The sequence below is a fragment of the Streptomyces sp. NPDC089424 genome, assembly GCF_044749345.1.
GTDB lineage: Bacteria > Actinomycetota > Actinomycetes > Streptomycetales > Streptomycetaceae > Streptomyces.
Map to the genome: position 1 here is coordinate 144,838 of NZ_JBIVHU010000006.1, position 112,616 is coordinate 257,453.

At 72.1% G+C, this 112,616-nt stretch carries 102 protein-coding genes and 1 tRNA gene (1 of these 103 running past the window's edge); 64 read left to right on the forward strand and 39 right to left on the reverse strand.

Annotation, left to right across the window (positions count from 1 at the left end; genetic code table 11):
- Positions 1-133: 133 nt before the first annotated feature.
- Positions 134-2,188: a DHA2 family efflux MFS transporter permease subunit gene (locus ACIP2X_RS25530; RefSeq protein ID WP_401676701.1), complete on the reverse strand. Its 2,055-nt coding sequence runs from the start codon at positions 2,186-2,188 to the stop codon at positions 134-136.
- Between the two features lie 191 nt (positions 2,189-2,379).
- On the opposite strand from ACIP2X_RS25530, the gene ACIP2X_RS25535 reads away from it, so the two are divergent.
- Positions 2,380-3,354: a peptidoglycan-binding protein gene (locus ACIP2X_RS25535; RefSeq protein ID WP_401676703.1), complete on the forward strand. Its 975-nt coding sequence runs from the start codon at positions 2,380-2,382 to the stop codon at positions 3,352-3,354.
- A 284-nt stretch (positions 3,355-3,638) separates the two neighbouring features.
- Here the strand turns inward: ACIP2X_RS25535 and ACIP2X_RS25540 are convergent, their stop codons facing one another.
- Together ACIP2X_RS25540 and ACIP2X_RS25545 are read right to left on the reverse strand one after the other, a co-directional pair.
- Positions 3,639-4,304: an HAD-IA family hydrolase gene (locus ACIP2X_RS25540; RefSeq protein ID WP_401676705.1), complete on the reverse strand. Its 666-nt coding sequence runs from the start codon at positions 4,302-4,304 to the stop codon at positions 3,639-3,641.
- Between the two features lie 238 nt (positions 4,305-4,542).
- Entirely contained in the window at positions 4,543-5,124 is a 582-nt protein-coding gene (locus tag ACIP2X_RS25545) for a TMEM165/GDT1 family protein (protein WP_401676706.1), read from the reverse strand.
- A gap of 403 nt (positions 5,125-5,527) precedes the next feature.
- Here ACIP2X_RS25545 and ACIP2X_RS25550 point away from each other — a divergent pair, with 403 nt between their 5' ends.
- The 5 genes from ACIP2X_RS25550 to ACIP2X_RS25570 all read left to right on the forward strand — a co-directional run bounded on the left by ACIP2X_RS25550 (position 5,528) and on the right by ACIP2X_RS25570 (position 11,567).
- Complete coding sequence (locus tag ACIP2X_RS25550) at positions 5,528-6,172, forward strand: HNH endonuclease family protein (RefSeq protein WP_401676708.1); 645 nt, start codon at positions 5,528-5,530, stop codon at positions 6,170-6,172.
- 161 nt (positions 6,173-6,333) lie between these two features.
- Entirely contained in the window at positions 6,334-7,974 is a 1,641-nt protein-coding gene (locus ACIP2X_RS25555) for an alkaline phosphatase D family protein (protein WP_401677238.1), read from the forward strand.
- Positions 7,975-8,241: 267 nt separating this feature from the next.
- On the forward strand, positions 8,242-10,131 hold the full coding sequence (locus ACIP2X_RS25560) for an FAD/NAD(P)-binding protein (protein ID WP_401676710.1): 1,890 nt from the start codon (positions 8,242-8,244) through the stop codon (positions 10,129-10,131).
- A gap of 93 nt (positions 10,132-10,224) precedes the next feature.
- Positions 10,225-10,830, forward strand: coding sequence for a DedA family protein (locus ACIP2X_RS25565; RefSeq protein WP_401676712.1), 606 nt, complete (start codon positions 10,225-10,227; stop codon positions 10,828-10,830).
- A gap of 119 nt (positions 10,831-10,949) precedes the next feature.
- A complete protein-coding gene (locus ACIP2X_RS25570; RefSeq protein ID WP_401676714.1) occupies positions 10,950-11,567 on the forward strand; it encodes an FxLYD domain-containing protein in 618 nt (205 codons plus the stop codon).
- 421 nt (positions 11,568-11,988) lie between these two features.
- On the opposite strand, the gene ACIP2X_RS25575 is transcribed toward ACIP2X_RS25570, so the two are convergent.
- A complete protein-coding gene (locus ACIP2X_RS25575) occupies positions 11,989-12,219 on the reverse strand; it encodes a DUF2277 domain-containing protein (RefSeq protein WP_401676716.1) in 231 nt (76 codons plus the stop codon).
- A gap of 156 nt (positions 12,220-12,375) precedes the next feature.
- Between ACIP2X_RS25575 and ACIP2X_RS25580 the strand changes: the two genes are divergently transcribed.
- On the forward strand, positions 12,376-13,278 hold the full coding sequence (locus tag ACIP2X_RS25580; RefSeq protein WP_401676718.1) for a ketopantoate reductase family protein: 903 nt from the start codon (positions 12,376-12,378) through the stop codon (positions 13,276-13,278).
- Positions 13,279-13,332: 54 nt separating this feature from the next.
- Here ACIP2X_RS25580 and ACIP2X_RS25585 read toward each other — a convergent pair whose 3' ends face one another.
- Positions 13,333-13,698, reverse strand: a complete 366-nt coding sequence (locus ACIP2X_RS25585; RefSeq protein WP_401676719.1) for an iron chaperone — start codon at positions 13,696-13,698, stop codon at positions 13,333-13,335.
- A 293-nt stretch (positions 13,699-13,991) separates the two neighbouring features.
- Between ACIP2X_RS25585 and ACIP2X_RS25590 the strand changes: the two genes are divergently transcribed.
- Positions 13,992-14,327, forward strand: coding sequence for a hypothetical protein (locus tag ACIP2X_RS25590; RefSeq protein WP_401676721.1), 336 nt, complete (start codon positions 13,992-13,994; stop codon positions 14,325-14,327).
- 28 nt (positions 14,328-14,355) lie between these two features.
- Here ACIP2X_RS25590 and ACIP2X_RS25595 read toward each other — a convergent pair whose 3' ends face one another.
- Entirely contained in the window at positions 14,356-14,514 is a 159-nt protein-coding gene (locus ACIP2X_RS25595; protein ID WP_401676723.1) for a hypothetical protein, read from the reverse strand.
- 158 nt (positions 14,515-14,672) lie between these two features.
- Between ACIP2X_RS25595 and ACIP2X_RS25600 the strand changes: the two genes are divergently transcribed.
- Positions 14,673-15,113, forward strand: a complete 441-nt coding sequence (locus ACIP2X_RS25600) for a VOC family protein (protein ID WP_401676725.1) — start codon at positions 14,673-14,675, stop codon at positions 15,111-15,113.
- A gap of 9 nt (positions 15,114-15,122) precedes the next feature.
- Here the strand turns inward: ACIP2X_RS25600 and ACIP2X_RS25605 are convergent, their stop codons facing one another.
- From ACIP2X_RS25605 to ACIP2X_RS25615, 3 genes are all read right to left on the reverse strand, one after another.
- Positions 15,123-15,863: a class I SAM-dependent methyltransferase gene (locus ACIP2X_RS25605; protein ID WP_401676727.1), complete on the reverse strand. Its 741-nt coding sequence runs from the start codon at positions 15,861-15,863 to the stop codon at positions 15,123-15,125.
- A gap of 76 nt (positions 15,864-15,939) precedes the next feature.
- Positions 15,940-16,782, reverse strand: a complete 843-nt coding sequence (locus tag ACIP2X_RS25610; protein ID WP_401676729.1) for a class II glutamine amidotransferase — start codon at positions 16,780-16,782, stop codon at positions 15,940-15,942.
- 36 nt (positions 16,783-16,818) lie between these two features.
- A complete protein-coding gene (locus tag ACIP2X_RS25615) occupies positions 16,819-17,175 on the reverse strand; it encodes a carboxymuconolactone decarboxylase family protein (protein ID WP_401676731.1) in 357 nt (118 codons plus the stop codon).
- Positions 17,176-17,446: 271 nt separating this feature from the next.
- Here ACIP2X_RS25615 and ACIP2X_RS25620 point away from each other — a divergent pair, with 271 nt between their 5' ends.
- A complete protein-coding gene (locus ACIP2X_RS25620) occupies positions 17,447-18,079 on the forward strand; it encodes an SMI1/KNR4 family protein (protein ID WP_401676733.1) in 633 nt (210 codons plus the stop codon).
- A gap of 210 nt (positions 18,080-18,289) precedes the next feature.
- On the opposite strand, the gene ACIP2X_RS25625 is transcribed toward ACIP2X_RS25620, so the two are convergent.
- Positions 18,290-19,027: a hypothetical protein gene (locus ACIP2X_RS25625; RefSeq protein WP_401676735.1), complete on the reverse strand. Its 738-nt coding sequence runs from the start codon at positions 19,025-19,027 to the stop codon at positions 18,290-18,292.
- A 567-nt stretch (positions 19,028-19,594) separates the two neighbouring features.
- On the opposite strand from ACIP2X_RS25625, the gene ACIP2X_RS25630 reads away from it, so the two are divergent.
- The 5 genes from ACIP2X_RS25630 to ACIP2X_RS25650 all read left to right on the forward strand — a co-directional run bounded on the left by ACIP2X_RS25630 (position 19,595) and on the right by ACIP2X_RS25650 (position 25,040).
- Entirely contained in the window at positions 19,595-21,682 is a 2,088-nt protein-coding gene (locus ACIP2X_RS25630) for a SpoIIE family protein phosphatase (protein WP_401676737.1), read from the forward strand.
- A 290-nt stretch (positions 21,683-21,972) separates the two neighbouring features.
- A complete protein-coding gene (locus ACIP2X_RS25635) occupies positions 21,973-22,290 on the forward strand; it encodes a tautomerase family protein (RefSeq protein ID WP_401676739.1) in 318 nt (105 codons plus the stop codon).
- A gap of 38 nt (positions 22,291-22,328) precedes the next feature.
- Entirely contained in the window at positions 22,329-23,939 is a 1,611-nt protein-coding gene (mdlC, locus tag ACIP2X_RS25640; RefSeq protein ID WP_401676741.1) for a benzoylformate decarboxylase, read from the forward strand.
- 30 nt (positions 23,940-23,969) lie between these two features.
- A complete protein-coding gene (locus ACIP2X_RS25645; RefSeq protein WP_401676743.1) occupies positions 23,970-24,707 on the forward strand; it encodes an SDR family oxidoreductase in 738 nt (245 codons plus the stop codon).
- Positions 24,708-24,782: 75 nt separating this feature from the next.
- Entirely contained in the window at positions 24,783-25,040 is a 258-nt protein-coding gene (locus ACIP2X_RS25650; RefSeq protein ID WP_401676745.1) for a hypothetical protein, read from the forward strand.
- Positions 25,041-25,061: 21 nt separating this feature from the next.
- Here the strand turns inward: ACIP2X_RS25650 and ACIP2X_RS25655 are convergent.
- Positions 25,062-25,136, reverse strand: a tRNA-Val gene (locus ACIP2X_RS25655).
- 212 nt (positions 25,137-25,348) lie between these two features.
- Here ACIP2X_RS25655 and ACIP2X_RS25660 point away from each other — a divergent pair.
- The 5 genes from ACIP2X_RS25660 to ACIP2X_RS25680 all read left to right on the forward strand — a co-directional run bounded on the left by ACIP2X_RS25660 (position 25,349) and on the right by ACIP2X_RS25680 (position 29,465).
- Positions 25,349-26,239: a DUF4097 family beta strand repeat-containing protein gene (locus ACIP2X_RS25660; RefSeq protein WP_401676747.1), complete on the forward strand. Its 891-nt coding sequence runs from the start codon at positions 25,349-25,351 to the stop codon at positions 26,237-26,239.
- A 77-nt stretch (positions 26,240-26,316) separates the two neighbouring features.
- Complete coding sequence (locus ACIP2X_RS25665) at positions 26,317-27,705, forward strand: hypothetical protein (RefSeq protein WP_401676749.1); 1,389 nt, start codon at positions 26,317-26,319, stop codon at positions 27,703-27,705.
- Positions 27,706-27,863: 158 nt separating this feature from the next.
- A complete protein-coding gene (locus ACIP2X_RS25670) occupies positions 27,864-28,448 on the forward strand; it encodes a DUF4383 domain-containing protein (RefSeq protein WP_401676751.1) in 585 nt (194 codons plus the stop codon).
- A gap of 9 nt (positions 28,449-28,457) precedes the next feature.
- Positions 28,458-28,682 (forward strand): zinc ribbon domain-containing protein, encoded by a 225-nt coding sequence (locus ACIP2X_RS25675; RefSeq protein ID WP_401676753.1) that lies wholly within the window; start codon positions 28,458-28,460, stop codon positions 28,680-28,682.
- Between the two features lie 75 nt (positions 28,683-28,757).
- The gene (locus ACIP2X_RS25680) at positions 28,758-29,465 is read left to right on the forward strand and encodes a DedA family protein (protein WP_401676755.1); all 708 of its coding nucleotides are present in this window, start codon (positions 28,758-28,760) and stop codon (positions 29,463-29,465) included.
- Positions 29,466-29,510: 45 nt separating this feature from the next.
- Here ACIP2X_RS25680 and ACIP2X_RS25685 read toward each other — a convergent pair whose 3' ends face one another.
- The 3 genes from ACIP2X_RS25685 to ACIP2X_RS25695 form a co-directional block, all read right to left on the reverse strand.
- A complete protein-coding gene (locus ACIP2X_RS25685; RefSeq protein WP_401676757.1) occupies positions 29,511-30,323 on the reverse strand; it encodes an HAD family hydrolase in 813 nt (270 codons plus the stop codon).
- Positions 30,323-32,845: a phosphoribosyltransferase gene (locus tag ACIP2X_RS25690; protein WP_401676759.1), complete on the reverse strand. Its 2,523-nt coding sequence runs from the start codon at positions 32,843-32,845 to the stop codon at positions 30,323-30,325. The genes ACIP2X_RS25685 and ACIP2X_RS25690 overlap by 1 nt, the downstream gene beginning before the upstream one ends.
- A gap of 120 nt (positions 32,846-32,965) precedes the next feature.
- On the reverse strand, positions 32,966-34,135 hold the full coding sequence (locus ACIP2X_RS25695) for an HpcH/HpaI aldolase/citrate lyase family protein (RefSeq protein WP_401676761.1): 1,170 nt from the start codon (positions 34,133-34,135) through the stop codon (positions 32,966-32,968).
- A 208-nt stretch (positions 34,136-34,343) separates the two neighbouring features.
- Between ACIP2X_RS25695 and ACIP2X_RS25700 the strand changes: the two genes are divergently transcribed.
- Positions 34,344-35,222, forward strand: coding sequence for a TerD family protein (locus ACIP2X_RS25700; RefSeq protein WP_401676763.1), 879 nt, complete (start codon positions 34,344-34,346; stop codon positions 35,220-35,222).
- A 39-nt stretch (positions 35,223-35,261) separates the two neighbouring features.
- Here ACIP2X_RS25700 and ACIP2X_RS25705 read toward each other — a convergent pair whose 3' ends face one another.
- The 6 genes from ACIP2X_RS25705 to ACIP2X_RS25730 all read right to left on the reverse strand — a co-directional run bounded on the left by ACIP2X_RS25705 (position 35,262) and on the right by ACIP2X_RS25730 (position 39,701).
- Positions 35,262-35,999 carry a Tellurium resistance gene (locus ACIP2X_RS25705; RefSeq protein ID WP_401676765.1) on the reverse strand — a complete coding sequence of 246 codons (738 nt, stop codon included), beginning with the start codon at positions 35,997-35,999 and terminating at the stop codon, positions 35,262-35,264.
- 137 nt (positions 36,000-36,136) lie between these two features.
- Entirely contained in the window at positions 36,137-37,270 is a 1,134-nt protein-coding gene (locus ACIP2X_RS25710; protein ID WP_401676767.1) for a DUF475 domain-containing protein, read from the reverse strand.
- Between the two features lie 58 nt (positions 37,271-37,328).
- Positions 37,329-37,904, reverse strand: a complete 576-nt coding sequence (locus tag ACIP2X_RS25715) for a TerD family protein (RefSeq protein ID WP_401676769.1) — start codon at positions 37,902-37,904, stop codon at positions 37,329-37,331.
- Between the two features lie 103 nt (positions 37,905-38,007).
- A complete protein-coding gene (locus ACIP2X_RS25720) occupies positions 38,008-38,583 on the reverse strand; it encodes a calcium homeostasis/redox stress adaptation protein (RefSeq protein WP_401676771.1) in 576 nt (191 codons plus the stop codon).
- Positions 38,584-38,695: 112 nt separating this feature from the next.
- Positions 38,696-39,154, reverse strand: a complete 459-nt coding sequence (locus tag ACIP2X_RS25725; RefSeq protein ID WP_401676773.1) for a peroxiredoxin — start codon at positions 39,152-39,154, stop codon at positions 38,696-38,698.
- A 109-nt stretch (positions 39,155-39,263) separates the two neighbouring features.
- Positions 39,264-39,701 (reverse strand): DUF3052 domain-containing protein, encoded by a 438-nt coding sequence (locus tag ACIP2X_RS25730; protein WP_401676775.1) that lies wholly within the window; start codon positions 39,699-39,701, stop codon positions 39,264-39,266.
- Positions 39,702-40,119: 418 nt separating this feature from the next.
- On the opposite strand from ACIP2X_RS25730, the gene aceE reads away from it, so the two are divergent.
- Together aceE and ACIP2X_RS25740 are read left to right on the forward strand one after the other, a co-directional pair.
- Positions 40,120-42,867, forward strand: a complete 2,748-nt coding sequence (gene aceE / locus ACIP2X_RS25735; RefSeq protein WP_401676777.1) for a pyruvate dehydrogenase (acetyl-transferring), homodimeric type — start codon at positions 40,120-40,122, stop codon at positions 42,865-42,867.
- Positions 42,868-42,931: 64 nt separating this feature from the next.
- Entirely contained in the window at positions 42,932-43,702 is a 771-nt protein-coding gene (locus ACIP2X_RS25740) for a potassium channel family protein (RefSeq protein ID WP_401676778.1), read from the forward strand.
- A gap of 49 nt (positions 43,703-43,751) precedes the next feature.
- On the opposite strand, the gene ACIP2X_RS25745 is transcribed toward ACIP2X_RS25740, so the two are convergent.
- Both ACIP2X_RS25745 and ACIP2X_RS25750 read right to left on the reverse strand, forming a co-directional pair.
- Positions 43,752-44,060 (reverse strand): small hydrophobic protein, encoded by a 309-nt coding sequence (locus ACIP2X_RS25745; protein ID WP_401677240.1) that lies wholly within the window; start codon positions 44,058-44,060, stop codon positions 43,752-43,754.
- A 268-nt stretch (positions 44,061-44,328) separates the two neighbouring features.
- A complete protein-coding gene (locus ACIP2X_RS25750) occupies positions 44,329-45,954 on the reverse strand; it encodes an MFS transporter (RefSeq protein ID WP_401676780.1) in 1,626 nt (541 codons plus the stop codon).
- 114 nt (positions 45,955-46,068) lie between these two features.
- Here ACIP2X_RS25750 and ACIP2X_RS25755 point away from each other — a divergent pair, with 114 nt between their 5' ends.
- The 3 genes from ACIP2X_RS25755 to ACIP2X_RS25765 all read left to right on the forward strand — a co-directional run bounded on the left by ACIP2X_RS25755 (position 46,069) and on the right by ACIP2X_RS25765 (position 49,034).
- Positions 46,069-46,728 carry a TetR family transcriptional regulator gene (locus ACIP2X_RS25755; protein WP_401676782.1) on the forward strand — a complete coding sequence of 220 codons (660 nt, stop codon included), beginning with the start codon at positions 46,069-46,071 and terminating at the stop codon, positions 46,726-46,728.
- A gap of 170 nt (positions 46,729-46,898) precedes the next feature.
- The gene (locus tag ACIP2X_RS25760; RefSeq protein WP_401676784.1) at positions 46,899-48,116 is read left to right on the forward strand and encodes an alpha/beta hydrolase; all 1,218 of its coding nucleotides are present in this window, start codon (positions 46,899-46,901) and stop codon (positions 48,114-48,116) included.
- 66 nt (positions 48,117-48,182) lie between these two features.
- On the forward strand, positions 48,183-49,034 hold the full coding sequence (locus ACIP2X_RS25765) for a DUF4429 domain-containing protein (RefSeq protein ID WP_401676786.1): 852 nt from the start codon (positions 48,183-48,185) through the stop codon (positions 49,032-49,034).
- 16 nt (positions 49,035-49,050) lie between these two features.
- Here the strand turns inward: ACIP2X_RS25765 and ACIP2X_RS25770 are convergent, their stop codons facing one another.
- Entirely contained in the window at positions 49,051-50,067 is a 1,017-nt protein-coding gene (locus ACIP2X_RS25770; protein ID WP_401676787.1) for an aldo/keto reductase, read from the reverse strand.
- On the reverse strand, positions 50,064-50,603 hold the full coding sequence (locus ACIP2X_RS25775) for a MerR family transcriptional regulator (protein ID WP_401676789.1): 540 nt from the start codon (positions 50,601-50,603) through the stop codon (positions 50,064-50,066). Before ACIP2X_RS25775 ends, ACIP2X_RS25770 begins: the two co-directional genes overlap by 4 nt.
- A gap of 107 nt (positions 50,604-50,710) precedes the next feature.
- Here ACIP2X_RS25775 and ACIP2X_RS25780 point away from each other — a divergent pair, with 107 nt between their 5' ends.
- Positions 50,711-51,184 carry a GNAT family N-acetyltransferase gene (locus ACIP2X_RS25780; RefSeq protein ID WP_401676791.1) on the forward strand — a complete coding sequence of 158 codons (474 nt, stop codon included), beginning with the start codon at positions 50,711-50,713 and terminating at the stop codon, positions 51,182-51,184.
- 19 nt (positions 51,185-51,203) lie between these two features.
- Positions 51,204-52,028, forward strand: coding sequence for a serine hydrolase domain-containing protein (locus tag ACIP2X_RS25785; protein ID WP_401676793.1), 825 nt, complete (start codon positions 51,204-51,206; stop codon positions 52,026-52,028).
- Positions 52,029-52,034: 6 nt separating this feature from the next.
- Here the strand turns inward: ACIP2X_RS25785 and ACIP2X_RS25790 are convergent, their stop codons facing one another.
- Positions 52,035-52,685 (reverse strand): pirin family protein, encoded by a 651-nt coding sequence (locus ACIP2X_RS25790; protein ID WP_401677242.1) that lies wholly within the window; start codon positions 52,683-52,685, stop codon positions 52,035-52,037.
- Positions 52,686-52,845: 160 nt separating this feature from the next.
- Here ACIP2X_RS25790 and ACIP2X_RS25795 point away from each other — a divergent pair, with 160 nt between their 5' ends.
- From ACIP2X_RS25795 to fabF, 5 genes are all read left to right on the forward strand, one after another.
- The gene (locus tag ACIP2X_RS25795) at positions 52,846-54,051 is read left to right on the forward strand and encodes a PucR family transcriptional regulator (RefSeq protein ID WP_401676795.1); all 1,206 of its coding nucleotides are present in this window, start codon (positions 52,846-52,848) and stop codon (positions 54,049-54,051) included.
- Positions 54,052-54,140: 89 nt separating this feature from the next.
- Positions 54,141-55,052, forward strand: coding sequence for an ACP S-malonyltransferase (locus ACIP2X_RS25800; protein ID WP_401676797.1), 912 nt, complete (start codon positions 54,141-54,143; stop codon positions 55,050-55,052).
- A gap of 34 nt (positions 55,053-55,086) precedes the next feature.
- Positions 55,087-56,088 (forward strand): ketoacyl-ACP synthase III, encoded by a 1,002-nt coding sequence (locus ACIP2X_RS25805; RefSeq protein ID WP_401676799.1) that lies wholly within the window; start codon positions 55,087-55,089, stop codon positions 56,086-56,088.
- Positions 56,089-56,169: 81 nt separating this feature from the next.
- The gene (locus ACIP2X_RS25810; protein ID WP_141312265.1) at positions 56,170-56,418 is read left to right on the forward strand and encodes an acyl carrier protein; all 249 of its coding nucleotides are present in this window, start codon (positions 56,170-56,172) and stop codon (positions 56,416-56,418) included.
- 83 nt (positions 56,419-56,501) lie between these two features.
- A complete protein-coding gene (gene fabF, locus ACIP2X_RS25815) occupies positions 56,502-57,773 on the forward strand; it encodes a beta-ketoacyl-ACP synthase II (RefSeq protein ID WP_401676802.1) in 1,272 nt (423 codons plus the stop codon).
- 73 nt (positions 57,774-57,846) lie between these two features.
- On the opposite strand, the gene ACIP2X_RS25820 is transcribed toward fabF, so the two are convergent.
- The gene (locus ACIP2X_RS25820; RefSeq protein WP_401676804.1) at positions 57,847-58,341 is read right to left on the reverse strand and encodes a DUF3145 domain-containing protein; all 495 of its coding nucleotides are present in this window, start codon (positions 58,339-58,341) and stop codon (positions 57,847-57,849) included.
- A 247-nt stretch (positions 58,342-58,588) separates the two neighbouring features.
- On the opposite strand from ACIP2X_RS25820, the gene ACIP2X_RS25825 reads away from it, so the two are divergent.
- Both ACIP2X_RS25825 and ACIP2X_RS25830 read left to right on the forward strand, forming a co-directional pair.
- A complete protein-coding gene (locus ACIP2X_RS25825) occupies positions 58,589-59,479 on the forward strand; it encodes an SGNH/GDSL hydrolase family protein (protein ID WP_401676806.1) in 891 nt (296 codons plus the stop codon).
- A 10-nt stretch (positions 59,480-59,489) separates the two neighbouring features.
- The gene (locus tag ACIP2X_RS25830) at positions 59,490-60,458 is read left to right on the forward strand and encodes an aldose epimerase family protein (protein WP_401676808.1); all 969 of its coding nucleotides are present in this window, start codon (positions 59,490-59,492) and stop codon (positions 60,456-60,458) included.
- Between the two features lie 77 nt (positions 60,459-60,535).
- On the opposite strand, the gene ACIP2X_RS25835 is transcribed toward ACIP2X_RS25830, so the two are convergent.
- Positions 60,536-62,989: a glycoside hydrolase family 3 protein gene (locus ACIP2X_RS25835; RefSeq protein WP_401676809.1), complete on the reverse strand. Its 2,454-nt coding sequence runs from the start codon at positions 62,987-62,989 to the stop codon at positions 60,536-60,538.
- A 120-nt stretch (positions 62,990-63,109) separates the two neighbouring features.
- On the opposite strand from ACIP2X_RS25835, the gene ACIP2X_RS25840 reads away from it, so the two are divergent.
- Both ACIP2X_RS25840 and ACIP2X_RS25845 read left to right on the forward strand, forming a co-directional pair.
- Positions 63,110-63,685 carry a TetR/AcrR family transcriptional regulator gene (locus ACIP2X_RS25840; RefSeq protein ID WP_401676811.1) on the forward strand — a complete coding sequence of 192 codons (576 nt, stop codon included), beginning with the start codon at positions 63,110-63,112 and terminating at the stop codon, positions 63,683-63,685.
- Positions 63,686-63,781: 96 nt separating this feature from the next.
- Positions 63,782-65,035 carry a pyroglutamyl peptidase gene (locus tag ACIP2X_RS25845; RefSeq protein ID WP_401676813.1) on the forward strand — a complete coding sequence of 418 codons (1,254 nt, stop codon included), beginning with the start codon at positions 63,782-63,784 and terminating at the stop codon, positions 65,033-65,035.
- Here ACIP2X_RS25845 and ACIP2X_RS25850 read toward each other — a convergent pair.
- Together ACIP2X_RS25850 and ACIP2X_RS25855 are read right to left on the reverse strand one after the other, a co-directional pair.
- On the reverse strand, positions 65,007-65,621 hold the full coding sequence (locus ACIP2X_RS25850) for a LysE family transporter (protein ID WP_401676815.1): 615 nt from the start codon (positions 65,619-65,621) through the stop codon (positions 65,007-65,009). The genes ACIP2X_RS25845 and ACIP2X_RS25850 overlap by 29 nt on opposite strands.
- Positions 65,618-66,412, reverse strand: a complete 795-nt coding sequence (locus tag ACIP2X_RS25855) for an EI24 domain-containing protein (protein ID WP_401676817.1) — start codon at positions 66,410-66,412, stop codon at positions 65,618-65,620. The genes ACIP2X_RS25850 and ACIP2X_RS25855 overlap by 4 nt, the downstream gene beginning before the upstream one ends.
- 196 nt (positions 66,413-66,608) lie before the next feature.
- On the opposite strand from ACIP2X_RS25855, the gene ACIP2X_RS25860 reads away from it, so the two are divergent.
- Entirely contained in the window at positions 66,609-69,161 is a 2,553-nt protein-coding gene (locus ACIP2X_RS25860) for a M14 family zinc carboxypeptidase (RefSeq protein WP_401676819.1), read from the forward strand.
- Between the two features lie 50 nt (positions 69,162-69,211).
- Positions 69,212-70,360 (forward strand): serine hydrolase domain-containing protein, encoded by a 1,149-nt coding sequence (locus tag ACIP2X_RS25865; protein ID WP_401676821.1) that lies wholly within the window; start codon positions 69,212-69,214, stop codon positions 70,358-70,360.
- Positions 70,361-70,430: 70 nt separating this feature from the next.
- On the opposite strand, the gene ACIP2X_RS25870 is transcribed toward ACIP2X_RS25865, so the two are convergent.
- Entirely contained in the window at positions 70,431-70,850 is a 420-nt protein-coding gene (locus tag ACIP2X_RS25870; RefSeq protein ID WP_401676823.1) for an organic hydroperoxide resistance protein, read from the reverse strand.
- 114 nt (positions 70,851-70,964) lie between these two features.
- A complete protein-coding gene (locus tag ACIP2X_RS25875; protein WP_401676825.1) occupies positions 70,965-71,987 on the reverse strand; it encodes an NADP-dependent oxidoreductase in 1,023 nt (340 codons plus the stop codon).
- A gap of 122 nt (positions 71,988-72,109) precedes the next feature.
- Here ACIP2X_RS25875 and ACIP2X_RS25880 point away from each other — a divergent pair, with 122 nt between their 5' ends.
- Both ACIP2X_RS25880 and ACIP2X_RS25885 read left to right on the forward strand, forming a co-directional pair.
- The gene (locus ACIP2X_RS25880) at positions 72,110-72,550 is read left to right on the forward strand and encodes a MarR family winged helix-turn-helix transcriptional regulator (protein WP_401676826.1); all 441 of its coding nucleotides are present in this window, start codon (positions 72,110-72,112) and stop codon (positions 72,548-72,550) included.
- 120 nt (positions 72,551-72,670) lie between these two features.
- The gene (locus ACIP2X_RS25885; protein WP_401676828.1) at positions 72,671-73,390 is read left to right on the forward strand and encodes a class I SAM-dependent methyltransferase; all 720 of its coding nucleotides are present in this window, start codon (positions 72,671-72,673) and stop codon (positions 73,388-73,390) included.
- A gap of 5 nt (positions 73,391-73,395) precedes the next feature.
- Here the strand turns inward: ACIP2X_RS25885 and ACIP2X_RS25890 are convergent, their stop codons facing one another.
- From ACIP2X_RS25890 to wecB, 4 genes are read right to left on the reverse strand one after another with little or no spacing between them, the layout of a single operon-like run.
- On the reverse strand, positions 73,396-75,579 hold the full coding sequence (locus tag ACIP2X_RS25890; protein WP_401676830.1) for a glycosyltransferase: 2,184 nt from the start codon (positions 75,577-75,579) through the stop codon (positions 73,396-73,398).
- Positions 75,576-77,489: a hypothetical protein gene (locus ACIP2X_RS25895; protein WP_401676832.1), complete on the reverse strand. Its 1,914-nt coding sequence runs from the start codon at positions 77,487-77,489 to the stop codon at positions 75,576-75,578. Before ACIP2X_RS25895 ends, ACIP2X_RS25890 begins: the two co-directional genes overlap by 4 nt.
- On the reverse strand, positions 77,489-78,118 hold the full coding sequence (locus ACIP2X_RS25900; RefSeq protein WP_401676834.1) for a class I SAM-dependent methyltransferase: 630 nt from the start codon (positions 78,116-78,118) through the stop codon (positions 77,489-77,491). The genes ACIP2X_RS25895 and ACIP2X_RS25900 overlap by 1 nt, the downstream gene beginning before the upstream one ends.
- On the reverse strand, positions 78,111-79,199 hold the full coding sequence (gene wecB, locus ACIP2X_RS25905) for a non-hydrolyzing UDP-N-acetylglucosamine 2-epimerase (RefSeq protein WP_401676836.1): 1,089 nt from the start codon (positions 79,197-79,199) through the stop codon (positions 78,111-78,113). Before wecB ends, ACIP2X_RS25900 begins: the two co-directional genes overlap by 8 nt.
- Positions 79,200-79,237: 38 nt before the next feature.
- Here wecB and ACIP2X_RS25910 point away from each other — a divergent pair, with 38 nt between their 5' ends.
- The 3 genes from ACIP2X_RS25910 (at position 79,238) to ACIP2X_RS25920 (ending at position 83,327) form a co-directional block, all read left to right on the forward strand.
- Positions 79,238-80,689 (forward strand): glycosyltransferase family 4 protein, encoded by a 1,452-nt coding sequence (locus tag ACIP2X_RS25910; RefSeq protein WP_401676838.1) that lies wholly within the window; start codon positions 79,238-79,240, stop codon positions 80,687-80,689.
- A 164-nt stretch (positions 80,690-80,853) separates the two neighbouring features.
- Positions 80,854-82,122, forward strand: a complete 1,269-nt coding sequence (locus ACIP2X_RS25915; RefSeq protein WP_401677244.1) for a nucleotide sugar dehydrogenase — start codon at positions 80,854-80,856, stop codon at positions 82,120-82,122.
- Between the two features lie 32 nt (positions 82,123-82,154).
- Positions 82,155-83,327 carry a glycosyltransferase gene (locus tag ACIP2X_RS25920; RefSeq protein WP_401676840.1) on the forward strand — a complete coding sequence of 391 codons (1,173 nt, stop codon included), beginning with the start codon at positions 82,155-82,157 and terminating at the stop codon, positions 83,325-83,327.
- Between the two features lie 785 nt (positions 83,328-84,112).
- Here ACIP2X_RS25920 and ACIP2X_RS25925 read toward each other — a convergent pair.
- The gene (locus tag ACIP2X_RS25925; RefSeq protein WP_401676842.1) at positions 84,113-84,820 is read right to left on the reverse strand and encodes a hypothetical protein; all 708 of its coding nucleotides are present in this window, start codon (positions 84,818-84,820) and stop codon (positions 84,113-84,115) included.
- Between the two features lie 362 nt (positions 84,821-85,182).
- Here ACIP2X_RS25925 and ACIP2X_RS25930 point away from each other — a divergent pair, with 362 nt between their 5' ends.
- The 8 genes from ACIP2X_RS25930 to ACIP2X_RS25965 all read left to right on the forward strand — a co-directional run bounded on the left by ACIP2X_RS25930 (position 85,183) and on the right by ACIP2X_RS25965 (position 95,527).
- A complete protein-coding gene (locus tag ACIP2X_RS25930; RefSeq protein ID WP_401676844.1) occupies positions 85,183-86,346 on the forward strand; it encodes a mandelate racemase/muconate lactonizing enzyme family protein in 1,164 nt (387 codons plus the stop codon).
- Positions 86,343-87,347 carry a zinc-binding dehydrogenase gene (locus ACIP2X_RS25935; protein ID WP_401676846.1) on the forward strand — a complete coding sequence of 335 codons (1,005 nt, stop codon included), beginning with the start codon at positions 86,343-86,345 and terminating at the stop codon, positions 87,345-87,347. The genes ACIP2X_RS25930 and ACIP2X_RS25935 overlap by 4 nt, the downstream gene beginning before the upstream one ends.
- A gap of 109 nt (positions 87,348-87,456) precedes the next feature.
- A complete protein-coding gene (locus ACIP2X_RS25940) occupies positions 87,457-88,425 on the forward strand; it encodes a hypothetical protein (RefSeq protein WP_401676848.1) in 969 nt (322 codons plus the stop codon).
- 96 nt (positions 88,426-88,521) lie between these two features.
- A complete protein-coding gene (chvE, locus tag ACIP2X_RS25945) occupies positions 88,522-89,631 on the forward strand; it encodes a multiple monosaccharide ABC transporter substrate-binding protein (RefSeq protein ID WP_401676850.1) in 1,110 nt (369 codons plus the stop codon).
- A 35-nt stretch (positions 89,632-89,666) separates the two neighbouring features.
- Entirely contained in the window at positions 89,667-91,217 is a 1,551-nt protein-coding gene (gene mmsA / locus ACIP2X_RS25950) for a multiple monosaccharide ABC transporter ATP-binding protein (protein WP_401676852.1), read from the forward strand.
- Positions 91,214-92,458 (forward strand): multiple monosaccharide ABC transporter permease, encoded by a 1,245-nt coding sequence (gene mmsB, locus ACIP2X_RS25955; RefSeq protein WP_401676854.1) that lies wholly within the window; start codon positions 91,214-91,216, stop codon positions 92,456-92,458. The genes mmsA and mmsB overlap by 4 nt, the downstream gene beginning before the upstream one ends.
- Before the next feature lie 52 nt (positions 92,459-92,510).
- Entirely contained in the window at positions 92,511-93,659 is a 1,149-nt protein-coding gene (locus ACIP2X_RS25960; RefSeq protein ID WP_401676856.1) for an aldose epimerase family protein, read from the forward strand.
- A 155-nt stretch (positions 93,660-93,814) separates the two neighbouring features.
- Positions 93,815-95,527: a pyridoxal phosphate-dependent aminotransferase gene (locus ACIP2X_RS25965; RefSeq protein WP_401676858.1), complete on the forward strand. Its 1,713-nt coding sequence runs from the start codon at positions 93,815-93,817 to the stop codon at positions 95,525-95,527.
- A gap of 23 nt (positions 95,528-95,550) precedes the next feature.
- Here the strand turns inward: ACIP2X_RS25965 and ACIP2X_RS25970 are convergent, their stop codons facing one another.
- Entirely contained in the window at positions 95,551-96,021 is a 471-nt protein-coding gene (locus tag ACIP2X_RS25970; protein WP_401676860.1) for an ATP-binding protein, read from the reverse strand.
- A 127-nt stretch (positions 96,022-96,148) separates the two neighbouring features.
- Here ACIP2X_RS25970 and ACIP2X_RS25975 point away from each other — a divergent pair, with 127 nt between their 5' ends.
- From ACIP2X_RS25975 to ACIP2X_RS26000, 6 genes are all read left to right on the forward strand, one after another.
- On the forward strand, positions 96,149-96,991 hold the full coding sequence (locus tag ACIP2X_RS25975; protein WP_401676862.1) for a Scr1 family TA system antitoxin-like transcriptional regulator: 843 nt from the start codon (positions 96,149-96,151) through the stop codon (positions 96,989-96,991).
- A complete protein-coding gene (locus tag ACIP2X_RS25980; RefSeq protein ID WP_401676864.1) occupies positions 96,988-97,185 on the forward strand; it encodes a DUF397 domain-containing protein in 198 nt (65 codons plus the stop codon). Before ACIP2X_RS25975 ends, ACIP2X_RS25980 begins: the two co-directional genes overlap by 4 nt.
- A gap of 166 nt (positions 97,186-97,351) precedes the next feature.
- Positions 97,352-97,921 carry a sigma-70 family RNA polymerase sigma factor gene (locus ACIP2X_RS25985; RefSeq protein ID WP_401676866.1) on the forward strand — a complete coding sequence of 190 codons (570 nt, stop codon included), beginning with the start codon at positions 97,352-97,354 and terminating at the stop codon, positions 97,919-97,921.
- 111 nt (positions 97,922-98,032) lie between these two features.
- On the forward strand, positions 98,033-99,256 hold the full coding sequence (locus tag ACIP2X_RS25990) for a lycopene cyclase family protein (protein WP_401676868.1): 1,224 nt from the start codon (positions 98,033-98,035) through the stop codon (positions 99,254-99,256).
- A gap of 35 nt (positions 99,257-99,291) precedes the next feature.
- Complete coding sequence (locus ACIP2X_RS25995; RefSeq protein WP_401676870.1) at positions 99,292-100,020, forward strand: class I SAM-dependent methyltransferase; 729 nt, start codon at positions 99,292-99,294, stop codon at positions 100,018-100,020.
- Positions 100,017-101,591: an FAD-dependent oxidoreductase gene (locus ACIP2X_RS26000; protein ID WP_401676872.1), complete on the forward strand. Its 1,575-nt coding sequence runs from the start codon at positions 100,017-100,019 to the stop codon at positions 101,589-101,591. Before ACIP2X_RS25995 ends, ACIP2X_RS26000 begins: the two co-directional genes overlap by 4 nt.
- Positions 101,592-101,843: 252 nt before the next feature.
- Here the strand turns inward: ACIP2X_RS26000 and ACIP2X_RS26005 are convergent, their stop codons facing one another.
- Entirely contained in the window at positions 101,844-103,931 is a 2,088-nt protein-coding gene (locus tag ACIP2X_RS26005; RefSeq protein WP_401676874.1) for an MMPL family transporter, read from the reverse strand.
- 140 nt (positions 103,932-104,071) lie between these two features.
- Positions 104,072-104,584, reverse strand: coding sequence for a MarR family winged helix-turn-helix transcriptional regulator (locus tag ACIP2X_RS26010; RefSeq protein WP_401676876.1), 513 nt, complete (start codon positions 104,582-104,584; stop codon positions 104,072-104,074).
- Between the two features lie 87 nt (positions 104,585-104,671).
- Between ACIP2X_RS26010 and ACIP2X_RS26015 the strand changes: the two genes are divergently transcribed.
- From ACIP2X_RS26015 to ACIP2X_RS26040, 6 genes are all read left to right on the forward strand, one after another.
- Complete coding sequence (locus ACIP2X_RS26015) at positions 104,672-106,216, forward strand: SDR family oxidoreductase (protein ID WP_401676878.1); 1,545 nt, start codon at positions 104,672-104,674, stop codon at positions 106,214-106,216.
- A 562-nt stretch (positions 106,217-106,778) separates the two neighbouring features.
- Positions 106,779-108,152, forward strand: coding sequence for a cryptochrome/photolyase family protein (locus ACIP2X_RS26020; RefSeq protein WP_401676881.1), 1,374 nt, complete (start codon positions 106,779-106,781; stop codon positions 108,150-108,152).
- A 115-nt stretch (positions 108,153-108,267) separates the two neighbouring features.
- Positions 108,268-109,527: a polyprenyl synthetase family protein gene (locus ACIP2X_RS26025; RefSeq protein WP_401676883.1), complete on the forward strand. Its 1,260-nt coding sequence runs from the start codon at positions 108,268-108,270 to the stop codon at positions 109,525-109,527.
- Positions 109,524-111,068: a phytoene desaturase gene (locus ACIP2X_RS26030; RefSeq protein ID WP_401676885.1), complete on the forward strand. Its 1,545-nt coding sequence runs from the start codon at positions 109,524-109,526 to the stop codon at positions 111,066-111,068. The genes ACIP2X_RS26025 and ACIP2X_RS26030 overlap by 4 nt, the downstream gene beginning before the upstream one ends.
- A complete protein-coding gene (locus tag ACIP2X_RS26035; protein WP_401676887.1) occupies positions 111,065-112,066 on the forward strand; it encodes a phytoene/squalene synthase family protein in 1,002 nt (333 codons plus the stop codon). The genes ACIP2X_RS26030 and ACIP2X_RS26035 overlap by 4 nt, the downstream gene beginning before the upstream one ends.
- Positions 112,063-112,616, forward strand: the 5' portion of a protein-coding gene (locus ACIP2X_RS26040; protein ID WP_401676888.1) for a DUF5914 domain-containing protein. It continues 457 nt past the right edge of the window; the window shows 554 of its 1,011 coding nt (coding positions 1-554); its start codon is at positions 112,063-112,065; its stop codon lies beyond the right edge, outside the window. The genes ACIP2X_RS26035 and ACIP2X_RS26040 overlap by 4 nt, the downstream gene beginning before the upstream one ends.

The following is a 112,616-nucleotide window of genomic DNA, read 5'->3' on the forward strand; positions in this document are numbered from 1 at the left end:
GCCGCGGGCCTGTGCCGGGCCCGCCCCCCCCCCCCCCCCGGCCCCCCCCCGCCCCCCCCCCCCCCCCCCCCCCCCCCCCCCCCCCCCCGCCCCCGACGAGACGACCACCCCCCGCGCGACAGCAACCCAACCGTCACCGGAACCGAGCCACCGGCCGCACGTCGTGCGGCTCCTCACGATCCGACCCGCACAACTCCTCGTTCAACTCGCGCACCAACTGCACCAGATCCGTCGACCGCTCCGGCCCCCACCAGTCACCGAGCAACTCCGCAAGCGACTCCTCACGAGCCCGGGCCAACCGCTCCGCGACCACCCGCCCCTCCTCCGTGAGCACCAGATCGAGCCCCTCCCGCACGGCCAGCCGCCGCTCCTCCACCTGCCGGGCCCCGTCGAGGATCACCCCCAGCGGCACCGTGCTCCGCTCCGCCAGCACCCCCGGCTCCACCCTCCCGTACCGCTTGATCCGCAGCACCAGCCAACTGGCCGCCGGCAGCAGGTCGTACCCCGCGCGAGCGGAGATCTTCCGGTACACGTCCTGCCGCCCCTCCCTCGTCCCCAGCACCGAGAGCGCCCGGCACACCTCGTCGTACGACGACCGCTGCACCGGATTGCTGGCCAGCGTCTGCGAGACGTCGGGCGCCGTGACCGACACCCGCAGCCGGTCCTCCTTCAGGAACCACGCCAGCACGAAGGCGAGAAACGCGACAGGCGCGGCGTACAGGAACACATCCGTGATCGCGGACGCGTACGCGCCCCGCGCGAGCCCGCGCAACTCCGGCGGCAGCAGGGCGATCCCCCGCAGATCCGACCCCAGACCCTCCACGGAGACGCCGCTCGGCAGCGGCACCCCACGGAAGGCGTCGGCCAGTTGCTCACCGAGCCGCCCCGCGAAGACCGACCCGAAGACGGCGACCCCGAACGCCGCCCCGATCGACCGGAAGAACGTCGCACCGGACGTGGCGACGCCCAGATCCTCGTACGACACGGCGTTCTGCACGATGAGCACCAGCACCTGCATGACCAGCCCGAGGCCGAAACCGAAGACGAAGAAGGTCACACCGATCACGACGTCGGAGCTGCTCACGTCGAGGTTGTGGAGCAGCAGCAGCCCGACGGTGGTCACGAACGTCCCCGCGAGGGGAAAGACCTTCCAGCGCCCGGTGCGGCTGACGATCTGTCCGGAGCCGGTCGAGGCGACCAGCAGCCCCAGCACCATCGGCAGCATGTGCACACCCGAAAGCGTCGGCGAGATCCCCTGCACGACCTGGAGGAACGTCGGCAGATACGTCATGGCCCCGAACATCGCGAACCCGATGATCAGGCTGATCGCCGCGGTGAGGGTGAAGGTGCGCAGCCGGAACAGCCGCAGCGGCAGCACCGGCTCGGCCGCCCGCCGCTCCACCCTCACGAACGCCACCGCGAGCACGGCCGCGAGCACGAGCAGCCCGACGATCTGCGGCGAGCCCCAGCCCCAGGTGGTGCCGCCGAGGGAGGCGACCAGGACCAGGCAGGTGGCGACGGCCGCGATGAGGAAGGTGCCGAGGTAGTCGATGACATGCCGGGTGCCGGTGCGCGGCAGCCGCACCGCCGAGGCGATCACGACGAGCGCGACGGCCCCCACCGGCAGGTTGATGTAGAAGACCCAGCGCCAGCTCAGATGCTCGGTGAACACCCCGCCCAGCAACGGCCCGAGCACGCTCGACGCCCCGAAGACCGCGCCGAACAGCCCTTGGTAGCGCCCCCGGTCACGCGGTGGGACCAGGTCTCCGACCATCGCCATCGACAGCACGATCAGCCCGCCGCCACCGAGCCCCTGGACGGCGCGGAAGGCGATGAGTTGCGTCAGGTCCTGCGCGACCCCGCACAGCACCGAGCCGACGAGGAAGATCAGGATGGCGACCTGGTAGAGCCGTTTACGCCCGTACTGGTCACCGAGCTTGCCCCACAGCGGGGTCGCGGCGGTCGAGGCCAGCAGATACGCCGTGACCACCCAGGACAGGTGCGACAGGCCACCGAGCTCGCTGACGATCGTCGGCAGCGCGGTCGCCACGATCGTCTGGTCGAGAGAGGCGAGCAGCAGGCCGAGCAGCAGCGCGCCGATCGACACGAGTACGTTCCCGGACACCTGCTCGCGATCCACGGCACCCGGTATCTGAGCGGCCCTGCCGCCATGCGATTCGCCGGCCATGCACACCTCCCGAGGCTGCCTCGTCCGGCCTGCAGTACCTCATCCATCGTGGGCGGTGTGCACGGTTATGGCCTGTTGAGTCCGAGCGGGAGCGGCAAGGGCGGGCACGTTTACGGGGGGCCGCCGACAGGACGTACACACAATCTGCATAATCTCTGGGACCACGGATCCGCGAGGGGAGGGACGGAAGCGTGGCGAAGCAGAACGAACACCAGTGCCCGGAGTGCGGTACGCCCAGGGGGGCGGACAACACCCCGTCCTGCGCCTGCGGCGAGCGCGCCGCCGAGGCGCTGCGCGACGCGCGCACGGCGGAACAGGCGGCGGCGGAGGACTTCGACCCCCTGCGCATACGCCCTTATGTGGCGCTGGACCCCGCGCCCCCGGCCGACCAGGCCCCCGCGGCGGATGCGACCCTGCCGCTCCCCCTGCTGACCCAGCCGCCCGGCGGAGCCGGTCTGCCCGAAGGAAGCACACTCCCCGAAGCCTTCGTAGCCCCCGAAGCCCGCACAGCCCCCGAAACCCTCGAAGCCCTCCACGCTTCCGAGCCGCCCGCCCAGGACCCGCACCCCGACCGCCCGCGCGGCCGCCGCCGCACGACGCTGCTCGCGGCCACCGCGATCCTCGGGGTCGCCGCCACGGCGGCCTTCGCCGGCGGCCTGTTCTCCTACGACCCCCCTGCGCGGGACGGCGCGGCCCCGGAGTCGGTACGCGAGGCGGTCCCGCAGGCCCGCACGTCCGCGCCGACCCCGTCGCCCTCGGTCACGGCCCCGTCGGCGACCCCCAGCACGGCGTCGGCGTCACCGTCGCCGACGCCGACCGCGTCACCGTCGCCGAGCACGTCGGCGGCGACCCCGACGCCGTCACCGACGCCGACCGGCTCGTCCCCGACCCCCACTGCCCCCGGCACGCCGACGCCGACCCCCGCGGACCGCGACGAGCCGCCGCCGACGCTGCGCCGGGGCGACTCCGGCGACGAGGTCACGGAGCTCCAGCTCCGACTGCACCAGCTGTACCTGTACAACGGGCACCCGCACGGCGACTACTCACGACAGGTCGAGGACGCCGTACGCATGTACCAGTGGACCCGCGGCATCCGCGATGACGAACCGGGCGTCTACGGCGAGGAGACCCGCCAGAAACTGGAATCGGAAACGTCGGAACCCTAGGGAACGACCCACCGGACGCCCCGGACCGCTCGCACCAACACTTCCTCGAAGCCGAACCCCCGACCCCGGGTCTCACCCCCGACCCCACCGGAGCCCAGCCCCGGGCCTACCCCCGGCCCCCGACCCCACCAGAACCCAGCCCCGGGCCTACCCCCGGTCCCCCCACCGGAGCCCAGCCCCGGGCCTACCCCCGGTCCCCCCACCGGAGCCCTGCCCCGGGCCTATCTCCGGCCCCCGGCCCCGCAAACCATGGCCCGGCCCCCCGGCCGGCCCCCGAGCCGCCCTCACCCCACGCTGAGCCGAAGCTCCCCGCTCCCGCCCTCGACCGCCTCCACCCGCACCGCGGTCAGGTCCCGCACCAGTACGTCCGGCCGGTGCACCGCGGCCCGGGGCCCCACCCCGATCACCCGCATCCCCGCCGCACGCCCCGCCGCGATCCCGGCACCCGAGTCCTCGAAGACCACGCAGTCCTCCGGAGCCACGCCGAGCTCGGCGGCCCCCTTCAGGAACCCCTCGGGGTCGGGCTTGCTCGCGCCCACGGACTCGGCGGTCACCCGCACCCGCGGCAGGGCCAGCCCCGCCGCGGCCATCCGCGCCGTGGACAGCGCCACGTCCGCGGAGGTCACCAGGGCATGAGGCAGCCCTCGCAGGGACGCCAGGAAGTCCTTCGCGCCGGCGATCTCGACGACACCGTCCATGTCGGCGGTCTCCGCAGCGAGCATCCGCGCGTTGTCCGCCAGGTTCCGCTCCATCGGCCGGTCCGGCAGCAGCACGGCCATCGACGCGTACCCCTGCCGCCCGTGGACGACCTTCATGACCTCGTCCCCGTCCAGCCCGTGCTGCTCGGCCCACCGGCGCCAGATGCGCTCCACGACGGCATCGGAGTTGACGAGGGTGCCGTCCATGTCGAGCAGGAGGGCGCGGGCGGTGAGCACGGTCGTGGCCGTCATCGGCAGCTCCAGTACGCGGAAGAGGGGCGGCGTGAGCCCAGGGGGACAAGGCGGCCCCGCCCGCCGGTCAGGGAAAACGGGCGGGAGCCACTTTGTTTCTCCACGGTACAAAACAAGTCGCCCCACCGCCAGCGCCGAGCCAAGCCTTCACCTGCCGTTCAGCTCGGCAGGACGAAGCCCGTCCCCGGCCCAGCCGGCAAACCCGCCCACCCGGCAAACCCGCTGAACCCGGCCCGCCTCACCCGGCGACGGCCTCGAAGATGCTCCACACCCCGAGGCCCAGCATCAGCAGCGCAGCGATCTTCGTGATCAGCCCCAGCGGCACCCGCCGCATCAGCGCCTTGCCCCCGACGATGCCCAGTCCCGCCACCGCCCACAGCGCCAGCACCGCACCGAGGCCGACGGACAGCGGGTCGTCGTACCGGGCGGCGAGGTTCGCGGTCATGATCTGCGTGAGGTCACCGAACTCGGCGACCAGGATGAGCATGAATCCGGCCCCGGAGACCTTCCAGAAGGACTGGTCCCGCGGCTTGCGGATCTCCTCCTCGTCGTCGCCCTTGCGCAGCAGCAGCACCGCCGCGCCCCCCAGGAAGAGCGCACCGGTGATCGCGTGCACCAGCTGCTGCGGCAGCAGCGTCAGCACGCTGCCCGCGGCGACGGCGAGCACGACGTGCAGCGTGAAGGCCGCGGCCACCCCGGCGAAGACGTACGAGGCGCGGTAGCGGGTGCCGAGGACGAGCCCGGCGAGCGCGGTCTTGTCGGGCAGCTCGGCGAGGAAGACGACGCCGAAGACGAGCGCCGTGACGGTCAGGCTGATCAAGGTTCCTCAATCGGTCGGGGCCACCGGCCGAGAGTCGCGGCGAAACGTCAGACCTCGGCACGGCAGCACACATGACACCCGTGCCGTGGGGCACGGGCGTGCACTGCTTGCCGAAGGTCTCGCTGGCCGGCCTCGTCACCGAGGCCCGCCTCCGGGCGCCGGCTCAGATCCCTCGCGGGCTGAGCAGTATGTCGACGGTCCGGCGAAGAGCTACTCCCCTTCTGCGCCTCCCATGGTACGCGACGGCCCCACCGGCCCCTCGGGCGGAAAAGTTCCGTCTTGAATCTTGTCGTGTCATGCACGTGTCACTAGCTTCTCACCGAACGCACACCCGTTCGCAATACGGCATCGACAGCATTCCCTCGCTCGCACGCCAATACCCCCACACTCCAAGGGAGTTCGCATGCCCAGGTTCTACGCGCGTCGACAGCTCGGCGCCGTCGCGGCGATCACCGCCTTCGCCGCCTCCGTCGCCCTGTTCAGTGCCCCCACCGCGTCCGCCGCGCTGCCCACCCCGGTCAGCGGCGCCACCGCGCGTTCCTACCTCGCCCAGCTCACCGTGACCTCCGAGGACCGCACCGGCTACAACCGCGACCTCTTCCCGCACTGGATCACCCAGTCCGGCGCCTGCAACACCCGCGAGACCGTCCTCAAGCGCGACGGCTCGGGCGTCGTCACCGACTCCTCCTGCGCCGCCACCAGCGGCAGTTGGTACTCCCCCTACGACGGCGCCACCTGGTCCGCCGCCGCCGACGTCGACATCGACCACCTCGTCCCGCTCGCCGAGGCCTGGGACTCCGGCGCCGACAGCTGGACGACCTCCCGCCGCCAGTCCTTCGCCAACGACCTGACCCGTCCGCAGCTCATCGCGGTCACCGACAACGTCAACCAGGCCAAGGGCGACCAGGACCCGGCCACCTGGATGCCGTCCCGCACCGCCTACCGCTGCACCTACGTGCGGGCCTGGGTCCAGGTGAAGTACTACTACGGCCTCTCGGTCGACTCCGCCGAGAAGAACGCGCTCACCAACTACCTGGCCTCCTGCTGACCCACCCCGGCCCCGGCTGATCCGCCGCGCGACATTTCTCGCGTGGAACCTCCCCGCCGGCCTCCGTCGTTCCGTACCGTACGGGGCGACGGAGGAGGCCGGCCGCGCGGGCACAGAGCGCCCCTCAGGCGGGCGTGACCAGAGAGAAGGCGGACCATCACGTGGCGGCACTACGCCTGGGACCACTGCTGAGATACGTCGACGGCTCGACGGCGACCGTCTGGGTCGAGGCGAGCCGCCCCTGCACGGCCGAGGTGCGCTGCGCCGACGGCGCACACGGCACCGCCCGCACCTTCCAGGTCGCGGGCCATCACTACGCCCTCGTGCCGGTGACCGGCCTGACCGACGGGACGACCACGGCGTACGAGGTGCTGCTCGACGGCGCGCGCGTGTGGCCGCTGCCCGACTCCCCGTTCCCGCCCTCGGTGATCCGCGCCGGCTTCGTCGAGGACACCGTCCGGGTCGCCTTCGGCTCCTGCCGCTGGGCCGCGCCCCCGGGCGACGGGAAGGACCCGGTCGGCCCCGACGCCCTGGACACCCTGGCCGCCCGCATCGCGGGCGCCCCCGAGGAGGCGCGCCCGGACGTCCTGCTCCTGCTCGGCGACCAGGTCTACGCCGACGAGACCTCGCGGGCCACCCAGCAGCGGCTGGCCACCCGCCGCGATCTGGAGGAGCCGCCGGGCACGGGAGTGGCGGACTACGAGGAGTACACCCAGCTGTACTACGAGTCCTGGCTCGACTCCGAGGTGCGCTGGCTGCTGTCCACCGTGCCCAGCTGCATGATCTTCGACGACCACGACGTCATAGACGACTGGAACACCTCCGCCGCCTGGCTCGCCGACATGCGCGCCACCCACTGGTGGCAGGAGCGGGTGGTCAGCGGCCTGATGTCGTACTGGGTCCACCAGCACCTCGGCAACCTCTCGCCGGCCGAGCTGGCCACCGACCCCCTCTACGCCGCCGTACGCGACACCCCGGACGCCACCGACCTGCTGCGCGCCTTCGCCGCCGAGGCCGACGCCGACCCGACGAGCGTGCGGTGGAGCTACCGGCGGGACTTCGGGCGGGTGCGGCTGCTGATGGTGGACAGCCGCGCGGCCCGCGTTTTGGACGAGGGCAAGCGCTCGATGCTCGACGCCGGCGAGCAGGAGTGGCTGCGCACCGAGGCGCTGGCGGACCGGGAGTCGTACGACCACCTCCTGATCGGCACCTCCCTGCCCTGGCTGCTGCCGCACCTGGTGCACGACGCCGAGGGCTGGAACGCGGCGCTGTGCCGGGGCGAGAAGGGCGAGCGCTGGGCGCGCTGGGGCGAGAAGATGCGGCGCGCGGCGGACCTGGAGCACTGGTCGGCCTTCCCGGAGTCCTTCGACGCGCTGGCCGCGCTGATCGGCGAGGTGGGCTCGGGGGACACGGCACCGGCGAGCGTGTGCGTGCTGTCGGGAGATGTGCATCACGCCTACGTCGCCGAGCCGACCTGGCCCTCCGGCGGGCCGGACGCGCGCGTGCTCCAGCTCACCTGTTCGCCGGTGCACAACCGGATCCCGCTGCCGATACGGATGGGATTCCGCTTCGGCTGGAGCGGCGTCGCGCGCTTCCTGGGCCGCCGGATCGCGGGCCACGGCAAGGTGCCGCAGCCGCCGATCGACTGGCGGTGCACGGGCGGGCCCTGGTTCGGCAACCAGCTCATGACGCTGACGATGAACGGGCGTTCGGCACGACTGCTGCTGGAGCACACCGAGCAGGACGGACAGGGCGGAGCGCGGCTGACGACCGTGGAGGAGTCGGTTCTGACCACCCCATGAGGTACATCCGGGACCTGTGGGACCCGCGTTGGCTTCTGGTGTTCCCGACGGCATGATGAGGCGGGCCGTCCGCTTTCCCGGACGGTCCGCCCCACCGCGCCCCACACGCCGGGAGTCACCGCTTTGTCTGCACCGACCGAGCAATCCATGTCGGAGTCCTCCATATCGGGGGCTGCACGCGGGACTTCTCCCCAGGGGTCACCACCCCGCACCCGCCTCGCGGGAGAGCCGCCCTACGCGACCGGGCCGGCCCCCGCCCCGGTCTCCGTGGCCCTCGTCGGTGCCGGCCCCCGCGGCACCAGCGTGCTGGAGCGCCTGTGCGCCTCGGCCGCCGAACTCCTCCCGCCCGGCACACCGCTGACGGTGCACGTGGTCGACCCGGCGCCGCCCGGCCCCGGCCGCGTCTGGCGCACCGCCCAGTCCGCCGAGCTGCTGATGAACACGGTCGCCTCGCAGGTGACGCTGTTCACGGACGAGAGCGTCGACTGCTCGGGTCCGATCCGTCCGGGCCCGAGCCTGTACGAGTGGGCCGGCGGCGCCCTCGGCCCCGACGACTACCCGACCCGGGCCCAGTACGGCGGGTACCTGGAGTGGGTGTTCGCCCGGACGGTGCGTCAGGCGCCGCCCTGGGTGCGCGTCCGGATCCACGCGGCCCGCGCGGTCCGGCTCGACGACGGTCCCGACGGCAGCCAGGTCCTCGCCCTGGACGACGGCGGGCTGCTGGACGGGCTCGCGGCCGTCGTCCTCGCGCAGGGCCATCTGCCGACGGCACCGGACACGGAACAGCGGCAGCAGACGTCGTACGCCGCCCGCAACGGCCTGCGCTACATCCCGCCCGCCAATCCGGCGGACGTCGACCTGACCCCGCTCTCCCCCGGCGAGCCCGTGCTGCTGCGCGGCCTGGGTCTGAACTTCTTCGACCACATGGCCCTGCTGACCACCGGCCGCGGCGGCCGCTTCGAGCGCACCGGGGAGGGACTGCGCTACCTGCCCTCCGGCCGTGAACCCCGCCTGTACGCCGGTTCCCGGCGCGGCGTCCCGTACCAGGCGCGCGGCGACAACGCCAAGGGCCCCTACGGGCGCCACGAGCCCCTCGTGCTCACGCCCGAGGTGATCGCGGGGTTCCGCAAGCGCGCCGACTCGGGGGACGCGCCGGACTTCCTCACGGAGGTCTGGCCGCTGGTGGCGAAGGAGGTCGAGACCGTCCACCACGCCACCCTGCTGGGCGGCTCGCGCACCTTCACCGAGCGCTATCTCGCCGTTCCGCACGGCGATCCCCAGGAGGCCCTGCTGCTGGACGAGTTCGGGATCCCGGCCGGCGAACGCTGGTCGTGGGAACGGATGTCCCGGCCGTACGGGGACCGGACGTTCGACGGGCCCGGCGCCTGGCGGGACTGGCTCCTGACGTATCTGCGCGAGGACGCCGCGCAGGCGGCCCTGGGCAATGTGCGCGGTCCACTCAAGGCCGCCCTCGACGTGCTGCGCGACCTGCGCAACGAGATACGGCTGATCGTCGACCACGGCGGTCTGAGCGGCGCGTCCCGCCGGGACCACCTCGACCGCTGGTACACCCCGCTCAACGCCTTCCTCTCCATCGGCCCGCCCCGGCGCCGCATCGAGGAACTGGCCGCGCTGACGGCGGCCGGGGTGGTGGAGGTGCTCGGGCCGCGGCTGGAGGTGCGGTGCGCGGACGGGGCCTGGGTGGCGCACTCCCCCGAGGTGCCGGGGTCGGCGGTGCGTGTGACGAGTCTCGTGGAGGCGCGGCTCCCGGAACCCGACCTGCGCCGCACCGCCGACGAGTTGCTGACCCGGCTCCTGACGAGCGGGCAGTGCAGGCCGCACACGGTCGACGGGTACGAGACGGGCGGGCTGGACGTGACCCGGCGGCCGTATCGTCTGATGGACCGTCAAGGAGTGCCCCACGAGCGGCGGTTCGCGATCGGGGTGCCCACGGAGGGCGTGCACTGGGTGACGGCGGCGGGCGCGCGGCCCGGCGTGGACTCGGTGACGCTGTCGGACACGGACGCGGTGGCGCGGGCGGTGCTGCGGGTGGCGGCGGAGCCGGGGGCGACGGCGGGCGTGGCGGCGGGCGCGGAACCGGGCAGCGGGGTGAGCGCGGCCGACCTGGCGGGGCGCCGTTCTTCGGTTTGTACGTGAACATCCGGTACCGAACACACGAGCCCCCCGTGAACCTCTTGTCACACCCCGGGCGTACTCTGTGATGCTCACGGGGGATGACGGGGAGTCGCGGTGCTGGAGAGTGTGGGGTCACTGACGGGCAGTCCATGGATCTACGCCATGGTGGCGGCGTCGGTCCTGCTCGACGTGTTCGTCCCGGTGCTGCCGAGCGGGGTCCTGGTCATCATGGCGGCGACGGCCGCGGCCGCGGGCTCCGGTGCGGCGACCGGCCATGTCCCGGCCGACGTCCCCGACATCCTGCTCCTCACCCTCTGCGCCACCACCGCGTCCGTGCTCGGTGACCTGGTCGCTTACCGCCTCGCCTGGCGCGGCGGCGCCCGCCTGGACCGCGCGCTGGCCCGCTCCCCTCGCCTCAGCACCGCGCAGGAACGTCTCGGCACGGCACTGGCCCGAGGCGGCGGGGCCCTGGTCGTGCTGGCCCGCTTCGCGCCCGCCGGCCGTTCGGTGGTCTCCCTCGGCGCCGGCGCCGCGCGCCGCCGCCCCCGGGAGTTCGTCCCCTGGTCGGCCCTCGCGGGCCTGTCCTGGGCCATGTACAGCGTCGCCCTGGGCTACCTGGGCGGCCACTGGCTGGGCGCGACCTGGCTGGCCACGGGGGTGTCCCTGCTCGCGCTGTTCGCGGCGGGGGCCGCGGCGACGTATCTCGTGCGGCGCGCCTGAGAGTTCACGGCCGCGGCGGCCCCCGGTCGGCCCACGCCTGCCGGGCCCCGGCATGCCGAGCCGCTACGTGACGTGCACGATGGGACACGTACAGTCGTGCACGGCGTGGAAGGGACCACATGGCGACCACATCACGGCAGCGGGCCCACGCGCGGAACGCGCTGGCCTGCCTGCTGCTCGCGGCCGGCGGCGCGGTGACCCTGGTCTCCTGCGGTGGCGGGGGCGACGCCGGGGACGGCACCGCCTCGCTCCGGCCGACGCCCACGGGTCCGTACGTCGCGTCCTTCTCCGGCACCCCGGCGTCCGCGCTGGCCTCGCTGAAGGGCTCCGCCCAGGCGCGGGCCTCGGCCGCCGCCTCCTCCGCCTCCGCGCGGGCCTCCGAGTTCGAGGCGTCGGTGTCGGCGGAGATCGAGCGCGCCAACGCGGCGGCCCAGCGGGAGCTCAAGGACCTCAAGGGCCAAGGCAACGCCATGGCGGACGTGTCCCTCACCGGAAAGCCGCGGGCCGACACGGGAGAGCTCGTCGCGGTGACCGTGAACATCACCAACAGGACGGACGCGGCCGCGTCGTACGCGGTGCAGGTCGAGTTCCGTGACTCCGACGGCAAGGTCGTCGAGACCCGCTACGTCGGCGCGGAGGACCTCGCTCCCGGCGCCAGGCAACAGACCGTCGCCATCAGCCGCACCCCGTCGGGCCAACAACTCACAGCCGAAATCACCAAGGCCCAACGCTACTGACCTCACCCCCGAGGCGCTCCGCCCCGCCCGGGGCACCTCGCCGCCGACCACCACCGTGCACTCCTCCTGGCCGAACCGGCCCTCGGCACGCCCCTGGGCCAGCACGGTCCGCCCGCCAGGTGAACGCGGCACCGACCGCACCCCGCCCGTCCCACGAACCGCCCTGGCACCCTCCTGGCCGAGGGCAGCACGGGCGACCACCCCGCGCGGCACACGAACCACCCGTGTGCCGCCGCCCCACGCGGCACACGCCACCCTCGAGCGAGCACGGGCCGGCCGCCACCCCGCCTGTCCCACGAACCGCCCTGGCACCCTCACCCCGCGCACGGCCCTCCTGCCGAGGACAGCACGGGCGACCACCCCGCGCGGCGCGACGGCGTGACGGCGACGACCGGACGCCTCCGGGCCCAGACAGGACGTGCTAGCCCGCCTGGCGGGTCGGGTGGCCTCGGACCTCCAGGTCGGCGAGGAGTTCGGCCGTGGCCTCGGCGATCGCGTCGACGGCGCGGTCGAAGACCTCGCGGTTGTGGGCGGCGGGCGCCCGGAAGCCGGACACCTTGCGCACGTACTGCAACGCGGCGGCCCGGATGTCCTCCTCCGTCGCCTCCTCGGGCAGCACGGGCGGACGGAGCGTTTTGATACTGCGGCACATGGACCCAGTCTCGCCCCGCCCGCACCCGTATGTCTCGCGCTCCGCCCACCCCGAGCCCGGCACCCGGACGCCGCTACCGGCGTACCGCTCCACCTGTCATGATCGCCCCTGAGGCGGCCACCGGTCCCGGGGCCGACCCACGAGAGGAGCCACTCCATGGCGCACGACAAGCTCACCGTCGCGGTACTGGGCCCCGGCGGCGTCGGCGGCCTGCTCGCCGCGCTGCTCGCCCGCGCCGGGCACCGCGTGATCTGCCTGGCCGGCGACACCACAGTCGACACCCTGCGCACCACCGGCCTGCACGTCCGCAGCTCCCGCCACGGCGAGTTCACCACCCCCGTGGAAGCCGACACGGAACTGCGCGAACCCGTCGACGCCTGCCTGATCACCGTCAAGGCGACCGCGCTCGACGCCGCACTCCCCCGCGTCCCCGCCGCCGCGCTCGGCGACGCGCTGCTCGTGCCGTTCCTCAACGGCGTCGAACACCCGGCCCGCCTCCGCTCCCGCTACCGCCCCGAGCAGGTCGCCCCGGCCGTCATCCGCGTCGAGTCCACCCGCGTCGCGCCCGGCGAGATCGAACACACGAGCCCCTTCGCCGAGGTCGACCTCACCGGCGACCCCGTCCCCCGGCACCGCCTCGACACGCTGGCCGCCACCTTCGACGACGCCGGTCTCACCACCCGCGTCCTGGACGACGAGGCGGCCGCGCTCTGGGCGAAGATGGCCTTCCTCGCCCCCTTCGCCCTGCTCACCACCCGTTACGCCGTCCCTATCGGCGACATCCGCACCCACCACCGCGACGAACTCGCCGCCCTGGTCGCCGAGACGTCCGCCGTCAGCGGCGCCTGCGGCGGCCCCGCCGACCCGGCCGAGGCGCTCGCCCGCTTCGACGCCTTCCCGCCGGGCGCCAAATCCTCCATGCAACGCGACGCCGAGGCGGGCCGCCCCCTGGAACTGGACGCCATCGGCACCGCGCTCCTGCGCGCGGCCGAGCGCCACGACGTGGCGACACCGGTGGCGGCGAAGCTGGTGGCGGACCTGCGGAACGCCGGCCACTGACGCCGTTCCCCACCCCGCCCCGACGCCCGCGCCGGGCCCCGCCCACGGCAGTGCTCAGCAGGCCTGCCCGGGCCCGGCGGCCGTCGCCTTCAGCAGATCACGCACCAGGTCGAAGTCGATCAGCTCGGGCTTGCGGAAGCGCAGACACCCCTTGCCCATGTCGTGCCCGGCCAGTCGATCCTCGAAGGCCTCACGGACGTCGCCGCGCATCAGATAGAAGGAGATGTACTGCTTCTGACCGGCGAAGGCGATCTCGGCCGCGCCGTCCCGCTCGTAGGCGGGCATCCCGTACGCCATCACCTCACGGAACCCGGTCAACTCCGCCCGGCACAGCTCCCGCAGCCGGCTCAGCGCCTCCCGGCGCTCCTGCGGGAACTCGGCGAGATACGTGTCGACGTCGGCGGCGTTGCTCTGCACCATGGCCCCGAGCCTACCGGCGGCCCAGGCCCTCCACATGGGCCCGGAAGTCACGCGGCGCCGGCCGGTGAGCCGCAGGACGGTGCCCGTGGTGCGGTCCTCCGCCCCCTCGGCGATCGCCGCGTTCACGGCGAGGGTCCTGGGCGAACCGGCCCCGACCGCCCACCCCGCCCCTGACCCACGTTGACCACGAACCGGCAGGTCAGAGCCCCAGCACAGCCCACGCGTACACCCGTTCGCATGAACCACCCCAATGCGCTCGCCACTCGAAATCGAACAGGCGTACCATTGCGGCCGTGGCGACGACCTACGACTTCCCCAGCGACCTCCGCGCCGGTCAGGAGGAGCTGCATCAGGTCCGGGCCGAGCTGTCGGCCCTGCTGAAGCGGCTCCCCTGGTCGGTCGTGCCCCTGGACGGCTTCAGCGACGCCGGCGGCTGGCGCAAGATCGAACGCCCGGCCTCCCCCGGCTGGTCGGACGACGAGCAGGCCGAGGTCGAGAAGCTCCGCCGCCGCGAACGCGAACTCGCGATCTTCATCACCACCCACCGCTACTGGTCGGAAGTGACGGGCCCTGACCGCGTGGACGCCCGAGCCGGCCTCAAGCATCCGCAGCCACCACCCCCGAACTGACCGCACGGATGCCCGGCGGCGCCGCTCCCTACCCCTCGCCCCCGGCACGGCCGCCGTCGTCGTCGTCGAGGACGAAGACGGGCTTGGCGTCACGGGCGGGTGCTTCGGCGAGCGCGAGGGCCTCGGTGAAGTCTTCGAGCGGGAACGGACGGCCCTGGGGATGCTCAGCACGTCGTCGGCGGTCCACCGGCTTCACGCTACGCCCGCCCCCGCAGGATTCCCGCCGACGGGCGACACCCCCCGAGGGGCGACGCGGGCGCGATGATGTCGAGAACGCGCCACCGGCTCCGTCCCAGGGACGTCGGCGGCCACCACCGGCCGCACCAGGAAGAAGGAGAAGTCGGCATGGCGATTCAGCGGATGGACAACGTGGGCGTCGTCGTCGAGGACATGGACGCCGCCATCGCGTTCTTCGTGGAACTCGGTATGGAGCTGGAGGGCAGGGCGGAGGTCGAGGGCCCCGTGGCCGACCGGTGCACCGGCCTCGAAGGGGTCCACTGCGACATCGCGATGGTCCGGACCCCCGACGGTCACAGCCGGCTCGAACTGGCGAAGTACCGCACCCCCGCGGCGACGAGCCCCGAGCCCCGCAACCAGCCCCACAACGTCCTGGGCACGCACCGCGTCATGTTCGCCGTCGACGACCTCGAGGACACCCTGGCCCGCCTGCGCCCGCACGGCGCCGAACTCCTCGGCGAGATCGCCCGCTTCGAGGACATCTACCTGCTCTGCTACATCCGCGGCCCGGAGGGCATCATCATCGGCCTCGCCGAACAACTGCGCTAGGGCGCGCCGTCAGGGTTTGTGGGTCACCCACAGCAGTTCCGCGGGCCAGCGGTGTGCCCAGTCGGGCGGGTCGGTCTCGTTGTAGCCGTTGGGTGTTCCGGGTGCGGGCCGCGGCTCGATGAGGTCGTCGATGACGAGACCCGCGCCGCGCAGGACCTTGACCCAGTCGCCGTAGGTGAGCTGATAGCTGGTCGCGCCGTCGTCCTCGGCGATGGTGTTCAGCCCGAAGTAGTCCTGCTGCAGCGTCGTGGTCACACGGCTCGCGGCTTCGTCGTAGCACGCTTCGAACCAGGGGCTGGCGACGTTGAACACCAGGCGCCCGCCCCGGCCCAGGACGCGTGCGGCCTGCGGGACGGCCAGGTGCGGGGGCGCCCAGCTGAGCCCGCCGAAGTCGCAGAAGACCAGGTCGAAACTGCCGTCGGCGAAGGGGAGTTGTTCGGCGGCGCCCTGCACCAGCGGATAGCGGGCCTCTCCCATCGCGTCTGCCGCTGCGGCGAGTTGGGCCTCGGACAGGTCGAGCCCCACCACGGTGGCGCCCTCGGCGGCGAGCGCCCTGGACCACTGCCCGGCGCCGCAGCCGAGTTCGAGTACCCGCTTGCCGGTGACGTCGCCCAGGGCGTGCAGGTGCGCGTCGGGGATGGAGTACATGCCCCACAGCCGGGGTGTGGCGCCGATCTGAGGGTCGTGCTCGTGCTGGTAGGCGCTGCTGATCCGGTTCCAGAACCGCCGGTTGGCGGGGATGCTGTCCACGCGCCGACTCCAGCACCGCCGGCCGGGCGCGGTCAACACGATCAGGGCACTGGCCGGCCCCCGCCTCGGCCCTGCCTCACCGCCCTGCGCGGAGGTCGGGCCGGAAGGAGTGGAACGAGTCATGGCCCGGCTCGATGAGGCCGTAGCTGCTCTCCGGCACCTCGTTCCACGCGCCAGGGAGCGCGCCCAGCGGTTCGGAAACGACGAGGCGGGTCTCGTCGGAGATGTCCCGCAGGAACTCGGCGTCCGGGTGCAGCGCGCGCAGGGTGTCCAACCTGGTGCTGAAGTACAGCGACCGTGAGTGGCCCTCGCTGGAGTAGCGGAAGGCCCAGACCCGTTCGCCGTCGGCCACCGCGAGGGTCATCTGCAACGGGTGGTGGATGTCGTGCGCGTGCCCCGCATCCTCCACCAGGCCGGCCATGCGCGCCACGGCCCCAGGAGGGTCGTCCGTCAGGCCGAACGTGCGGGCCAGGAAGAACATGAGCTCGGAGTCGGTGGAACCCTCGATGTCGGGATACAGGGCGGGATCGACGGCGAGGGCGAGGTCCCGCCGGAGCCGGTGGAACCCGCTGATGACACCGTTGTGCATCCACATCCAGCGACCGCTCCGGAAGGGGTGGCAGTTTGTCTGCTGCACGGCGGTCCCGGTCGAGGCCCTGATGTGCGCGAAGAACAGGCCCGAGCGGACGTGGTGGGCGACCTCCGACAGATTGCGGTCGCTCCAGGCGGGACCGACATCCCGCAGCACCGCCGGCGTGTCCGTTTCCTGCGTGTACCAGCCGACACCGAAACCGTCGCCGTTGGTCGTCTCCACCCCCAAGCGGGAGTGCAGGCTCTGGTCGATCAAGGAGTGCTGCGGCTTGAACAGGACCTGGCTGAGAAGGATGGGCGTACCCGAGTAGGCGATCCAGCGGCACAACTTCGGTCCCCCATTTCTTGCTCCGGTACAGCTCGCTCAGGTCTGCTTCCGGCTCCGGGCATCCGCCTCGGCCATCGCCTCCGCCTCGGCCTCGGCCAACGCGATGGTGATACCGAGCGCCTCGGTCATGTGCGTCGCGGCCGACATGACACGTGCCGTCCCGACAACCGGCGCGATGGCGACGAGAACGTCCTGCAGTTCCTCGGCACCCAGGTCGGCCTTGACAGCGGGGTCGACATGCGCGAGGTACGAGATCGCCGGCGCGTCCATGGCCGCGAGCGCGGCAAGGCGGGTGAGGATGAGCGTTCTCTCGTCCAGTCCGCAGTGCTCGATCGAGTCGACAGTCATGGCGGCGAGCGTGTCGAGAACGGGGGTGTCCGACCGTATGGCCATCTTTGGACCGCCTTCCGATACGGTGCGAAGCCGACACGGGCCATCCCACGCCGGCCGTCTACTCACCCACGGTAGAAGCCACGAGAACCCCGCGCATGTTGGGCCGAGCAGGTGATCGCCTCCTCCTTCCGAGGCGATCACGGCCGCGGCAGGACACCGCCGACAAGGTGTCACCGACTAGCCGCTGACCTGGTCCTGAGTCGCCTCCAGCCGAAGGAGGGACACGGCCCCCTTCCCGGGGTGTCCGCACCGGGTGGCAGGATGCCGTGCCATGACCGCACCGATCGGCGAGTCGTGGACGCGCATCGAGAACTGGCTGGCCGAGCACGCGCGGACGACCTACACCGCGCTGGCGCCGCCCGCGGACCCGGCGGACATCGCCGCGATCGAACGCGTCATCGGCCGGCCACTGCTGAAGCCCTTGCTGATGTCGCTTTCGCGGCACGACGGTCTCCTCGACCAGCGCGGCTCGCTCCTGCCAGGGTTCTACAGGCCGATGAGCGCACGCGAGATAGCGGCTGCGTGGCAACTGCTCACCGGCTTCTACGACAAGCAGTCGGCGGATGAGCAAGGAGATGAGACGGACTACGACTTCATGGAGATCGGGTCCAGCAGCGTCCTGTACGGACACCCGCAGTTGATCCCCATCGCGCGGGACCTCGGCGGAGGTCACCTCGTGCTGGACCACCGCCCCGAAATCGACCGGGGGCGGGTCCATGAAGCCGAGGCCGTGGAAGGCGTCATGCGCGTATCGCACAAGATGTGGACGTCCCTGCCGGTACTCATGGAGGCGATCGCCACGTCGCTTGAAAACTCCCAGCCCCTCAACGGCTACACACCGGTGGTGGACGAGAAACGCAGACTGCACTGGGACTTCGTACCGCCGCGCAGTGACCGGACTTAGCCGCGCAGGCAAGCAATCTTGACGACTACGCCGCCGCAGTCAGTCCGACAGCGGACAAGGACACCGGCCCCAATCAGGTAATCAGCCTGGCTACTGCGGCCGCGGGCATCGTGACCGTTGTGCTGATGCCGAAGTATCCGCCTGTGCAACCGCGTGCGCTCGCCGGCTCGACGGTCCCGTGTTCGACCTGGAGCGCATCAAGGCAGAGCATCACGTCCGCGGATCCGCCGCCCCGTCCTTCAGGTCGGCCATGAATACCCGCATATCGTTGATCATCGCGGCCTCGTACTTGGATACTTCCGGCGTTTCCGGGGCCTCCCCCACCGCATCACCCTCGGAGTAGACCATGGCCGAGAGCCCGAGCGAGAACACGGCACCGCCATCCCGCACGCGCAGTTCCGTACTACTGAGTTCCGAGGTGATCAGGTACGCCCCGTCCCCGATGCCGGGGACGGCCTTCACCTCCTCCTCAGCGACGACCCCAAGGCCTGTGACCCGCCGCTCCGCGTCGAACTCGACGCCGGGGTCTGACTTTTTGTGCAGCGCGACGTCGACGTTGACGGCGTAATCGACGAACCAACCCTTCCCAGAGCCCTCCGCGCCCTCGTCAGGGCCCAGATGTATGGAGCAGTGGACGTGATCGAGGGCGGGATCCTGCGAGAGCGCGGAGGCTGTGACGCTGGTGCTGTCCATCGGCGCGATCGCATCGCCCATCATGGGCAGTTGAACCGTGCGACAGGTTTGCTCGGTGAGTTGGTAGCCACGCTGATCCGGCTCCGGCACACCGACCCCCAGGCGGAACACCGCCAAGGACCACACTGCGGATGTCACCAGCACGCCACCGAGGGCCCACAGCCACGGCCTTCGTGATCCTCCGCGCTCCCCCGGCTCGCCACCGAGGTCTCCAACCACCCGCTGCGCCCCGAAAGCAGGGCTGCCTTCTGCCATTTCCGGATCAGTAATCACGGCGTCTCTCACGTGCTCCTGCAAGTGTCCTGGACAGGAACTGTCCTACTCACGCTGAGCGGAGCGGCCATCAGTTCGGGCAGAGCCTAGCCCACTCGATCGAGTGAAGGATGACGTGTCTGTGACCGGCTAGGCCACCCACCCCATTGCGGGCTCTCCGGGCGCACATCGACCACTGGGCCGACCATGATTCCTTGCGGCGTCCGCGTGCGATATGCCGCCGCCAACGAACAGACGGCAGCCTCAATGAGTTCACGGCATCGCCGGCGTGTGTTCGCCGTATATCCAGCTCGTGATGAACTCTGTGGAGTCGCGTCGGCCGACTTGGTTGACCAACTCGATGTAGTCCTGCGTTGTCGCGTTCCTGTGCCGGCGCCTTTCGAAGAAGTCCCGCTCGATCTTTTGGAAAATAATCCACATACCGACCTTGATCCACGAGCTGGTCGCCACTACTTCGGCGATGCCGTCCCGCCGAAAACCTGGTGCCCGATTGGCCCATCGGCCCGACCACAGGTTTACTGGCGATGTCGAGGAAAGATGAGGTCGGTCATGCCTCGTGGACACCGGCACGCCGAACCCGATGGTCCGAGGCTGCCCCTGGAAGAAGGAGCCTTCGAGAAGGAACTGTTCGGGATGGCTCAAGCAGGTCTCGAGGTCTACGGTCCGGATCTGCGCATTCTGCGCTCCAACGCCGCCATCCTGGCGTGGCGAGGCATGTCTGAAGCGCAGGTGGTGGGAGCCAACCTGGCTGATCTGGACGCCCGGATCGCGCTGTCGCCGATCATGCGCGAGGTTTTGGCCACCCATGGGGTGGTGCGGGAACGTACCGTCACCGCCGTGCCGGCAGACGACCCGGGCAACGAGCATCTGTTTTCGGTCGTGGGTTACCCACTGCGATTCGACGGTCACACTCCGGGCGCTGTCGCGGCGATGGTCCACGATGTCACCGAGCAGGTCCGCAAGCAGAGAGTTACTGACCTCATGGCCGTGGCACGGTCCCGGATCGGCACCACGCTCGACGTCCCTCGTACCGCCCAGGAGTTGGCCGACATGGCGGTACCGACCTTCGCCGACGCCGTGGCCGTAGATCTGGCGGAGTCCGTGTTCGAAGGCGACGCGCCCATAGGGCCTGTCACAGCACAGCTCCCGATGCGGCGTGTCGCCTTCGCGTCCCATGAAGGGCAGTACGGGGCCTATCCGGTAGGCGGCGCCAGCCAGTTCACGTCCCACACGCCTTACACCAGAGCCCTGGCAGACCTGCGTCCGCGGCTGGTCGATCTGGTAAGGACGTCGGGGGCCTGGCTGGTGCATGACCGCATGCGGGCCGAGTTCATCGCCCGGTCCGGGGCACACTCGATGATCGTGACACCGCTCACGGTGCACGGCCTGATTCTGGGTTTGGCCAGCTTCTACCGAACTCGCTCAACCGTCGAGGACTTCGACGAGGACGATCTGTCGCTTGCCGCGCAACTCGCCTCCTGCACGGCGGTCTGTATCGACAACGCACGCCGGTTCACCCGCGAGCACATGGTCGCGACGGCTCTGCAACGCACGCTGCTACCCCGCCAGACGCCGCAGCTCTCCGCTGTGGAAGCCTCCCACTGCTACCGGGTCGGCCGTTACGGCGCTCACTGGTTCGATGTGCTGCCGCTGTCGAGCTGCCGCGTTGGTCTGATCATCGGATACATCCCGGGAGAGGACCTTCAGGCTTCCGTGGCCATGGCTCGGTTGCGGACTGCTGCCTCCACTCTGTCCGCCATGGACCTGCCGCCGGACGAGTTGCTGGCTCATCTGGACGATGTCGCCCAGTCACTCGCGAGCGAGCAGGAGGCAGACCCGGCCACGCTGCACCGTGCGCGGCCACCCTTCACCGCGTCCTGCCTGTACTTGACGTACGACCCGGTCACCCTTCGTTGTACGGCCGCGTCCGCCGGTCACGACAGTCCGCTCGTCACCAGTCCCGAGGGCGTCGTAGGCACCCTTGACGTGCCCCGCGGCGCGGCTCTCGGCAAAGGTGAGCCGCACAAGGTCGTCAGCGTCGAGTTGCCGCCAGGCAGTCTGCTGTCGCTCTACTCCGATGGCAGCGCCGATCGCCATCCGTCGGAGGCGAGGGACCGCGTCGACCGGCTCCGCGACACGGTCGCCGCACCCCTCGCGGCCCCCGACGACATCTGCGACCAGGTGTCGTACCAGGTCCTCCGTGGCGGCACCCCCCAGGACGGTGCCGCGCTGCTCGTGGCAAGAACCCGATCCATAGGCGCCGACAGCGTCGCTTCCTGGACCCTGCCGGCCGAGGCGATCTCCGTGCGCGAGGCGCGGCGGGTCGCTCGGGACCGGCTGGCGCGGTGGGGACTGGAGGAGTACTCGCCTCTCACAGAGCTGATCGTCAGCGAACTCGCCACCAACGTGATCGAACACGCCGAAGGACCCGTCAGGCTGCGCCTCATACGGGACCGTGTACTGACCGTGGAGGTTGCGGACGATGCCGACACGACTCCGCGCCTGCGTCATGCCCGCCCGCAGGACGAGGACGGCCGCGGCGTGTTCCTCGTCGCTTCCCTCGCCGACCACTGGGGCACCCGCTGGGAGGACGTAGGCAAGACGATCTGGGCAGAGCAGTCACTGACGGCGGCGTGACGGCACATCGGCACGACGAGCGACGGCGTACTTCGGTGGCACTGCGAGCACGGGACCGCTGTGGCATGCCGCCGAATTCGAGTTGCTCCGGGGACCGTGCCGGACGTGCGTGAGCGCAGGGTCCATGAGCCGCTCTCACGCAAAGCACGATGACGGGCGGGTCCCATAGGTTCCTGATAGCGTAATTTGTGAAGCGGGGTGTCGAGAGGTGGCCGAGTTGGTGAGGGGCGCACCTCCATATCCGACTGTTCAGCTCTTCAGCTCGAATCTCATGACGCTGAGGGGGCCGAATGCCTCTCTACAGCTGTACTACTGCCCAAGGCACATTGACGGCGGAAGCCAGGGCGGCGCTTGCTGCTGAGATCACGAGAATTCACTCAGCAATCAACCGAGTGCCGTCGAGCTACGTCAACGTCGTATTTCTTGAACTGCCGAAGGACAGCGTATTCGTCGGCTCAGCCCCTGGTGCCGCTCGCATCGCGGATGTCGATCCTTCCCATGTCCTCGTCGTCATCCAGGACAGCCCCGCTCGCTCGGCCGTCGAAGACGGCCGACTCCTGCCAGAGCCTGGCGAAGAACAGGAATGGCTACAGCAGCGACATGACTGAATGTCGGAGTTCCCTCTGTTGCAATCGGAGTCAAAGACATGGGCACAGCATCAACTGTTCATGACGTCACCTACGACCTGCTCAGGTCGCTGAAGATGACCACGGTGTTCGGAAATCCCGGTTCCACGGAGCAGACCTTCCTGCAGAACTTTCCCGACGACTTCACCTACGTGCTGGCCCTGCAGGAGGCCTCGGTGGTGGCGATCGCCGACGCGTTCGCCCAGACGACGGGTCGTCCGGCTCTGGTGAATCTGCACTCCTCCGCGGGCGTGGGCAACGGCATGGGCAGTCTGATCGCCGCCTACCACGGGCGCACCCCGCTCGTCGTCACCTCCGGGCAGCAGCACCGGGAAATGGTCATCGGCGAGCCCTACCTCGGGAATCGGGAGGCGACCACGCTGCCCAAGCCCTGGGTCAAATGGTCCTACGAACCGGCCCGAGCCGAGGACGTTCCCGAGGCGTTCATGCGTGCCTACGCGGTAGCCGTCCAGCCGCCCGCGGGCCCGGTGTACCTGTCGATCCCGCTGGACGACTGGAACCGCACGGTGAACGGACCCGCCGTGGTCCGCGAAGTCAGCACACGTGTCGCCCCCGACATCGAGCGGCTGTCGCGCTTCGCCGAACGCATCTCGCGCAGCCGCCGCCCGGCTCTGGTCTTCGGATCGGAAGTGGACCGGGCAGGCGGCTGGGACGCCGCTGTCGCCCTGGCCGAGAAGGTGAGGGCCGCGGTCTACAGCGCGCCCCTGTCCGACCGTGCCTCCTTCCCGGAGGACCACCCGCTCTACCAGGGGCCGCTGGGCCTCTCCTTCAAGGAGGTCAGCGACCGGCTCACCGGACATGACCTGGTCGTGGTCGTCGGCGCCGAGGTGTTCCGCTACTACCCGTACGTGGCCGGCGACATCCTGCCGGAGGGAACGGAACTCCTCCACGTCACCGACGATCCCGCCGTGGCCGGTGCCGCCCGTGTCGGCGACAGCGTCATCGGGGACGCCAGACTGTCGATCGAGTTCCTCACCGAGAAGGTCGGCGACGGCGCCGGGCGTACGCAGCCCTCACCGCTGCGCCGCCCTGAGCACCCGCCGCAGAGTTCAGGCGCTCCCCTGCGGCCGGACGAGGTGTACGCGACCCTCGCCAAGGCCCGTCCCCAGCATGCCGTCTTCGTCAACGAGTCGACGTCCACGATGGGTCAGCACGCCGCATGGCTGCCGAACGTAGAGCCGGGTTCCTTCTACGGCACCGCCAGCGGCGGCATCGGCTGGGCGCTGCCCGCCTCCGTGGGCGTTGCGCTGGGCGACAGGGACCGCCGGGTGGCCCGGCCCGTCATCGCCCTGATCGGCGACGGGTCCTTCCAGTACTCGGTCCAGGGTCTGTGGACGGCTGCCCAGCACGACCTGCCGATCACATTCGTCGCGATGCGCAACCACGAGTACTCCATCCTCAAGTCCTTCGCGGAGTTGGAGGAGACCCCCGGGGTTCCGGGACTTGACCTGCCGGGGCTGGACATCGCCTCCCTGGCCCGGGGATTCGGGTGTGCGGCCGTGGAGGTGGAAACCACCGCGGACCTGGAACGCGAGTTCACGGCAGCCGTCGAGTCGGGTCGTCCGACGGTCGTCGTGGTGACCACCCGGCCCGAGAAGACCCAGCTGTGAACCGGTGCAGGCCGATGAAGAAGCCTCGTCATGGATCTCGGTCTTCGTGACCGCGTCTACTTGGTGACCGGCGGCAGCCGCGGACTCGGGCTGGCTGTCGCCGAGTTGCTGACTGCCGAAGGGGCCCGTGTCGTCATCACCGGACGCAGCGACACCGTTGCCGACACCGCCGCCTCTCTCGGGGACGGCACCACTGCCGTGGGTCTCGTGGCCGACAACGCGGACGCGGACGCGGCCGACCGGGTCGTGGGAACGGCCCTGCGGCACTTCGGCCGCTTGGACGGCGCCCTGATCAGTGTCGGTGGGCCACCCGTCGGCACCGCGATGGATGTTCAAGACGAGGTATGGCGCGACTCCTTCGAATCCACCTTCCTCGGCGCTCTGCGCATCGCCAAGGCCACCGCCAGGGCGCTGAAGAACGGGGGCTCGATCGCCTTCGTCCTGTCGTCATCGGTTCGCGCCCCGATCCCCGGACTCGCCGTCTCCAACGGGCTCCGTCCTGGCCTTGCCATGCTCGCCAAGACACTCACCGACGAGCTCGGGAGGTCCGGCATCACGGTGAACGGCCTGCTGCCGGCCTACATCAACACCGGTCGCCAAAAGGAACTGGCCACTCTGACCGGTGGGAAGGCGCCCGAGAACGCTCTGCAGCGCCCGGGCGAGCCAACTGAATTCGCGCGGGCCGCAGTCTTCCTGCTGTCACCGGCCGCGGCATATCTGACCGGTGTGATGCTGCCTGTCGACGGTGGGGCACTGCGCGTGATTTGAGGTACAGGGAAATCAGCCAATCGGCTGTCGCTCCGCCCCCCGGCCATCTGTGTGGCGCCTCTGAGGTACCAGCGCATGCGGCAGACCGCGATGCGTGAGCGTGCCGGTGATCGCCGGGAGGAGAGCGGCCACGTGTTCACCACGCAGACGGGGCGGCCGATCGAGCCGCGCAACGTCCATCGCTCGTTCACCCGGGTCGCCAAGAACGCGGACCTGAGGGTCATCCGGCTGCACGACGTTCGGGCACAGCCAGATCGCCGTCACGATGAACGTCTTCGTTCACGTGGTGCAGGACCGCCGTCAGACCCGGATGTCAAAGACCCCCAGCCATGATCGGCTGGGGGTCTCTTTGCCTGGTGGGCGCGGACGGTTTCGAACCGCCGACATCCGCCTTGTAAGGGCGGCGCTCTACCGCTGAGCTACGCGCCCAGGACGAGTCGACAGCCTACATTGCCGGAGGCCGTGCCCCGCAAACCCGTTTCGCCGTAGCGGGCGCGGGCGGGGGATAACCCCACCCCGGATTCGGGAGAGGACCGGATCCCCTGGTGAGGGGTGGGTCCGTACGGTCGAGTGGTCGCCTTCCCCGGCCGTTACGGCCCCGCGGGAGGCGTTCCGCAGACCGCCTCAGGGGGAGATCCGTCATGGCCCGTACCGTCACCGCTTCCGTGTCCGCCCGCACCGCCGCCCTCGCCGGCGCCGTCGTGGTCGTCGTCGCGGGTCTCGCCGGCTGCGGCGCGGCCGCCGGCGACGACCAGGAGCCCGAGCGGCGGTCCTTCCCGTTGCGGGGCTCGACCCTGACCGTCGACTCCGACGACTCCGCCCTCGAACTCGTCACCACGGACGCGGCCCCGAAGGGCCGTGTCCAGGTCACCCGCTGGTTCGAGGGGTCGGTCGTCATGGGCGAGGACCCCAGGGTGACGTGGGAGATGGACGGCGACCGGCTGGTCCTGCGGATGAGGTGCTCCGGCTTCGTGGCCGACTGCTCGGCCAAGCACCGCATCGAGGTGCCGCGCGGTGTCGCCGTCGTGGTCAGGGACGGGGACGGCAGCGTGCGCGCCAGCGGCTTCCAGGAGGCGCTGGACATCCGTACCGGCGACGGCTCCGTGCGCGTCCAGGACGTCACCGGCGCCGTGCGCGTGCACAGCGGTGACGGTTCCGTCCGCGTCGACGACGCCACCGGCGCCGTGCAGGTCTCCACCGACGACGGGTCGGTGCGCGTGGGCTCCGCGAGCGGACCGCTGGACCTGCGCACCCAGGACGGCGCCATCCGTGCCGACGTCACCTCCCGCCAGGTCCGCACCCACACCTCCGACGGCTCCACCCACCTCGAACTGGGTGCCGTACCCGACCTGGTGGACTCCAGCAGCGGCGACGGATCCGTCACGGTCTCGGTGCCCCGCGCCACCTACCGCGTCACCACCGAGACCGGCGACGGCGGGGTCGAGGTCTCCGTGCCCCGCGACGACTCCAGCCGCCACCTCGTCTCGGCCCGCACCGGCGACGGCAAAGTCACAGTCCGGACAGCGAACTGACCGACCCGTGTGTTCGTCCTTCACGGGTGGGAGAATGACACCACCGGGCAGGGCGGATGACAGCACGGGAGAGGGATGTGACGGCGACACCACCTCAGCCGGACTCGCCGTCGAAAGCGCCTGTGCGCCACCGCGCCAGAGCGGGTCTGCGTGATGCCCTCACCTTGATGAGCCTGCCGCTGGTCGCTGCGCTGGTGCTGCCCGCCGCGTTCGCCGGCGGCGGCACCCGGCGCTGGTTCGGCGGGCGGGCCGAGAGCCAGCGCGCCGAGGCGCAGGCCGCGAAGGACGCCGCCGCGGCCGCGTTCTACGAGCTCGACACCGCCCAGCGCGATCTGCGCATCTCCATCGAGACGATCGCGGCCGTCGATGACTCCCCCGCCGCCCGCCGCGCCGCCGCCGACTTCGAGGCGCTCGGCCGCCGCATCGACGAGGCCAGCCACCACTACATCGAGGCCGTCGACGCCCACGACCTGGACCGCGACGACCTGGAGGCCTCGGCCGCCGCCCGCGCCCGCACCCAGCTCACCGAGGCCAAGGAGGAACTCGGCCGGGTCAAGCAGGACCTGGACCGGTTCGCCGAGGGGCTCGGCCCGCTGCTCGGCAAGGCCGAGACCCAGCTCGCCCGCCTGGCGCCCGCCGTCGAACGCGCCCGCCAGTCCCTGCTCGCCGCCTCGAACGCCCTCGACACCGTACGAGGATCGGGGCTGAAGGCGGACGACCTCGCCGCGAGGCTGGCCGCCCTCGCCCCCGAGCTGACCAAGCTGAACCAGGGCGCCGGCCAGCACGGCGTCCCCCAGACCCTGGAGCGTGCCGAGCGGGCGGCCCGGGAGGCCGAGGCCATCCGCGCCGAGGCCGAGCGGCTGCCCGAGCGCGCCGCCGAGATCGACCGCCGGCTGGTCTCCCTGCGCACCCGCGCCGAGGCGCTGACCACGCGCGCCGGCCAGGTCGAACCCGTGCTCAGCGAGCTGCGGCGACGGTTCACCGTCGCGTGCTGGCAGGATCTGCAGCCGGTCCCGGCGCAGGCCGCGGAGAACGTCCGCCAGGCCGAGCAGAAGCTCACCGAGGCCCAGCAGGCACGTCAGGCCCAGCGGTGGCCCGACGCGACGGCCCTGCTGTCCACGGCCCGGGCCCTGCTGAACACCACGGACGAGGCCGTCTCGGCGGCCGGCGACCGCCTCCGGCGGCTGAACGCCGTGCAGAAGGACCCCCAGCAGGAGATCGAGCGGACCCGCTTCGCCATCCGGGACGCCCAGCGGCTCGCCATGGCCGGGCGCAACACCCCCGATCCCCGCCACGCCCGCCCCCTGGACGACGCCGTCGGGCGGCTGGAGCGCGCGATCGGCACCCTGGAGGGCCGCCACCCCGACTGGTGGCACTTCCTGACCGAGACGGAGGCGGTCCGCCAGGCCGTGGCCGGCGTCGTCTCACGGATCCGGGACGAACGCGGGGGCGGCACGGTCCACTGACCCGCCCGCCGAGCCGCCGAGCCGCCTACCCGTCGCTGAGCTGGGGCCGAGCCCTGCCTGCGCACCGATGTCGGCCTTCCGTGTTGCCCACCGGGGCGGAGCGGGCGGATATTGGGAAACGGACGCACGGCCTCCGCTATCGCCCCGAGGGAGGCGACATGGCCACACACGCAACGCACGGAGAAGCCAGGCAGCGGATCCAGTTCGACAAGCACCTCCCCGTCGACCACCGCCTGAACCAGGTCTACCGCTTCGGCGCCGGACTCATGGGTCTGGTCCTGATCGCGTTCGGCATCCTCGGCCTGATCGACAAGATCGGCTTCTTCGACACCCGCGGTGACCAGGTCATGGGCCTCAACACGAACGGCACACTGAGCATCCTGTCGATCTGCGTGGGGCTGCTGCTCTTCGTGGGCATGGTGATCGGCGGAAACTTCGCCTCCACGCTCAACATGGTGGTGGGCATCGCGTTCATCCTCAGTGGCTTCCTGAATCTGGGGCTCCTGGACACGGACTACAACTTCCTGGCGTTCCGCATCCAGAACGTGCTGTTCAGCTTCATCGTCGGAGTGGTCCTGATGTTCTTCGGGATGTACGGGAGGGTCGGCTCCGCCCTGCCCCACGACAACCCGTACTGGCGGGCCCGTCACCCCGACCTGGTCGAGCGGGAGCCCCAGGAACTGGGGCAGGACGCCGCCGCGGCGCGCGACCGTTCCCTGCCTCCACCGGGAGAGGCCCGTTAACCTGAGGGCATGCCTCGCTACGAATACCGCTGCCGGACCTGCGGCGACACCTTCGAGCTCAGCCGCCCCATGGCCGAGTCCTCCGCCCCCGCCACCTGCCCGACGGGCCACGACGACACGGTGAAGCTGCTGTCGACCGTGGCGGTGGGCGGTACGGCGTCGGCCTCGGCCCCGGCACCGCAGACCGGCGGCGGTGGCGGGGGCGGCTGCTGCGGCGGGGGCTGCTGCGGCTGACGCGGCAGACGACCGAGGGCGGGCGCCGGGACTTCCTCAGGCTCTCTTCAGCTTCGGTTTCCTAGCGTGGCCGGCATGACAGCCATCGCAGCGCAGCCGGCACCACAGTGGATCAACGACCTGATGGCGACCCTGGGCGCCCCGGGCGCCGGGCTCGCCGTCGCACTGGAGAACCTGTTCCCGCCGCTGCCCAGCGAGGTCATCCTGCCGCTGGCCGGGTTCGCCGCGAGCAACGGACAGATGAACCTGTACGCCGCGCTGGTCTGGACGACGGCCGGCTCGGTGGTGGGCGCCCTCGCGCTGTACGGCGTGGGGGCGCTGCTCGGCCGGGAGCGCACGCTGGCGATCGCGGCGCGGCTGCCGCTGGTGAAGGTCGCGGACATCGAGAAGACCGAGGCCTGGTTCGAGCGGCACGGCACGAAGGCCGTGTTCTTCGGGCGGATGATCCCCGTCTTCCGCAGCTTGATCTCCGTGCCCGCGGGCGTGGAGCGCATGCGCCTGCCGGTGTTCCTCGGCCTGACGACACTGGGCAGCGCTATCTGGAACACCGTGTTCGTCCTCGCCGGCTATCTGCTGGGCGAGAGGTGGACCGAGGTGACGGCCGTGGTGTCCGCCTACTCCAAGGTCGTCCTCGTCGCGGCCGCCGTGGCCGTCGTGGCCTTCGTCGTCCTACGGCTGCTGCGCCCGGGCGGCGGCGCGAGGAGGCGGGGACGGCGTGCCGGTACGCCGCGGGCGGCGTCGGACGAGGAGTCGGCGAGGGTGCGGTCGGGCCGCCAGGCGTAGCGACCCGACCCCGCGACCGCGCAGGCCGCTGCCCCCTGCCCCGCGCTACCCCCGCTCCCCCGCCGCGCGCAGGAACTCGCGCAGGATGCGCTCCCCGGCCAGCACCCCGCGCTCGGGGAGGGACGTGATGTCCGGGGCCGTCCAGCCGCTGTCGGCCAGTTCGCCGTGGTTCGGGCGCCAGCCCTTGTCCGCGGCGAGCAGGAGGTCGGCGTCGAGGAGGGAGTCGCCGGCGGCGAGGGTGAGGTCGGCGCCGGTGCGCCGGGCCACCTCGCGTACGGCCGCGCTCTTGGTCAGCGGCTTCGGCACGGCGTAGATCTTGCGGCCCTGGAGGGAGACCGTCCAGCCGCGGTTCTCCGCCCACACCGCCAGTTCCTTCACCCAGTCCTCGGGCAGCAGCTCCCGCTCGACGACGAGGTAGGCGAACAGGTCGTCGGCGACGCGGTGCTTGCGCACCCAGACGGGGTCGGCGGTTCTCAGCAGGTGTTCCTGGACCTCGGCCAGCGAGGCGCACTCGTCGGCCAGCCGTGACTGGACGCTCGCGTGCCAGACCGGGTCGGAGACACCGTCGACCAGCAGATGCCCGCCGTTGGCGCAGATCGCGTACTTCGGCGTGGGGCCGGGGAGGTTGATGCGCAGGTACTGCTTGCGGGTCCGGGTCGTGGTCGGCACGAAGACCGCGGCGTCGGCGAGCTCGGTGAGCAGCCCCGCCGCCGTCTCGGTCATGTACGACAGCGGCTTGCTCTCGTGCACCTCGACGCACAGCAGCCGGGGCGCTCGCGCGTCCGGCATGGTCAGCGCCAGTGCGGCCGAGGAGTAGATGAGCGTACGGTCCAGGTCGCTCGCCACGAGCACCGGCATCACAGAGCCACCGCCTTTCCGTCGGCGCCCGTGGCGCCCCGTGTGTACTTGGGATGGATCAGCCCCACGCAGGTGTAGGGGAGTTCGGCGACCTCCTCGACCACAACGCCGCGCTGCTCGGCCAGCAGCCGGACGTGGTCGAGGTCGGGGCCGGCCCCGGCCCGGGCGAGGATCTTCCAGGGCACTCGGCGCAGCAGGACGCGCGTCGTCTCCCCGACTCCGGGCTTGACGAGGTTCACGTCGTGGATGCCGTACTCCTCGCTGATGCGCTCGACGGCTGCCCAGCCCTCCCAGGTCGGGGTGCGGTCGGTGGACAGCAGCTCCTTGGTGGTGGCGTCCACCGCCTCCACCACCTCGTCGAAGCGGTCCCGGACGGCGTCGAGGAAGACGTTGGAGACGTCGGCGCCCGCGAGTTCGCGGTAGAACTTCGCGCCGTGGTAGTCGTGCGGACCGACCAGGTCGGCGCGCAGGACCGTGCGGGATATCAGCCCGGACACCGTGGAGTTGAGGCAGGCGGACGGGATCAGGAAGTCCTCGCGGGTGCCGTAGGTGCGCACGCACGATCCGGGGTCGGCGAGCACGGCGATCTCGGGGTCGAAGCCGGTGACGCCCTCCGCCTCCTCGAACTCCCGCAGTGCGGCGGCGAGTTCGCGGGTGATGGCGCCCTTGCCGGTCCAGCCGTCGACGAAGACGACGTCGCGCGGGTCGTGGCGGTCGGCCAGAAAGCGCAGGGCGTTGGCGTCGATGCCCCGGCCGCGGACGATGGAGACGGCGTAGTGGGCGAGGTCGAGACCGTGCCGGTGCCGGGCCCAGCGGCGCATCAGGACACCGACGGGGGTGCCGGCGCGGGCGAGGGAGACGAGGACGGGGCGCGGGGAGCGTTCCGCGAGGACGGTCTCGGTCACGACGCCCGCGGCGTGGGCGATGCGGGCGGCGGAGGTCTCCAGGGCCGCGTGGAAGAGGGCCTGGTACTGCTCGCTGGGCTGGTACTCGACCGGCAGTGACTCGGCGTAGTGCGCGCCGCCGCTCTGGATCGCCTCCTCGCGCTCCTCGGTCGGCGCCTCCAGGGTGACGTCCGACAGGTCCTGGAGCAGCCAGCCGACGTCCTCGGGCGCGTAGCTGGAGAAGGCGGGGCCGCGAAGGGGCTCGGGCAGCATGGCGGGCCTTTCGGGGGCGGGCGGGGTCCCGGGGACGTACGACGGGACGACCGCGAGCAGGACGTGCGGGGTGTGCCGCGCGAGCTGGGCGAGGAGGCCGTCGGGGGCGTGCAGGGCGGGGGTGTCGCCGGCCGAGTCGACGACGGCGATCACGGCGTCGAAGGCGGCGCCGGCCACGTTGTAGGCGTAGCGCTCGCCGGGGCCGTCGGCGGGGTCGTCGTGGGCGGGGAAGACGAGGCGGGTGCGGATGGCGTAGCCCGGGTCGTCGACCGCGAGGACGGGAGAACGGGTGGTCGTGGAGAAGCGGACGGCCGCGGGGGCGACGAGGTGCTCCAGTTCGCGGGCGAGGCGCAGCGGCGCGTACATGAGTTCCTCGCAGCCGAGGACCAGGACTCGGCGGGCGCCGGGCGGGAGTGCCTCGGCGAGGCGCGCGCCCATGGCGGGCAGGGCGTTCTCCAGCCGGGTGCGGTGGGCGGCGGTGAAGCCGTGCCGGCCGCCGTCGGGCACCCCGGAGGGCCAGCGCAGATCGACACGGCCGACCCGCCCGACTCGCGCATCACGGGCATTCCGGGCATCCCGTCCGGCCCCGGCCGCGTCCGTCGCCGCCGCCGCGGTCCGCTCGTGCTCCGCGACCAGGGCCTGCCCCTTCTCCAGCACGCCGTCCGGAAGCCGCACCGTCCCGCGCGCCGCCGTCACCAGGTCCACGCGGGCGCCGATCTCGGTGGCGAAGTCCGTCAGACGGTCCTGGTCGGCGGTGGAGCGCATGTCGACCAGGGCGACCACCACGTAGTGGTCGCGGGGGTAGCGCTCGTGGAGGGCGCGCACGGTGTTGAGGACGGTGTTGCCGGTGGAGAACTCGTCGTCGACGAGGACCAGCGGACCGTCGCCGGCCAGGAGGCGCGGGTCCTCGGGGAGCAGCAGGTGGGAGGTGGCGTGGGAGTGGGACTCCTCGAAGCCCCCGGCCCGCGCGACACCGGCCACGGGGCGGCGGGTGGAGTGGAGGTACGGGGCGTCGCCGAGGCCGTCGGCGACGGCGTGACCGAGGCCGGTGGCCGTCTCGGCGTATCCCACGACGACCGCGGAGCGCGCCCCGGCCAAGCCCAGCAGCTCACGCACCCTGCGTCCGAGGGCGTGCCCGGAGCCGTACACGACGGACGGGGACTGCGGGACGTGTTTGCCGAGCACGTTCGACACGAGGAGGTGGGCCCGCTTGGGGTTGCGCCGCAGGGCGAGCCCGAGCATGCCGGTGAGCGTGTCGTCGCCCACGAGCTCGACCCCGAGCCGTTCGGCGACCCAGCTCCCGGACCAGATGCCGTCGCCGTGGTCGGCGCGGTTCACGGTCCCGTCGTTCACTGCCTTGTCCATGCGTTCCTTGCGTTCGGCCGTTGCTCAGCGGGTTTCAGGGTTCTCGGGGTGTTCAAGGTTTTCAGCGGTTCTCGGAGTCTTCAGCGGCCCGGGGAGACGTCCGTCGCCCCGGAGCGGCCCTCACCCGGCGTTCCCCGCTGCCAGGAGCTCCACGAAGCCGATGTCCTCGTTGGCCACGCCGAAGGCCTCGGCGCGCAGGAGGGTCCGCTCGGCCCAGGCGCGGTGCGGCTTCACCTCGTTCATCTTGTTCGTGTACGCCGACCGCAGCACCCCGCCGCCCAGCAGTTCCGGCCGCAGGATGTCCTGGGCGTCGCTGAACTCCTCGTGACTGACCACGGACAGTGCGTGCACGGGCAGGACGTGCGAGGGGTGGATGCAGGTCTTGCCGAGCAGTCCGTTGGCCTGGTCCAGCGTGATCTCCCGGAGCAGCCCGTCCATGGAGTGCTCGATCAGGGCCTCGCGCAGTTCCTCGGCCTGGCCCTCCAGGAAGGGGCTGCGCCGCAGCTGAGGCTTGAACATACGTTCCTGCACCCGAAAGTACTCCCACACCGGCCCGGTCACGGTGAAGCCGGTGCCGTCGGCCCGCCCCAGCATGTTCACCACGTCGGCGATGACGGAGGCGACGACCTGGACGTCGTAGGCCGTCATGTCGGGGGCCCTGCGCAGGCCGTAGGAGGAGCAGAAGTCGGTCACGCCGAGGCGCAGCGCGAGGACCCGCTCGCGGTGCTTGTCGACGGCCCGGAAGATGCCCTCCAGGGTCTCCACCCGGGACTCGCGGTAGAGCAGCTCGGGGGATTCCAGGACCGGCATGGCGAAGAGCCGTCGCCCGGCGGCCGCCTCGGCGACCGCGAGGGCCTCCAGGAAGGGCATGCCGCGTTCCTGGGTGAACTTCGGCAGCACGAATCCGGACAGCAGCCGGACGGCGGGGCCGATGCGGCGGACCAGGTCGGGGATCTGGTCCGGCCTGCGGACGCGGATGAACAGCAGAGGGAGGTCGGCATCGGAGATGCGCTCGGCGAGTTCGGCGAACTGGCGTACGAGGTTCTCCTCGCCGGCCAGGACGTCGGCGTCGCCGATCGAGTCCTCCAGGCAGAGGACCATCGAGACCACGCCCCGGCCGGTCTGCTTGACGATGTCCTCGGCGAGCCGGGGCCGGGTGGCAGGGCTGTAGAGCGTGGCGCCCAGGGCCGCGGCCAGCAGCCGGGCCGGGGAGTCGGCGGTGAAGTCGCACGGCTCGCGGTGGAAGAGGCGCTGCCGCACCTCAGGTGCAACGTGCCCGAAATGACGCATATAGCTTCCCCGTGGTGCTCGATCGGCCTGAGGTCCGGCTGAAGGTGGCCGGTAATAGTACGTAGGAGTCCATGTCATGGGTTCCCGCCGGGCATGAATTTCACGTAACGCGGGGGCGGGCAACGCTCTGTCGGCGGCGCCACGGGCACTCCGGCGACAGCTCGACCCCGCATTGTCGTGAGCAGGACCGAGAGGGCAGGATGACCGCATGACGCACGCGATGTTGAAGGGGTCCAACGTCCCGCTCGAAGTCACGACGGTGCGCGCCGTGCTGCGCTGGACGCCCGGGCAGGGGGTCCCTGACGTCGATGCCTCGGCGCTGCTCCTCGGCCCCGACGGTCGTGTGCGCTCCGACGAGGACTTCGTGTTCTACAACCAGCCCCGGCACCCCGCCGGGAAGGTGTGGCGACTCGGCAAGAAGCGCGTCGCCGAGGGCCTGACCGACACGATCCAGACAGATCTGACCGGTGTCGAGTCCGACGTCAGCCAGATTCTCCTGGTCGCATCGGCGGATGGCATGACTTTCGATCACGTACGGTCACTGCGCATTCTGCTGTACGACGGCTCGGCGCCCGAGGGTGAGGCGCTGGCCTACTTCGACGTCAAGCCGGAGACCGGCGAGGAGACCGCGCTGATCTGCGGCGAGCTGTACCGGCGCGGGGACGGGTGGAAGTTCCGGGCGCTCGGCGAGGGGTATTCGAACGGGCTCAAGGGGCTCGCGACGGACTTCGGGATCTCGGTGGACGAGTCCGAGGCGGCGGCGGAGGGGACAGCGGCCGCCGCCGCGGCCCAGGCGGGGCCCGAGATGTCGCGGCCGCTGCCGCCGGAGCAGCCGACGGCCGTGGTGCCCCAGCCGGCCACGCAGCCGGCGTACGGCTACCCGCAGCAGCAGCCACAGCCGGCCGCGACGCAGCCCGCCTACGGCTACCCGCATCCGGCCGCCGCCCAGACCGGCTACGGCTATCCGCAGGCGGCACCGCCGACCGCGCATTCCGGCTACGGCTACCCGCCGCCGATCCCGGTCCCGGCGGCCCCGGACCCCGACTTCCGCCTCCCCCCGCAGGGACCCCAGTTCATCGGCCGCTGAACCCCGGGCGCCGGGCACCCGGCGCCCGGCACCGGCGGCTCACCGCTCGGACTTGGCCTTGTGGCCCCTCCCCCACTGCAGCCCCCACCCGTACAACCGGTCCAGCTCCGCCTGGAAGCCGTAGACGAACTTGACCTCGCGTCGCACCCAGATCTCGTTCTTCACGTTCTCGATCATCACGACGGCGCAGGAGCGGGCCTGGGGGTGGCGTTCGTCGAGTCCGATCTCGATGCGGGGACCGTTGCTGGGGTAGAGCGTGACGATCGCGTGGGTGCGGTCGAACGCCGGGGTCTGGTCGTAGATGTAGACGAAGACCAGCAGCCGCTTGATGGCCTCGCGGTGGTCGAGGTTGACGTAGATGGTCTCGCCGGACGCCGAGCCGAACCGGTCGTCGCCGCTGAGCTTGACGTACGGCGGTGCGTTGACGTCGCCGAGGTAGCCGCCGAGGGGCTGTACGACGCCCTTGGTGCCGTCCTGGAGTTCGTACAGGCATCCCAGGTCGAGGTCGACGTTGACCATGCTCTGGCTGTGCCCCATGACCTCCGGCGGCTTGAGTGCCTTGAAGGGGTGCCGCAGCAGGCTCTCCCGCTGCGGTCCGCCGATGTCGGAGCTGCGCATCCGCCAGGTCAGGTTGACGCGCAGATGCCCGGTCTCCGCCCCCTGTCTGCTCAGCGACACCTGGCTGTGCCGCTTGGTCAGCTCGATCGCGTTGCTGGCCGCGCTGCCCGAGTCGAACTCGGCCGTACGCCCACGCCAGAGCCCGTCAAACAAGCCCATTCCCGCCCCCAGACTCCCCACTCACCGTGCCCTGCCATGCCCTGCCGTGCCGGACAGACCGACGGGGCGGCCGTCGAGGACATGTAGTCGTCCCTCGACGGCCGCCCCGCTCAGAGCGTTCCTCGCCCGGACGGGCGTCACACCCCGGACGAGACCTCGGTCTTGTCCGAGCCCGCGTTGCCCTCGGCGGCCGCCAGCGCGCGATTGCGGCGCACGGAGGACCAGAACGAGGCGGCGATCAGGACGACGCCGATCAGGCCGGTGATGATCTCGGAGATCTCGTACTGGATGGTGACCAGCAGGATCACGGCGAGCGCGCCGATGGCGTAGTGCGCGCCGTGCTCCAGGTAGACGTAGTCGTCCAGGGTGCCCTGACGGACCAGGTACACGGTCAGGGACCGGACGTACATGGCGCCGACACCGAGGCCGAGGGCCATCAGCACGATGTCGTTGGTGATGGCGAAGGCGCCGATGACGCCGTCGAAGGAGAACGAGGCGTCCAGGACCTCCAGGTAGAGGAACATGAAGAACGCGGCCTTGCCTGCCAGGAGCATGACGGGCTTGCCGGAGCGTTTCGCCGCCTCCTCCTGCTCGTGCTCGCGCTCCTCCTCTTCCTCCAGCTTGTCCTCGAAGTAGCCGGAGAGACCACCGACGATCATGTAGGTGATGAGGCCCGCCACTCCGGAGAGCAGTACCGTCTCCGCCTTGTTCGCGGGTCCGGCGTGCAGGTGGGCGTGGGTGGCGAAGGTCATCGAGGTGACGAGCAGGACGATCAGGGCGATGCAGACCGACAGCATGTCGACCTTGCCCAGCTTGGCCAGCGGGCGCTCCAGCCAGCCCAGCCACTTGATCTCCCGGTCCTCGAAGATGAAGTCCAGGAAGATCATCAGCAGGAACATGCCACCGAACGCCGCGATCGCCGGGTGGGCGTCGGTGACGAGTTCCTGGTAGCGCTCCTTGTCGGTCAGCGCGAGGTCGACGGCCTCGATGGGCCCGAGCTGTGCGCTGATGGCGACGATGACGACGGGAAAGACGAGCCGCATGCCGAAGACGGCGATGAGGATGCCGATGGTGAGGAAGATGCGCTGCCAGAAGGCATTCATCTTCTTGAGGATTCCGGCGTTGACCACTGCATTGTCGAAGGACAGCGAGATCTCGAGGACACAGAGGATCGCCACGATGCCGAAGGCGGTCCACCCCCCGTAGAAGACCGCCGCGACCAGGCCGAGCGCGGTGACCGCGAACGACCAGCCGAAGGTTTTCAGAACCACTGGCTACCCAATCCCTTGTGTACGGGGTGTACGGGTCTCCCCCGCGCCGTACCCGGCTTTACGAAACGTTGACCCCAAAGTCTAGAGCGATGCCGCGCAGCCCCGACGCGTACCCCTGTCCTACGGCCCGGAACTTCCATTCTTGCTGGTAGCGGTAGACCTCGCCAAAGATCATGGCGGTCTCCGTGGAGGCGTCCTCGCTGAGGTCGTACCGGGCGAGTTCCTGGCCGTCGGCCTGGTTGACCACGCGGATGAAGGCGTTGCTGACCTGGCCGAAGGTCTGGCCGCGCTCGTCGGCCATGTGGATCGAGACCGGGAAGACGATCTTGTCGCAGTGGGCGGGCACCTTGGAGAGGTCGATCAGGATCGACTCGTCGTCGCCGTCGCCCTCACCGGTGAGGTTGTCACCGGTGTGCTCCACCGAGCCGTCCGGGCTCTTGAGCTGGTTGTAGAAGATGAACCACTCGTCGCCCATCACCCGTCCGCTGCTGCACACCAGGGCGCTGGCGTCGAGGTCGAACGGGGCTCCGGTGGTGGAACGTGCGTCCCAGCCGAGCCCGACCATCACCTGAGTGAGGTTCGGAGCGGCCTTGGACAGGGAGACGTTGCCCCCCTTGGCGAGCGTGACGCCCATGATGCTTGTCCTCCCCTGGGTGCTGCCTGATGTGGTTGTCCTGCGCGTCCGGCGCCGCACGCAAACGTGCGGCGCCGGACGGGCGGGACGAAAGGGACCTGACTCAGACGTTGACGCCGAAGTCCTGCGCGATGCCGCGCAGCCCCGAGGCGTAGCCCTGGCCGATGGCGCGGAACTTCCACTCCGCACCGTGCCGGTACAGCTCGCCGAAGACCATCGCGGTCTCGGTCGAGGCGTCCTCGGAGAGGTCGTACCGGGCGATCTCGGCGCCGCCGGCCTGGTTGACGACGCGGATGAACGCGTTGCGGACCTGGCCGAAGGACTGCTGGCGGTTCTCGGCGTCGTAGATGGACACCGGGAAGACGATCTTCTCGATCTCGGCCGGGACGCCGGCCAGGTTGACCTTGATCTGCTCGTCGTCGCCCTCGCCCTCACCGGTGAGGTTGTCACCGGTGTGCTCCACCGAGCCGTCCGGGCTCTTGAGGTTGTTGAAGAAGATGAACTGCTGGTCGCTGCCGACCTTGCCCGAGTTGTTCAGCAGCAGCGCGCTCGCGTCGAGGTCGAAGTCCGTGCCGGTAGTGGTGCGCACGTCCCACCCCAGACCGACGATGACCGCGGTCAGGCCCGGGGCCTCCTTGGTCAGCGAAACGTTGCCGCCCTTGCTGAGGCTGACTCCCACGAGTCCTCCATTGGTGTCCAGGGGCGGGTGCCCCGTCGTGCGTTGGTATCGGATCAAACGAGTCGATCCTAGTGACGGGTTCCCGGCCGCCGTAGGCCTTGGGACCCAACAATCACAGGGCGTCGAGCGCCGTGAGGTACTCGTCCGGGTCGCGGGCGTCCGGAAGGCCGTTGAGGACGGTCCAGCGGACCACGCCCTCCTTGTCGATGACGAAGGTGCCGCGCACCGCGCAGCCCTTGGCCTCGTCGAGGACTCCGTACACGCGCGAGACCTCGCCGTGCGGCCAGAAGTCGCTCAGCAGCGGGTACTCCAGGCCCTCCTGCTCGGCGAAGACGCGCAGGGTGTGGATGGAGTCGTTGGAGACGGCGAGCACCTCGGTGTCGCGGTCGGAGAACCTCGGCAGGTTGTCCCGGACCTCGGACAGCTCGCCGGTGCACACACCGGTGAAGGCGAAGGGGTAGAAGATCAGCACGACGTTGCGCTCACCGCGGAAGTCCGAAAGGCGCACGGTCCGGCCGTGGTTGTCCTTCAGCTCGAAGTCGGGGGCCTTGTCGCCGACCTGGATGGCCATCGTCGTCCCTTCGGTGGGGCTGTCCGGGTGGCTTCCACCCTACGCAGCGATCACCGGCGGCCGACGGACGGGCCGACCTCGGCCGGCCCGTCCCACGTTCAACGAACGGTCACCGCTTGGACTTGGCGGCCTTCGGCGTCGCCAGCCGGCTGCCGCTCCAGTCCTTGCCGACGCTGACGCTCTTGGACGCGGTCAGCCCGGCCGTGGTCGCGGCCTCCGAGATGTCGCTCGGCTCCACGTAACCGGACCGGCCGGTCTTCGGCGTGAGGAGCAGGATCGCGCCGCCTTCCTCGATGTACGTGGTGGCATCCACCAGCGCATCCGTAAGGTCGCCGTCGTCGTCACGGAACCACAGCACAACGGCGTCGGCCACGTCGTCAAAGTCCTCGTCCATGAGGTCGCCTTCGATGGCTTCCTCGATGGCCTCGCGGAGGTCCTGGGCGACGTCGTCGTCGTAGCCGATCTCCTGGACCACCTGCCCGGGCTGGAACCCCAGCCTGCCGGCAGGGTTCGTCCGCTCCTCCGCGTGGTCCGCGGTCGCGCTCACGGGTTGCCTCCTGATCATGTTTCGGATGGGGGGACCCCCTGCTCGCGGGGAGCTGGGGGGAGTCTCAGCCACGCGCGTGCGCGAAGCATTGGCCGTAGTCCACACGGGCGGGGCGGATCGCGCAAGTACCCGGCGGTTCGGACCGCCGAAACGGTGACGATCCCGGCCGTGTCGCCGCAACTCCAGGCATGCCGTCCGAGGGCAATGGTGACCTACACCACACCTATCTGCCCCGTATGTACGTTTGGGAATCATCCATGAGTACGAGATTCGCACGGGTCTGCGCCATCGGCTGACCAAGGAGTATTCGTTACCTCACGGTAGAGGTGACGATTGCGGTCCCGAGGTACACGATGGTGAACGGTGCAGGCATACCGAAAAACCTCGATAATCGGCCCTCCGACAGGTAAGGAACAGCGTGGCTTCCGGATCCGATCGCAATCCGATCATCATTGGCGGCCTTCCGAGTCAGGTTCCTGACTTCGATCCCGAAGAGACCCAGGAGTGGCTCGACTCGCTCGACGCCGCCATCGACGAGCGTGGCCGTGAGCGGGCCCGCTACCTGATGCTGCGCCTGATCGAGCGGGCCCGCGAGAAGCGCGTGGCCGTGCCGGAGATGCGCAGCACGGACTACGTCAACACCATCCCCACCAAGAGCGAGCCGTTCTTCCCGGGCAACGAGGAGATCGAGCGCAAGATCCTCAACGCCACCCGCTGGAACGCGGCCGTGATGGTCTCCCGGGCCCAGCGCCCCGGCATCGGCGTCGGCGGCCACATCGCCACGTTCGCCTCCTCGGCCTCCCTCTACGACGTCGGCTTCAACCACTTCTTCCGCGGCAAGGACGAGGGCGACGGCGGCGACCAGGTCTTCTTCCAGGGGCACGCCTCGCCGGGCATCTACGCGCGCGCGTTCCTGCTCGACCGCCTCTCCGAGCAGCACCTCGACGGCTTCCGGCAGGAGAAGTCCAAGGCGCCCCACGGCCTGTCCAGCTACCCGCACCCCCGGCTGATGCCGGGCTTCTGGGAGTTCCCGACCGTGTCGATGGGCCTCGGCCCGATCGGGGCGATCTACCAGGCGCGGATGAACCGCTACATGCACGCGCGCGGGATCGCGGACACCTCGAAGTCGCACGTGTGGGCGTTCCTCGGCGACGGCGAGATGGACGAGCCGGAGTCGCTCGGCCAGCTGACCATCGCCGCGCGCGAGGGCCTGGACAACCTGACCTTCGTCGTGAACTGCAACCTCCAGCGGCTCGACGGCCCGGTGCGCGGCAACGGCAAGGTGATCCAGGAGCTGGAGTCGGTGTTCCGTGGCGCCGGCTGGAACGTGATCAAGCTGATCTGGGACCGCACCTGGGACCCGCTGCTCGCCCAGGACCGCGACGGCGTGCTGGTCAACAGGATGAACACCACGCCGGACGGCCAGTTCCAGACCTACGCGACCGAGACCGGCTCCTACATCCGCGACCACTTCTTCGGCGACGACCACCGGCTGCGCGCGATGGTCGAGAACATGACCGACCACCAGATCCTGATGCTGGGCCGCGGCGGTCACGACCACCGGAAGATCTTCGCGGCGTACAAGGCGGCCGTGGAGCACAAGGGCCAGCCGACGGTGATCCTGGCCAAGACGATCAAGGGCTGGACGCTCGGGCCGAACTTCGAGGGCCGCAACGCCACGCACCAGATGAAGAAGCTGACGGTCGACGACCTCAAGGGCTTCCGGGACCGCCTGCACCTGCCGATCTCCGACCGGGACCTGGAGTCCGGCGCGCCGCCGTACTACCACCCGGGCCGGGACTCGGAGGAGCTCCAGTACATGCACGACCGCCGTAAGTCGCTCGGCGGTTACGTCCCCACCCGCGTCGTCCGCTCCGAGCCGCTCGCGCTGCCCGGGGACGCGACGTACGCGACCGTGAAGAAGGGCTCGGGCCACCAGTCCATCGCGACGACCATGGCCTTTGTCCGGCTGCTCAAGGACCTCATGCGGGACAAGGAGATCGGCAAGCGGTTCGTGCTGATCGCGCCGGACGAGTACCGCACGTTCGGCATGGACTCCTTCTTCCCGAGTGCGAAGATCTACAACCCGCTCGGCCAGCAGTACGAGTCGGTGGACCGGGAGCTGCTGCTCGCCTACAAGGAGTCGCCGACCGGGCAGATGCTGCACGACGGCATCTCCGAGGCCGGCTGCACCGCGTCGCTGATCGCGGCCGGCTCGGCGTACGCCACGCACGGCGAGCCGCTGATCCCGGTGTACGTCTTCTACTCGATGTTCGGTTTCCAGCGCACCGGCGACCAGTTCTGGCAGATGGCCGACCAGCTGGCGCGTGGATTCGTCCTCGGCGCGACCGCGGGGCGTACGACGCTGACCGGCGAGGGACTGCAGCACGCGGACGGACACTCGCAGCTGCTCGCCTCGACGAACCCGGGCTGCGTCGCCTACGACCCGGCGTTCGGTTTCGAGATCGCGCACATCGTGCGGGACGGGCTGCGCCGGATGTACGGCGCCTCGCCGGAGCACCCGCACGGCGAGGACGTCTTCTACTACCTCACCGTCTACAACGAGCCGATCCAGCACCCGGCCGAGCCCGCGGACGTGGACGTCGAGGGCATCCTCAAGGGCATCCACCGCTTCGGCGCGGGCACCTCGGGGTCGGTCCCGGCGCAGATCATGGCCTCGGGTGTGGCGGTGCCGTGGGCCGTGGAGGCGCAGCGGCTGCTCGCCGAGGAGTGGGACGTGCGCGCCGACGTCTGGTCGGCGACCTCGTGGAACGAGCTGCGGCGGGAGGCCGTGGCGTGCGAGGAGCACAACCTGCTGCACCCCGAGGAGGAGCAGCGGGTCCCGTACGTGACGCGGAAGCTGAGCGGCGCGGAAGGACCGTTCGTGGCCGTCTCCGACTGGATGCGCTCGGTTCCGGACCAGATTGCCCGGTGGGTGCCGGGGACGTACCAGTCGCTGGGCGCGGACGGGTTCGGCTTCGCGGACACCCGGGGCGCGGCCCGCCGCTTCTTCCACATCGACGCGCAGTCGATCGTGCTGGCGGTGCTGGCCGAGCTGGCGCGGGAGGGGAAGGTGGACCGGTCCGTGCTGAAGCAGGCGATCGACCGGTACCAGCTCCTCGACGTCGCGGCGGCCGACCCGGGCGCCGCGGGCGGCGACGCGTAGTCGGGCTTCGGGGGCGGTGAGGCTCACGTCTCACCGCCCTTTCGCGTTCCTTACGATGCGGGGCATGAAGGAGCAATCGGCACAGGTGCGGTGGGAGCGGCGTACTCAACGGCCGCTGCTGGCGCTGGCCGTCCTGTTCGCCGCCGCCTACGCGGTGCCGATCGTGGACGGTTCGGCGGGGCGGACGCTGACGACGGCCTGCCTGGCCGTGGAGTGGGTGGTGTGGGCGGCGTTCGCCGTCGACTACGTCGTGCGGCTGTGGCTGGCGTCCGACCGGCGGGACTTCGTACGGCGCAACTGGATGGATCTGTGCGCCGTGGTGCTGCCGCTGCTGCAGCCGCTGCGCCTGCTGCGGCTGGTGTCGACCCTGCTGCTGGTGGGGCGGCGGGCCCGGATGGCCTCGCAGATCCGGCTGACGACGTACGTGGCCGGGGCGGTGGTGGGCCTGCTGATGTTCGGGTCGCTGGCCGTGCTGTCCGTGGAGCGGGACGCGCCGGGCGGGAACATCCGGACGCTGGGTGACGCGGTGTGGTGGTCGTTCACGACGATGACGACCGTGGGGTACGGGGACCACGCCCCGACCACCGGGGTGGGGCGGTTGCTGGCGGTGGGGCTGATGCTGTCGGGGATCGCGCTGCTCGGTGTGGTGACCGCGAACATCGCCGCCTGGTTCATCGCGCGGTTCGAGCGGGACGACGTGGAGGAGCGGCGGCAGACGGAGGCCATCACCGCGCTGACCGAGGAGGTGCGCGCGCTGCGGGCGCAGGTCGCCGCGCTGTCGGAGGAACGCCGTCGCGAGCCCCCGCATCTGGAAGCCGAGAGCACCGTCACCTGAGTGTGGGCCTCCGGCGTGACGCCGGAGGCCCATTCTCACTCCCCCCGGCTCAGAACATTCCGTAGCCCGGGGACATGGCCCCCGTCAGCCAGATGAGGGCCAGGAGGGTGTCTATCGCACCAAGGACAAGGGCGATGAGGGCCGGCACCGAGCGGGTGCCCGCCCAGCTGCGGCCCATGGCCAGCCAGCCGCATGCGATGGCCACCGGGCCCAGGACGATGCCCAGTACGAAGAAGCCGGCCACCGCGCAGATGGCGCCGATGATCCCGAGTTGCGCGCGATCCGGCCCGGTCCGTGACCACGTCCGGCCACGTGAGCGGGGGTACTTGCGCGTTCCTTGCCCAAAGCTCGCCATCATCAATGCATCAACTCCCTGAACCTCGCGGTTCTTTCGGGTCGATGAGGCGAGTACCCCCGCTGCGCGATCCATGCCTGGCGGTCTGCCGGCGCGCCGCCCCCCTCCGGCAGCGCGCCGCAGCCCGGGTCGCCCTCGTCCGCGTACGCACGTGCCATCGGAGCATGTCGTACGGAGGGCTTGACCCAATGTGACCTGCGGCGCGTGCCCGGTGGGAGGGATCTTCGGGACTGTCACCCTGATAGGTGAGTCCGCCGGCAGGTGCGTCCCGTCAGATGTGGGCCGCTCCCGCGCCCGCTTCCGCGTTCTCGCCGCGCTTGGTGAGGAACGCGACCAGCACCGCCACCGCCGCGACGCCGGCCGCGACCAGCGAGGCGAGGCTCATGCCGGAGATGAAGGTCTCGTGGGCGACGTCGGTGATCTTCGCGGCGATGGCGTCCGGCGTGCCCGGCGGCACCGGGGCGACACCCTGCTGGACCGCCTCCGCGGCCTGCCCCTCCTGCGCCGCGGTGAGCGGCGGAAGGCCCGCGTCCGTCCAGTTGCCCGCGAGGTCGCTGTCGACCTTGGAGGCCATCACGGCGCCCAGCACCGCCGTGCCGAGGCTGCCGCCGATCTGCATGGCCGCCTGCTGGAGTCCGCCGGCCACACCGGAGAGCTCCATGGGCGCGTTGCCGACGATGACCTCGGTGGCGCCGACCATGACCGGGGCGAGGCCGAGACCGAGCAGCGCGAACCAGAGCGACATCACGGCGCTGCCGGTGCCCTTGTCCAGGGTGGACATGCCGTACATGGCGAGCGCGGTGCAGGCCATGCCGAGGGCCAGCGGCAGCCGCGGGCCCGTCTTGGTGATCATCGCGCCCGCGAGCGGCGAGCCGACGATCATCATGCCGGTGAGCGGCAGCAGGTGCAGGCCGGCGTCCACGGGGCTGAGGCCGTGCACGTTCTGGAGGTAGAACGTCACGAAGAACAGGCCGCCCATGAACGCGATCGCCATGAGGACCATGAGGACGACACCCGCGGACAGCGGGATCGAGCGGAACAGGCCCAGCGGGATCAGCGGCTCGCGGACCCGCTTCTCCCAGAGCGCGAACAGCACGAAGCCCACCAGCGAGACGGCGACGAAGGTCCACGTCCGGCCCGCGCCCCAGCCCCACTCGGGCGCCTTGATCAGGGCCCAGACCAGGCAGAACATCGCACCCGACAGCAGAACGATGCCCAGCAGGTCGAAGGAGCGCGGGGCGTTCTTCGCGCGGTGGTCGGTGAGGATCACGATGCCGAGGACGAGGGCGAGGATGCCGACCGGCACGTTGATGAAGAACACCGACTGCCAGTTGACGTGCTCGACCAGGACGCCGCCGAGGATCGGGCCGCCGGCGGTGGAGGCGCCGATGACCATGCCCCAGATGCCGATCGCCATGTTGAGCTTCTCGGCCGGGAAGGTCGCCCGCAGCAGACCGAGCGCCGCCGGCATCAGCAGGGCGCCGAACAGGCCCTGGAAGACACGGAAGACGATGACCGCGGCGATGCTGTCGGACAGGCCGATGGCCCCCGAGGCCGCGGCGAAGCCGACCACGCCGATGAGGAAGGTCTGCCGGTGCCCGAAGCGGTCACCGAGCTTGCCCGCGGTGATCAGGGAGACCGCGAGGGCGAGGAAGTAGGCGTTGGTGATCCACTGGACCTCGGCCCAGCTGGCCTTGAGGTCGGTGGCGATGGCCGGGTTGGCGATGGCGACGATGGTGCCGTCGAGGGCCACCATCATGACGCCGACGGCGACGGTGATGAGGGTGAGCCAGGGATGGCCGCGCAGGCCCTTGACCGGCGCCGGATCCGGAGCGGCTGGAGCCCTGTCCCCCGGTCCCCCCGGCCCCGTCTTGTCGATGGTGGTCTGACTAGTCATACCTTCGAGGCTAATGACAGCCACTGACAGTTGACAAACCAATTCACAAGTCGGTAACTGTCACGACACTCACATATTGCCTGATCAGGCAGGACAGTTCGCAGGAGAGGCGCCATGGACACGGTCGGCAACACACGGTCGGGGCCGCCGCCGGGCCTGCGCGAACGCAAGAAGCAGCGCACCCGGGACGCGCTGCTGCGCGCTGCGGTGGAGCTGTTCACCACCCGCGGCTACGACCACACCACCGTCGACGAGATCGCCGCGGCCGTGGACGTCTCCCAGCGCACCTTCTTCCGCTACTTCTCCGGCAAGGAGGAGGCCGCGCTCGCCCTGGAGACGATGACGGTGGCGCACTTCGTGGAGGCGGTGCGCGCCCGCCCGCCGCACGAGCCGCCGATGGAGGCGCTGCGCCGCGCGGTGCTGGACGGCTGGGACCGGATCAGCGAGGTCATCGAGGCGGTCGTCCCGGTCGAGCAGTACCTGCGGATGTACCGGGTGATCGAGTCGACGCCCGTCCTGCTCGCCGCTCATCTGCGCCGGTCGGCGGAGACGGAGGAGCAGATGGCGCGGCTGATCGCCGAGCGGGAGGGCCTGGACGTGGACGCCGATCCGCGGCCCCGGGTGGCGGTGGCCGTATTCGGCGGGGTCATCCGGGTGACCGAACGGCTCTGGAGCACGGGCCCGGACGTCAGCCTGGAGGCCATGCGGACGCTGGCGGCCCGGTACCTCGATCAGGTGGAACCGGTACTGGCGGGCGACTGGCGCAAGCACTGAACGGCCGTCCCGGCCACGGGCGCCGGCGACCCGTGCGGAGGGGCGGCACGGACCCGCACACGGCAAAGCGGTGGGGTCATCACGCCGTGCGATCAGGTGACTTTCGTCAAACGTGATCCGCGACACACGGTCCACGCGAGACCCTCCCGTTCTCCTAGTGTGTCCTCCCAGTGACTTCCTTCGACACCTCTCCCTCGCTCAGCGTCTGGCGCGCCCTGCTCGCGCTGGCCGTGGTGTTCGTGATGCTGGCGACCACCGGCTGGACCGCCCTGCGCCACCAGCGGTCGGACACCCCGCTCCAGCGCTCCCTCTCCGCCTGGGACCGCGGCCGGATCGACGGACACCGGCTGCCGGACCCGGACAGCGCGCCCGGCCGGCTCGCCGCCTTCTTCGCCACGCTCACCGACGGGCAACGGGCCCACCTGGCCCGCCGCTACCCGCTCGCGGTCGGCAACATGAACGGCGCCCCCGTCGAGCTGCGCTACCGGGCCAACCGCATCGCGCTCGACCAGGCCCGCACGACCGAGCTGGCGCGCATGCGGGACAGCCGGCTCAGTCCCACGGGGCAGCACGAGGCGGGCCGCCGGATGCACCGCTTCGAGTCCCTGATGGACGCGGACCGGCACATCCTCGCCTTCGACCCCGACGGCTCGGGCCGGGTGGCCGAGGTCTTCGGCGACCTCGACCGCGCCGAGCGGGTCTCCGTCGTCGTCCCCGGCGTCGACACCGACCTGCTCACCTTCCAGCGCACCCAGCGCCGCTACACCGCCCCGGTCGGCATGGCGAAGTCCCTCTACGTCGCCGAGCGCGCCGCCAGCGCCGCCACGCGCACGGCCGTGATCGCCTGGGCCGACTACACCGCCCCCGGCGGGCTCGGCATGGAGTCGGCCACCGCGATGCGCGCCGAGGACGGGGCGATCCGGCTGAACGCGCTGGTGCGCGCGCTGCCCGGGAAGGCGCCGGTCTCGCTGTTCTGCCACAGCTACGGCTCCGTGGTCTGCGGAGTCGCCGCGCACAGCCTGCCGGCCCGGGTGTCCGACATAGCGGTGGCCGGGAGTCCCGGGATGCGGGTCACCAACGCCGCCCAACTGCGCACCTCCGCGCGGGTGTGGGCGATGCGGGACGCCGACGACTGGATCCAGGACGTGCCGTACATGGAGTTCGGCGGGTTCGGGCACGGGGCCGATCCGATGTCCGCCGCGTTCGGGGCGCGCCTGCTGTCGGCGCGCGGCGCCCAGGGGCACGCCGGGTATTTCGAACCGGGCACTGGCAGTCTCGCCAACTTCGCCGAGATCGGGGTTGGCGCGTACCGCTCGGTGGACTGCGCCGACGACCGAGGCACATGCCGGGCGGGTTTGTCCGCCACGTCGACGGCCGGACGCGCGTAGAAGCGCAGAAACTGCGGTCTGCGCAGGGAGGGGACGAAAGAGCTCGTGCCGCATACGATGAGCCGCATGGGTGACGTACTGGCCGGATTTCATGCCGCCTGGGAGTTCGAGTCCGACTCCGTGCTCATCCGCTACGAACGGGGGATTCGCACACCTAAGCTCTTCCAGGCGCTGGGCGAGCGGCGGGTGCCGCTGTCGGCGCTGCAAGGGGTGACGCTCTCCCCCGGGCGGCGCGGCACCGTCGTGCTGCGCGCGGAGCCCCGGCCGGGTGCCGATCCGCTGATCGAGGCGGCGGCGGGGCAGCTGAAGGAGAGCAGCGATCCCTACCGGCTGGTGCTGCCCGCCGAACGCGAGACGCTGGCCGAGTACTACGCGGACGAGCTGCGGACGCTGCTGACCGAGGCGGGGCCGGCGGACCGGCACCTCGTGGCCGCGCCCGAGGTGCCGTTGCAGTTCAAGGCGTACGACGGCAAGGCCTCCTTCGACGGGACGTCGGTGGCCTTCCGGTGGTTCTGGACGGGGGCGTCGTCGGCGAAGTGGAAGGCCGGCGACCAGAAGTTCGCCGTCGAGGACCTGAGCGGCGTGGAGTGGCGTTCGCCCGAGGCGTTCGAGGGGTATCTGCGGCTGCTGCCGCGGGACGCCGGGGAACAGCCGGCGCAGGCCGACCAGGATCCGGCGGCGGTGGTGTTCGGGCTGGGGTACGGGCCCGTGCACGAGTCGTTGCCGTTCGCGGCGGCGGTGCTGCACGCGATCCGCTCGCGCACGGCCACGGCGGCGGTCGCCGTGGCCGCCGCCGCCCGCCGGGATCCCGCGGACATCGCCGAGCGGATCCGGCATCTCGGGGAGTTGCACCAGGCCGGGCTGGTGACGGACGAGGAGTTCTCCTCCAAGAAGGCCGAGTTGCTGGCCGAGCTGTGATCGCGGGCCGCGGGATCTACTCCCGGCCCGCCGACGTGAACGTCATGTCCGCGTAGCGGCCGCCCGCCACCTTGCCGGCCACGGCGTCCAGGACGGCGAGTTCCCCGTCGGAGAGCGTGATCCGGGTCGCGGCCGTGTTCTCCTCGACGCGAGCCGGCCTTCGCGTCCCCGGGATCGGGACGACCGGGAGGCCGTGCACGGACGTCTGCTGCTGGACCCAGGCGAGGGCGATCTGGCCGGTCGTCGCCCCGTGGGCGGCGGCGACCTCGCGGATCGGCTCCAGGAGCGCCGCGTTCGCCGTCGCGTTGTCCCCGGTGAAGCGGGGCTGCTGGCGGCGGAAGTCGTCTGCGGTGAGGTCCTGGTCGGCGTTCACGAACGAGCCGGTGAGGAAGCCGCGTCCGAGCGGGGAGTAGGGGACGAGGGTGACGCCCAGCTCCCGGGCGGCCGGCACGACCTTCGCCTCGATGTCCCGGCTGAACAACGACCACTCCGACTGCACGGCGGCGACGGGGTGCACCGCGTGCGCGGTGCGCAGTTCGTCCGCGGTGACCTCGCTGAGTCCCAGATGCTTGACCTTGCCCTCGCGGACCAGGTCGGACATCACGCCGACGGTCTCCTCGATCGGCACCTTCACGTCCCGGCGGTGCATGTAGTAGAGATCGATCACCTCGACGTCGAGGCGCTGCAGGCTCGCCTCGACGGCCTGGCGTATGTAAGGGGGGTCGTTGCGCACGACCCGCCGGGTGGGGTCCTCCGGCGGGATCGAGAGGCCGAACTTGGTCGCGATCACGACCTCGTCCCGGTGCGCCCGGAAGAACGGCGCCAGGAACCGCTCGTTCTCCCCGGTGCCGTAGGCGTCCGCCGTGTCGTAGAGCGTGACCCCGAGTTCCAGTGCCCGCTCCAGGGTGGCCCGGGACTCGTCCGCGTCGCTGGGGCCGTAGGCGAAGCTCATGCCCATGCAGCCGAGGCCCTGCACGCCGACCTCGGGTCCGTCCTCGCCGAGTCGTGCCGTGCGGATCGTGATGTCGGTCATCGGGTGCTCTCCCCTTCGTGCGGCGCGCGCGACACGGGGGTGCGGCCCGCGTCGGCGTAGAAGCTGATCTTGCGGTCCAGCACGGCGAGCGTGTCCCGGAGTTCGGCGATCCGCTCCAGGACGTCCCGCCGCGTCGTCTCCAGCAGCTCGCGGCGCTCCTCGTAGGTGGCGTCGCCCTCGCGCACCAGCTCCGCGTACCGCACCATGGCGGCCACCGGCATGCCGGTCAGGCGCAGCTTGCCGACGAGGTCCAGCCAGTCGAGGTCGCGGTTGCTGTAGCGGCGCTGGCCGGTGTGCGAGCGGTCGATGTGGGACATCAGGCCGATCCGCTCGTACCAGCGCAGGGTGTGCGCGGACAGGCCCGTGAAGGCGACGACCTCGCTGATCGTGTAGCGGTCCTGGCCGTCGGGGCGCGGGTGCCGGCGGGGCGGGGCGGAGCAGATGTCGGTGCGGGTGGCGCCCTCCTCCGGGGGCGCTTCCGGAGCCCGCTGCCGGGCCCGCTCGGTGGCTGCTGCCGTGGTCTGCATCACCGTCATGAATCCCACGCTATGACCTTGGAGTGCACTCCAGGCAAGCGTGCACGGAAAGAGGCCGTAAGAAAACGGCAGGACCCACGGGAGGCGCTGTCGTTACCGTGCGGCCCATGAGCCTCGTACGCCGTGCCCTGCCCGACGACGCCGGTGAAGTGCTGCGCCTGCGCCAAGTGATGATCGACTCGGTGCGCCCGGGGAGCGCGCACGCCACCGGGTGGCACGCCGAGTCCCTGCCGGGGCTGCGCGCGCGGCTGGCCGAGCCGGACGGGGACTTCGCGGCGTTCGTCGTGGACCGTCCCGAGCGGCCGGGGGAGCTGGCGGCGCTGGTCGCCGGGACGCTGGAGTACCGGATCGGCAAGGCCGGCAATCCGGGCGGCCGGGTCGGGTACGTCTTCAGCGTGGCCACGGACCCGGAAGCCCGCAGGCGCGGGTACGCGCGCGCGTGCATGGTCGAGCTGCTTGAGTGGTTCCGTGAGCGGGGGGCCGGTCAGGTCGACCTGACCGCGTCCGCGGACGCGGAGCCGCTCTACGCGTCGCTCGGTTTCGCGCGGACCGGGGACCCCTTCCTGCGGCTGGTGCTCTGAGCGGGACTAAGGTCGGGGCATGTCCTTGGAGAGCTTGGGATTGATCGACGACTGGCCGGTGCCCATCGCGGCGGCGGGGGTCGTACGGGCCGACGGTGCGGTGCTGGGGGTGCGGGGGCCGGCCGACCGGCGGTTCCCGCTGGCCTCGGTGACCAAGCCGCTGGCCGCGTACGCCGTGCTGGTGGCCTACGAGGAGGGCGCGGTCGAGTTCGACGAGCCGGCCGGGCCACCCGGGTCGACGGTCCGTCATCTGCTGGCGCACACCTCGGGACTGGCCTTCGACGAGCACCGGGTGACCGCGCCGCCAGGACAGCGGCGGCTGTACTCCAACGCCGGGTTCGAGCAGCTCGGCGACCATGTGGCCAAGGCGACCGACATCCCGTTCGCCGAGTATCTGCGCCAGGCGGTGCTGGAGCCGCTGGGCATGGCGTCGACGTCCCTGGAGGGCTCCCCGGCGAAGGACGGCGTCTCCACCGTCGAGGACCTGCTGCGGTTCGCCGCCGAGATCCAGGCGCCGCGCCTGCTCGACCCGCGCACGGTGGCCGAGGCGATGAGCGTGCAGTACGCCGGGACGAAGGGCGTGCTTCCCGGATACGGCCTGCAGAACCCCAACGACTGGGGGCTCGGCTTCGAGATCCGCGGCTCCAAGTCGCCGCACTGGACGGGGGCGCACTCGTCACCCCGGACGTTCGGGCATTTCGGGCAGTCCGGTACGTTCCTGTGGAGCGACCCGGAGGCGGGGCTCGCCTGCGTCGCCCTGTCGGACCGGGCCTTCGGACCCTGGGCGGTCGAGGCGTGGCCGCCGTTCACGGACGCGGTGCTGGCGGAGACCCGGGCGGCCTGACGGCCGTCAGGTCATCTCCCACATCAGCAGCTCCGCCCGCGTCACCCCCACCGCCTCGCCGTCCTTCGCGTCCGTGATGCGGGCCGCGTCGCCGGGGCCGAGGCGTTCGTCGTCCAGCGCGACCTCGCCGTGGACGACGTGGACGTAGACGTGCGGGGCGTCCGGGACCGCCGTGCGCTCGCCGGGCGCCAGCCGGCGCACATGCAGCATCGCGCCGGCCTCCGGGACCGCGTACGGCGTCGCGTCCGCGATGCCGTGGACGATCTCGTAGGCCGGGTCGCCGCCCGGTACGAGCGGGGCCAGCCACATCTGCACGAAGGTCAACGGGCCCTCGCCGTCGTTGCGTTCGACGTGCCGTACGCCGGACGCCGCGCTCAGCCGCTGTACGTCACCGGCGCGCACGACCGTCTCGTGCCCCGTCGAGTCGCGGTGCGTCAGCTCGCCCTCGGCGACCCACGTGACGATCTCGGTGTGACTGTGCGGATGCTCCGCGAACCCGGCGCCCGCGGCCAGGCGCTCCTCGTTGCAGGCGATCAGGGCGCCGAAGCGCAGGTTGCCGGGGTCGTAGTGGGGGCCGAAGGAGAAGGCGTGCCGGGACTCGATCCCGGCCTCGGCGTCGCCCCCGGGGTAGCGCTCACCGGAGCGCCGTACGTCCATCACGGACCCCACCGTAGCCCCGCGCGGACCGGTCGCGGACCGGTCCACACACGGCGGGAACCCCTTGTGGGAAGGCGCCGCGGGCGCCGGGGCCCGGGGTCGTGCGTCCGGTCCCGACCCGGCGACACGTGTCCGCGTCCGGATAAGGCAGTCTTGTCCCGTGCCCGAACCCGAAACCAGCAACGCCCGGACCGCCTCCCACGGCGTGCATCCGCACTCCGCGACCCTGAAGCGGCTGGAGAAGTCCTCCGGCAGTCTCGCCGCCCAGGCCATCGCGCGGATGGACGAGACGCTGCCCTGGTACCGGGCCATGCCCCCGGAGAACCGTTCCTGGATCGGGCTGGTCGCGCAGGCCGGTATCGCCGCGTTCACGGAGTGGTTCCGGCACCCGGACGCCCCGCAGGCGATCTCCACCGATGTCTTCGGCACCGCTCCGCGCGAGCTGACCCGGGCGATCACGCTGCGGCAGACCGTGGAGATGGTGCGCACCACGATCGAGGTCATGGAGAGCGCGATCGACGAGGTCGCCGCTCCCGGCGACGAGCGGATCCTGCGGGAGGCGCTGCTGGTCTACGCCCGGGAGATCGCCTTCGCCACCGCCCAGGTCTACGCGCAGGCCGCCGAGGCACGCGGCGCCTGGGACGCGCGCCTCGAGTCACTGGTCGTGAACGCCGTGCTGAGCGGCGAGGCGGACGAGGGCGCGCTCTCCCGGGCGGCGGCGCTGGGCTGGAACGCGCCCGAGCATGTGTGCGTGGTGCTGGGCACGGCACCCGACGGTGACTCCGAGCTGACCGTCGAGGCGATCCGGCGGGCGGCACGGCATGCCAAGCTCCAGGTGCTGACCGGGGTGCTGGGCGACCGGCTCGTGGTCATCGCGGGCGGCAGCGACAACCCCCTCGCCGTCGCCAGGTCGCTGATCGGGCCCTTCGCCGCCGGTCCGGTGGTCGCCGGGCCGATCGTGCCCGACCTGCTGGCCGCGACCCGGTCCGCGCAGGCCGCCGCGGCCGGCCTGAAGGCGTGTTCCGCCTGGCAGGACGCGCCCCGGCCGGTGCTGGCGGACGATCTGCTGCCGGAGCGCGCGATCGCCTCGGACCCGAGCGCACGCGAGCAGTTGGTGGAGGAGATCTACAGACCGCTGGAGGAGGCCGGGTCCGCGCTCCTGGAGACGCTCAGCGTCTATCTCGAACAGGCGAGCAGTCTCGAAGGCGCCGCCCGGATGCTCTTCGTCCATCCCAACACCGTGCGCTACCGGCTTCGACGTGTGACTGACGTCACCGGTTGGTCGCCATCCGATGTACGTTCCGCGTTCACGTTGCGCATCGCGCTGATCCTGGGGCGTCTGGCCGATGGGGATCTCCAGCCATAGGCTTTTGTCGGGGGCCCACAAAACCCCCTGCCGTTCTTCGTCCTTGTCCCCACGGGCGGCCGTGCCCGTAACCAAGAGAGAGTGTGAGAGTGCTCGTACTCGTCGCTCCCGGCCAAGGCGCTCAGACGCCCGGCTTCCTGACCCCCTGGCTCGAACTGCCCGGTGCCGCCGACCTGGTCGCCTCCTGGTCGGACGCCATCGGACTGGACCTCGCCCACTTCGGCACGCAGGCCGACGCGGACGAGATCCGCGACACGGCCGTGGCGCAGCCGCTGCTGGTCGCCGCGGGAATCCTCTCGGCCGCGGCACTCGGTGACATCTCGCCGGGCGCGGTCGCGGGCCACAGCGTCGGTGAGATCACCGCCGCCGCCTTCGCCGGCGTCCTCGACGACACCGCCGCGCTGACCCTGGTGCGCAAGCGGGGCCTGGCCATGGCCGAGGCCGCCGCGGTCACCAAGACCGGGATGTCGGCGCTGCTCGGCGGCGACCCCGAGGTCACCGTGCCGCACCTGGAGAAGCTGGGCCTGACCCCGGCGAACGTCAACGGCGCCGGGCAGATCGTGGCCGCGGGCACGCTGGAGCAGCTCGCCGCGCTGAACGAGGACAAGCCCGAGGGCGTGCGCAAGGTCGTCCCGCTGAAGGTGGCCGGCGCGTTCCACACGCAGCACATGGCACCGGCCGTCGACAAGCTGGCCGCCGCCGCCCGGGAGCTGACGCCCTCGGACCCGAAGCTCACCTACGTGTCGAACAGCGACGGCCGCACGGTGTCGACCGGCGCCGGGATCCTGGAGCGCCTGGTCGGCCAGGTCGCCAACCCGGTGCGCTGGGACCTGTGCATGCAGACCTTCCAGGAGCTGGGCGTCACCGCGCTGCTGGAGGTGTGCCCCGGCGGCACCCTGACCGGCCTCGCCAAGCGTGCCCTGCCCGGCGTGAAGACGCTGGCCCTGAAGACCCCCGACGACATCGACGCGGCCCGCGAGCTCATCGCCGAGCACGTCTGACGCCCTGCTGACGCCTTAAGGAGCCGACTGCAACATGTCGAAGATCAAGCCCAGCAAGGGTGCCCCGTACGCGCGGATCCTCGGCGTGGGCGGCTACCGGCCCACCCGGGTCGTGCCGAACGAGGTGATCCTCGAGACGATCGACTCGTCCGACGAGTGGATCCGTTCGCGCTCCGGCATCGAGACCCGGCACTGGGCGAACGACGAGGAGACGGTCGCCGCGATGTCGATCGAGGCGTCCGGCAAGGCGATCGCGGACGCCGGGATCTCCGCCGAGCAGGTCGGCGCGGTGATCGTCTCGACCGTCACGCACTTCAAGCAGACCCCGGCCGTCGCCACCGAGATCGCCGACAAGCTGGGCACGGCCAAGGCCGCGGCCTTCGACATCTCGGCCGGCTGCGCGGGCTTCGGCTACGGCCTGACCCTCGCCAAGGGCATGGTCGTCGAGGGCAGCGCCGAGTACGTGCTGGTCATCGGCGTCGAGCGGCTGAGCGACCTGACCGACCTGGAGGACCGCGCGACGGCCTTCCTGTTCGGTGACGGCGCCGGCGCGGTCGTCGTCGGCCCGTCGACGGAGCCCGCCATCGGCCCCACGGTGTGGGGTTCCGAGGGCGACAAGTCCGAGACCATCAAGCAGACCCTGCCGTGGACGGACTACCGGGCCGGCGAGGTCGAGCGGTTCCCCGCGATCACGCAGGAGGGCCAGGCGGTGTTCCGCTGGGCCGTCTTCGAGATGGCGAAGGTCGCGCAGCAGGCGCTGGACGTGGCCGGGATCAGCCCGACCGAACTGGACGTCTTCATTCCGCACCAGGCCAACGAGCGGATCATCGACTCGATGGTGAAGACTCTCAAGCTGCCGGAGTCGGTCACGGTCGCCCGTGACATCCGCACCACCGGCAACACCTCGGCCGCCTCGATCCCGCTCGCGATGGAGCGGCTCCTGGCGACCGGCGAGGCGAAGAGCGGCGACACCGCGCTCGTCATCGGATTCGGGGCGGGTCTCGTCTACGCAGCGACGGTCGTTACTCTCCCCTAGGCACTCCGTGCCGGATCATGCCGGTCCGGCACGGAAGCAGCACCGCCACACCCTCTGGAACACAACGAAGGAGCGCCTGACATGGCCGCCACTCAGGAAGAGATCGTCGCCGGTCTCGCGGAGATCGTGAACGAGATCGCCGGGATCCCCACCGAGGACGTCCAGCTGGACAAGTCCTTCACCGACGACCTGGACGTCGACTCGCTGTCCATGGTCGAGGTCGTCGTCGCCGCCGAAGAGCGCTTCGACGTGAAGATCCCGGACGACGACGTCAAGAACCTCAAGACCGTGGGCGACGCGACCGAGTACATCCTCAAGCACCAGTCCTGAGGCCCCTTGGGCCGGATGTCTCCGGCCCCGCCACCCGGCGGTGGCGCCGCTGAATCCTCGTATCCGTTGGAGAAAGAATTCCCGTGAGCCCGACCAATCGCACCGTGGTCGTCACCGGTATCGGCGCAACCACACCGCTGGGTGGCGACGCAGCCTCGACCTGGGAGGGCCTGGTCGCCGGACGTTCCGGCGTCAAGCCCCTGGAGCAGGAGTGGGCCGCCGACCAGGCGGTCCGCATCGCCGCGCCGGTCGCGGTGGAGCCCACCGAGACCATCCCGCGGCCGCAGGCCCGTCGCCTCGACCGCTCGGCGCAGTTCGCGCTGATCGCGGCGCAGGAGGCCTGGGCCGACGCCGGCTTCACCGCCAAGGCCGGCGAGGACCCCGAGATCGACCCGGACCGGCTCGGCGCGGTCATCGCCTCCGGTATCGGCGGCGTGACGACGCTGCTGGACCAGTACGACGTGCTCAAGGAGAAGGGCGTTCGCCGCGTCTCCCCGCACACCGTCCCCATGCTGATGCCGAACGGCCCCTCCGCGAACGTGGGTCTGGCCGTGGGCGCCCGGGCGGGCGTGCACACCCCGGTCTCCGCGTGCGCGTCCGGCGCCGAGGCCATCGGCTACGCCATCGAGATGATCCGCTCCGGCCGCGCCGACGTCGTCGTCGCAGGTGGCACGGAGGCGGCGATCCACCCGCTGCCGATCGCCGCGTTCGGCAACATGATGGCGATGTCCAAGAACAACGACGACCCGCAGGGCGCCTCGCGTCCCTACGACGTCGGTCGCGACGGCTTCGTCCTCGGTGAGGGCGCCGGTGTCGTCGTCCTGGAGTCCGCCGAGCACGCCGCGAAGCGCGGCGCGCGGGTGTACGCCGAGGCGGTCGGCCAGGGCATCTCCGCCGACGGCCACGACATCGTGCAGCCGGAGCCCGAGGGCCGCGGCATCGCGCACGCCCTGCAGAACCTGCTCGACCGGACCGACCTGGACCCGGCCGAGATCATGCACGTCAACGCGCACGCGACGTCGACGCCGGCCGGTGACATCGCCGAGCTGAAGGCGCTGCGCAAGGTGTTCGGTGACGACGCCGACCACATGGCGGTGTCCGCGACGAAGTCGATGACCGGGCATCTGCTGGGTGGCGCGGGCGGTGTCGAGACGGTCGCGACCGTGCTCGCGCTGTACCACCGGGTGGCTCCGCCGACCATCAACGTCGAGAACCTCGATCCCGAGGCCGAGGCGAACGCCGACGTGGTGCGGGGCGAGGCGCGCAAGCTGGCCGCCGACGGGCGGATCGCGGCGCTGAACGACTCGTTCGGATTCGGTGGGCACAACGTGGTGCTGGCGTTCCGTACGGTCTGATTCCTTCCCGCCTCACGGCGATGGCCCGGACCCCCTGACGGGGGGCCGGGCCATCGCCGTTCTCAGGGCCGTTTCAGACAACCTGGTGGAGCCAGCGGACCGGGGCGCCCTCGCCCGCGTAGCGGAAGGGCTCCAGTTCGTCGTCCCAGGGCTTGCCGAGGAGCTTGGCGATCTCGGCCTCCAGGTCCGTCTCGCCCTGCTGGGCGCGGACCAGGGCCGCGCGCAGGCGGTCCTCGGGGATCAGGATGTCGCCGTGGATGCCGGTGACGGCGTGGAAGATGCCCAGGTCGGGGGTGCAGCTGTAGCGCTCGCCCTCGGCGGTCGGGCAGGGCTCGGCGGTCACCTCGAAGCGGAGCAGATGCCAGCCCCGCAGCGCCGAGGCGAGTTGGGAGGCCGTGCCCGGCTCGCCCTGCCAGGAGAACTCGGAGCGCCAGGTGCCGGGCGCGGCCGGCTGCCGGATCCAGTCGAGGTTGACGCGCGTGCCGAGCACCCCGGCGACGGCCCACTCGACGTGCGGGCACAGCGCGCGCGGCGCGGAGTGCACGTACAGGACTCCACGTGTCGTCACCGGGACCTCCGGGCTGAGCGGGCGTGTTGCGGCTGGCAGGGCGGTCGTGGCCGGTCGGCCTCGTTGATGGCGAGGCTACCGTGCGGCGGCGCAAGGAGTGTGACGTACCGTCGGTCCCAGGGCCCGGAAAGTGCCGCCATTCACCCATGGGGACGCTTGTACGGGCGTAACCCGTTGCCCAGCGAGCGGGCGGGGACCCTCCCGGTTGTCATGGAGGGGTGAAGGCGAGCGAGGGGGAAGGCGGACGATGCGGAAGACCGGACAGCGGGCGCGGACGACGGTGGCCGTGCTCACGGCGGCCCTGGTGGGACTGACCGGGTGCGACGTCGTGGGCGGCGACCCGCCGGACGAAGCGGGCCTCGGCCGGCAGCGCAAGGCGCCTCCGGCGGTGGTGTGGGACGCGAGTCCCGCCTCGATCGCCGCCGTCGGCGACTCCATCACGCGGGGTTTCAACACCTGCCTGGTGCTGTCGGACTGTCCGGAGGTGTCCTGGTCGACCGGCAGCAGCCCGGAGGTGAGGAGCCTCGCCACGCGGCTGCTGGGCCGCGCGCGGGTGGCCTCGCACAGCTGGAACTACGCCGAGAGCGGGACCATGATGAAGGACCTGCCGGAGCAGATGACGCGGGCGGCGGGGCGTGCACCGCAGTTGGTGACGGTGATGACGGGGGCGAACGACGCCTGCCGGTCCTCGACCTCGGCGATGACGCCGGTCGCCGACTTCCGGGCGGACTTCCGGGACGCGATGCGCACCCTGCGCAAGGCTCTGCCCAAGACTCAGGTGTATGTGGCGAGCATCCCGAATCTGATGCGGCTGTGGTCGGAGGGCCGTACCAATCCGCTCGGCAAGCAGGTGTGGAAGCTCGGCATCTGCCCGTCGATGCTGGGCGACGCGGACGACCTGGACGCGGCGGCCAACGAGCGGCGGGCGACGGTGCAGCGGCGGGTCGAGGACTACAACGCGGTGCTGGCGGAGGTCTGCGGGGCCGACGAGCGCTGCCGCTACGACGGCGGCGCCGTGTACGAGTACCGGTTCGGGACCGCGCAGTTGAGCCACTGGGACTGGTTCCACCCGAGCACCGACGGACAGGCGCGGCTGGCGGAGATCGCCTACCGGAAGGTCACCGGCAACAAGCCTTAAAGTTCCGCTCATGAGCGAACACTTCGGGACACTTTCCGACGGGACGGCCGTACATCGCTGGACCCTGGAGCGCGCGGGCGTACGGGTGCGGGTGCTGTCGTACGGCGGGATCGTGCAGTCGGTCGAGGTGCCGGACCGGGACGGGCGGACGGCGGACGTGGTGCTCGGGTTCGCCGGCCTCGACGGCTATCTGGAGCACCCCGGACCGTACTTGGGCGCCCTGGTCGGGCGGTACGCCAACCGGATCGCGGGCGGCCGCTTCCCGCTCGACGGCCTGACGTACGCCCTCGCGCAGAACGACGGGCCGAACTCGCTGCACGGCGGGGAGCGCGGCTTCGACAAGCGCGTGTGGGACGTGACGCCGGTCGAGCACGGCGTGCGCCTGCGCAGGGTCAGCCCGCACGGCGAGGAGGGCTTCCCGGGGCGGCTGGAGGTCTCGGCGGTCTACCGCCTCGACGACACCGGCGCGCTGCGGATCGCGTACGAGGCCGTGACCGACGCGCCGACCGTGGTGAACCTGACGAACCACTCGTACTGGAACCTGAACGGTTCCGGCAACGCGGGCGGCCACGAGCTGCGGATCGCCGCCGGGCGCTACACACCGGTGGACGGCCACGCGATCCCGACGGGGATCGCCCCGGTCGAGGGGACCCGGTTCGACTTCCGCAAGGCACGCAAGACCGGTTCCGGGTACGACCACAACTTCGTCCTCGACAAGGGCGTGACCGGCACACCGGTCGAGGTCGCGGAGCTGTCCGACCCGGCGTCGGGGCGGGTGCTGACGGTGGCGACCACCGAGCCGGGACTTCAGCTCTACACCGCCGAGCACCTGAGCGGGCCGTTCGCGCCCGGGGACGGAGTCGCGCTGGAGACGCAGCACTTCCCCGACTCGCCGAACCGTCCGGAGTTCCCGGCCACCGTGCTGCGGCCGGGCGAGGTGTTCCGCTCGGAGACGGTGTACGGCTTCTCGGTGCGCTGAGCCCGCCGGTCCCCCGAGCCCCGGCCCGGTTGTCAGGTCCCGGGCCGGGGCTGCTCTGCGGGACGAATCGCCCTGGATCAGACAGTAGTCGTCAGCGTGATCCTGCGGTCCGCGATCGAGCGGCCCGCCTGGATCTCGTACGAACCCTTCACATACGACCACGCGGCGGCGGCCTCGTCCCAGATCTCGAACGCCCGGCGCGGGAGTTCGACGACGGCCTCGGCGCTCTCCCCCGGCCCCGCCTCGACGCCCGCGAAGCCGGCCAGCCAGCGCGCCGGGCGCTCGGCACCCGATCCGGCGGCGGGCTCGACCGGGGCGACGTAGAGCTGCACGACCTCGCGGCCGGGGCGCTCGCCGGTGTTGCGCACGCGCACCCTCACCGTCGTCCCGTCGATCTCCAGCGACTCGTACGCCCACCGGGTGTAGCCGAGGCCGTGGCCGAAGGGGTATGTGGGGGTCCTGCCCGCCCTCTCCCAGGCGCGGTAGCCGATGAAGGGCCCCTCGGCGTAGGAGAGTTCGCCGTCGGTGGGGACGACCTCGGTGACCGGGGCGTCCGCCAGCGGGCCCCAGGTGGTGGGCAGCCGGCCGCCCGGCTCGTGCGCCCCCGTGAGCACGTCCGCCAGCGCGGCGCCGCCCTCCTGCCCGGGGAACCAGGTCAGCAGCACGGCCGCCACCTGCTCGCGCCAGGGCAGCTCCACCGGGGAGCCGGCGTTGACGACCACGACCGTGCGCGGGTTGGCGGCCGCGACGGCGCGCACCAGATCGTCCTGGCGGCCGGGCAGGCGCAGGTCGGTGCGGTCGAAGCCCTCGGACTCGACGCGTTCGGTGGTGGCGACCACGACGACGGCCGTGTCGGCGGCGCCCGCGGCGCGCGCTGCCTCGGCGATCAGCTCGTCCGGGTCGCGCAGCGGCTCCTGGTGGGCGAGGGCGAAGGTGACGGCCTTCAGGGGGATGCCGTCGGGGAGGTCGAGGACATGGGTGAGGGAGACCTCGACCGGCTCGCCCGCGGTGAGTTCGGCCCGGGCGCGCGGGACGGGAGCGCCGAAGAAGGCGCCGAAGGGGTCGCCCTCCTTGGCGGGGCGCTGGACGTCGTCGTAGTGCGTGGTGCCGTCGACGGTGAGGGTGAAGGCGCCGACGCCCTTCAGGCCGAACGTGTGCGTGCCGGTGTCGCGGGGGGTGAAGGTGCCGGTCAGTTCGACGGAGCGCAGCCGCTCGGGGGTGACCCCCTCGGGCAGGTCGGTGCCCATCCAGTGGATCTGCCCGTCCGGGGCGAAGGCGGTGCCGACGACCTGGCCGTCCGCGTCGCGGCAGATCGCGCGCAGTGTGAAGCCCTTGGCGGCGACGGCCAGTTCGGTGTTGGGGTCGGCGCCCACGGCGTACCGCACCGTGCCCTCGGGGAACGCGGCGGTGAGGCCGTCGAGCGGGGAGACCACATGGTCGGGGAAGACGGTGGCGGAGCCGCCGCCGAGCACCCGGGCGTCGCGGGCGGCGGCGCCGATCAGGGCCACCGTGCCGGGCCGCAGGGGCAGGGCGCCCTCGTTGCGGACCAGGACGAAGGAGCGGCGGGCGATCTCCCGGGCCAGGGCCGTGCCGTCGACGGGGGCCGGGAGGTCTGCGACGGCCGGGTCGGCGCCGTCCAGGACGCCGACCCTGGCGGCGAGGCGCAGCACGTTGCGCACGGCGTCGTCGACCTTCGCCTCGTCGGCCCTGCCCTCGCGCACGGCCCGCGCGAGGGCCTCACCGTAGACGGTGCGCGGGCCGGGCATGGCGATGTCGAGTCCGCCCTCGACGGCGCCGGTGGTGGAGCGGGCGGCGGTCCAGTCGGAGACGTTGACACCGTCGAAGCCCCACTCGCCGCGCAGGACCTCGTTCACGAGGTGGTGGTGCTCGGTCATGGTGGTGCCGTTGACCGCGTTGTAGGCGGTCATGACGCCCCAGGGGCGGGCGTTCTCGACGATGGCCTCGAAGGGCGCGAGGTAGAGCTCGCGCAGCGCGCGTGCGCCGACGACGTTGTCCACCGTGAAGCGGTCGGTCTCGGCGTCGTTGGCGACGAAGTGCTTGACGGTGGTGGCCACACCGCCCGACTGCACCCCCTGGACGTAGCCGCTGCCGATCCGCCCGGTGAGGTACGGGTCCTCGCTGTAGGCCTCGAAGTGGCGGCCGCCGAGCGGGGAGCGGTGCAGGTTGACCGTGGGGGCGAGCAGGACGTGGACGCCCTTGCGGCGGGCCTCCTGGGCGAGCAGGACGCCGGCCCGGCGGGCCAGGGCGGGGTCCCAGGTGGCGGCGAGCGCGGTGGGCGAGGGCAGGGCGACGGACGGGTCCTCGGCGCTCCAGTGGACGCCGCGCACCCCGATCGGGCCGTCGGACATGACGAGGGAGCCGAGGCCGATCGCGGGGAGGGCGGGCAGGGTCCAGGAGTCCTGGCCGGCCAGGAGGCGCGCCTTGGCATCGAGGTCCAGCTTGCCGAGGGCGGCCTCGACGGCTGCCTCACGGGCCTGGTCGGCCGGGGTGGTGCGCGGGGGTCCCGCCATGGGGTGTCTCCTCGTCGAGGTCCGTGCGGTGGCTGATGTCCGTGCGGTGCCTCCATCGTGCATCGGCCACCTGGCGGCCGGTAGGTTTTGTTATTTCTCCGTTATTTTCGGTGGGGGTCCATGTCGTACCGTGACGCCATGAGCGCGCGGGTCAGGAGCGAGGAGCGGCGGGCCGAGATCGTGCGGGCCGCCCTGGAGGTGATCGCCGAGCGCGGCTACCGGGGCGCGAGCCTGGCCGCCGTGGCGGAGCGGGTGGGGCTGACCCAGCAGGGGCTGCTGCACCACTTCCCGACCAAGGACGCGCTGCTCGTCGCCGTGCTGGAGGAGCGCGACCAGTGGGACGCGGTGCCCGACGGGCGGTGGCGCCTGGAGCTGCTGACCTCGCTGGTCGAGTACAACGCGATGCGGCCCGGCATCGTGCAGACCTTCTCCGCGCTGCTCGGCGAGAGCGTCACGGAGGGGCATCCGGCGCGGGCCTATTTCACGGAGCGGTACGCGCGGGTGCGGGAGAACATGGCGGCCGTGCTGCGCGCCGAGTACGGCGACCGGCTGCCGAACGGACTCACGCCGGAGCGCACCGCGCCCCTGCTGGTGGCGGTGATGGACGGGCTCCAGTACCAGTGGCTGCTGGACCCGGAGTCGGTGGACATGCCCGGGGCGTTCCAGGACTTCCTGACGCTGCTGGGCGAGGACTGACACCCGTCGCGCCCCACACCATGGCGTGGACCACTTCCGTCACGGGATACTGCGGCCGTTCCCGCACCCCACTGCGACGGAAGGACCCGAACCCCCTTGAACTCCATACGTGTTGGCATCGGTGCACTCGGAATCGCCCTGCTGGCCTCACTCCCGGCCCCCGCCACCGCCTCGGCAGGCCCCGCGGTCACCGTCACCGTCGAGGAACAGCGGCTGGAGCGCGCCGCGCCGCAGGAGATCCTGCGGCGGTCCGGATTCGACGCGGTGGCCCCCGGGTTCGCCGAGGCGCTCAACCGGGCCCGCTCCTACGGGCAGGCCCACCGGATCGTCGTACGGGAAGGGTCGGCGCTGTGGCGGCGGGCGGTCGAACGGGCGCAGGGACGCGGGCCGGACGTGGGTGATCTCAGCCGTGACGACGACCGGCCGCTGTACTGGGCGCGACTCGGGATGACGCGGGAAGTACGCGGCTGGGAGCCGGCGTTCGGGCTCGACGAGCGGCAGCGCGGGGCGCTGCTGGACGTGCTGGAGCGGACCTCGCGCGGACAGAGCGACATCGACCACCCGTCACGCGGCAAGGGCGTGAAGCGGGTCCTGGTCACCGGGTTCGACCCGTTCACCCTGGACCGGGACGTGCGGATCTCCAATCCGTCCGGCGCCACCGCCCTCGCGCTCGACGGCACGGTGATCCGGACCGCGGACGGGCCGGCGCGGGTGGAGACCGCCGTGTTCCCGGTGCGCTGGCAGGACTTCGCGGACGGCTCGGTGGAGCGGACGCTGCGGCCGTATCTGCCGAAGGTCGATCTCTTCACGACGGTGAGTCAGGGCCGCGTCGGGCGGTTCGACGTCGAGCGGACCAACGGGGCCTGGCGGGGCGGGTTCGCGGACAACGAGAACATCGGGAGGACGGAGACCGTCCCCGTCACCGACCCGGCCTCGCAGCCGCAGTGGACGTCGACGACGCTGCCGTACGCGGCGATCGTGGCCGCCGGCACCGGGCGCTTCCCCGTGTACGACAACACCTCGGTGACCGAGATCCCGGCGGGCGGCACCCAGGCCGTCGTGCGGCCGGACGGGCCGACCCCCGGGTCTACGGCGCGCGCCGGGGGCGGCGGCGACTACCTCTCCAACGAGATCGCCTACCGCGCGACGCTGCTGCGGGACCGGCTGGGGCTGCACGACCGGCTGCCGGGCGGTCATGTGCACACGCCGGTGCTCCAGTTCGCCGCGGGCAACACCACGGAGGTCACCGACCCCGAGTTCGTCCGCAACCGGCTCGACATCATCGCGCAGGTACGGGCGATCGTGACCGTCGCGCTCGAGGCTAGTGCGACGGGGCGAACGCGAGGCTGACGCCCAGGCCGGCCAGGGCGGCACCGATCACCTTGTTGAGGACCTTCTGGCCGCGCAGCATCAGGGTGCGCATCCGGTCCTGAGAGAAGAAGACGGCGACGACGCCGAACCACAGCAGGTGGGCAAGCGACATGAACAGGCCGTAGCCCACCTGCTGGGGCACCGGCGTGCCGGGGCCCACGACCTGGGCGAAGGTCGAGACGACGAACAGGGTCGTCTTCGGGTTCAGGACGTTGGTGAGGAAGCCGGCGCGCAGGGCCGCGAACGGGGTGAGGCCACCGCCGCGCTCCAGGTCGACCTGGAGCTCGCCGCGGGTGCGGAAGGTGCGGACGCCGATGTACACGAGGTAGGCCGCGCCGACCAGTTTGATGACCGTGAAGAGGAAGGTCGACGAGGCGATCAGCAGACCGACGCCGAGCATGGTGTAGGTGACGTGCACCAGGACCCCGGCGGCGACGCCGACCGCGCCGAGCAGGCCGGTGCGGCGGCCGTGCAGATAGCTGTTGCGGACGACCATCGCGAAGTCGGCGCCGGGGGCGATCACCGCGAGAACGGTGATGACGGCGACGGCGAGCACCTCGGTCACCGGGTGACCTCCCGGGCGCCGTCCTTGCCGACGGCCCCCTCGGCGATCTCCTCGCCCCGCAGGTCGCGGGCGAGCAGGGTGGCGCCCGCGACCGCGCCGGGCATCAGGAACACGGCGACGAAGGGGACGAGGAAGGCGAGGCCGAGGGGGGTGCCGAAGCCCCAGATCAGGGTCTTGCGGGAGCGCAGCAGGGCGAGCCGGTCACGGAGTTCGACGCCGCGTCGCTGGAGGGCGACGGAGGTGAGCTCCTCGGTGAGGAAGAAGCCGGTGACGAAGAACCCGATCACGGGTACGGCGGTCTGGCCGACCAGGGGGACGAAGCCGAGGGCGAAGAGCAGCACCCCCCAGACCGCGGCGCGCCCCAGGACGCGCAGGCTGTCGCGCGCCGAGATCCACAACTCCCGGTACAGGGGCAGGTCGGAGACGGGCGCGGTGCCGTCCGGCGAGACGTCACGGTCGACGGACTCGGACAGGGCCTCGTAGAAGGGCTGGCCGATCAGCAGGGTGACGGCCGTGAAGGTGAGGACGGCCAGCAGCAGGGCGAGGGCGAACAGGACGGCCGTCAGGAAGCCGCGGAACAGCCCGAGCCAGGGGCTCGACCAGTCGTCGGCGAAGGGGGTCGACCAGCCGACGAAGTCCTCGCCCCACACGGCGAGCGCCACCAGGGCCGCCGCGTACAGGACGAGGGTGATCAGGCCGGGAAGCAGCCCGAAGCCGTATTTCTTGCCGTGCCGGGCCACCCAACGCTGGCCCTTCAGGAGATAGCTGAAACCCACCCCGAGATCGCGCATGGGGGGAACCCTATCGGGGGCCTGCACGGGGGCGGTCACGCAGGTGTGACGGCCGGGACCGCCTTCCTGCCGCGCGCCCGCCGTGCGCCATCCGGGGCAACGGCGGGTCGCCGCGACACCAAGACCCTCTTGTTGCGGTTGAGTCGAACAGGTACACCTCGCCGTACCGATCTCAGGAACCCCTCAGGAGGTACGCGTGCGCATCACGAGAACGACCTCTGCGAGAACCGTCCTGACCGCCGCTGTCGCCCTCGGTACGGCCGGCTCGCTCCTGCTGGCCGTCCCCGGCCCGGCAGGCGCGGACGACGACGCCGTCACCAGGGCAGACACGGAGGGTCCCGCCCTCGACTCCACCCTCGCCAAGTCCCCGGCGAGCAGCGCCCGTCGGGCGTTCGCCGAGCCCCTGCCCGATCTGTCGGACCCCTCCCGTGGCTACCCGCGCGAGCAGCGGCTGGCCCCGGACCCGGTGGACCCGGGCGACAAGTCGCTCAAGCTGGGCCTCACCCCGTACCACGCCCTCGCGCCGAAGCTGAACGCGTTGCAGCGCCTGGGCGACCGGGTGAGCGTGGAGGTCGCGGGCCGCTCGGCCGGTGGCCGGCGGCTCTATCTGGTCACCGTCACCGCACCGGAGACGGCCCGTCAGGCCCGCGAGCAGACCCGGATGCGGGAGCTCATCGAGAACGCGCCGGCGGTGGCCGCGAAGGACCCGCGCGTCAAGGCTTCGTACAAGACGCCCGTCTTCTTCAACAACAACATCCACGGCAACGAGTGGGAGGGCACCGACGCGTCCCTCAGGCTCGTCGAACGGCTCGCGACGGCGGACGACACGGCCACGAGGGACCTGCTCGCGCACAGCCGCCTGTACTTCAACATCACCGCCAACCCCGACGGCCGGATCGCCGGAACCCGGGCGAACGCGAGCGGGTTCGACCTCAACCGGGACCTCGTCACCGCTTCCCAGCCCGAGGCGCGGGCGATGCGGCAGATCATGGTCGACAAGCAGCCGGCGGTCCTGCTCGACCTGCACGGCTACGTCAACGGCACCCTCATCGAGCCCACCACCCCGCCGCACGGCGAGAACTACGAGTACGACCTCTTCCTCAAGCACACCTACGCCAACGCCCTCGGCATGGAGGCCGCCGTCAACGGACTCGGCCACACACCCGCCGAGGACGGCGTCGAGCCCGCCCAGATCCCCTTCCGGGACCAGGAGGAGGGCTGGGACGACTGGCCGCCCATCTTCACCCCGCAGTACGCCGCCTTCCACGGCGCGGTCGCCGCGCACACCGTCGAGATCCCGCTCCAGGTGAACAACAGCGCCTACGACACCCTGCCGCAGGCCGAGTTGCGCCGCCGGTCCGCGATCAACGTCGACGTCGCGGGCGCCGCACTCACCGCGACCCTGGACTACGTACGGGACAAGCGCCGCACGCTGGTCGCCGACCAGATCGAGGTCTTCCGGCGGGGCGCCGCGGGGGCCGCGCAGGTGCCGGTGTCCGAGGAGACCGTGCCCGGCGTGCCCGGCATCGGCCCCGAGGACGTCTACACCACCACCTTCCCGCGCGCCTACGTCATCGCGGCGGGCGACGCCCAGCGCTCCGCCACCGCCGCCGCGCGCCTGGTCGGCCATCTGCTGGACAACGACGTCCGCGTCGGCCGGGCGGACCACTCCTTCCGGCTCTCCGGCCGCTGGTACGCCAAGGGCTCGTACGTCGTCGACATGCGCCAGCCCAAGCGCGGTCTCGCCAACGTGCTGCTGGCCGACGGGCGGGACATCAGCGCCAAGGTGTCGGCGATGTACGACATCTCCGGCTGGAGCCTCGGCCGGCTGTGGGGCGCCTCGGTCGGGCCGGTGCGCGGGCTGCCTTCCGTACCGTTGCGCCCGGTGCGCGAGGCGGCGCGCGTGGCGTACGTGGCCCCGCGCGGCGATCTGCGGCTGCGCCTCGACGACCCGCGCGAGGTCGCGGCCCTCAACTCCCTGCTCTCCCAGGGCGTACGGGTCCGGCAGGCGGCCGACGGCAGTGTGCTCGTGCCGGGTTCGGCCCGACGGCAGGCGGTGGCCGTGGCGCGTGCCCACGACGTCGCCTTCACGGCGACCCGGCTGACCGGCGGCACCGGGCTGACCCGGGTACGGGTGGCGGCGGCCGTCACCTCGGGGGAGCTGTTCGCGCTGCGCGAGATGGGCTTCGAGGTGACACCGGTGTCGGCCGGGGTGCTCAACGCCGGGTTCGACTGGTCGGGGGTGGACGTGCTGTTCGTGTCGGCGGGGCTCGCGTACGACGACCTGAACCCGGCCGCGCGCCAGGCCCTCGGCCGGTTCCTCGACGGGCACGGTCTGGTCGGGCGCGGGGCGGTCGGGGCGGAGTTCAACGCCGGCGCCGGGCTGCTGCCGGTCAAGCCCGTCGAAGGCAACGGGGACGCCAACGGGGTGGTGCGGGTGGTGAACGCGGGAGGCCGGATCACCGCGGGAGCGCCGGAGCACTCCTTCGTCTACGCGCCGCTGTGGTTCACGGATCTCGGACACGGGGTGCGTGTGGAACAGTCGTACGCGACGGGCAGGCCGCTCGTGTCGGGGCACTGGCGGGCGCTGCCGGACGGCAGCGGCGGGCCCGGAGCCGCGGCGGGACGGGCGTCGGTGATCAGTGGTCCGCACGCGGTGCTCTTCGGGACGGAACCACTCTTCCGTGATCACCCCAAGGGGGAATTCGCTCAGGTCGGACGGGCATTGTTCACCTTGGCGACCAGGTAGACCACGGCACACGCGAGCAGCGGACGGCCGAGGAGGCAAAAGGAGATCGGATGACGCAGGAGATCCACGGCACCGTCGCCGAGGGCTACGAGGAGGTGCGCGCGGAGTTCGCCGCCTTCGTGGCCCGGGAGCGGGCGGACTACGAGGGACAGTTGTGCGCCTACGTGCACGGGCGGCGGGTCGTCGACCTGTGGGCGGGCCCGGACGGCGCCTCGGCCGAGTCGCTGCACGGCGTCTTCTCGTCCACCAAGGGCGCCGCCCACCTCGTCGTCGCGCTGCTCGTCCAGGACGGCACGCTCGAACTGGACCGGAAGGTGACCTACTACTGGCCGGAGTTCGGCGCCGAGGGCAAGAGCGCGCTGACCCTGCGGGAGCTGCTCACGCACCGGGCGGGGCTGATCGGGCTCGACGCCGGGTTCACCGAGGAGGAGCTCGCGGACGACCGGATGATCGCCGAACGGCTCGCGGACCAACGGCCGTTCTGGCGTCCGGGGACGGCGTTCGGCTATCACGCGCTGGTGATGGGCGCCCTCGCCGGTGAGGTGGTGCGGCGGGCCACCGGCCGCACCCTCCAGGAGGTGTACGAGGAGCGGGTGCGGGTCCCCTACGGGCTGGACTTCTTCCTCGGGCTGCCCGCCGCTGAGGAGGTCCGCTTCCGGACCGTTCAGCCGATGCTGCCGACGTCCGAGCAGCAGGCCGTGCTGGACGCCCGGCCGACGGGGCCGCACACGCTCACCGCGATCGCCTACAACGCGCATGTGGGCGGGCCGGGGGAGCTGGTGGACCACGCCAACTCCCCGCTGGTGCGCGCCAAGGGCCCGGCGTCGGCGGGCGGAGTGGCGTCGGCGCGCGGGCTCGCCGGGATGTACGCGGCGGCGATCAGCGAGGTGGCCGGGCGGCCGCCGTTGCTCAAGCCGGACACGGTCGCCGAGGTCGGCCAGATCCACTCCGTCGGCCACGACCTGGTGGGCCGGGCCCACAAGGCGTACGGGCTCGGTTTCCAGGCGACGGCCGAGAACTGGTACCCGTTCCTCGGCGCGGGCACCTTCGGGCACAGCGGGGCGGGCGGTTCGCAGGCCTTCGCGGATCCCCGCAGCGGGCTGGCGTACGGGTACACGCGGCGGCGCTGCGCGTTCCCGGGCGGGGCGGCGCCGGAGAACGAGAGGTTCGTCCGGGCCGCGCACCGGGCGGCCGTCTGAACCAGGCGCACGGACGAAGGCCGCACCCCACGTCCCGGGGTGCGGCCTTCGCCGTGCGTGACGGGTGCCGTCAGGCGAGCGTCACGGTGATGTTCCCGCGGGTCGCCTTGGAGTACGGGCAGACCTGGTGGGCCTTCTCGACCAGCGACTTCGCGGTGCTCTCGTCGACGCCCGGGATGTCCGCCGAGATCTCGACGATGATCCCGAAGCCGTCGTCGTTCTTTCCGATGCCGACCTTCGCGGTGACGGTCGAACCGGAGATGTCGGCGTTCTCCCGGCGGGCCACGACGCCGAGGGCACCCTGGAAGCAGGCGCTGTAGCCGGCGGCGAACAGCTGCTCCGGGTTGGTGCCGGAGCCGCTGCCGCCCATCTCCTTCGGCGGGTTCACCACGACGTCGAGCCTGCCGTCGTCGGTGGCGACCCGGCCGTCGCGGCCGCCCTGGGCGGTGGCGACGGCGGTGTACAGGACGTCGGACTGCTGAATGGGCATGCGGTGGTCTTCCTCCTCGGTCCACCCGGGACTCGCGCCCACGACCCCGGATGATTTCGGAAAGAATTTACCGCATACCGGAAAGCCAAGGAAGGCCGGGCGGGACGGCGGACCTCAGAGCTTGACGATCATCTTTCCGGTGTTGTCGCCGCGCAGCACACCGAAGAAGGCCTCCAGGTTGTTCTCGATGCCCTCGACGACGGTCTCGCGGTACTTGAGGGCGCCCGAGGCGATCCAGGGGCCGACCTCCTGGACGAACTGCGGCTGGAGGTCGTAGTGGTCGCCGACCAGGAAGCCCTCGATGCGGCCGCGGGTCTGGATGAGGCGGGCGAGGTTGCGCGGGCCGGGGGCGGGTTCGGTGTTGTTGTAGACCGAGATCATGCCGCAGACCGCGATGCGGCCGCCCAGGTTCAGGGAGCCGACGGCCGCCTCCAGGTGGTCGCCTCCGACGTTGTCGAAGTAGACGTCGATGCCGTCGGGGGCGGCGGCGCGCAGCTGCTCGCTCACCGGCCCGGACTTGTAGTTGAAGGCGGCGTCGAAGCCGTACTCCTCGACGAGCAGCTTGACCTTCTCGTCGGAGCCCGCGGAGCCGATGACGCGGGAGGCGCCCTTGAGCTTCGCGATCTGCCCGACCTGGCTGCCGACGGCACCGGCGGCGCCGGAGACGAACACGACGTCGCCCTCCTTGAAGGCGGCGGTGCGCAGCAGGCCCGCGTAGGCGGTGAGCCCGGTCATGCCGAGCACGCCCAGGTACGTGGACAGGGGCGCGGCCTGCGGGTCGACCTTGACGGCGTTCTTGGCGTCGAAGGCGGCGTACTCGCGCCAGCCGAAGAAGTGCAGGACGTGGTCGCCGACCGCGAAGCCCTCGGCGCGCGAGGCGACGACCTCGCCGACGGCGCCGCCCTGCATGACCTTGCCCAGCTCGTAGGGGGCGGCGTAGGACTTGGCGGCGCTCATCCGGCCGCGCATGTAGGGGTCGACGGAGACGTACAGGTTCCGTACCAGGACCTGGCCCTCACCCGGCGTGGGCATCGGGGCCTCGACCAGGGCGAAGTCCTCGGGCTTGGGCCAGCCGACGGGACGGGCGGCCAGGTGCCACTCGCGGGAGACGTCGGGCAGGGCGGGGGTGGCGGTCATGGTGCGGGCACCTTTCCTCGGGCTTCGGACTCGCGCAGGAGCCGATACTGATACTTCAGTACCTGAAACAACGATGCGCTTGAACATTTCATGCTGTCAAGTAACGGGGTACCCTGGACGGCATGGCCACACCTCACCGCACCCGCCCCGACGCGCTGACCATGGAGGTCGTCGACCTGATCGGCTCGGTCGTGGCCCGGTACCACGAGGAGTACGAGGAGGCGGCCGCCGAGCACGCGCTGACCGGCGCCCAGGCCAAGCTGCTCAGCCTGCTCTCGCTGGAGCCGCTCCCCATGCGCAAGCTGGCCCATAAGCTCAAGTGCGAGCCGTCGAACGTCACGGGCATCGTCGACCGCCTCGCGTCGCGGGGCCTGGCCGAGCGCCGCCCGGATCCGGCCGACCGCCGGGTGAAGCTGGCGGCGGCGACGGACGAGGGCCACCGGGTGGCCCGCAGCCTGCGCGAGTCGCTGCGCTTCGCCCGGGAGCCGCTGGCGGGGCTGAGCGAGGAGGAACGGCGGACACTGCGGGACCTGCTGCAGCGGATGGTGGCGGTGGAGGGCTAGGGATTGCCGGACGGGCCCTGGGCCCCCGCGGCCAGTGGCATCACGCCTTCCGGGTGGCCGGGAGCGCGAACCGCCGGGGGGTTGCGCGGCGCGGGTGCGGCATCTCCTTAGCCTCTGCGCATGGCGACCCTGTGGGACCTCATGCGCGACTGCATCCCCGACGACCACGCACGCCAGGTCACGTCCCGCTACTACCTGGACGAGGTCATGACCGCGCCGGGCGCGCCGGACCGGGTGGTCGACCTCGGGTGCGGGCGGGGCGCGTCCGTCGCCCTCTTTCGCAGACACGATCCGAAGGTGCGATGGATCGGGGTGGACATCCAGGACTCCCCGGAGTCGCGCCAGTACCGGCCGAACGGAGATGCGCTGGTCCACTTCGACGGAGTCCGCCTGCCGTTCCGCTCGGACACCGTCCCGCTGATCTACTCGCACCAGGTCTTCGAGCACGTCTCGCACCCGCGTGAGCTGCTCGCGGAGATCGGCCGGGTGCTGCGGCCGGGCGGGCTGTTCATCGGCAGCACGTCCCAGTTCGAGCCGTACCACTCCTTCAGCCTGTGGAACTACACGCCGTACGGCTTCCGGGTGCTGGTCGAGGAGGCCGGGCTGACCCTGAAGGAGATCCGGCCCTCCCTGGACGGGGTGACGCTGATCATGCGGTCCTACGGGGACGGCGGCAAGCAGAAGTACGGGCGCTACTGGAGCGAGGAGTCCCCGCTGAACGTCGAGATCGACAGCTGGGCGCAGCAGACCGGGCGGCGGACGGCGCTGGTGAACCTGCGCAAGCTGACGTTCTGCGGTCAGTTCGTCTTCCGGGTCGCCAAACCGGAGCGCGCCGCCTGATCCCGTCAGCGGGACACCAGCAGATCCGTCCAGGTCCGGGCCACCCGGTGCAGCGAGAACTGCTCCCGCACCTGGGTGCGGGCCAGTTGCCCGGCCTCCCGCCAGCCCTCCTCGCCCAGCCCGGCCAGCGACTCCGCCATCGCCTGCGGATCCTGGTGGATCCAGCGCCGGTCGTAGATCTCGTCGGCCCCCGGCCACGGCAGCAGCGCGGGCACCGCGGCGGAGGCCATGCCCTCGGCCGGGGCGAGATGGAAGCTCTCGTCGTCGCTGGTGGACAGCACGTTCCCGATCCGGCGGAGCCAGCCGGCCACGTCCGCGCCGAAGTCGTCGAAGACCACCGCCCCGTCGAGCAGCGGCGAGGTCTGCATACGGCGCAGTACGGCGTCGTAGTGCGCGCGCTCCTCGGGCTTGTTCCAGATCCACCAGTACTCCCAGGGCGGCTTGGACTTGACGGAGAGGTGCCAGCGACGGTCCCGGGCGCGCAGCGCCTCCAGCACGTCCAGGCCCAGGTCCATGCGCTTGCGACAGGGCGCGATGCCGATCATGCCGAGCCGGAAGCGGGCTCCGGGCGCCTTGGGGCGGTCGAGCTGGTCGGTGTCGACCCAGTTCGGGACGACCGTCACCTTGGACTCCGGCCAGCCGGTCTCCTCCAGGGTGCGGCGGGCGTAGTACGAGCTGACGCAGATGACCTGGTCGACGGCGTCGATGTCGACCTGCGCGGGCCAGTCGGCGTCCAGTTCGAAGCGGTGCAGCCGGACGATCAGCCGGCTGTCCTGCCGCTTGTGGCGGCTGTACCAGACCGCGGCCGGGCCGCACCACTCGACGACCACGACGTCGGCCCATCCGGCGAGTTCCCGGCTCGCCGCCGGATCGTGCCGGGCCAGCGCGGGCCAGGCGTCGACGCGTACGTCGAGACCGGGCACGGTGCGGAAGTGGTCGAGGAGCCGGGAGAGGAACTTCAGGTCGTGGCCGGCGACGCCGACCCGCAGCGGCCGCGGCCGGGCGATCACGGCGGCGGGCGCCTCGGGGAAGGCCTGGTCCAGCTGGGCGCGCCAGCGCGCGGCGGCGGCCCGGAGCGTGTACCGGGAGGCGGCCTGACGGCAGCGTTCGGCGGCGGTCCGCCGGGCCTGCGGCTCCCGCACCGCACGCGCGACGGTCTCGACGGCGTCGTCGAGTCCGGCGTGCCCGGTGACGAACAGGGGGTAGTCGCCGCCGAGCAGCGCTTCGTGGGTGGGGGTGCGGTTGAGGACGACCGGCAGCCCGAGGGCGCCGAACTCCAGCACCTTGGTGGACAGTTCGAGGCTCGCGTCCAGCGCGGGCTCGCGCCAGCCGATGCCGAGGTCGCACTCGGCGGCGATGCGCATGGCCTCCTCGCGCGGCTGCCCGCCGTGGTGCTCGACGCCCGGCGTGCCGGCCAGCGCCCGCGCCATGGCGTCCTGGAACTCCGGGTGCGAGGGGTCCTCGTGGATCTTGTCGCCGACGGTGTGCAGCTCGGCCCGCACCCCCTCCTCGGCGAGCAGCGCCGGCAGCCGGGTCATCGGCAGGGTGTTCCACAGCGGGGCGAACTTGCCGGTGTAGACGAGCCGGAAGGGGTCGTGCGGATGCTCGCGCTCCGGCAGCGGGAAGCCCGGCTCGGGCACGGCGGGCGGGCTGAGCACGCACTTGCCGCAGGCCTCGGGCACGGAGGTCTCCAGCAGGCAGCGCAGCTCCTCGGTCTGGCACAGCAGACGCTGGGAGGCCTCGGCGATGCGGGTGAGCTCCGCGCGCGCCCCCTCGGTCATCTCGGCGGCCGACTGCGGGATGTCGGTGAGGTAGGCCCAGATCCGGCCCTCGAAGAGGCCGTCGGTGACCATCCGCCCCACCAGCCGCCGGCCGCGCAGCACCAGCAGGTCGCAGGGCTCGTCCTGGTCGAGCAGGGTCAGCGCCTGGGAGGCCTGCACCGGCGACAGCGGCCGGTCGGACAGCCCGGACAGCAGCCGCTGCTCGTGCGGGCTGACCACGGTGACCCCGGGCAGCCCGGCCAGCGGGTCGATCAGCCGGCTGGTGAGCACGGGGGCCTTGAGGACCAGCCGGGTCCGGCAGCCGGCCCGCGACAGTGCCTGCACCGTCGACTGGGCCCAGACGGCGGAGCCGTCGATGAGATTGAGGTCAACGTCGCCGTAGACGAGCGCGTTCAGTGTCCGGCTCATGTCGGCTCCTTCCCGCACCAGGCGAACAGGCGGTGTCCCTGGCGCGCCCAGGTCTCGGGCGGCGCGCCGGAGGTCAGCAGCGACCGGCGCACCAGGAGGGGGCGCAGTTCGGGGACGAAGAGGTAGTCGTCGGCGGCGGGCGTGGAGCCCACCGCGTCGGCGCCGGAGTACTCCTGCGCGCACATCAGGTCGAGCAGCAGGGTGTCCGGGCGTTCCTCGGTGAGGTCCGTCCAGTCGACGACCCAGGGCGCGAGGGGCTCGCCGGTGCGCACCGTGACGCCGGCGGCGGCGAGTTCGTCGAGCCCGGTGGGATCGGGCACGACGACCTCGGCGGGCCGGTGGCGCTGGCTCAGCACCTGCTCGGTGAGACGGGCGATGCCGGCCCGGTCCCGTGGGTCGGCCAGCACGCAGATCCGGCGCCGGTCCAGCGGGTCGGGGGCGCCGATCCGGCGGGCCAGCTGCGACAGGCGTACCCGGGAGCTCTCCGCCCGGAACACCTCGCGCAGTCGCTGCCGGCCGACGGCGGCCGGGTCGAGGCCCGTCAGCCGCACTCCGGCGTCGGCGTCGAGCACCGCGTCCCAGGCGAGCCGGGTGAGGCCGGGGGCGGCGGAGACCGGGCCGTCCCGCCACAGCAGGCAGCGGCGGCCCGCCGCACGGGTCTCGGTGAGCAGTTCGGCCAGTTTCCGGTCCAGGTCGGGGGCGAGTCCGCTGCCGGTGAGCGACCAGGGGCCCTCGCCGGTGCAGGCGCTGAGCTGGACGACCAGGGCGTCCGGGTCGGTGCGCTGCACGACCAGCCGGCCGTCGTGCGGCAGCGCACGGTTGACCACCGCGTCCGCCGCGAGGTCCGCGGCGGTCCCGTCGGTCAGCACACCGACGAGCACCATCCGGTCGCGGGGCGTCGAGGTGAACGCCCGGTGGGCGAGGTGCATCCGCCCGTCGGGCACCGCGATCTGGGGCACGGGACCGGACGGCGCCGGACGCGCCGTCGCGCGGCTCGCCGTGCCCGTGACCACGGTGCCCGGCTTGAGGCGCCCCCGCCATCGTCCGTACAGCTCCCGCAGCCCCGCCTCGGTGGCGGCGCGCGAGGAGGCGGACAGGGCACGGGACCTCACCCGTCCCCGCCACAGTCCGTACAGCTCGCGGGGCAGTCGGGGCGCCTCCTGCCGGGGGGAGCGGGCGGCCGACACCAGGGCCCGGCCCACCCGCAGGGAGGTCGAGCCCTCCAGCATGGCCACCCGCGCCTCCAGCAGGCCGACGCGGTCGCGTGCGCGGTGCAGGGCGGCCGCCAGCTGGTCCTTGTCCCGCGCGGCGGCGGCGAGGCGCTCGGCGAGGCCCTCCTCGTGGACGGGGCCGCGGGCGCGTTCCGCCTCCTCGGCGTCGCGTTCGAGGTCCAGCACCCGGGCCCGCAGCGAGCGGGACACCAGGTCGGCGAGGACGTACTCGTCGGCGATCCGCAGGGCGGTGGCGAAGCCCTCCGCCGGGACGGCCCGGCCGAACCAGTCGTGCGGCGGCCGGAGTTCGTCGGTGCGCACGATCACCGCGGCCGCGTGCAGGTGCACGTAGTCGAGGGGGGCGGCGCGCAGCACCTGGCAGTGGTGGGCGACCAGGGCGTCGAGCAGCCGGTGGTAGGGGAGTTCGGGGCCGCGGTGCCCGAAGAGGATCAGGCCGCGGCCGCCGGGGCGCATGCGGCGCAGCACGGCGAGACAGTCGGTCTCGGTGCCGTGCAGTGCCGGATCGGGTCCGAACGAGACGATCACCAGCTCGTTCTCGCCGATGTCGCGTTCGCCGTGGTGCATGGCGACGTCGTCGGGCAGATGGAGGTAGGGCTCCAGGTCGAGCCCGCCGTCGGTGGCGTCCACGACGGTGGTGACGCCGTCCAGGTGAGGGTGGAGCAGATCGGTCAGGCGCATCAGCGGGTCCTCGTGAAGACGTGGAAGCCGACCTCGTTCTCGCGGAAGCCGTACGGGGTGAACAGGGTGTGCCGCATGCCGAGGGGTTCGAGCAGCGCGGTGTACTCGTCGGCCGGGCGGTGCAGGATGTAGTCGCCGCGCGGCCGGCGGGTGGTGATGTCCTCGTCGGTCAGGATCAGCCGTCCGGTGATCCGCACCAGCGAGGCCAGGTTGCCCAGCCCGGCCGCCCACTCCGCGTCGTCGAGGACGTGGAAGAGGACGTCGAGGCAGAGCACCACGTCGTACGGCCAGGGGCTGCGCCACTCGTCCAGGGCGGCGACGGAGTAGCGCGGGCCGCCGCCCTCGGCCTGGGCGTGCGCGACGGCCTCCTCGCTCGTGTCGAAGGCGTCGACGCGGTGCCCGCAGCGGGCCAGGGCGCGGGCGAAGTGCCCTTTGCCGCAGCCCGCGTCGAGCACGAACAGGGGGGCCGACTCGTCGGCCAGGTCGCCGATCAGCGGCAGCAGGGCGCCGAGCCGCTGGGCGTAGAAGATCTCGTTGCCCGCGCGGTCCAGGCCGATGTGACCGCCCGAGGCGAGGTCGTCGTGCTCGCGGTGGCGGGTGTCCCAGTAGAGACGGGTGGACTCAGACATGGTGGTCCAGCCGGCGGACGACCTCGGCGGCGATCCGGGCTCCGGCGCGGCCGTCCCACAGGGGCGGTCCCTCGTCGGGCGCCGGCCGGCCGCCGTCCAGCACCTTGCGCAGCGCGGGGACGAGTTCGGCGTGGCCGACGAGCCGGTTGGTGCCGTGGGTGACGGTGACCGGCCGCTCGGTCGTGGTGCGCAGGGTCAGGCAGGGCACCCCGAGCACGGTGGTCTCCTCCTGTACGCCGCCGGAGTCGGTGATCACCGCCGCCGCGCCGCGCACCAGGCTCATGAACTCGACGTATCCCAGCGGGTCGAGGACGTGGACGCCGGGTGCGCCGTCGAGGCCGGCCTCGCCGAGCGCCGCCCGGCCGCGCGGGTGCAGGGGGACGGCGAGGTCGAGGAGGCGGGCCGCCTCGGTCAGCACCCGGGCGGCCGCCTTCGCCGCATCGGGGTCGTCGACGTTGGCGGGCCGGTGCAGGGTGACCACGGCGTAGCGCTCGGGCAGCCCGTGGGCGGCGCGGGCGGCGGCCGGGTCGAAGTGGTCCACATGGGTGAGCAGGGTGTCGATCATGGGGTTGCCGACCAGATGTACCCGGGCGGGGTCGACGCCCTCGCGGGCGAGGTGGCCGATCGCCTCCGGGCTGGTGGCGAACAGCAGATCGGCCAGCTGGTCGACCAGGCGCCGGTTCACCTCCTCCGGCATCGTCATGTCGAAGCTGCGCAGTCCCGCCTCCACATGGGCGAGGGGTATCCCCAGCTTGGCGGCGACCAGGGCGGCCGCCAGCGTGGAGTTGACGTCCCCGTAGACCATGACGAGGGCGGGGTCGCGGGCGGTCAGCTCGGCCTCCAGGGCGACGAGCAGGTCGGCGGTCTGCCGGGCGTGGCTGCCGGAGCCGACACCGAGATCGGTGTCCGGTTCGGGCAGGCCGAGCTGCCGGAAGAAGATGTCCGACATCCGTTCGTCGTAGTGCTGGCCGGTGTGCACGAGCACCTGGTCGCAGCCCGCCGTGCGCAGTGCGGCGACGACCGGGGCGGCCTTGACGAAGTTCGGTCGGGTGCCGACGACGTGAAGTATGCGGCCGTTCATGTCGTACTTTCTCCGCTCTCGCCGCCTAACGTGACGGCATGTCGCGTCATATCCCCCGTGCGCTCAGTCTGGCCGCATCCGTGGCGTGGGGCGAACTGCGCCATGACCCCCTGAGGGCCGCGCTGCTGGGGGTACGGCTGCTGCCGTCGCCCGTGCGGCGCCGGGTCCGTCCGCTGGAACGACGCCTGGCCGGCCGGGCCCGGACAGCGGGTCCGGCCGCTGCTCCATCCGGGGTACACGTGCCCGCGCCGCCCGCCCGCACGGCCCTCAGGCCGGTGCCGGGCCGGGTGCTCCATCTGGTCACCAACGGACTGCCGTTCAAGCACGCCGGTTACACCGTGCGCACCCAGAAGATCGCCGCGGCGCAGCGGGCCGCCGGTCTCGATCCGCACGTGGTGACGCGGGTCGGGTTCCCGGTGGCGCAGGGGGTGCTGGACGCCCGTGCGGTGCAGACGGTGGACGGGGTGCCGCAGCACCGGCTGTTGCCGTCCTGGCTGCCGTACGGGCAGGCGGCGGTGCTGGCCCGCAACGCCGAGCTGGCCGGGCGGCTGGTGGAGCGGCTGCGGCCGGCCGTGCTGCACCCGGCCACCGACCACGGCAACGGGCGCGTGGCGCTGGCCCTGCGCGCGGCCTACGGGCTGCCGGTGGTCTACGAGGTGCGGGGCTTCCTGGAGGACACCTGGCTGACCCAGGCACCGGGGCGGACGCCGGACGACCCGACGTACCTGGCCCGGCGCGAGCTGGAGACGCACTGCATGCGGGAGGCGGACCTGGTGCTGACGCTGGGGGCGGCGATGAAGGCGGAGATCGTGGCCCGCGGGGTGCCCGAGGAGCGGGTGCTGATCGTGCCGAACGCGGTGGACGAGGAGTTCCTGACGCCGCCGCCGGACGGGGCGCCGCTGCGGGCCCGGCTCGGCATCGCGCCGGACGACTTCGTGGTCGGCACGGTCAGCAGCCTTACTCCACACGAGGGAATCGGCACATTGCTCCATGCGGGTGCCGAGCTGAGGCGCCGCGGGGTGCCGTTGCGGCTGCTGATCGTGGGGGACGGACCCGAGCGGCCGGCGCTGTCGAGGCTGGCCGGCCTGCTGGGTCTCGACGACGGGACGGCGTTGTTCACGGGCCAGGTCCCGTACGCCCAAGTCCGCCAGTTCCACGCCGTGTTGGACGTGTTCGCGGTGCCGCGCACCGACGCCCGGGTGTGCCGGCTGGTGACGCCGCTGAAGCCGGTCGAGGCGATGGCGAGCGGGCTGCCGGTGGCCGCCAGCGATCTCCCCGCGCTGCGGGAGCTCGTCAAGCCGGGAGCGACCGGGCAGCTCGTTCCGCCCGCATCGGAACAGGCTTGGGCAGATGCGATCGAATTCCTTCTTTACAGTCGAAAGCGGTCCGAATGGGGTACGGCCGCTCGTCAGATCGTGGCGCGTGACCGCACCTGGACGCGGGTCGCCGCGACCACCCGGGAGGCGTACCGCGCCCTCGGCTGTCTCTGAGGAACCGCTCGGCCGTCCGCGAGGAGCCATCCGGCGCTCTCGCGGGAGCGGACCGGACCGCACAACTTCAGATCCGAGTCCGCCCACGGGACGGGAGCAGCCCTATGCAGGTCGACCAGTCCGAACCGCTCGGGGACAAGAACGCACAGCTCGGGGAATCAGAAATGGCCGGCACCGCCGAACTCGCGGTGATCGGGCTCGGCTACGTCGGACTGCCGCTCGCGCGGGAGGCGGCGGCGGTCGGCCTGAAGGTCGTCGGCCTCGACAAGAACCCCCGGATCGCCGCCGGGCTCAACTCCGGGCGCTCCCACGTCGACGACGTCTCCGACGAGGACGTCCGCGCGATGCTGGCGGCCGGGTTCCGCGCCGCCACCGACGACAGCTGCCTCGCCCGCGTCCAGACGGTGGTGATCTGCGTGCCGACCCCCCTCAACGGGGACGGCGGGCCCGATCTCAGCGCGGTCACGGCCGCCGTCCGGGCGGTGGCGGGCCGGCTGCGGCCCGGACAGCTCGTGGTGCTGGAGTCCACCACCTACCCGGGCACCACCGAGGAGGTCGTACGGCCGCTGCTGGAGGAGGTCTCCGGGCTGCGCGCCGGGCGGGACTTCGCCCTCGCCTTCTCACCGGAGCGCATCGACCCCGGCAACACCGGACACGGGCTGCGCGACACCCCGAAGGTCGTCGGCGGCTGCACCCCCTCGTGCGCCGCCCGCGCGGTCGGCTTCTACGGCAAGCTCGTCGACACGGTCGTGCAGGCGAAGGGCACCCGCGAGGCCGAGATGGCCAAGCTGCTGGAGAACACCTACCGGCACGTCAACATCGCCCTCGTCAACGAACTCGCCGTCATCAGCCACGAGCTGGGCGTCGACCTGTGGGACGCGATCCGCTGCGCCGGCACCAAGCCGTTCGGCTTCCAGGCGTTCCGGCCGGGTGCGGGCGTCGGCGGGCACTGCATACCCATCGACCCGAACTACCTGTCGTACAAGGTGCGTTCCTCGCTCGGCTACGAGTTCCGGTTCGTCGAGCTCGCCCAGGAGATCAACCGGCGGATGCCGGAGTACGTCGTCCGCCGCGCCCAGGACCTGCTCAACCACGCAGGCCGGCCGCTGCACGGCTCCCGGGTGCTGATGCTCGGCGTCACCTACAAGCCCGACGTGGCCGACCAGCGGGAGAGCCCGGCGGTGCCGGTGGCCCGGCTGCTGCGGCAGCGGGAGGCCGAGATCTTCTTCCACGACCCGCATGTCGACGAGTGGTCCGTCGACGGTGTGCCGGTCCCCCGCGTCGACGACCCGACGGCCGCCGCCGCCGGGCACGACCTGACGATCCTGCTCCAGGACCACTCCTCCTACGACCTGCCCGCCCTCGCCGACGCGGCCCGCCTGCTCTTCGACACCCGGGGGCGGATATTCCGCCCCGGTGTCGAGGTGCTGTAGCGGGCCGGGCGGAGCCGAAAGGTGCTGTTCTGATGCGGATACTCGTGGTCACCGTCGTCCACCATCCGGAGGACGCGCGGATACTGCACCGGCAGATCACGGCCCTGGCCGAACGCGGCCATCGGATCGTGTACGCCGCCCCCTTCGGCGCCCGCGGGGTGCAGCCGCGCCCGGGTGTCGAGGGCGTGGACCTCCCCCGGGCCGCCGGCCGGGAACGCCGGGCGGCGCTGCGGGCGGCGCGCGCGCTGCTCGTGGAGCGCGGACCGGACGCGGACGTGGTGCTGCTGCACGACCCGGAGTTGCTGCTCGCCCTGCCCGGCACGATGCGCCGCTGGCGGCGTGGCGGCCGGGCCCCGGTGACCGTGTGGGACGTGCACGAGGACACGGCGGCGGCGCTCACGATGAAGCGCTGGGTGCCGACGGCGCTGCGGCCGCCGCTGAAGCTGGCGGTGCGGGCGGCGGAACGCCTGGCCGAACGGCATGTACGGCTGCTGCTCGCCGAGGACGCGTACCGGGAGCGGTTCCGCCGGCTCCACCCCGTCGTGCCGAACCTCACGGCGGTGCCCGCCGCGCCGCCCGAACCGCCCGGCGCGGACCGGGTCGTCTATCTGGGGCATCTGTCCCGGGCACGCGGCGCGCTCGACCTCATCGAGACGGCGCGGCTGCTGGCGCCGGACGTCCGGGTCGACGCGATCGGCGCGGCCGACGTGGATGTGCGCGGCGCGCTGACCGAGGCCGACCGCGAGGGTGTCCTCGACTGGCACGGCTATCTGCCCAACGACCGTGCGCTCGCACTGCTCTCCGGCGCGACGGCGGGACTGTCCCTCCTCCACGACCAGCCCAACTACCGTCACTCGCGGCCCACCAAGGTCGTCGAGTACATGGCCCACGGCGTCCCCGTCGTCACCACGCCGAACCCGCTGGCGGCGGCCCTGGTGAAGCGGCACCGCTGCGGTCTCGTCGTCCCCTACGGCGACCCGGCGGCGGCCGCGGAGGCGGTACGGCGGCTGCGCACCGACGCGCGGCTGCGCCTGGACGCCGCCGCCCGCGGCCGCGCGGCGGCGCTGGCCGAGCTCGACTGGGCGGAGCGGGCGGCCGAGTTCACGGACGTCCTGGAGACCTGGGCGAAGGAGGCGGCCACCGACCGGACCCCACCGAACCTCGGCCCACCACCCCAGGAACCGGCGATCCACGCCAGGCGCTAGACGCCCCGGCGGCCCCCGGGACCGACCCGAACGCCCCCACCCGCCGGCCCCGTCGCATCGCACGCCGTCAGACACGCCGCCACACGAACGCGCCCGGCCTCCGCCCTACCCAAGCGGAGCCCCCGGGCGCCTGCGCGGGTCGGCCCGCTCTGGTCCGCCACCACACGAACCGACCGCCCGTACCAAGGGGGCACCCCGCCTCAAGGCCTACCGAAGCGGAACCGCCGGACGCTTGCGCGAGACGGCCGTTCCGGTGCGCCGCCACACGAACCGGCCACCCGTGCCACGGGGGCACCCCGCCTCGATGCCTACCGAAACGGAACCGCCGGAGGCCTGCGCGGGGCGGCCGTTCCGGTGCGCCGCCACGCGAACCGGCCACCCGTGCCGCAGGGTGACCGCCGCCGGGCCCGCCCGGACGGAGTCCCCGGGCGCTTGCGCGGGCCCCCGTTCCGGTGTGCCGCCACACGAACCGACCGGGCCTACCGAAGCGGAACCGCCGGAGGCCTGCGCGGGACGGCCGCTCAGGTACCCCGCCACACGAACCGGCCACCCGTGCCGCAGGGCGACCGGCCTCGGGGCCTGCCCGAGCGGAGCCGTCGGGCGGTTGGGGGCGGTTACGGTGTGCCGCCACACGCACCGGCCACCCGTGCCACGGGCGCCCGGCCTCCGGACCGAGCCGCCGGACGCCTGCGCGGTCAGCGGTCCCTTCAGGTGCGCCGCCACGCGAACCGGCCACCCGTGTCGCAGGGCGACCGGCGCCTCGGTGCCGGGCGCAGTCCGGTGGGTTAGGTGCACCACCACAGGAAGCGGTCGCAGGTTTGGGTGGGGGTCGGTTTGGGGGTCGGGTCCTGGCTCGGGGGGTCCGCCGTCGGGGTGGGGGTCGGGTCCGGGGCGGGTGGGGGCGCCGGGGCGGAGGCCGTCGGGTCCGGGGCCGTGTCCGCCGGGGCGGAGCCTTCCTCCGCCGTCGGGCTCGCCGACTCCTTGTCCTCCTTCTCGTCCTCCTTGGCCGACTCGGACGGGGAGGCGGACGCGGAGGAGGACGAGGACGCCGTGGGTGTGGCGCCCGTGGAGGCGTCGGCCCCGGGGGCCGCCGACTCGTCGGACCCGTCCTCCGCGCCGCCGTCCGCCGAGGCGTCCCCGGCGGCGGCCGGCTTCGGCGCCGAGCCGGGGGCGTCCAGGCCGAGTTCGGCGAGGCTGAGGGCGCCCGCGGCCAGCAGGAACCCCGCGACGATCAGCAGGGTGCGGCGCCGCCGGCGGCGGTGGGCCGCGGCCTTGCGGTCGCGACGGCTGGCGTTCGACTGGCGACGGCGCCTGGACTCCCGCCCGGAGCCGTCGTCCTCCTCGAACTCGGCATCGTCGTCGTCGATCTCGTCGATCTCGTCGGCGTCGGCATCGTTGTCGTCGCGCTCGGCGCCGCGCGGTTCGCCGGGCTCCGCGGCCCGGACCACCGTGACGACGTCCGTACGCACATCCGTCCGTACGACGGTACGCACGACGGTTTCCTCCGCGTAGGCGCGAAGTTGATCGGAAGGTGTGCCGCACCCCGGGCAGGCGAGCGCGCCATTCAGGTGCCGTCGGCACGGGTGGCAGTAGTCCATGACGCGGGAAGGTTAAGTTTTTGATCGGTAACGTTCATAGTCGTCGCTGTGAAGGTTCTGTGCGGAACAGGCCCCTCCGGCGCGTCGACTTGAGGGCAACCCGCGCGCATCGGGCCGAAACCGGTCAGCGAAAGTCTCGAAACCGTTACCCGCCCACCCCATTGACACCCCCACCGCCCCATCCTTACTGTCACGCCAACATTTCGAACGTGTGACGAAATATCGAACAGAGCCTACCTTCACGAGGGGCAACTGCCGTGCGCATCACCGGAATCAGCACGCACGTGGTCGGGACGCCGTGGCGCAACCTGACCTACGTCCAGGTGCACACCGACGAGGGAATCACGGGCGTCGGGGAGACCCGGATGCTGGGCCGCACCGACGCCCTCCTCGGCTATCTGAAGGAGGCCGAGGCCAACCACATCGCCGGCTCGGACCCCTTCGCCCTCGAAGACCTGGTGCGCCGCATGAAGTACGGCGACTACGGGCGGGCCGGCGAGATCGTGATGTCGGGCATCGCCGTGGTCGAGATGGCCTGCTGGGACATCAAGGGCAAGGCCCTCGGCGTACCGGTCTGGCAGCTGCTCGGCGGCAAGGTCACCGACAAGGTCAAGGCGTACGCCAACGGCTGGTACACCACGGAGCGGACGCCGGAGGCGTACCACAAGGCCGCCCAGGAGGTCATGGCGCGCGGCTACCGGGCCCTGAAGATCGACCCCTTCGGCACCGGGCACTTCGAGCTGGACCACCAGCAGACCCGCTACGCCGTCTCCCTGATCGAGGCGGTCCGGGACGCCATCGGCCCCGACGCCGAGCTGATGCTGGAGATGCACGGCCGCTTCTCCCCCGCAACCGCCGTCCGGCTCGCCCATGAACTCGCGCCCTTCAGGCCGGCCTGGCTGGAGGAGCCGGTCCCGCCGGAGAACCTCAAGGCCCTGGAGAAGGTCGCCGCCAAGGTGGACCTGCCGGTCGCCACCGGCGAGCGGATCCACGACCGGATCGAGTTCCGCGAGCTGTTCGAGAGCCAGGCCGTCGACATCATCCAGCCGGACGTCGGCCACATCGGCGGCATCTGGGAGACCCGCAAGCTCGCCGCCACCGCCGAGACCCACTACACGCTGATCGCGCCGCACAACGTCGGCGGCTCGGTGCTCACCGCGGCCTCGCTCCAGGTCGGCTTCACCACCCCCAACTTCAAGATCCTTGAGCACTTCAACGACTTCGCGGACGCGGAGATCAAGAAGGTCGTCAAGGGCGCCCCCCAGGTGGACCCGGAGGACGGCTGCTTCCACCTCTCGCACGCCCCCGGCCTCGGCGTCGAGCTGGACACCGACGCGGCCGCCGAGTTCCCGCAGCAGCAGGCCCGCTTCGACCTGTGGGCCGAGGGCTGGGAGCAGCGCAAGCCGAAGGGGACGCGGTGAGCTCGGCCGTCGTCGTCGAGGCGCCCGGCGCGCACCGCCTCGTCGCGCACACGCCCCGCCCGCCGGGCCCCGGCGAGGCGCAGGTGCGGGTGCACGCCGTCGGCATCTGCGGCAGCGACCGCGAGGTCTACCAGGGCAACCGGCCCGAGGGCTACGTCCGCTATCCGCTCACCCCCGGCCACGAGTGGTCGGGGACGGTCACGGAGACCGGCGCCGGTGTCCCGGACTCGCTGGCCGGCCGCAAGGTGGTCGGTGAGGGCTTTCGCAACTGCCAGGTGTGCGACCGCTGCCACGCGGGCGAGACCACGCTGTGCACGGCAGGGTACGAGGAGACCGGCTTCACCCTGCCCGGCGCCATGGCGACCACCCTCACCCTGCCGGCCCGCCTCCTGCACGTCCTCCACGACGACGCCGACCTCACCGCCGCCGCGCTGCTCGAACCCGCCGCGTGTGTCGCCGCGGCGGCCCTGAAGGCGGGCGCGCGGCCGGGCGAGCGGGTGGCGGTCGTCGGCACCGGCACCCTCGGCATGTTCGCCGTGCAGTTCCTGCGGGCTCTCTCCCCGGCCGCGTTGCTGGTCGTCGGCACCCGCACCGACCGCGCCGCCCTGGCGAGGGAGTTCGGCGCCACCGACTTCCGCACCAAGGACCAGGACCTCCCCGGCGACTTCGACGTGGTGATCGAGACGGCCGGTTCGGCCGACGCCGCCCGGAACGCCGCCGCGCTGCTGCGGCGCGGTGGCCGGCTGGTGCTGACGGGGATCCCGGCGCCGGGCGCCGACGGTCTGGACCCGACGGACCTGGTGGTACGGCAGCTGGAGGTGCACACCGTCTTCGGGGCGCCGCCGGACGCCTGGGCGCACGCGGTGCGGATGTTCGGCGCCGGGCTGCTGGATCCGCTGCCGCTGGTCACCCACGAGCTGCCGCTGACCGAGTTCCCGCACGCCATCGAGCTGGTCGGGGCCGGCGACCCGAAGGTCGGCAAGGTGCTGCTCCGCCCGTGAGCGTACGCCGGTACGGGGGCGACCTGACGGCCCCCGTACCGGCGTACTCGGCCTCCGCGTCCCCGAAGCCGCGAACCTCGTCCGAAATATCGAACACTAAGGACAGCTTGTGACCGACGCTTCCGCCACGGCCGCCCGCAGGCCCGGTGAGCAGGCACTCACCGCGCTCGGCCTGGGCGTGCCCGCCCCCGACCCCGCCGACTCCTCACCGCACGCCTTCCCGGGCGGTGGCCGCTGGCGCACCGAGATCCCTTCGTGCGAGGGCCCCGAGGCGCTGGCGGTCGTCCTCAAGGAGGCCTCGCGCCTGGACGTGCCGATCCACCGGATCAGCCAGGGCAGCGGGGTGTGGATGCTGACCGACGCCGAGATCACCGAGATGGTCGACGCGACCGCCGCACGCGACATCGAACTCTGCCTGTTCACCGGCCCGCGCGGCACCTGGGACATCGGCGGTTCGACCCGCAGCGACTCCCGGGGCGCCGGAGCGCGGGCGCGCGGCCACGACGCCGTCGCCGGCTGCGTCGAGGACGCCGTACGGGCGACCGAGCTGGGGGTGAAGTGCCTGCTCGTCGCGGACGAGGGCGTGCTGTGGACGCTGCACCGGGCACGCACCCAGGGCATCCTCCCGGCCGACACCACGCTCAAGGTGTCGGCGCTGATCGGGCCCGTGAACCCGGCGAGTTACGCGGTGTACGAGCGGCTGGGCGCCGACTCCGTCAACGTGCCCAGCGACCTGACGCTGGATCACCTCACGGAGATCCGCCGGGTGTCCGGCGCCCCCATGGACATGTACATCGAGGCCCCCGACGACCTCGGCGGCTATGTGCGGATGTACGAGGTCGCCGAGCTGATCCGGCGCGGCGCACCGCTCTATCTGAAGTTCGGCCTCTCCAAGGCGCCCGGGATCTACCCCTACGGGCACCACATGCGCGAGCTGACCCTGGCCACCGCCAGGGAGCGGGTGCGGCGCGGCCGGCTCGCCCTCGACCTGCTGGCCCGGCACGGAGCGGACGGCGACATGGCGCCGCTCGGCTCCCGACTGCCGGGCGCGCTCCGCCGGTTCGAGATCTCGACATAACGTTCCGGAAAATTGCTTCTCAAAAGAAGACACAGCCGCGCACAATCCCACACACCTCGTCTCGGTCCCTCACCGCACACATCAAGGATGATGATCATGCGTAACCGCAGAGCCGCACTCACCGCGACGGCCGCTGCCGCCGCTCTCGCCCTCACCCTCTCCGCCTGCGGCCAGAGCGGCGAGGGCGGCAGCAAGGAGGACTCGGGTGGCGCCGAGGGCGCGACCATCGGCATCGCGATGCCCACCAAGTCCTCGGAGCGCTGGATCGCCGACGGCAACAACGTCGTCAAGGACCTGGAGTCCAAGGGCTACAAGACCAAGCTCGTCTACGGCGAGGACGACCCCGACCAGCAGGTCTCCCAGGTCGAGAACCTCATCACGCAGGGCGTGAAGGCCCTCATCGTCGCGGCCATCGACAACAAGTCGATGAACAACGTCCTGCAGCAGGCGAAGGACGCCGACATCCCGGTGATCTCCTACGACCGCCTGATCCTCGGCACCGAGAACGTCGACTACTACGCCTCCTTCGACAACGAGAAGGTCGGCGAGCTCCAGGGCGGCTACATAGTCGACAAGCTCGGCCTGAAGGACGGCAGCGAGAAGGGCCCCTTCAACGTCGAGCTGTTCGCGGGCTCCAACGACGACAACAACACCCGCTACTTCTTCCAGGGCGCGATGAACGTCCTGCAGCCCTACATCGACAAGAAGCAGCTGGTGGTCCGCTCCGGCCAGACCAAGCTGACCCAGGTCACCACCCTGCGCTGGGACGGCGGCACCGCGCAGAAGCGCATGGACGACATCCTGACCTCGGCGTACAAGTCCGAGCGGGTGGACGCGGTGCTCTCGCCCTACGACGGCATCTCCATCGGCATCCTCTCGGCGCTGAAGTCGGACGACTACGGCTCGAAAAGCAAGCCGCTGCCGATCGTCACCGGCCAGGACGCCGAGGTCGCCTCGGTGAAGTCGATCATCGCGGACGAGCAGGCGATGACCGTCTACAAGGACACCCGCGAACTCGCCAAGGTGGCCTCGAACATGGTCGACGCGCTGCTCAACGACAAGAAGCCCGAGGTCAACGACTCCAAGACGTACGACAACGGTGCGAAGGTCGTGCCCGCCTTCCTGCTGGACCCGGTGAGCGTCGACAAGGCCAACTACCAGGAGACCGTGGTCGACTCCGGCTACATCAAGGAAAGCGACCTCTAGCAAACCGCCGTACCTAGGGATTGGAAGGCACGACCATGGCGGGACCCGTCCTGGAAATGCGCTCGATCGTCAAGACCTTTCCCGGCGTCAAGGCGCTGTCGGACGTCACGCTGACCGTCCGCCAGGGCGAGGTCCACGCCATCTGCGGGGAGAACGGCGCCGGCAAGTCGACCCTGATGAAGGTCCTCTCCGGCGTCCACCCGCACGGCTCCTACGACGGGGAGATCCTCTTCGAGGGGGAGGCCTGCCGGTTCAAGGACATCCGGGCGAGCGAACAGCACGGCATCGTGATCATCCACCAGGAGCTGGCGCTGGTGCCGTACCTGTCGATCGCGGAGAACATCTTCCTCGGCAACGAGCACGCGAGGCGCGGCCGGATCGACTGGACCGAGACCCTGCGGCACGCCACCGAGCTGCTGCGCAGGGTCGGGCTGACCGACCACCCGGAGACCCGGGTCGCGGACATCGGCGTGGGCAAGCAGCAGCTCGTCGAGATCGCCAAGGCGCTGTCCAAGAAGGTGAAGCTGCTCATCCTGGACGAGCCGACGGCCGCCCTCAACGACGAGGACAGCGGCAAACTGCTCGACCTGATCCTGGAGTTGAAGAACCAGGGCATCACCTCGATCATCATCTCGCACAAGCTCAACGAGATCCGCAAGGTCGCCGACTCGGTGACCATCCTGCGCGACGGGCGGACCATCGAGACGCTCGACGTGAAGGCCGCGGAGACCACCGAGGACCGGATCATCAGCGGGATGGTCGGCCGCGACCTGGAGCACCGCTTCCCCGAGCGCACCCCGCACCGGCCGGAGGAGGGTGCCGCGCCCGCGCTGGAGATCCGGGGCTGGACCGTGCACCACCCGATCGACCAGCAGCGCAAGGTGGTCGACGACGTGTCGCTGTCGGTGCGGCGCGGGGAGATCGTCGGCATCGCCGGCCTGATGGGCGCCGGCCGCACCGAACTGGCGATGAGCGTCTTCGGGCGCACCTACGGCCGCTACGCGGGCGGTTCGGTCCTCAAGGACGGCCGGGAGATCCGTACGAAGACGGTGGCGGAGGCCGTGAAGCACGGCATCGCCTACGTCACCGAGGACCGCAAGCACTACGGCCTGAACCTCATCGACACCATCAACCGGAACATCTCGCTGACGGCGCTGAAGAAGGTCGCGAAGCGCGGTGTGGTCGACGAGCACGGGGAGCGGCAGGTCGCCGAGGGCTTCCGCACGTCGATGAACATCAAGGCACCGACGGTCTTCGAGCCGGTGGGCAAGCTGTCCGGCGGCAACCAGCAGAAGGTCGTCCTCAGCAAGTGGATCTTCGCGGGTCCCGAGGTGCTGATCCTGGACGAGCCGACGCGCGGCATCGACGTCGGCGCCAAGTACGAGATCTACACGGTCATCGACCGACTCGCCGCCGAGGGCAAGGCGGTCGTCTTCATCTCCTCCGAACTGCCGGAGCTGCTCGGCATGTGCGACCGCATCTACACGATGGCCGCGGGCCGGCTGACCGGTGAGTTCTCGCGGGCCGAGGCCTCCCAGGAAGCGCTGATGCGTCAGATGACGAAGGACAAAGAGGTAACGCGATGAGCACGGATGTGACCGCCAGGACGCCGGCCCCCGCGCCGGCGGGCAAGGGCGGAGCGGGCACGGGGGGCGGCCTGCTCCAGATGGTGCTGGACGGCATGCGCCGCAACATGCGCCAGTACGGCATGCTGATCGCCCTCGGCCTGATCGTGGTGCTGTTCGCCGTGTGGACCGACGGGGACCTGCTGCTGCCGCGCAACGTCTCCAATCTGGTGCTGCAGAACAGCTACATCCTGATCCTCGCGATCGGCATGATGCTCGTCATCATCGCGGGCCACATCGACCTGTCGGTCGGCTCACTGACGGCGTTCATCGGTTCGATGGCCGCCGTGTTCATGGTCAGGAACGACCTGCCGTGGCCGCTGGCGGTGATCCTCTGCCTGGCCATGGGCGCCGTCGCGGGCGCCGCACAAGGGTTCTTCATCGCCTACGGCGGCATACCGTCGTTCATCGTGACCCTCGCGGGCATGCTGATCTTCCGCGGGCTCACCGAGATCTTCCTGGAGGGCCAGACCCTCGGCCCGTTCCCGGAGGGTCTGCAGAAGGTCGCCAACGGCTTCCTGCCGGAGGTCGGGCCGGACACCAACTACCACAACCTGACCCTGTTGCTGGGCCTCGCGCTGATCGCCTTCGTGGTCCTGCAGGAGGTCCGTGACCGCAGGCGCCAGCAGGAGTTCTCGCTGGAGGTGCTGCCGCGGAACTTCTTCCTGCTGAAGCTGGTAGCCCTGGTCGCGGCCGTCCTGGTCGTCACGCTGCTGCTGGCCAGCTACAAGGGCGCGCCGATCGTGCTGCTGATCCTCGGCGTCCTGGTCGTCGGCTTCGGCTACGTGATGCGCAACGCGATCGTCGGCCGGCACATCTACGCCATCGGCGGCAACCTGCCCGCCGCCAAGCTGTCCGGCGTGAAGGACAAGAAGGTCACCTTCCTGGTCTTCCTGAACATGGGCATGCTCGCGGCCCTGGCGGGTCTGGTCTTCGCCGCCCGCTTCAACGCGGCCTCGCCCAAGGCCGGCCTCAACTTCGAACTGGAGGCGATCGCCGCGTCGTTCATCGGCGGCGCGTCGATGAGCGGCGGCGTCGGCACCGTGCTCGGCGCGATCATCGGCGGTCTGGTCCTGGGCGTGCTGAACAACGGCATGAACCTCGTCGGCATCGGCACCGACTGGCAGCAGGTCATCAAGGGCCTGGTGCTGCTGGCGGCGGTCGGCTTCGACGTGTGGAACAAGCGCAAGGTCGGTTCGTAGGTCAACCGGGCCCCGCCGTGCGGCGGGGCCCCTTCCCTTGCAGGAGCCGCACATGGAACTGAGCAGACGTACAGTCCTCGCCGGAGCGGCGGCCGCGGGTGTCACCGCCGCCACCGCCGGCGGCACCGCGCACGCGACGGGAGACGGGAAGCCGGTGAAGTCGCTCTTCGGGAAGCTCGCCGACGGGACGAAGGTGTACAGCTGGGCGCTGGAGAACGGCGGCACCCGGCTGAAGGTCCTCTCCTACGGCGGGATCGTCCAGTCCCTCGGCATCCCGGACCGGCGCGGGCGGTACGCCAACGTCTCCCTGGGCTTCGACACCGTCGAGGACTACGTGGCGAAGAGCCCCTACTTCGGCGCCCTGATCGGCCGCTACGGCAACCGCATCGGCAAGGGCCGCTTCACCCTGGACGGCACCACCTACCAGCTCTCCGTCAACGACGGCGAGAACAGCCTGCACGGCGGCGCCCAGGGCTTCGACAAGCGCGTCTGGGACGTCGAGCCGTTCACCAGGGGCTCGGACGTCGGGCTGCACCTGTACCGCACCGCCGTCGACGGCGAGATGGGCTACCCCGGGACGCTCAGGACCAAGGTCACCTACACCCTCACCCGGCACGGCGACTGGCGCCTCGACTACGAGGCCACCACCAGCAGGCCGACCGTCGTGAACCTCACCAGCCACGTCTACTGGAACCTGGCCGGCGAGTCGAGCGGCTCGATCCACGACCACGAACTCACCCTCGCCGCCTCGCGCTACACGCCGGTCGACTCCGGGCTGATCCCCACGGGGGAACAGGCGCGGGTCTCGGGCACCCCCTTCGACTTCCGCCGCACCAAGACGGTCGGCGAGGACATCCGGGTGGCGCACGGGCAACTGCTGTACGGCCAGGGCTTCGACCACAACTGGGTCCTGGACAAGGGCGGCACCGCCCGCCCGGAGCACGTCGCCACGCTCAGGGACCCGTCGTCGGGCCGCACCCTGCGGATCGCGACCACCGAGCCGGGTCTGCAGTTCTACTCCGGCAACTTCCTCGACGGCACGCTGGTCGGCTCCGGAGGGACCGTCTACCGGCAGGGCGACGGGCTCTGCCTGGAGACGCAGCACTTCCCGGACTCGCCGAACAAGCCGTCGTTCCCCTCGACGGTGCTGCGACCGGGGCAGACGTACCGCACGACGACGGTGCACTCGTTCAGCGCGTGACCGCTCCCCGGCCCGGTGCTCCACACTTCCGTCACATCCCTTGAACGGAGCCACTGCAGCCTCCGTATGTAAGGGCGGCCCGTGCTCCCCCGCACGGGCCACCCGTACGACGGACCCGGTCCTCCCCGCCGGGTCCGCCCCAGCCGGAGGTCTCCTTGCCTGACAACGTCACCTCGCTGTTTCGCAGTACCGCTGCGCACAGCCCGTCGATGGCGGCGTTGACGCGGGAGAGCGACGGTTCGGGTCCGGTGGACTTCTGCATCCCCTGCAACCCGTACTTCCCGACCCCGGCGATGTTCGACGAGATGGCGGGCAAGCTGCGCGAGATCGTCACGTACTACCCGAGCAGCGCCGACACCATCACCGCCGAACTGTGCAGCCTGCTCCAGCTTCCGCCGCAGTGCGTGGCGATGGGCAACGGCTCGACCGAGCTGATCACCTGGATCGACCATCTGCTCGTCCGGGAGTCCCTCGCCATCCCCGTCCCCACCTTCGGCCGCTGGACCGACCAGCCCATGGAGACCGGCAAGCGGGTCGACATGTTCCCGCTCCAGGAGTCCAGCGGCTTCGCCCTCGACCTCGCGCAGTACGCCGAGTTCATCCGGGCCCGGGGCACCCGGGTCGCCGTGCTCTGCAACCCCAACAACCCGGACGGCGGTTTCGTGCACAAGCACGCGATCGTGCAGTTCATGGACGCGATGGCGGACCGGGACCTGGTCGTCGTCGACGAGTCGTTCCTGGAGTTCGCCGACGCGGAGGCCGAGCCGAGCGTCGTGCAGGAGGCGATGATCCGCCCCAACGTCGTCGTGCTGCGCAGCCTTGGCAAGAACTTCGGCCTGCACGGCATCCGCTTCGGCTACCTGGTCGCCAACCCGGCCCTCGCCGGCCGGATCCGCTCCATGCTGCCGAAGTGGAACCTCAACTCCTTCGCCGAGCACGTGGTGTTCATGCTGAAGGAGCACGGCCGGGAGTACGCGCAGAGCCTCCAGCAGGTCCGCCGGGACCGGCTGGAGATGGCCAGCCAGCTCTCCTCCCTCCCCGGCCTCACGGTCTACCCCTCGCAGGGCAACTTCCTCTTCGTGCGTCTGCCCGTGGGCGCCGAGGGGACCGTGGTCCGGGACCGGCTGCTCACCGAGCACCGGATCCTGGTCCGCGAGTGCGGCAACAAGATCGGATCCTCCAGCCGCTTCCTGCGTCTCGTGGTGCGCCCCCAGGTGGACGTGCGTCGCCTGGTGTCCGGCCTGGAACAGGTGCTCTACGGGACCAGGAGGGGAGCCGCCGTGCCCGAGCCGAGCACCGGGACCAGCTACAGCTCGGGCACGGCGGCGGTCGACCGGCTGGTCGGCGCCACCAACGGGGCGGGCATGCCGGGCATCGCCGCCCAGGCGGTCGCGGCGGCCCTCCCGGAGGCCGGCGCGGGCATGCCGATGCCGGCGGCGGCACAGGCGTATCCCCCGCCGCAGCAGCAGATGCCGCCACCGCAGATCCCCCAGCAGATCCCGCAACAGATCCCGCAACCTCAGCTGCCCCAGCCACAGTTGCCGCACCCCCAGATCCCCCAGCAGCTCCCCCCACCGCAGTTGCCTCAGCACCACCCGCAGGCCCCGATGCAGCAGCCCCCCGTCCCCCAGCCGGCCATGCCCCAGCCCGCCGTGCCGCAGCCGGCGGTTGCCCAGGCGGCCCCGCAGCCCCTGCCCGCCCCCACGCCGCCCGGCGTCCCCGCGCGGGGCGGCCTCACCGCGGCGCAGGTCCGGGGCACCACGGGACCGGGCGCCCCGGTCCCGCCGGCCGGCCTCTCCCCGGCGGCGACGGGCTGGCCGGCGACGACGACATGGCCGAACCCGGCGGGCATGGGGCAGGTGGGGTGAGGGCCGCACGCCTCCCCTGACCGTCAGGCCCACAACGGCCGCAGCCGGCCCGGCAGGTCCACCTCGGCCCGCACGGTCTTTCCGGGCGCCCGATCCCGCTCCAGCACCTCCCATCGGTCGGCCAGGGCCTCGACGAGCACCAGGCCCCGCCCGGACCCGTCCCCCGGGGCCGGTGGCCGGACGTCACCCGGGCCGGGCGGTCGGGGCCCGGTGCCCGTGTCCGTGACCTCGATCCGGACGCTGCCGGGGACGAGCGCGAGCCGCAGTTCGAAGTCCCGGCCCGGCACCCTGCCGTGGGTCACGGCGTTGGCGGCCAGCTCGGCGACGACGACGGCCACCGAGTCGAGTGCGGCGGTGTCGTCCGGGATTCCCCAGGCGACGAGCTGACGCAGCGCGAGGTGCCGGGCGAGCCGGGCGCCCCGGGGTGTGGAACGCAGCCGCTGGGTGAACACACGTACGGCAACCGGGTTCTGTGGGGCGGAAGGTGCGGTCATACGCCCAATCTGACGCCCGGCCGGGCCGGTTCACCAGGTCGGCGGCGCGTACGCTGCGGCAGCGTACGCGGTCACGAGGTGGACAGTACTCGTCACCGAACGTGAGCATGGGCGCGGGAGGTGTGCCATGGGTCATGGCGTGAGCGCTGCCGGTCAGGGCGGCGAGCCGGAGGCGTCGGACAGTCTGCGGACGTTCGGGGCGGTCGTCCAGGTATTACGGGAGCACGCGGGCTTGAGCAGGGAGGAGTTCGGGTCCCGGGTGGGGCTGTCCAAACACACCGTGGCGTCCATCGAGTTGGGCCGGCGCATGCCGGATCCGGGATTCGCGGAGCGTTCGGAGGACGTCCTCGGGAACACGGGGGCGTTGCGCAAGGCGGCGCCGTGTGTCGCCCGGCAGCCGGGGCTGGCGGCGTGGTTCCGGCAGTGGGCGCGGCTGGAGGGCGTGGCCGTCACGCTGTCCACGTACGAGTGCCGGCTGGTTCCGGGGCTGTTGCAGACGGAGCCGTACGCGCGGACCCTCTTCACCAACCAGCTGCCGCCCCTCGGCGACGAGCAGATCGAGGCCCAGTGGGCCGCGCGGGCCGAACGACAGCAACTGCTGCGGCAGCGGCCCAACACGGCGTTCAGCTTCATCCTGGAGGAGCACCTCTTCCGGCGCCGGACCGGCGGAGCGGCGGTCACCCGGCAGCTCCTGGACCACGTGCTGGACCTCGCCGCGCTGCGGAACGTCGAGGTGCAGATCATGCCTACGGAACAGGAGACCCACGCGGGTCTTGACGGTCCCATGCAGTTGCTGGAGACGCCGGAGAACAAGTGGTTCGCCTACTGCGAGGGGCAGCGGGGCGGCCTGCTGATTTCCGACGCGAAGGAGGTGAGTGCCCTTCAAGGGCGCTATGCCAGGATGCGCTCACAGGCTCTCACCCTCAAAGACTCGATGAGCCTTCTGCATCTGATGCGAGGAGACCTATGAGCACCAGCGATCTGGCCTGGTTCAAGAGCAGCTACAGCAGTGGCGGCGACGGCGACTGCGTCGAGGTCGCCCTCACCCCCTCCACCGTCCACGTCCGGGACTCCAAGCATCACCAGGCCCCTCACCTGGCCCTCTCTCCGCAGGCCTGGACCGGATTCGTCTCCCGCATCGTGGACACTTCCCCAACCCCGTGATCCCACGGCAAGGCCCTTGAGCCCCTGAGCCCCCTCTCCCCTCACCCACTCCCCCTCCCAGAAAAGCGATGCACAGTCGGTGCGAGTTGAAGGCCCCCGGCGCCCGGTCGCACGGTGTGGAGCGGGACGACGGAGGAGTACCGCTCGGCTGAGGGGGCCACGCAGTATGTACGCACAGCGGATCGTCGACGAGGACCTGGAGGCGCGGTTCGCCGAAGGGGACGACGACTGCCTGGCCGCGATGTACCAGCGGTTCGGGCCGCTGGTCCACGCGCTGGCCAGCCGTTCGCTCGCGGACCGGGGCGAGGCGGAGGACGTCACCCAGGCGGTGTTCCTCGCGGCGTGGCGCGGCCGGGCCGGCTTCGCCCCGGAGCGGGGCGCGCTGTCCGCCTGGCTGGTGGGCATCACCCGGCGCAAGGTGGCGGACGCGCTGGCCGCCCGGTACCGGCGTACCGAACTCGCCGAGGTCGCCGGTTCCCTGCTGGCCGGCGGGGCCGCGCGGGCGGCGGCGGAACCGGAGGCGGCCATCGACCGCGTGATGGTGGCGACCGAACTGGAGAAGCTGTCCTCACCGCAGCGCCAGGTGCTGCGCCTCGCCTTCTACGACGACCTCTCCCAGGCGCAGATCGCCGACGTCACCGGCTGGCCCCTGGGCACGGTCAAGAGCCACGCCCGCCGGGGGCTGCACCGGCTCGCCCGCTGCCTGCGCGAGGACGTGGGCGCGGCGAACGCGTGAACTCGGGCGGGCGGTGCATCCAGGAGCGGGTCCGGCGCGGAAGCAACAGCATCATGAGTACGCGTCCCGGAACTGCGCACCGGGACCGGGCACGGCCGCGAGGGAGCCTTGGTGCGGGACGCAGACGTAGTCGTCATCGGTGGCGGTGCCGCGGGGTTGTCGCTGGCGCGGCGGCTCACCGGGCCCCTGGTGCGCAACCGGCGGCCCCTGACGGTGGCCCTGGTCGACGCGCCGCCCGGCGCCTTACGGCCGCCGCCCCGGACGTGGTGCTACTGGGAGGCGGCGGGCGGTGAGTACGACGGTGTCGTCCACGCCGAGTGGGGCCGCCTGCGCGTCACGGGCGCGGACGGCGCGGCCGTGGTGCGCGATCCCGGTCCGCTGCGCTACAAGATGATCAGGTCCGTCGACTTCGAGCGGTGGGCGGACAAGGAGCTCGCCCGGTCCGGATGCCTGCGGTACGAGGCCGTGGTCGAGGACGTGCGGGACGTTCCCGGCGGGGCCGAGGTGTGCGGGTACGACGACGGCGGCGCCGCCGTGCGGCTGCGGGCCCGCTGGGTGTTCGACTCCCGGCCGCCGCACGGGCCGGGACCGGCCAGGACCACGCTCCTGCAGCACTTCCGCGGCTGGTTCGTACGGACCTCACGCCCCGCCTTCGAGCCGGGCGTGGCCCACCTGATGGATTTCCGCGTCCCGCAGCCGCGGCACGGCCTCGCCTTCGGGTACGTCCTGCCCTTCGGCCGGCGCGAGGCGCTGGTGGAGTACACGGAGTTCTCCGCCGAGGTCCTCGACGACGACGCCTACGACCGGGCGCTGACGCTCTACGCCGCCGAGGTGCTCGGCCTCGGGGACCACGAGGTGACGGCGGTGGAGCAAGGAGTCATCGCGATGACCGACGCCCGCTTGCCCCGCCGGGCGGGCGGCTCCGTCTTCCCGATCGGGGTGGCGGGCGGGACGACCCGCCCCGCGACCGGCTACTCCTTCGCCGCCGCCCAGCGCCAGTCGCGGGCGATCGCGGCGGCGCTCGCCGAGGGCCGTACGCCGCTCGCCCCCGACCCGCACGGGGCGCGGTCCCGCGCCATGGACGCCGTGCTGCTGCGCGCCCTGGACACCGGGCGGGTGGACGGGGCCGCCCTGTTCACCGGGCTGTTCGAAAAGGTGCCGGCACCGCGGCTGCTGCGCTTCCTCGACGGCCGGACCAACGTCCTGGAGGACGTCGCGGTCGGCTTGCGCACCCCCGCCCGGCCGATGCTGCGCACCGCGATGGAACTGCCCTTCCTGCCCCGGCGCACGGCGGAGCGGCGACCCGTGCCCGCCGGGCGCCCGCCCCGGCCGTGACCCGGCTCTCCACCGCCGTACCGAGGAGCACCCCCATGACACTCCTGCGCGACGCCGAACTCTCGGCCGCCTTCGACCGCGCGGCACCGTCCTACGACTGGATGGTCGCCGCCAACCCCGGATACCACGCCCAACTGCGCCGCTCCGCCCGCCGGCTGGCCCTGCCCGACGGCGGCAGCGGCCTGCACGTGCTGGACCTGGGCTGCGGCACGGGCGCCTCCACGGCCGCCCTGCTGGCCGCCCTGCCGCGCGCACGGATCACGGCGGTGGACGCGTCGCGGGGCATGCTCGCCAAGGCGCGCGACAAACGCTGGCCGGCCCGGGTCGAGTTCGTGCACGCGCCCGCCGAGGAGCTGGCCGCCGCCGGGGTCACCGGCCCGTTCGACGCGGTGTTCGCGGCCTACCTGTTCCGCAACGTCGCCGACCCGGACCGGGTCCTGTCGGGGGTGCGGGACCTGCTCCTGCCCGGCGGGCGGCTCGCGGTGCACGAGTACAGCCTCACCGGGCGTACGGCGCACCGCGCGGTGTGGACGGCCGTGTGCAAGGGCCTGGTGCTCCCGGTGGCCCGGCGTACCGGGGACGACGCGCTGTACGCGCATCTGTGGCGCAGCGTCGTGGAGTTCGACACGGCGGACGACTTCGCCGCGCGCCTGGAGCGGGCGGGGTTCGCACAGGTGCGGACGCTGCCGCTGACGGGCTGGCAGACCGGGATCACCCACACGTTCGTGGCACGGGTTCCCGCCGCACGGGAGGGACACGCATGAGGAGGACGGGCTTCCTGGGCGAGGGCTCCCGGGCGGGTGACGGCCACGGACGGGACAACAGGGCGCGCGTGCTGACGGATCGCCGGGGCGTGCCGCGGCTGGAGGGCGTCGGGCCGTCGGTCGCCGTCGTCGGCGGCGGCATCGCGGGGCTCGCGGCGGCCACCGTCCTGGCGGAGCGCGGGGTACGGGTGACGCTGCTCGAACGCGAGTCCGACCTGGGTGGGCGGCTGGCGGGGTGGCAGGTACGGCTGGCCGACGGGTCGACCGGCACCATGACCCGAGGCTTCCACGCGTTCTTCCGGCAGTACTACAACCTGCGTGCGCTGCTGCGGCGCACCGACCCGGGCCTGCACGGGCTGACCCCTCTGCCCGACTACCCGCTGCGCCACAGCGACGGGCTGCTCGACAGCTTCGCCCGCGTCCCGCGCACTCCCCCGCTGAACGCCCTCGGCTTCGTGGCGCTGAGCCCCACGTTCGGCTGGCGGGACCTGATGACCATGAACGCGCGCTCCGCGCTGCCGCTGCTGGACGTCCGCGTACCGGGGGTCTACGAGCGGCTCGACGACATCAGCGCGCACGACTTCCTGGGCCGCATCGGCTTCCCGGCGGCCGCCCGGCACCTCGCCTTCGAGGTGTTCTCGCGCAGCTTCTTCGCCGACCCGCGGCAGCTGTCGGCGGCGGAACTGGCGCTGATGTTCCACATCTACTTCCTCGGCTCCAGCGAGGGCCTGCTGTTCGACGTGCCGCGCGAGCCGTTCCCCCAGGCGCTGTGGGAGCCCCTCGGGGACTACCTCCAGGAACGCGGGGCGACGATCCTGCCGTCCAGTCCGGTGGAGGCGGTGGCACCGGGCCCGGACGGCACGGTGCGCGTCACCGTCGCCGACCGGACGCGGGCCTACGACGCCGTGGTGCTGGCGACCGACGTCCCCGGCCTGCGGCAGGTCGCGGCGGACTCGCCCGACCTGGTCGACCGGGCCTGGCGCACCGCTGTCGCCGGCCTGCGCACCGCGCCGCCGTTCCTCGTGTCCCGGCTCTGGCTGGACCGGCCGGTGCACCCGGACCGCCCGGCCTTCCTGGGGACCAGCGGGTACGCGGAGCTGGACAACATCAGCGTCCTCGACCGCTGGGAGGGCGAGGCCCACCGCTGGGCGCTGCGCACCGGGGGTTCCGTGGTCGAGCTGCACGCCTACGCCGTCGCGCCGGGCGCCGACCGCAAGGACGTGCGGGAGCGGCTGGTGAGCCAGTTGCACCGGGTGTACCCGGAGACCCGCGACGCGGGGGTGATCGACTCCCGCGACGAATGGCGCGAGGACTGCCCGTTGTTCGCGGTCGGCGGCTACGACCGTCGCCCGCGGGTGCGCACCGCGGACCCGGCGGTAGTCGTGGCCGGGGACATGGTCGCCACCGGCCTGCCCGTCGCCCTCATGGAACGCGCCGCGACCAGCGGGTTCCTGGCCGCCAACGTGCTCCTGCGCCGGTGGGGGGTGCGGGCCGAGCCCCTGCGCACAGTGCCGGACCGCGGCCGCTCGGCCATCCTGCGCACCCTGACGGCCCTCGTCGGCGAACACTGAACCGGCGCACACCGGCCGACGAGCACCGGCCGACAAACCCTGACCGGCCCGCACCGGCCGACGAAGGCCGGACCGGCGGGCGCCGACCGACGACCACCGACGGCAAACGCCGGACCGGCGAGCACCAGCCGGCCGACGCCGACCGGCCCGCACCGCCCGGCACCGGCCCGCACCGGCGGACGATCACTGAACGGCGAACGCCGGACCGGCGGGGTGCCAAGCGGCGGGTGCCGGCCGGCGGGTCGGCGCTCGTCAGTCCACGGGGGTCGGGGTGTGTCGGTGGGCGAGTCGGCCGGGCCACCACACCGGGGCCCCGATGTCCCGTACCAGTGCGGGCACCAGCAGGGAACGGACCACCAGGGTGTCCAGCAGGACGCCGAAGGCCACGATGAAGGCGATCTGCACGAGGAAGGCCAGCGGGATGACGCCGAGCGCGGCGAAGGTCGCCGCGAGCACGACGCCGGCGGAGGTGATGACGCCGCCCGTGGTGACGAGTCCGCGCAGCATGCCCTCGCGTACGCCGTGCCGCAGTGACTCCTCGCGTACCCGGGACATGAGGAAGATGTTGTAGTCCACGCCGAGTGCCACGAGGAACACGAACCCGTACAGCGGCACCGAGGGATCGCTGCCGGTGAACCCGAGGACATGGGTGAAGACCAGGGACGCGACGCCCAGGGTGGCGAGGAAGCTGAGCGCCACGGTGGCCACGAGCAGCGCGGGCGCGAGCAGCGACCGCAGCAGCCCGACGAGGACGAGGAAGATCACCGCGAGGACGACGGGCACGATGACGGTGCGGTCCCGCTCGGCCGTGCGCAGGGTGTCGTACTGCTGGGCCGTGTAACCGCCGACCAGCGCGTCCGCGTCCGGCACGGCCCGCACGGCGGTGCGCAGGCGCGCCACGGTCTCCTTGGCCGCCTCGCTGTCCGCGGCGGCCTTCAGGGTGACGTCCACCCGCGCCCGCCCGTCGACCACGAACGGCTCCTGCCCCGGCCGCCCGGAACGACTGACGGCCGCCGCGCCCGCGACCCCGTCGGTGGCCCGGGCCGCGGCGACCACCCGGTCCAGCCGTCCGGCGTCGGTAAGGACCACCGTGGGGTTGCCGGCGCCGCCGGGGAAGTGCTCGCCGAGGGTGCGCTGCGCGGCGACGGACGGCGCGTCGGCCACGAAGATCTCGTCCAGCGGGACCCCCTTGGACGTCAGGGTCGGCGCCAGGGCGGCGCAGGCGAGCAGCGCGGCCAGCGCGATCGCCCAGACCTTGCGCGGCGCCCGGTCCACGAGGTCCGCGATCCGGCGCCACACACCGGTCCCCGCGCCCGCCGCTCCACCGGAACGGGGCTTGGCGGGCCAGTACGCGGCACGGCCCAGCAGGACGAGCGCCGCCGGCAGGAACGTGAGCGAGCTGAGCACGGCGCACGCGATGCCGATCGCGCCGACCGGCCCCAGGGCCCGATTGTTCGTCAGATCGCTGAGCAGCAGGGCGAGCAGGCCGAGCGCCACCGTCGCGGCGCTGGCGACGACCGCGCCCCAGGACTGCCGCAGCGCGGCCCGCGCGGCCTCGAAGCGGTCCTCGCGCAGCGCGAGTTCCTCGCGGAAACGGGCGGTGATCAGCAGGGCGTAGTCGGTGGCCGCGCCGATCACCAGGATGGAGAGGATGCCCTGCACCTGGCCGTCGACGCGCACGACGTCGTGCGCGGCCAGCGCGTAGACGACCGCGCAGGCCAGCCCGAGGGAGAAGACCGAGCCGAGTATCACCACGAAGGGCAGGAGCACGCTGCGGTAGACCAGCAGCAGGATGACCAGGACGGTGATCAGCGCCACCACCAGCAGCAGTCCGTCGATGCCGGCGAAGGCGTCGGACAGGTCCGCCTGGGTGGCGGCGGGGCCGGCCAGCGCCACCGTGGTCCCCGGCACCCGCTCGGCGGCGGCGCGGATCCGGTCGAGCGCCGCGGGCAGTTCGTCGCCGAGGTCCGGGCGGAGCTGGACGACGCCCTGGAGTGCCGCGCCGTCCCCCGACAGGAGCGCGGGTGAGGGCCGTCCGGTCACGCCCGGCGCCCCGGCGAGCGAGGCCAGTGCCCGGGTCGCCTCGGGCCGCGCGCCCGCGGCCTCGCCCCCGGTCGTCCACACGACCACGGCGGGCAGCGTCTCCGCCTGGCTGAAGGCGCGTTGCGCCTCGATGACCTTGGTGGACTCGGCGCTGCGGGGCAGGAAGGCCGCCTGGTCGTTGGTGGCCACCTCGCCGAGCCTGCCGGCGAACGGGCCCAGCGCGCCGCCGATGCCGAGCCAGGCGATCAGCAGGAGGACAGGGACGAGCAGGCGCGCTCGTCGGGGGTGCACGGACATGGTTCTCCAGGCGTCGAGGGCGGCGGTACGACGGGCGGCGCGAAACAACTCAACAATAAAGAATCTCAATCATTGAGTTTTTCGAGCCGCTCGTGATCGTAGGTGACGCCCTTCATTCCGCCGACGGCGGCCCTTCGGATTCACCGACCCACGGCGAGTTCCTCGTTGAGGACGGAGAGGAAGCGGACCACCACGGCCAGCTCCTCGTCGGTGAACCGGTCCATGGCGGACCGGGTGGCGTCGGCCAGCGGACGGAAATGCGTGTGGGCCGCCGCCCGCGCGTCCTGCACGTAGTACAGGTGAACGACGCGGCGATCGCTGCTCTCCCGTACCCGGCGGATGTGACCGGCCCGCTCCAGCCGGTCCAGGCAGGCGGTGACCGCGCCGGAGGTCAGTCCGAGGCTCTCGCGCAGCCGGCCCGGCGTCATCGGCTCGTCGGCGTCCAGGATCGCCGCCAGCGCCTGGACGTCCGTCGTGTGCAGGCCCCGCTCCCCCGCGAAGCGCTGGACCACCCGGCCGATCTCGCCGTGCATCCTGCGCAGCGCCACCGCGAGGGCCTGCAGGTCGACGTCCCGGCCACCGCCCGGAGCCCGGCTCCCGGGCGCCTCGTCGGTCCCGTCCGCCCCGCTGTGCTGCACGTCTGCTCCGGCCACCTGATCAGCCTAGGCGAAGCGTCACCGCATCCAAGCGGGCCGCCCGCGTGGAAGGTATCCGAGATGCGCCGACACGGAGGAACGACCATGGGCCAGCACGTCACCGAACCGGGGCCGCGCTGCCTCGTCACCGGGGCCACGGGGTACATCGGTGGGCGGCTCGTCCCGGAGCTGCTGGAGACGGGCCACCGGGTGCGCTGTCTGACCCGGTCGCCGGACAAGCTGCGCGACCACGCCTGGGCGGGCGAGGTCGAGGTGGCGCGCGGCGACGTCATGGACCCCGCGTCGGCCGCCGAGGCGCTGCGCGGGATCGACGTCGCCTACTACCTGGTCCACGCGCTCGGCACGGGCGGCGGGTTCGAGGAGGCCGACCGGCGGGCCGCCCGCGTCTTCGCGGAACAGGCCCGGGCCGCGGGGGTGCGCCGCATCGTCTACCTCGGCGGTCTGACACCCGCGGGCGTGCCCGACAGCGAGCTGTCGCCGCACCTGCGCTCCCGCACCGAGGTCGGGCGCATCCTCCTCGCCTCGGGGGTGCCGACGACCGTGCTGCGGGCCGCCGTCATCATCGGCTCGGGCTCCGCCTCCTTCGAGATGCTGCGCTACCTCACCGAGCGGCTGCCGGTGATGATCACGCCCAGCTGGGTGCGCACCCGGATCCAGCCCATCGCCGTGCGGGACGTGCTGCGGCTGCTGGTGGGCAGCGCCGCCATGCCTGCCTCGGTGAACCGCGCGTTCGACATCGGCGGCCCGGAGATCCTGACGTACCGCGACATGATGCTCCGGTACGCGGCGGTCGCGGAGCTGCCCCGGCGGCTGATCCTGCCCGTGCCGGTGCTCACGCCCCGGCTGTCCAGCTACTGGGTGGGGCTGGTGACGCCGGTGCCGCCGTCCCTCGCCCGCCCGCTCACGGAGTCCCTGCGCCACGAGGTGATCTGCCGCGAGCACGACATCGCGGAGTACGTGCCCGACCCGCCCGGCGGGTTGATCGACTTCGACGAGGCGGTACGGCTGGCCCTCCAGCGCGTCCGGGACGCCCAGGTCACCACGCGCTGGTCCTCCTCGGCCCTGCCCGGCGCACCCAGCGACCCCCTGCCGACGGACCCCGACTGGGCGGGCGGCAGCCTCTACCAGGACAAGCGCACCGTGCCCGTGGACGCCTCGGGCGAGGCCCTGTGGCGGATCATCGAGGGCATCGGCGGGGAGAACGGCTGGTACTCCCTGCCGGTGGCCTGGTCGGTGCGCGGCTGGCTGGACCGGCTGGTCGGCGGCGCGGGCCTGCGCCGCGGACGCCGGGACGCGAGCCGGCTGCGGGTGGGGGACGCCGTCGACTTCTGGCGCGTGGAGGACGTCGAACCGGGCCGCCTGCTGCGGCTGCGGGCGGAGATGCGGCTGCCGGGCCTGGCGTGGCTGGAGCTGTACGCCGAGCCGCTCGGCGAGGGGCGCGCGCGCTACCGGCAGCGCGCCCTCTTCCACCCGCACGGGCTGCTCGGCCACCTGTACTGGTGGAGCATCTCCCCCTTCCACGCGGCCGTCTTCGGCGGCATGGCCCGCAACATCGCCCGCGCGGCGGCGAGGAGCGCGGCCGCACCGGGCGAACCGGCGGCGACCACGCGGGGCGGTGCGCGGCGATGACCCGGCCAGGTCGCAGGGTCTCGGCGACACACCACCCCCGAAGCGGTGGCCCCCCGGCCACCCCGAAGCAACAGCAGCCACGCACCGGCCCGACGGCCCGCACGCCGGACGGGCCGCACACCCACCGGCCCACGGCGAACCCCCCGCCCCCACGCCCCGCCACAACCCCCGAGCCACCCGCCGACCACCCGGCCCACGACCACCGCACGCCGGACGGGCCGCACACCCACCGCGTCCGGCACCAGCCGCCCACCCACCGGCCCACGGCGAAACCCCCGCCCCCACACCCCGCCACAACCCCTGAGCCACCCGCCGACCGCACGGCCTACGAGCAACGCACACCGCACCAGCCCCACACCCCCCGGCCCATGGCAAGCCCCCCGCACCCCCGCCCCGTCACCGACACGGCCCGCCAGCACCGCACCGCGGATCAGTCCCGCGCCCGCCCCGTCGAGGCGGGACCCCCGTCGCCCGGGCGTACCGGCCGTCTTGGGGTGCGCGTCGGCCTCGTCGTCGTGAGGCCGTGGTCCGTGCCGTCCGTCCTCATCCCTGGAGCACGCCCATGAACGTATCCGTCGTTCTGTTCACCGCGGACCTGCGGCTGCACGATCACCCCCCGCTGCGCGCCGCGCTCGACGGCTCCCGTCAGGTCGTGCCCCTGTTCGTGCACGACCGGGGCGTCACGGACGCCGGATTCGCGGTGCCGAACCGCGCGGCCTTCCTGGCCGACTGCCTGGGCGACCTCGACGCCGGACTGCGGGCCCGGGGCGGGCGCCTCGTGATCCGTTCCGGCGAGGTGGTGCGCGAGGTCTGCAAGGTCGCCGCCGAGGCCGACGCCGACGAGGTGCACATGGCGTCCGACGCCAGCGCCTACGCGCACCGGCGTGAGGAGCGCCTGCGTGCCGCGCTGGAGGCGGACGGCCGGCGCCTGCACGTGCACGACACGGTCACCACCGCCGTGGCGGCCGGCGCGATCACCCCGGCCGGCTCGGACCACTTCGCGGTCTTCACGCCGTACTTCCGCCGCTGGTCGGACGAGAAGCTGCGCGGCCCGCTCGACGCCCCGCGCTCGGTGGGCGTCCCCGACGGCCTCGGTTCCGAGCCGCCGCCCTCGCGCCGCAAGGTCACGGGAGTCTCCCCGGGCCTGGCGCGCGGTGGGGAGACGGACGGCCGCAAGCGCCTGACGGCCTGGCTGAACGGGCCCGTCCGCCGCTACGAGGACCGGCACGACGACCTGGCGGGCGACGCGACCTCCCGCCTGTCGCCGCATCTGCACTTCGGCACCCTCTCCCCCGTCGAGATCGTCCACCGGGCCCGCAGGGCGGGCGGTGCCGGCGCCGACGCCTTCGTACGGCAGCTGGCCTGGCGGGACTTCCACCGCCAGGTCCTGGCCGCCCGGCCCGACGCGGCCACCGCCGACTACCGCGACCGCGCCGACCGCTGGCGGGACGCCGACGAGGCCCACGACGACATCGAGGCCTGGCGCGCGGGCCGTACCGGCTACCCGGTCGTCGACGCCGCGATGCGCCAGCTGAGCCACGAGGGCTGGATGCACAACCGCGGCCGGCTGCTGACGGCGTCGTTCCTGGCCAAGACGCTCTACGTCGACTGGCGGATCGGCGCGGAGCACTTCCTGTCCCTGCTGGTCGACGGGGACCTCGCCAACAACCAGCTCAACTGGCAGTGGGTGGCCGGGACCGGTACCGACACCCGGCCCAACCGGGTCCTCAACCCGGTGCTCCAGGCGAAGCGCTACGACCCCGACGGGACGTACGTGCGGCGCTGGGTTCCCGAACTGGAGGGCGTCGAGGGCCCCGCCGTGCACGAGCCGTGGAAGCTCAAGGGACCCGAGCGCTCGGCGCTGGACTACCCGGAGCCGCTGGTCGACCTCTCCGAGGGGCTCGCCCGCTTCAAGCGGGCCCGCGAGCGCGGCTGAGCGGCACGTGCCGAGCGGGGCGCGGGTGCGGACGTACCCCATTGGCGCATCCGTTCCGGTCGCCGGCGCGGAAGGCATGGACACAGTGCCGCGCCACCGAGGAGAGGACCCCGGCATGCGTGCCAGCCACCCCACGGACCACCGTGCCGACGCGGCGGACCCGGCCGACCGGCCTCCCGCGGCCCCGGCCGACCGGCAGGAGCCGTGCCCGGCGGACGGGTTGCGGCCGGCCGTCGTCGACCGGGACGTCTCCGCCGCCGTCGGACGGGTGCTCGGGCAGGTCCTGTCCGAGCACCTCGCCCGCGCCCGCGCACTGGACCCGCTCTTCGCCCGCGACGTCGCCGACCGGGTCGCCCGCTTCACCCTGGACGGCGGCAAGCGGCTGCGCTCCGGGATCGTGTGGTGGACGCTGCGCGCCTGCGGCGGCCGCGACGAGCTCAGCGCACGTGCGGCGCTGCGGACCGGGGCCGCCCTCGAACTCATCCAGACCTGCGCGCTGGCCCACGACGACCTGATGGACGGCGCCCGCACCCGGCGCGGCCGTCCCGCCCTGCACGCGGCCGTCGCCGCCGAGTACCGGCGCACCGCGCCGGACGGCAGGTCCGAACGGCTCGGCGAGGCCGCCGCGATACTCGCCGGGGACCTGGCGCTGGCCTGGGCGGACGACCTGATCGCCGATACCGTGGTGCCGCAGCGCGCGACCCGCCGGGTGCGGGAGCTGTGGCGGGACATGCGCACCGAGATGGTGGCCGGGCAGTACCTCGACGTCCAGGGACAGGCCACCCGCTCGCACGCCGTGCCGCAGGCGGTCCGGGCCGCCACCCTCAAGAGCGCCCTGTACTCGGTGGAACGGCCGATGGCGCTGGGCGCCGCGCTCGCGGGCGCCGACCAGGCCACTACGACGGCGCTGTGTGCCGCCGGACGCTGCGCGGGCCTCGCGTTCCAGCTGCGCGACGACCTCGACGACCTGTTCGCCGACCCGGACCGCACCGGGAAGCCGCCGGGCGGCGACATCCGCAACGGCAAGCCCACGTACGTCTTCACCGTCGCCCGCGCGTGGGCCGAGACGGCCGGTGACCTCGGTGCCCTCGCCGTGCTCGACGAGGCCTACGGCCGCGCCGACCTGCCGGATTCCGCCCTCGACGCGGTGCGGCGGGTCCTCGTCACCACGGGCGCGCTGCAGGCCGTGGAGGACCGGATCGGGCGGCTGGCGCGGTGCGCCGTCGGGCAGTTGCGAAGTGCCCGCCTCGATCCGGCGGGCGGCGCCGAACTGGAGCGGCTGCTGCTCCGCGTGGCGGGGCTGCCCACGGCGCGGCCGGCCGCCGGGCCGCAGCGCGCCGCCCCCGTCGCCGAGACCGAGGGGGCCGGCCGATGAGCCGCACCGTTCCGGGACGCACCGACCACGTCGTGGTCGTCGGCGCCGGCCTGTCCGGTCTGTCGGCCGCCCTGCACCTGCTCGGCGCCGGGCGCCGGGTCACCGTCGTCGAGCGCGACGCGCTGCCGGGCGGGCGCGCCGGACGCCTGACCCGCGCGGGCTACCGCTTCGACACGGGCCCCACGGTGCTGACGATGCCGCACCTCGCGGACGAGGCCTTCGCGGCGGTCGGGGAGCGCCTGGCCGACCGGGTCGAGCTGATCGAGCTGCGGCCCGCCTACCGGGCGTGCTTCGCCGACGGCAGCGCGCTGGACGTGCACACGGACGGGCCGGCGATGGAGGCCGAGGTCGAGCGCTTCGCGGGCGCCGCGGAGGCGGCCGGTTACCGGCGGCTGCGGCACTGGCTGGAGCAGGTCTACCGGGCCCAGATGCGGCGCTTCATCGACCGCAACTTCGACTCGCCGTTCGAGCTGCTCACCGGGGACCTGGCGCGGCTCGCGGCGCTGGGCGGCTTCGGCAGGCTGGAGCCGGCCATCGGCCGGTTCCTGCGCGACGAGCGGCTGCGCCGGGTGTTCTCGTTCCAGGCGCTGTACGCCGGTGTCCCGCCCCGGCGCGCCCTCGCCGCGTACGCGGTGATCGCCTACATGGACACCGTGGCCGGCGTGTACTTCCCGCGCGGCGGGATGCACGCCCTGCCGCAGGCCATGGCGGACGCGGCGGCCGCCGCGGGCGCCGAGTTCCGGCACGGCCAGGAGGTCGTCCGGCTGGAGCGGCGCGGCAGCCGCGTGAGCGCGGTGGTCACCGCCGACGACCGCATCCCCTGCGACGCGGTCGTCCTCACCCCCGACCTGCCGGTGGCCTACCGGCTGCTGGGGCGCACGCCCCGCCGCCCGGCGCGGCTGACGCACGCCCCGTCGGCCGTCGTCCTGCACGCGGGCACCGACCGCACCTGGCCCGGGCTCGCGCATCACACCCTGTCCTTCGGCGCGCGATGGCACGACACCTTCGACGAACTCACCCGCACCGGCAGCCTCATGTCGGACCCGTCGCTGCTGATCACCCGCCCCACCACGACCGACCCTGGTCTCGCGCCGGCCGGCCGCCATCTGCACTACGTGCTCGCCCCGTGCCCCAACACCGACATCGGGCCGGACGCCACCGACTGGCGGGATCTGGCGCCCCGTTACCGCGACCGGCTGCTCGCCGAGCTCGAACGCCGGGGGCTGACCGGCCTGGCCGCGGCCATCGAGGAGGAGTGCCTGGTCACGCCCGCCGACTGGGAGGCGCAGGGGCATGCGGCCGGCACGCCGTTCTCGGCCGCCCACACCTTCCGCCAGACCGGCCCGTTCCGGCCCCGCAACCTCGTGCGCGGCACGGACAACGCCGTCCTCGCGGGCTGCGGCACCACGCCCGGCGTCGGCGTCCCCACGGTGCTGCTGTCCGGCAAGCTCGCCGCCGCCCGCATCACCGGGGGCGCCGCGCCGGGCCCGCGTCCCCGCCCCCGTACCGACCGCCAGGCAACCGAAGGGATCACGTCATGACCGGCCGAGAGCTCGACGCGGCGGGCATCGCCGACCCGGACCTGCGCGCCGCCTACGCCCACTGCCGCACCCTCAACGCCCGGCACGGCAAGACGTACTTCCTCGCCACCCGGCTGCTGCCCGTGGCGCGCCGGCCGGCCGTGCACGCCCTGTACGGGTTCGCCCGCTGGGCGGACGACATCGTGGACGCCCTCGGCACCGGTGACACGCCGGGCGACCGGGCCCGGCGGCTCGCGCTGCTGCGGGCCCGGCTGGAACGCGGGCTGCGGGAGGGACACAGCACCGAGCCCGTGGTCCACGCCCTCGCGGACACCGCCCGGCGCCACGCCATCGACCACCAGCACTTCACGGACTTCATGGCCGCCATGCGCAGCGACCTGGAGGTCACGGACTACGCCAGCTACGCCGACCTGCGCGCCTACATGCACGGCTCCGCCGCCGTGATCGGGCTTCAGATGCTGCCCGTCCTCGGCACCGTCGTACCGCGCGACCAGGCCGCCCCGCACGCCGCGGCCCTCGGCGTGGCCTTCCAGCTCACCAACTTCCTGCGGGACGTCGGCGAGGACCTCGACCGCGGCCGGGTCTACCTCCCCGCCGACCTGCTCGCCGCGCACGGCGCCGACCGCGAACTGCTGCTCTGGAGCCGCCGCACCGGCCGCGCCGACCGCCGTATCACCGCCGCGCTGCGGGCCGCCGAGGACCTCACGCGCGGGGTCTACCGCGAGGCCGCGCCCGGCATCGCCATGCTCGACCCGGTGGCACGCCCCTGCATCCGCACCGCGTTCGTGCTCTACGGAGGGATCCTCGACGCCATCGCCGAGGACGGGTACGCGGTGGTCCACCGGCGGGCGGTGGTCCCGCTGCGCAGGAGGCTGACGGTGGCCGGAGACGGTCTCGTGCGGGTGCTGCGGGCCCGGGTGGCGGCGGGCGCCGCCGCTCCACGGCCGCCCGCGGACGTGGCGGTGCCGGCCGCCGTGGTCCCCGAGGAGACCCGGTGACCGCGGGCCGCCGCGGCCGGTTCCCGCTGCGGCTGCGCCGGAACCCGGTGGCCTGGACCCACCAGCGGCCCACCTGGCGGGAAGCCCGCCCGGCCGTGATCGCCGGCGCGCTGAAGCGGGCGCAGGCGCGGCCGTCCGGCAACTGGTACGTCGTCGGCGCCACCGCCGGCCTCCCCCGCGACCGGCCGCTCGCGCGGACGGTCGCGGGGCGGGAGGTGGTCGTCTGGCGCGACCGGGCGGGGCGGCTGGTGGCCGGACCCGGCAGCTGCCCGCACCTCGGGGCGCCGCTCGGCGACAGCCCGGTGCGCTGCGGCACGCTGATCTGCCACTGGCACGGCCTCGCCCTGGACGGCACGGCTGCGGCCGGCTGGGAGCCGCTGCCCGCGCACGACGACGGACTTCTCGTCTGGGTCCGGCTGGACGACGTCGGTGGCGAGAAGCCGCTCGACGCGCCCGTGGTGCCCGCCCGGCCGGCGCTCCCCGGCGCCCTGCACGCCGTGTACACGGGGAGCGGTGTCTGCGAGCCCGAGGACGTGGTCGCCAACCGGCT

What these genes read in the sequence shown, in the direction of transcription:
- ACIP2X_RS25910 (WP_401676838.1), top strand. Translation starts at nt 79,238, where the DNA reads ATGTCGCGTCATATCCCCCGTGCGCTCAGTCTGGCCGCATCCGTGGCG.
- ACIP2X_RS25770 (WP_401676787.1), bottom strand. Translation starts at nt 50,067, where the DNA reads ATGACCGACATCACGATCCGCACGGCACGACTCGGCGAGGACGGACCC.
- ACIP2X_RS25690 (WP_401676759.1), bottom strand. Translation starts at nt 32,845, where the DNA reads ATGGACAAGGCAGTGAACGACGGGACCGTGAACCGCGCCGACCACGGC.
- mdlC (WP_401676741.1), top strand. Translation starts at nt 22,329, where the DNA reads ATGGGCACAGCATCAACTGTTCATGACGTCACCTACGACCTGCTCAGG.
- ACIP2X_RS25870 (WP_401676823.1), bottom strand. Translation starts at nt 70,850, where the DNA reads ATGCCCATTCAGCAGTCCGACGTCCTGTACACCGCCGTCGCCACCGCC.
- ACIP2X_RS25550 (WP_401676708.1), top strand. Translation starts at nt 5,528, where the DNA reads ATGCCCAGGTTCTACGCGCGTCGACAGCTCGGCGCCGTCGCGGCGATC.
- ACIP2X_RS25570 (WP_401676714.1), top strand. Translation starts at nt 10,950, where the DNA reads ATGGCGACCACATCACGGCAGCGGGCCCACGCGCGGAACGCGCTGGCC.
- ACIP2X_RS25635 (WP_401676739.1), top strand. Translation starts at nt 21,973, where the DNA reads ATGCCTCTCTACAGCTGTACTACTGCCCAAGGCACATTGACGGCGGAA.
- ACIP2X_RS25715 (WP_401676769.1), bottom strand. Translation starts at nt 37,904, where the DNA reads ATGGGCGTCACGCTCGCCAAGGGGGGCAACGTCTCCCTGTCCAAGGCC.
- ACIP2X_RS25835 (WP_401676809.1), bottom strand. Translation starts at nt 62,989, where the DNA reads ATGGCGGGACCCCCGCGCACCACCCCGGCCGACCAGGCCCGTGAGGCA.
- ACIP2X_RS25660 (WP_401676747.1), top strand. Translation starts at nt 25,349, where the DNA reads ATGGCCCGTACCGTCACCGCTTCCGTGTCCGCCCGCACCGCCGCCCTC.
- ACIP2X_RS25865 (WP_401676821.1), top strand. Translation starts at nt 69,212, where the DNA reads ATGACGCAGGAGATCCACGGCACCGTCGCCGAGGGCTACGAGGAGGTG.
- ACIP2X_RS26005 (WP_401676874.1), bottom strand. Translation starts at nt 103,931, where the DNA reads ATGTCCGTGCACCCCCGACGAGCGCGCCTGCTCGTCCCTGTCCTCCTG.
- ACIP2X_RS25825 (WP_401676806.1), top strand. Translation starts at nt 58,589, where the DNA reads ATGCGGAAGACCGGACAGCGGGCGCGGACGACGGTGGCCGTGCTCACG.
- ACIP2X_RS25785 (WP_401676793.1), top strand. Translation starts at nt 51,204, where the DNA reads ATGTCCTTGGAGAGCTTGGGATTGATCGACGACTGGCCGGTGCCCATC.
- ACIP2X_RS26035 (WP_401676887.1), top strand. Translation starts at nt 111,065, where the DNA reads ATGACCGGCCGAGAGCTCGACGCGGCGGGCATCGCCGACCCGGACCTG.
- ACIP2X_RS25725 (WP_401676773.1), bottom strand. Translation starts at nt 39,154, where the DNA reads ATGGCCATCCAGGTCGGCGACAAGGCCCCCGACTTCGAGCTGAAGGAC.
- ACIP2X_RS25915 (WP_401677244.1), top strand. Translation starts at nt 80,854, where the DNA reads ATGGCCGGCACCGCCGAACTCGCGGTGATCGGGCTCGGCTACGTCGGA.
- ACIP2X_RS25630 (WP_401676737.1), top strand. Translation starts at nt 19,595, where the DNA reads ATGCCTCGTGGACACCGGCACGCCGAACCCGATGGTCCGAGGCTGCCC.
- ACIP2X_RS25620 (WP_401676733.1), top strand. Translation starts at nt 17,447, where the DNA reads ATGACCGCACCGATCGGCGAGTCGTGGACGCGCATCGAGAACTGGCTG.
- ACIP2X_RS25700 (WP_401676763.1), top strand. Translation starts at nt 34,344, where the DNA reads ATGACGCACGCGATGTTGAAGGGGTCCAACGTCCCGCTCGAAGTCACG.
- ACIP2X_RS25830 (WP_401676808.1), top strand. Translation starts at nt 59,490, where the DNA reads ATGAGCGAACACTTCGGGACACTTTCCGACGGGACGGCCGTACATCGC.
- ACIP2X_RS25885 (WP_401676828.1), top strand. Translation starts at nt 72,671, where the DNA reads ATGGCGACCCTGTGGGACCTCATGCGCGACTGCATCCCCGACGACCAC.
- ACIP2X_RS25970 (WP_401676860.1), bottom strand. Translation starts at nt 96,021, where the DNA reads ATGACCGCACCTTCCGCCCCACAGAACCCGGTTGCCGTACGTGTGTTC.
- ACIP2X_RS25530 (WP_401676701.1), bottom strand. Translation starts at nt 2,188, where the DNA reads ATGGCCGGCGAATCGCATGGCGGCAGGGCCGCTCAGATACCGGGTGCC.
- ACIP2X_RS25855 (WP_401676817.1), bottom strand. Translation starts at nt 66,412, where the DNA reads ATGCGCGATCTCGGGGTGGGTTTCAGCTATCTCCTGAAGGGCCAGCGT.
- ACIP2X_RS25840 (WP_401676811.1), top strand. Translation starts at nt 63,110, where the DNA reads ATGTCGTACCGTGACGCCATGAGCGCGCGGGTCAGGAGCGAGGAGCGG.
- ACIP2X_RS25880 (WP_401676826.1), top strand. Translation starts at nt 72,110, where the DNA reads ATGGCCACACCTCACCGCACCCGCCCCGACGCGCTGACCATGGAGGTC.
- ACIP2X_RS25675 (WP_401676753.1), top strand. Translation starts at nt 28,458, where the DNA reads ATGCCTCGCTACGAATACCGCTGCCGGACCTGCGGCGACACCTTCGAG.
- ACIP2X_RS25625 (WP_401676735.1), bottom strand. Translation starts at nt 19,027, where the DNA reads ATGGCAGAAGGCAGCCCTGCTTTCGGGGCGCAGCGGGTGGTTGGAGAC.
- ACIP2X_RS25875 (WP_401676825.1), bottom strand. Translation starts at nt 71,987, where the DNA reads ATGACCGCCACCCCCGCCCTGCCCGACGTCTCCCGCGAGTGGCACCTG.
- ACIP2X_RS26025 (WP_401676883.1), top strand. Translation starts at nt 108,268, where the DNA reads ATGCGTGCCAGCCACCCCACGGACCACCGTGCCGACGCGGCGGACCCG.
- ACIP2X_RS26030 (WP_401676885.1), top strand. Translation starts at nt 109,524, where the DNA reads ATGAGCCGCACCGTTCCGGGACGCACCGACCACGTCGTGGTCGTCGGC.
- ACIP2X_RS25980 (WP_401676864.1), top strand. Translation starts at nt 96,988, where the DNA reads ATGAGCACCAGCGATCTGGCCTGGTTCAAGAGCAGCTACAGCAGTGGC.
- mmsA (WP_401676852.1), top strand. Translation starts at nt 89,667, where the DNA reads ATGGCGGGACCCGTCCTGGAAATGCGCTCGATCGTCAAGACCTTTCCC.
- ACIP2X_RS25650 (WP_401676745.1), top strand. Translation starts at nt 24,783, where the DNA reads ATGCGGCAGACCGCGATGCGTGAGCGTGCCGGTGATCGCCGGGAGGAG.
- ACIP2X_RS25705 (WP_401676765.1), bottom strand. Translation starts at nt 35,999, where the DNA reads ATGGGCTTGTTTGACGGGCTCTGGCGTGGGCGTACGGCCGAGTTCGAC.
- ACIP2X_RS25810 (WP_141312265.1), top strand. Translation starts at nt 56,170, where the DNA reads ATGGCCGCCACTCAGGAAGAGATCGTCGCCGGTCTCGCGGAGATCGTG.
- ACIP2X_RS25975 (WP_401676862.1), top strand. Translation starts at nt 96,149, where the DNA reads ATGGGTCATGGCGTGAGCGCTGCCGGTCAGGGCGGCGAGCCGGAGGCG.
- ACIP2X_RS25695 (WP_401676761.1), bottom strand. Translation starts at nt 34,135, where the DNA reads ATGCGTCATTTCGGGCACGTTGCACCTGAGGTGCGGCAGCGCCTCTTC.
- ACIP2X_RS25685 (WP_401676757.1), bottom strand. Translation starts at nt 30,323, where the DNA reads ATGCCGGTGCTCGTGGCGAGCGACCTGGACCGTACGCTCATCTACTCC.
- ACIP2X_RS25895 (WP_401676832.1), bottom strand. Translation starts at nt 77,489, where the DNA reads ATGCGCCTGACCGATCTGCTCCACCCTCACCTGGACGGCGTCACCACC.
- ACIP2X_RS25920 (WP_401676840.1), top strand. Translation starts at nt 82,155, where the DNA reads ATGCGGATACTCGTGGTCACCGTCGTCCACCATCCGGAGGACGCGCGG.
- ACIP2X_RS25575 (WP_401676716.1), bottom strand. Translation starts at nt 12,219, where the DNA reads ATGTGCCGCAGTATCAAAACGCTCCGTCCGCCCGTGCTGCCCGAGGAG.
- ACIP2X_RS25775 (WP_401676789.1), bottom strand. Translation starts at nt 50,603, where the DNA reads ATGACGGTGATGCAGACCACGGCAGCAGCCACCGAGCGGGCCCGGCAG.
- ACIP2X_RS25540 (WP_401676705.1), bottom strand. Translation starts at nt 4,304, where the DNA reads ATGACGGCCACGACCGTGCTCACCGCCCGCGCCCTCCTGCTCGACATG.
- ACIP2X_RS25600 (WP_401676725.1), top strand. Translation starts at nt 14,673, where the DNA reads ATGGCGATTCAGCGGATGGACAACGTGGGCGTCGTCGTCGAGGACATG.
- ACIP2X_RS25750 (WP_401676780.1), bottom strand. Translation starts at nt 45,954, where the DNA reads ATGACTAGTCAGACCACCATCGACAAGACGGGGCCGGGGGGACCGGGG.
- ACIP2X_RS25765 (WP_401676786.1), top strand. Translation starts at nt 48,183, where the DNA reads ATGGGTGACGTACTGGCCGGATTTCATGCCGCCTGGGAGTTCGAGTCC.
- ACIP2X_RS25670 (WP_401676751.1), top strand. Translation starts at nt 27,864, where the DNA reads ATGGCCACACACGCAACGCACGGAGAAGCCAGGCAGCGGATCCAGTTC.
- ACIP2X_RS26020 (WP_401676881.1), top strand. Translation starts at nt 106,779, where the DNA reads ATGAACGTATCCGTCGTTCTGTTCACCGCGGACCTGCGGCTGCACGAT.
- ACIP2X_RS25755 (WP_401676782.1), top strand. Translation starts at nt 46,069, where the DNA reads ATGGACACGGTCGGCAACACACGGTCGGGGCCGCCGCCGGGCCTGCGC.
- ACIP2X_RS25580 (WP_401676718.1), top strand. Translation starts at nt 12,376, where the DNA reads ATGGCGCACGACAAGCTCACCGTCGCGGTACTGGGCCCCGGCGGCGTC.
- ACIP2X_RS25745 (WP_401677240.1), bottom strand. Translation starts at nt 44,060, where the DNA reads ATGATGGCGAGCTTTGGGCAAGGAACGCGCAAGTACCCCCGCTCACGT.
- ACIP2X_RS25585 (WP_401676719.1), bottom strand. Translation starts at nt 13,698, where the DNA reads ATGGTGCAGAGCAACGCCGCCGACGTCGACACGTATCTCGCCGAGTTC.
- ACIP2X_RS25995 (WP_401676870.1), top strand. Translation starts at nt 99,292, where the DNA reads ATGACACTCCTGCGCGACGCCGAACTCTCGGCCGCCTTCGACCGCGCG.
- ACIP2X_RS25890 (WP_401676830.1), bottom strand. Translation starts at nt 75,579, where the DNA reads ATGAGCCGGACACTGAACGCGCTCGTCTACGGCGACGTTGACCTCAAT.
- ACIP2X_RS25780 (WP_401676791.1), top strand. Translation starts at nt 50,711, where the DNA reads ATGAGCCTCGTACGCCGTGCCCTGCCCGACGACGCCGGTGAAGTGCTG.
- ACIP2X_RS26015 (WP_401676878.1), top strand. Translation starts at nt 104,672, where the DNA reads ATGGGCCAGCACGTCACCGAACCGGGGCCGCGCTGCCTCGTCACCGGG.
- ACIP2X_RS25805 (WP_401676799.1), top strand. Translation starts at nt 55,087, where the DNA reads ATGTCGAAGATCAAGCCCAGCAAGGGTGCCCCGTACGCGCGGATCCTC.
- ACIP2X_RS25740 (WP_401676778.1), top strand. Translation starts at nt 42,932, where the DNA reads ATGAAGGAGCAATCGGCACAGGTGCGGTGGGAGCGGCGTACTCAACGG.
- ACIP2X_RS25985 (WP_401676866.1), top strand. Translation starts at nt 97,352, where the DNA reads ATGTACGCACAGCGGATCGTCGACGAGGACCTGGAGGCGCGGTTCGCC.
- ACIP2X_RS25680 (WP_401676755.1), top strand. Translation starts at nt 28,758, where the DNA reads ATGACAGCCATCGCAGCGCAGCCGGCACCACAGTGGATCAACGACCTG.
- mmsB (WP_401676854.1), top strand. Translation starts at nt 91,214, where the DNA reads ATGAGCACGGATGTGACCGCCAGGACGCCGGCCCCCGCGCCGGCGGGC.
- ACIP2X_RS25790 (WP_401677242.1), bottom strand. Translation starts at nt 52,685, where the DNA reads ATGGACGTACGGCGCTCCGGTGAGCGCTACCCCGGGGGCGACGCCGAG.
- ACIP2X_RS25960 (WP_401676856.1), top strand. Translation starts at nt 92,511, where the DNA reads ATGGAACTGAGCAGACGTACAGTCCTCGCCGGAGCGGCGGCCGCGGGT.
- chvE (WP_401676850.1), top strand. Translation starts at nt 88,522, where the DNA reads ATGCGTAACCGCAGAGCCGCACTCACCGCGACGGCCGCTGCCGCCGCT.
- ACIP2X_RS25900 (WP_401676834.1), bottom strand. Translation starts at nt 78,118, where the DNA reads ATGTCTGAGTCCACCCGTCTCTACTGGGACACCCGCCACCGCGAGCAC.
- ACIP2X_RS25645 (WP_401676743.1), top strand. Translation starts at nt 23,970, where the DNA reads ATGGATCTCGGTCTTCGTGACCGCGTCTACTTGGTGACCGGCGGCAGC.
- ACIP2X_RS26000 (WP_401676872.1), top strand. Translation starts at nt 100,017, where the DNA reads ATGAGGAGGACGGGCTTCCTGGGCGAGGGCTCCCGGGCGGGTGACGGC.
- wecB (WP_401676836.1), bottom strand. Translation starts at nt 79,199, where the DNA reads ATGAACGGCCGCATACTTCACGTCGTCGGCACCCGACCGAACTTCGTC.
- ACIP2X_RS25615 (WP_401676731.1), bottom strand. Translation starts at nt 17,175, where the DNA reads ATGGCCATACGGTCGGACACCCCCGTTCTCGACACGCTCGCCGCCATG.